Consider the following 115,343-nt stretch of genomic DNA (forward strand, 5'->3'; position numbering starts at 1 on the left):
ACTGAAGCCTCCATGGCTTATAACGCCCGCCACACACGCGAGCAACTTGTTGCGAGTCGAGCGACCAACGGGCGCGTTTGTGCTGGCGATTGTTATATGCACATTAAACCAAAAAAACTAAGGATAGAAAAAATATTAAAATACAGAAGTTTAATACTAATGCGACCTTTATATTTATATAAACCACACCTCGCCATGCAAATGGATTATAAAGAAACTTCATTGCCTTCTTTTGACGTTGCCAATTAGAACTAAACACAACACCGTCAAATAGCTCAGTGGCAAGATCTGGGTCTGCTTTTTTAACTTGATACAGAACATAAACTTGTAACAGCACTGACCAAAGTGCTAGACCCAGAAGTATCAATGGTTCCATGAATTACACCCTAAAATATCAGTGCATATAACGCCGCGCACACGGGCGACAAAAACGCGGCAGCGGGTTTGGCGTCCCAGCGGCCAAAGGCCGCGAGTGCTGCGCTTTGTTATGTGCCTTAATTCTCAAAATCCTCAGGCTCAATGATATTGCTGCCCATGGTGACACCGACCATATAACGTGCACCATAAAGGCGATTTCCATCTATGACTGGTGCTAAGCTAAATATATATACCCAATGTGATCCTGCCCGGGGGGCACAATCAGATACTAAATTTATCGAAATGCTACTTACTGCAACCGAATCAAATCTAGAATAAAAACCGTTGGCCCAATTTTGTGCAATTAGAACGGCTGCATTTATCGGTAGGGGAGGATCGGATTCTCCAATTTCCCAAGCCAGAGCACCATCAAAGGTATTTGGCTTTACAAATAAACCTGTTTTTTTCCCATCTTGACCAGTACTAGACATGAATGGCGAGTCATTGCAGCCTTGCGCAAAGGAATGCATTGAAACTAAAAGAAGAAAAATTAAACTTGTTCGTAGCATGTTAGCTCCTTTGGCACATAACGCCCGCCACACACGCGAGCAACTTGTTGCGAGTCGAGCGCTAAAGGCGCGTTGTGCTGGCGATTGTTATGCCTGACTCGGACCAATCTCGATATTTAGCTTTTTCAATGATTAAAGGGACTTGTGATGCGAACCACTCTTTTTCTTTGGCTCCAAATGTCGTTTTACGCCCATTTAACCTGTAGTGATAAACAATAGAACCTTGGCGTTCTTTTATCGTGAGCTGATGTTTTCCGATGTTATCTGCAACAACTAACTCGATCTGAGTATTTTCGGGTAAAAATAATAGTTCTGTTTCTTCTGCGTTAAAACGAATTTCTTCTTTTATAACCCTAGAAGGGGCAGTGATATGTAAATAGAAATTTTCTTCATCTATTGTTTGGCGATGTCCTGGCCAAGTAATACATGCCGAAAGGGCAAGGCTTAGGCAAGCTAAAATAACTAATCGAAATTTAAGAAATACTGACATTTTCTTTCCCTGTTGTTGTTCCTGAGAGTGCCGATAATATTTCAACCGGCATAACGCTTTACTAATGGGCTGCCGCAGCGCAGCGTAGGCAGTCCCGTGGAGGCCACGCTGTTTGTGGCCGGAACGAAATTAAGTAACTTGTTATATGCCGATAAGCGAAGGATCATGCCATATATCCTCAACACCAGCAGCAACCAAAAACCTATATCCAGAAGGCAAGCCAAGATACTGTTCAACTTCCGGTAAGTACTTACTGATGTGACTCACGTGCAGAGGTTTAAAGAAATCTGCATCATCACTAAGTTCTTCACCACACCAAATATACCAACCACAAGTTCCATTTTCAGCTATGTGGCGCAGACCATTGATAGGAAATTTACCGATAGTTTCAATCGCAATACCTAGCTTATCGCCGCTGTTACAAGGCGCAAATTCCGCTTCAAATTTAGCGCAGATAGCTTGCTGGCTAACCATAACTTTCCTTAGGCATATAACGCCCCGCGCATGCGCGCGAACTTGTGAGCGTCGCAAGGGCCGAAGGCCCTGAATGACGCGGATTGTTATATTTTTTATGCTGCAAATTTCTTGGCGACCTTGGCAACACGCTGCCCTAGATAATTTGCTGTTACTAAATCGGTTGTATTTAGTTCGCCATCTGTAGAGTGCGCAATTAAGCCAGATTGAGCGCCAAGCCTGTTTCGCCCTTCAGCATCACAGTTACCTGGTATATCTAAACTCGCCCATAACATGCCATGTTGGTTTGCGAAAATTTGCATGTATTGAATGGTGTTTAACTGATCACCACTTAAATTTGAGCCAATGGTAAAACCGCTAGCAATTTTATTAGACCAAGCTTTCTCAGCCCAAAGATCACCCGTTGCATCAGCAAAAGCTTTGAATTGTGCCGATACACAACCCATAAATGTAGGTGAACCGAAAACCATTGCATCGACATTTTTGAGTTGCTCTATCAAGGCTAAGTTTTTAAAACGTCCATCAACAATATCCGTACCCACAATTTCAGCAAAAACAACATCAACCTCAGAGACCGAACGAATGCCCGAAGCTACTGCTTCAGCAAGCTTCTTTGTTGTGCCTGATGCCGAGTGAAAAATAATGGCGACCTTTACCACTTAACTATCCTTAAAAAATATAACAGCTTAGTAGTTTGTAACGAACACGCTTTCATGACATGTAAATTACATTCTATCTTTTGTAAATGAATTGAAGTTACCCAATAACTTACCGAATATCAACACATTTCTGGCGGAGTATCCGCTTTTGCTTTGGGAAAGCGTGGTTTCTGCTTGCGATTAACTTGCTAACAATTAATTCACTGACTACTGTATATATATACACTTATATTTAATTAACAGGTGTTGCTTATGACATCGCCATTTCTGCATTACATCGCTGAATTTATGTATGCCCGTCGTTATGCAAAAAGAACAGTAGAAGCGTATGTGTACTGGATTAAGTTTTATATTCTGTATCACAAAAAACAGCATCCGTCGGCGCTGTCTGAGCAAGACGTGGAAGGGTTTTTAAGCTATTTGGTTAATCAGCGCAACGTCGCGCCGCGAACTCAGGCTACAGCATTAAATGCACTGAGTTTCTTGTACAGCAAAGTTCTGCAGCAGCCGCTATCGCTTAATTTAAATTTTAATCGCTCTCAGGTCTCGCCAAAATTACCGGTGGTATTAACCCGTACCGAAATTGCTATGCTGTTAAAGGTAGTTGATCCTAAATATAAATTGCTTACCCAATTAATGTATGGCAGCGGGCTGCGGCTGATGGAGGCCGTTCGGTTACGGGTGCATGACATTGACTATGACTACTTATCAGTAATGGTATGGCAGGGTAAAGGCAATAAAAACCGGCGGGTAACTCTGGCGCCAGAGTTAGTGCCGGCACTTAAACAACAAAGCCAGTATGTTTTGCAGTACTTTCAGGCTGATCTGGAAAACCCTGAGTATAGCGGTGTCTGGTTACCTTTTGCGTTAGCCCGCAAAAACCCGGGCGCCCCAAGGCAAATTTGTTGGCAATACCTGTTTCCCTCTGGCAAGCTAAGTATTGATCCTGACAGCAAACTGCTTCGAAGACACCATCTGGATGAAACGTGTTTAAGACGGGAAGTTAAAATAGCCAGCAGAAAAGCCGGTATCTGCAAAAATGTTACCTGCCATACGCTACGCCACTCGTTCGCTACTCACTTATTAGAATCTGGCGCTGATATTCGTACTGTACAAGAGCAACTCGGTCATACAGATGTACGCACTACCCAGATTTACACCCATGTTCTGAAACAAGGCGCCAGTGGCGTGAGAAGCCCGTTGTCGTCCTTACTGTGAGGCTGACTCTTGGGCATTTTGCTGCTGTAGCGCCTCAAGCAGTTGCTCAAAACTGCGCTGCATAGCTGGTACATCAATATCAATTACGGTCTGCCAGCTATGACCAAAATCATCGGTACTTATAACATCACCCTCGTTACAGATCAGGTAAAGTGTCTGGTCATGCGTTAATTCAGGCAACAAGCCAGTACAATCTTCGCGCACCTGCCCCTGAGTCTGCCAGCTGCTTTTGCTGTTTAACGCCTGGCTCTGGTTGGTAACCAGGTGCATCTTACTATTTTTTTGTTCCTGTCGTACCCGACTTACCGTTACCAGAGTGCCATCGTCCAGTTTGGCGGGTAAACTGATTTCTGCCGCTCTGTCACCAAACAACCCTAAACTGCGATGTAATGACTGCCAGGTCTGTGCGCCATCGGTGCTAAACATCTGATCGCCCACACCGTCCCACTGACTTACCGCCAAACCTAGCAAACTGCCATCTTTTAACTGCGTCAGCTTGACCATGGCTTGAGACTTTTGCGCTGACCAAGCCTGTGCTGCAGGATCATACTGATGCAGCTGGCCGTCGTTCAACACTGCCAGGTTACCTTGCGGATTGATAAAAGCAAACACGCCACCGTACTGCACTAAAAAGGCAAACTCTTTACGCTTGAACTCACCTATCTGCTGCCAGGGGGTGGTTAAATCAGCAAACTGATAGAGGGTAAAGGCACTAGATGACTGCGTCATCGCATAAAAGCGGTCACCGCCTTGCTGCAGCCAGACAATCGCTTCGGATGAAGGAACTGGCTGCAACTGGGCCCATTGCCCAGCAGGCGAGTCGGCAATGAACAACTGGCCACGTTCTGCACCTACTGCAATTTTCTCTGCCGTATCCAGTACCGCCGAAAGCTGAGCATTAGTGGGTAATTTCACCTTACTCCAGCGGCCACTGTTATCCTGCCAGTGTAATAAACCAAAGCGCGCCATCAGTGCCCCTTTGCCGTGATGCTGCAGTGCCGCACTGCTGTTGCCCCAGGCATTTTGTTGAGATTGTTCAGCCAGTTGCTGTCGTAATTCCTGATACTGGTCATCCTGCCAGCCTTGCAATGCTGTGGTATCCAGCGAGGCAGTTAGTAACGGGTATTTGGCCGCCATGTAGTCTGATAAATTATTTTCCTCCATCCGGGTAACGTAGGCTTTGGCTGAACTACGATTGCTCCAAAAGCTTTCAGCCTTTACGTCCAGTAAGGGCTGAAACACCACCGTGCCCAAACTGGTTAACTGCCTGGCCGCCACATTGAATATGCCGCCCGCTGCCCATACTGGCATCTGAACCCAGGACGACATGTTGCCATCTGAATAGTAAGCATATAACGAGGTGATCATGTACTCACCCGCCGGCATACTGCCGACAAATAACTGGCTGCTAACCACCCCCTCCGCTGAGGGGCTAAGGGTATAAATATCCGGATCCCAATCCACCTTCGCCGGATCAAACTTTTTACCTTCTGCCGACGCTTTTGCTTTAGCTGTGTCAATCGCCAGTTGTTTTAGCTCGTCTTGGTTATCTAACCGTACGGCTATCACTTCAGTCCAGTTGCGGTGAAATTTTGATAAGCGGTCCGTGTTGTTAACCACTTGCAGCGCAACAACGCCGTGATCTGCAGTCAGGCCAGCAGTATCATTGATTCGGGTTGATTTAATTGATGTTGAGGCACATGCTGTCAGCAACATGGCCATGCCTATACCCATTATTTTCTTGATCATCCTGATTTCCCAAACCCTTTTTGATGTGTCTGATACAGTAAAACCCGCAGCAAGGCGGGTTTTACATAAGTTTGTAAAGTTTATATCAGCTTACATATTGCGCTGCAACTTTTCCGGTAACTCACACAGCACGCGCTATTTCCCCCTGGTCAACCTGACTCAGGCTGGATTGTTGCTTAATTACCCCAAATTTCAGTAACAAACTGCGGGTGATCAACAAACGGGTTGCGGTTACCCTGATACTGATAGGCCGCATCGTTACGATCACGCTCTTTCTGGCTGACCGGGTCCTGCTGATGCCACTGCTTTAAACGTTGTAGTAACCAGTTTTCAAACACCTGAGTGGTACTGCCATTTAAGGCGGCGTTGGCCTCGGTGCTGTTAGTTTGCCAGCTGGCAAGCTGGTCCTGATAGCGCGTGGCAATATAAAAATAGGCCCTGGCTACATCACCTTTAAACTCGTCTACCGGCTCAAACACCACGCCACTGTAACCGCTGCCGGCGGCTGCACTGCCAAGTTTAGAGCCATTAGTTGAGACGAAGCTGGCACTACCTACTTCACCGTAGGGGTAACTACTGCGTTTGGCATTTACAAAGCCATCGGTGGCAAAAATATGGTGAATGTCGGAATTCATCGGCTCTACTGCCCCACCAAACCAGCTGCGTGGAAAGCTGTGTTCGCGGTTGTAACAATCGGCTTCGCTGTTATAACTGCCGCATTGATTCACGCTGGCCGCATAGACGTAGCTGTCGGTTGCGCTGGGTTTTTCAGAGTATATATCTAAAATTGAGCCATCGTTTTCATAGTAGTTATCCAGCTCATACACATTGTAAAAGCCCCATATTGCACTATAACCCTGTGCAGTATGACTTTTAATAATGTTGTGCAATGCCGTTTTTAAATCATAACCGGTTAAGCCATTTGCCTCAGCGTAATAAGCGCCTAAATCAGCATTGCCGCCACTGCCGCCGCTGATAGTAAAAGTATGACTTTGCGATGTCGTAAAGCTACCACCGCTAAAGACATTTTGACCTGCCACACTCAGGCTGTAATTGCCGCTACCGTAGCTGCAACAAATGCCATCGCCATAGCTGTCATTAATGGTAAAGGTATAGTCACCTGCTGCCAGACACCACGACTGAGTATATTGGGTGTTACTGTTTAAGTTACTGTCACTGTATAAAATACCTGCGCTGGCTGAGTTTAGCTGCCAGCTGCTTTCCCCACCGTAATTATCGGTGTTAAGCACAAAGTTTGCGCTGGTATCGGCACAACTGGCGGGGGGGGCCTGGGTGGCGGGCTCAAAGTTATCAACATAAACCCGCTCTGAACCGTCAAAACCGCTGACATCGTAAAAACGCAGCCCAACTTCAATGGTACCGCTACTGGCCGCGGTATAGTTGTAATTTAAGGTTTGCCACTGGCCGGTTAACTGCTCGTTGGAATAGCCCTGATAGCCATTAACATAAAGCCGGGCTTTAATGTTACCTTCAGTATGATATACCGAGGTACTGAAGTTATAGCTCTGACCGGCATTAACGCTAACCAGCTGCCGAAAGTCAGTATTAGCTTGATCCGCGGTGTTAACTGTAATTAACGCAGCACTGTTGCCGCTTAGCTTTATGGTGCCCGACCGACTAACACTGATGCCACTGTCTGCCAGGGTCCAGCCTTCAGGCTGATCACCTGACCATTGTTCAAAACCGCCGTTGAGTATTGTTGCCTGCACCGGGTTGCTTAAGGTTGCCAGCAACCCTAATAAAATTATTATTTTTTTCATTTTTATTATTCCTGTCACGGCTGCAGTTAGGCAAAGCCGCGAGGCAAAACGCCCGTTGGGTAAGTCTGCCAGCTCAATCTGACATCGGCGCTACTTTACTGTAAAACCACTGCCTGAAAAAAGCACAATAATGAATTTTTTATGACATTGTTGCGCGCCAAAAGCGACCGCTTTTTCTGCTGTTTTACTGACTGTTGCGCTTTACCTGCTGCCACAGCGCTTCCATTTCCTCCAGGTTACTTTGCTGCGGGCTTTTACCTTGTTCGCTAAGTGCCTGCTCTACCCCGCGAAAGCGCTTCTCAAACTTACTGTTGGCAGCACGCAGCACCGCTTCCGGGTCAAGTTTATGTTTGCGCACCACATTAACCAGCGCAAACATTAAATCGCCCAGCTCTTCGCTAAGTTCGGGGCTACCCGCTGCGGTTTGCTCTACTTCCAGAATTTCTTCTTTTACTTTATCCCAGCAACCGTCTACCGTTGGCCAGTCGAAGCCGACTGTGGCGCAACGCTTTTGTAATTTGTTGGCACGGCTAAGTGCTGGCATCGCCTTTGGAATATTATCCAGCACACTATGCTGGCCAGCCTCTTTGCGCTCATTACTTTTTAACGCTTCCCACTGTTGCAGCACCGTTTCTGCAGTACCTGACGTGTTGGCATCACTCCCCTGACCAAACACATGCGGATGGCGCCGCTCTAATTTATCGCAAATGGCGGCGACACAGTCATCAAACTGAAAAAGCCCGTCTTCTTTAGCCAGCTGGGCATAAAACACCACCTGAAATAATAAATCGCCCAGCTCGTCTTTTAGCTCATCAAAGTTTTCGCGCGCGATGGCATCGGCCACTTCGTAAGCTTCTTCCAGGGTGTAAGGCACAATAGTGCTGTAGTTTTGCTTTAAATCCCACGGGCAACCGGTTTTGGGGTCACGTAAGGCGCTCATGATATTTAGCAGGCGCTGGATATTATCGGTCACACTACTCTCTTCTGATGTTTAAACTTCTGATATTTAACATGGCTTAATGGTGCAAGCGCTTCGCTTCCACCACTTCGTCAATCTGGCTCACTTTGCTCAGTAACTTGTTCAGCGAGTCGAGGTTATACAGCTCCAGCGTCATATTAATGACTGCCGTTTGCGCTTTAATGTCTGAACTGCTGCTCATTTTAGTCACGTTAGCTTTTTCATTGGCCAAAATGCTGGTGATATCACGCAGCAAGCCGTTGCGGTCGTGCGCCACAATCCGGATATCGACTTCATAGCCCGAGGCATATTTGTCGCCCCAGGTAGCATCCACTACCCGTTGCGGCATGCTGTCCTGCAGGGTTTTAAACTGGTCACAGTCATCACGGTGAATGGCAATACCACGGCCCTGGGTAATAAAGCCAATAATGGCGTCCCCCGGCAACGGCTGACAACAACCGGCCATATGGGTCAGCAGGTTACCCACACCCTGCACCACCACGTCGCTTTTGCTTTTGGCTGCCGGCAGCGGTTTGGTTTTAAGCCGCGGGTCAATTTCCGGCAACTCCAGCTTGCCGCTCTGGCTTTGAATAAAGTGCACCACCTGGGTTACTTTAATTTCGCCGCCACCAATGCCAACTAACAGCTCGTCCATTGAATTTACATTAAAGCGGCTTAGTACCTTGGCCGGGTATTCCATTACCAGATTTAAGCGGGTCAGCTCCGTGTCCAGCAGCTCTTTACCCGCCGCCAGATTCTTATCGCGGTCTTGCAGCCGGAACCAGTACTGCACTTTCGAGCGGGCCCGGCTGGATTTTAAATAGCCTAAGTTCGGGTTTAACCAGTCGCGGCTCGGGTTAGGCTCGCGCCCGGTTAAAATCTCTACCTGATCACCGGTTTTTAGCTGATAGGTAAAGGGCACAATACGGCCGGAAATTTTCGCACCTATGCAACGATGGCCAACGTTAGAATGCACATAGTAGGCAAAATCCAGCGGGGTAGAGCCAATGGGTAAATCGACAATGTCGCCCTTGGGCGTAAACACATACACCCGATCTTCAATCACCTGAGTACGCAGCTCTTCGGCTAAATCGGTACCGGCTGAGTCCGTGCCATCGACCACGTCTTCCTGCCATTGCAGTAATTTGCGCAGCCAGCCAATTTTTTCATCATTGGCCACCACTTTATTACTGCCAACGGCCCCCTCTTTATAACGCCAGTGCGCTGCCACGCCAAGCTCAGCATCTTCGTGCATTTGCCGGGTACGAATTTGTATTTCTACTGCGCGGCCCTGCGGCCCCAGCACCACGGTATGAATAGACTGATAGCCATTTTGTTTCGGGGTGGCAATGTAGTCGTCAAACTCTTTGGGTAAATGGCGCCAGCCGGTATGTACTATGCCCAGCGCACCATAACAATCCTGTACCCGCTCGGTAACAATCCGTACCGCGCGAATGTCAAACAGCTGGTCGAAACTCAGCTGCTTTTTCTGCATCTTTTTCCAGATACTGAAAATATGCTTGGGCCGGCCGTATACCTCAACGTCCAGTTTGGCAGCTTGCATTTTCTGGCGTACTGAACCGACAAAATCCTGCATATAATGTTCTCGGTCCAGCCGTTTTTCTTCCAGCAAACTGGCCACCTGTTTATAAACACCAGGGTGCAGATAGCGAAAGGCTAAGTCCTCTAATTCCCATTTCAACTGGCCGATACCCAGCCGGTTGGCTAAGGGTGCAAAAATGGCGTTGGTTTCTTTGGCGGCCAGTACCCGGGTTTCTTCATCGGCATCTTTTACCTGGCGTAAATAACAAATCTGCGCGGCCAGCTTTAACACCACCGCTCGCACATCTTCCACCATGGCCAGCAGCATTTTTCGTAAATTATCGGCCTGCTGCGGGTTAACACTCTGGTTGGCGCCGGTAGGAATGGTGCGGATAGCATCCATTTGCTGCACCGAATGCAGCAGGCCTAGAATGGTCGGGGTAAACTCTGCTGCCAGCTTTTCTTCATTGAGCAAGTGCGCGTCAAAGGCCGGAAACAATAAGGCGGCGAGCAGGGAGTCATGGTCCATTTTCAGGTCGGCCAGAATTTCGACTTTTTCCCAGCCGGTTCGCACCTGGACAATATCGTCATCTAAACCTTGCTGTTTCAGCCAGGCCCCGCAATTGAGCAAGGCGTTAATCTTTTTCTCAGTCAACCCCAGCGAACACAGCCATTCCAGCGTATCACCGCCGTGATAGCCACTACTATGAGATTGACGAACCCTGACCATGAAAACCCCTTATTCTTATGCCGAAGCGCTTTTAAATGAAGCACTAAATAACGCCATCAGTTCAAGATGGCTGGTATGCGGAAACATATCAATGGCAGATAATTTTTGCAGCTGATACCCCTGACTAAGCAATACGCTGGCATCGCGGGCAAAGGTAGCAGCGTTGCACGACACGTACAATATCTGTGCCGCTTTAAGCGCGGCAATTTGCTCTATTGCGCCCTTTGCCCCGGCCCGGGCCGGGTCCAGCACAACTTTAGTGTAGCGCTGGGCGCGCCAGGGCGCATCGGGCCAGGGTAAATGTAAATCGGCCTGCGCAAAGCTGGCATTGTTAAGACCATTAAGTTTGGCATTGGTTGCTGCTTGTTGCACCATCCTGGCCACACCTTCTATGCCCTGCACCGTTTTGGCATAGCGGGCCAGTGGCAAACTGAAATTACCCATACCTGCATACAAATCCAGAATAGTGTCATCTGCGTTAACCTTAAGCCAGGCCAGGGCCTGAGTCACCATTTGCTGGTTTACCGCTTCATTAATCTGAATAAAATCGCCAGGCTGAAATTGTAAATCAATTTGCTGCTCTGTCAGGGTATAGTCTGGTACGGGCGTATCTGCCTGCCAGGGTTGCAAGCTATCATTACCCTCGTCGCCCAGAAAATAGGCCTCTGGCCAGCATTGCACGAAGCTTTGCTGCTGCGCCGCCGTTAACGGCTTAACATGGCGCACCACCACATAAGGCCGCTGGTTAGCGCTAAATAGCTCAAGATGGGTCACGGCAGCAGGATCAGGTAGCGCCTTGATCACCGGGGGTAGCAACGTAAGGGCCGGTGTCAGCAGCGGGCTTAACATGCTGCACTCGCTGATTGCACTGATATTTTTGCTGCCTTCGGCCCGAAAGCCGACGCTAAGCTGGCGTGTTTTTTTATCATACCAGACACCCAGTCTGGCTTTACGCCGGTAATGCGTATCCGGGCCACTTAACATCGGCTGCCAGGGCAGTGCAGCCAGCCCGGTCTGATGGCGGATAAGCTGGTCAATGCCCTGCTGTTTTAAGCGGGCTTGCTGGTCATTATCCAGATACTGCAGCTGACAGCCGCCGCACTGATTAAAATGCGGGCAAAACGGTACTTGCCGCTCAGCTGCCGGGGATAGTACTTTGCTGGTGCGGGCTTTAATATAGCCAGGCTTATCTTCCAGCACCCGTGCCTGCACCTTTTCACCTGGTAAAGCGCCGCTGACAAAAGCGATTTTTTGTTTATAACGGCTCAGGCCATTAACTTCATAATCTGTGCTATCGATATCCAGGGTCAGGGTTGCGCCGACCAGGCTGGCTTTAGCCTTTGCTTTATATAGTGTTACCATCTGCGCTCTGTATTGTAGGCAAGTAGAAATTGTTATGTCATTATGGGCGGGCCCGCAACTATTGTAACAAGCTCTGGCCCGAATGACGAAAATTGCGTTACGTTACTGGATATTACTTTTTGCCCTTTTGCCGGCCACCCTGGCCAGTATTGGTCTGGGCAGCTACTTTGCATACAATAAAGAAGCAGAGTTACACCGTAACCTGGCCACACAGGCGAGAAATATAGCAGTGCCTCTGGCCTTAAGCAGCGAAACGTATCTGGCAGATGGTAACCTTGCTGCCATTGAAGCGCTATTAAATACCAGCCATCGCCTTAATTCGCCGGTGCTGAGTAATATTGTGCTGTTTGCTGCTGATGGCGAAATTATTGCCAGCAGTAACCCGCAATACCACGCTGCAGCCTATCCTAAACCTGAGCCGCAACGCGGCGTGGCAGCCGGGCAGCTGGTGCCGTTTGAGCACAGCTTGCTAACGTATCAGTCGTTACGTTTTAACCGCAACGAGCCTGCTGCAGGGCCTTATATTCTGCTGCATCTGCAGAACGAGCATATTTTGCTGCAACAACAGCGCTATAAGTTGCATGTGGCCATTGTCGTGGCAGCGGTTATTATGCTGTGTATTATTTTCAGCCAGTTTGTCCGTCACAAAATACAGCCGATGCTCAGCCGCTTGCAGTTACAACTGCAACAGGTGCAAGCCGGTCAGTATCAGCAGCAAACCAACACCTCTGGTATTAAAGAGCTTGATCAGATCCAGCGCAGCATTAACCAACTGAGTGAACAACTCAGCTCGCTCGAGCAGGAAATGCAGCACAATATTGAACAAGTCACCAGTGATCTGCAGCTGAGTATGGAGCAGCTGGAAGTGCAGAATATTCAGCTCGATTTTTCCAGGCGCAAAGCAGTAGAGGAAAATCGGCAGAAATCTGAGTTCCTGGCAAAAATGAGCCACGAACTGCGCACACCGCTAAATGGCGTTATAGGCTTTACCAGACAGTTATTAAAAACGCAGCTCAGTGCCAATCAACACGACTATCTTAGCACCATCCAGAAATCCGCCAACAGCCTGTTGCACCTGGTAAACGATGTGCTGGACTTCTCCAAGCTGGAAGAAGGCCGGATGTCAATTAACCCCGAGCCGTTTTCATTGCGTGATTTGCTTAACGATGCTACGGAATTACTGGCTGCCAACGCTTTTGATAAACACCTTGAACTGGTGATAATGATTGATAATGGCTGCCCGGACGATTTGATTGCCGATCCGGGCCGGCTCATTCAGGTTCTGATGAATATTGCCGGTAATGCCATTAAATTTACGGAGCATGGCAGTATTGTGATCCGGGTTAGCGCCACCTTACTGAATGAGGACCAGCTTATTTTGCACTGTTCCATTCAGGACACCGGCCGGGGCATCAGCGAAGATAAACAAAACCAGTTGTTTCAGGGGTTCACCAGCAGCCAGCCTGAAGATCACAATAGTGGCTCTGGCCTGGGTTTGATGATTTCCCAGCGCCTGGTGCAGGCTATGGGGGGCAACATTGGTTTTGAAAGTAAAGCGGCAGAGGGCTCGACCTTCTGGTTTACCATAAAATGCCAGCGCCATCATTTATCAGTGGCTGAGCCACTGCCTATTGAGGTGCTTGAGGGCAAAAGCCTGCTGTATTTTGAACCACAACAATATTCACGCGAAGCGACCCTTGGCCTGCTGCATAGCTGGGGCTTGCAGGTAACAACCTGCGCCACCAAAGGGCAATTGCAACAAGCGTTGAATCATGGACAGCACTACGATATCGGCTTGATTGGCCGGGCTATCGCCATAAACCAGGTTAATCAGGTTATTAACCTGGTGCAGCAAATTCAGCCAAGCTGCCATTACACTTATTTACTGGTTAACACCTTATCACCGAATTTGCGTGAAGCCATGCTGGCTTCGGGTGCCAACGCCTGTTTGCCCAAACCCACCCATCAGCGTAAATTGGCCTTCGCCCTGGCGAAACCCTATCTGGATCAGGCGAAAAACCTGCCAGTACCGGTTATTCAGCCCCGCGCGGCGTTAAAAGTGCTGACGGTTGATGATAACGAAGCCAACCTGAAACTGATCAATACCTTGCTCACCGAACTGGTAGAGCAGCTGGAATCGGCCACCAATGGCGCAGATGCCTGGCAAAAAGCGACCCAGCATGTGTATGACGTTATATTTATGGATATCAATATGCCGGTGATGGATGGGATTAACGCCTGTCAGCGGATCCGGCAGAGCTCGTTAAATGAGCATACGCCAATTATTGCTGTAACCGCTCATGCGGTCGCCGGAGAGCGCGCCCGTTTACTGTCGTTAGGTTTTAACGAATTTTTAAGTAAACCACTGGATGACAAAATGCTGCATTACACCCTGCAGGAATTTTGCCCGCTTGTAGCACAGTCTGCGTTATCATCCGAAACCGAGACGGCAGCAGAGCAGCCGCAAAGCGTGGCTATAAGTGATGCTAAAAGTGATGCTAAAAGTGATGCTAAAAGTGATGCTAAAAGTGACGCTACGAATCTGATCGACTGGCAGGTAGGGTTGCAACGGGTCGGGGGTAAACCTGAGTTGGCTAAAGACATGCTGCAAATGTTGTTAGCCAGCCTGCCGCAAACGCAGCAAGCGTTAAATGCCGCTATTGCTGCCAACGACAATGATCAATTGCTGCAGCTTATCCATAAATTGCATGGTGCCTGCTGCTACACCGGCGTGCCGGCGTTAAAAAACCTGGCAGAAACGCTGGAGACCCAGCTTAAAACCGGCACTGATATCCAGCAACTGGAACCCGAGCTGTTTGAATTGGACGATATTTTAAGCGCGTTATGCCAGCTGGACAGCGACTGGCTGGCTAAGATTGACTTTCCAGAATAACGGTTGCCATTGCGTAGGCTTGCTCGTCACTTAATGACAACCAGCAATGACTCACCCCTAAACGCGCTGCCAGCTCAGCAGCAAAGCCGCTAAAGGTTAGCTCGGGCCGGCCATGCTGATCATTGCTGATTTCAATGTGCTGAAACGACACCCCGCGACCAATTCCGGTGCCAAGCGCTTTGGCAGCAGCTTCTTTGGCGGCAAAGCGTTTGGCAAAGTACCGGCTGGCTAATGTTTGACTGGCTAGGGTATGACGTGAAAACTGCTGTTGCTCAGTTACCGTTAATACCCGTTTTATCAAGCCTGGCGAGCGCAGCAGGCTTTGCTCTATCCGGCTAATTTCAACAATATCGGTACCTAAGCCAATTATGGCCATTAGCGTCTGGCCTCAACCATTAATCGCTTCATCTCTGATACCGCCCCGGCCAGACCACTGAAAATAGCCCGGGCAACAATAGCATGTCCAATATTAAGCTCGTACATCTGCGGAATAGCCGCTATCGGCTGCACATTGTGGTAATGCAAACCATGACCGGCGTTAACGGTAATGCCAAGTGATGCGGCATAGGCGGCAGCTTCGGTTATCCGGCTAAGTTCGCCCTGTTGCACCTTGTGATCTGTCGCCTCGGCATAACGGCCGGTATGGATTTCGATAAAGGGCGCACCACATTCGGCGGCGGCATCTATCTGAGCGTGGTCAGCGTCGATAAATAACGACACCAGAATATTGTCTGCTGCTAACTGACTGACGGCGTCTTTCATTCGACTAAGCTCTCTGGCAACATCTAAACCGCCTTCGGTGGTCAGTTCCTGGCGTTTTTCAGGGACTAAGCAACAGAACTGCGGTTTTAGCTTACCGGCAATGCCCAGCATTTCGTCGGTAACCGCCATTTCAAAATTAAGCCGGGTGCTCAGGCTCTGGCGTAATAAAAAGACATCACGGTCAATAATATGACGCCGATCTTCGCGTAAATGCACCGTTATACCATCTGCTCCTGCCTGCTCTGCCACCAATGCGGCATGCAAGGGTTCCGGGTAACTGGTACCGCGGGCCTGACGTAATGTAGCCACGTGATCGATATTGACACCAAGATAAATAGGGCTCATAACGGCTCCGGTTTTAAATAACTGATTAGAATGACAGCTTATACTTGTGCAATCCGCTAAGGGTTTAGCCGAGCGCGTTAAATAACGCTCTGCTGTGCAGCGGTTTATCACCCAATAAGGGTGCTAGCAACTGCCGGCTGACTTGCTTGGCTACCTTCAGCGCATCAGTATGCTGCCAGTTATTCTGGCCAATGGCCTGCAGTACCGTGCCAGACCAACCGCGGCCAGCGACCACAAAACCTTGCTCCGGCTGCCATAAATATTGTAAATCTGCTAGCAGTGGTGCGCCATCAGCAGCATGTTGCCAGTCTATCTGCAGCCCCAGTTCAGTAAGCAGTGAAAACTCAAACTCGCGCAAACAGGGTTCCAGCATCTCTGGGGTGTGCTGTGCTTGCTCCAGTGCGACCAGACTATGCTGATAATGATCAAATAACTGCTCTGCCGCCATGTCATCTGGCCACAGCCGGCAAATAAGCTCGTTAAGGTAAAGCGCACTGAACAAAAATTTACCGTTAAAGCGCACCGCAGGGGCCAGTTCATCTAACGTTGTCACCGTTTTTAAACTGCTGCGACCGCTTAGGGCCACCGTAAACAGCTGAAAGGGCTGCAACGCAAAGCGTTGTTTTCCCTGCCGTTTTCTGATGACTGCTGACACTCTGCCCTGCTCTGGCATTAACAGCTGCAGCAGCAGCTTATTATCCTGAAATGGCCGGCTATGTAAAATATAAGCGGGACATAGCGGCTGCATCTGGCTAAACCTTAATCTTCACAATGGTTAATCTTCGCCATAACCAAGGCTACGAAGCGCTCGCTCGTCGTCAGCCCAACCTGACTTCACCTTAACCCATACCTGTAAAAATACCGGTTGCTCCAGCATGGCGGCCATATCCAGCCTGGCTTCAGTGGCAATGGTTTTTATCCGCTCACCTTTGTTACCAATAACCATTCGTTTCTGGCTTTCCCGCTCAACTAATACCAGCGCCGCAATATGGAAATGTTTCTCTTCCCATTTAAAGCGCTCAATTTCTACTGTTACAGAATATGGCAATTCATCGCCTAAAAAGCGCATTAGCTTCTCACGGACAATTTCGGCAGCCATAAAGCGCTGCGAGCGATCGGTAATGTAATCTTCCGGAAAAAAGAACTCACAAAGGGGTAAATGACGCTGCACCACTTTTCTCAGCGCCTCGACATTGTCGCCACTTTCTGCCGACAATGGCACCACATCGACAAAGTTAAGCTGACTACCCAGCTTCTGTAAGTGCGGCAATAGCTCCGACTTATCTTTGTATAAGTCGACTTTATTGACGACCAGCACCACCGGCTTTTGTGCCTGGATCAGTTTATTTAATACCATCTGATCGTCATCGTTCCAACGGGTTCCCTCCACGACAAAAAGCACCAGCTCAACATCGGCTATCGAGCTGGATGCCGCTTTATTCATCATCCTGTTAATGGCCCGCTTCTCTTCAATATGCAGGCCCGGGGTGTCGACATAAACCGTCTGATAGTTATCAACGGTATCGATACCGACAATGCGGTGGCGGGTTGTTTGTGGCTTTTTCGAGGTAATACTGACTTTCTGGCCAACCAGCTTATTTAACAAAGTAGATTTGCCGACATTAGGACGGCCCACTATCGCTACTAAACCGGCGTAGGTAGTTGGCGCTGCATGAGGCGTTGGCACGACGTTATCGTTCATTTTTAATCTGTTCCAAAGCCGCGTTTGCGGCATCTTGTTCGGCTTTACGCCGCGAGCTGCCTGAGGCAGTAATGGGCGCAATACCAGGAACAGTACAACGCACCGTAAAGGTTTGCTGGTGTGCTTCGCCGGTGGTGGCAATAACATCATATACCGGCAACGCTAAACGCAGGCCTTGCAAATATTCCTGCAAGCGGGTTTTTGAATCTTTTTGTTCACCCGGCGCAATCTGTGACAGACGCTCTGCAAACCAGACATTAATTCGTTCGCGGCAAGCGTCCATGCCGCTGTCTAAAAAGATAGCACCTAAAATGGCTTCCAGCGCATCCGCCAGAATGGATTCGCGGCGGTGGCCGCCACTTTTTAATTCGCCGGGCCCAAGCCGCAAATACTGGGCAATTGCCAGCTCCTGTGCAATTTCGGCCAGGGTTACCCCTTTTACCAGCGCTGAGCGCATTCGGGTTAAGTCACCTTCGCGGGTTTGTGGAAACTGGTCAAACAGCATCTGGGCGATAATCAGCCCTAACACGGCATCGCCTAAAAACTCCAGCCGTTCGTTATGTTTGCCTTTGCAGCTGCGGTGGGTTAAAGCCTGCTCCAGCAACTGGGGTTGCTGGAACTGATACCCCAGTTTAATCATTAATGGTTTAACAGGTTGAAGCATCAGCGCACCTTATTCAATTTTACCCAGGCGCTCAAACCTTACGCCAACCGGCACCCAGCCAGGTAACCAGCTGTCGGGGTCTTCACTGAACTCAAAACTCATCCAGATAAACACAGCCTTACCCACCAGGTTGTCGGCTGGCACAAAGCCCCAGAACCTGCTGTCCCGGCTGTTATCCCGGTTATCGCCTAATACAAAATAGTGACCTTGCGGCACCACAAATTCGTCAATGGCCGTGCCTTGTTGCTGATGGTATTGTCCGGGCTGTTCGCGCACGCCGGGCGTCACCAGAATATGGTGACCATTCTCTCCCAATGCCTCGTGATAGCGCCGTTGTTGCATGCGGCCCTGAAAGAACTGAGCATCCGGAATATGAGTCAGGGTAACCCGCTCCAGTGAGCCACAACCGCTGGATTGCTCAGGCTGACAGGCTTTGTCGATATACAACTGTTTATCCCGGTAGATAATCCGATCACCCGGCAAACCGACAATCCGCTTGATAAAATCGACTGTGGGCTGCTCCGGATATTTAAATACCGCGACATCACCGTGCTGTGGCAACTTATTGTGATAAAGCGTCTTGCGCCATACCGGGTCTTTCACGTCGTAGGAAAACTTTTCTACCAGAATAAAATCACCCACCAGCAGGGTCGGCATCATTGAGCCGGAAGGAATTTGAAAAGGTTCGAATAAAAAAGAGCGAAACAGGGTGATAGCAGCGATCACCGGAAAGATCGACTTTGCGGTTTCCACTATTGCCGGCTCTTTTAGCAGGGTATCGCTACTTGCTTCGGGCAGTTGATTCCCAGCACCACTTTGCGCCAATATCAAGCGCTCCCGGCGTTTGGGGGCGAGTACCAGCGCATCCAGCAGCCAAATGAGGCCACTGGTCAGGGTGAGTATCACTAACAAGATTGCAAAATAACCGGCCATGCGTTTCCCTTTTACTTACCTATTATTACTTACCGACTTTTAAAATGGCCAGGAAGGCCTCTTGCGGTACTTCAACATTACCCACCTGTTTCATCCGCTTCTTACCTTCTTTTTGTTTCTGCAGCAGTTTTTTCTTGCGGCTGACATCACCACCGTAACATTTCGCCAGTACGTTTTTACGCATTTGCTTAATGGTGGTCCTGGCAATAACATGGTTGCCGATAGCTGCCTGAATGGCAATATCGAACATTTGCCGTGGGATCAACTCTTTTAGTTTGTCGGCCAGCTGCCGGCCGCGTCCCTGGGCAAAGTCGATATGACTGATAATGGCCAGCGCATCAACCCGCTCGCCGTTAATCAGGATATCTACCCGTTGCATATTTGAGGTTTGAAAGCGTTTAAACGCGTAGTCCAGAGAGGCATAACCGCGGCTGGTCGATTTTAAACGATCGAAGAAATCCATCACGACTTCGGCCATTGGCAATTCGTAGGTTAACGCGACCTGGCGACCGTGGTACAACATATTCGTTTGCACGCCACGCTTTTCAATACACAAGGTAATTACATTACCCACATATTCCTGCGGTACCAGAATATGCGCTTCAACAATCGGCTCGCGTATTTCGTCAATATCGTTTACCGCCGGCAAATCGCTGGGGTTGTCGACCATGACTTTTTCGCCATCTTTTTTAATCACTTCGTACACCACAGTAGGTGCCGTCGTAATCAGATCCAAATCGTACTCACGCTCCAGTCGTTCCTGAATGATTTCCATGTGCAACATGCCAAGGAAACCAATTCTGAAACCAAAGCCCAGTGCACCGGAGTTTTCCGGCTCATAAAATAATGACGAGTCGTTCAGACTGAGTTTAGCCAGGGCATCACGAAAGTCTTCATAGTCGTCAGAGGATACCGGAAATACCCCGGCATAAACCTGAGGTTTAATCCGTTTGAAGCCAGGTAAGGGCTTCTCGGCGCTGTTTTTCGATAAGGTCAGGGTATCGCCCACCGGTGCGCCTTTAATTTCTTTAATGCCGGCGATAACAAAACCAACTTCACCGGTGTTCAGCTCGCCGGTGTGGGTGGCTTTGGGGCTGAATATCCCTACTTTATCAACTTCATATACCTGGCCGGTCGACATTACTTTAATTTTGTCTTTGGTTTTTATCGAGCCGTGCTTTACCCGTACCAGCGACACCACGCCCTGATAGGCATCAAACCAGGAGTCGATTATAAGGGCCTGGGTCGGTAAGTCCCGCTCACCCTCTGGCGGTGGGATTTTCTTAACGATGGTTTCCAGTACATCTTTGATGCCAAAGCCGGTTTTGGCAGAGCATTGCACCGCCCCCAGCGCTTCGATACCAATAATGTCTTCAATTTCCTCTGCAACCCGCTCAGGTTCTGCCTGAGGTAAGTCGATTTTATTTAATACCGGGATAACTTCAAGGTTCATGTCCAGTGCGGTATAACAGTTGGCGACGGTTTGTGCTTCTACGCCCTGCCCGGCATCAACCACCAGCAATGCGCCCTCACAGGCTGCCAGAGAGCGGCTTACCTCATACGTAAAATCGACGTGTCCCGGCGTATCGATAAAGTTCAGCTGGTAGGTGTTACCATCATCAGCCGTGTAATTAAGGGTAACGCTTTGCGCTTTGATAGTAATACCGCGCTCACGCTCCAGATCCATTGAATCCAGAACCTGTTGCTGCATTTCCCGATCGGAAAGGCCACCGCAATATTGAATAAGCCGGTCAGACAGGGTTGATTTACCATGGTCAATATGAGCGATGACGGAGAAATTTCTGATGTTATTAAGTTTTGCCATGTTATCCGCAAATGTCCGAAATATACTGGAGGTACTGACAATAAGCTCAGGTGCACCGGTTAACGATGCGGCTATTCTCAGACCGATGCTGTAAAAAAATTAGCGGGAATTGTACTCTATCCGCAGGCAGCTTGCTATGTGTTCTTCACGCAAGACTCAGGACAGTTGCCGGACGTTGATCTCTGGTAGCACGTTAACAATACTTAATTGTTGCTGCCCTGCCATTCTGGCGCCGTAATACCGGGCCAGCAGTAAACCGCCGCCTGCACCGGTTGCCGCAGCCAGCATCACCCAGCCCTCTGTGGCCTGCCAGCCCAGATGCGCCAGCAACGCGCTAACAAGCATCATCACCAGGGGCAACAGGTAGACCAATAATGCGGCAGTAACCAGTTGCTCACCAGGCGTTGCTACCGTAACCCGCTCGCCGGGTAACAGTGCCAGGTCAGTTGCCACAAAAAAACGCGTTTGTCTGGGCGTCAGGGTTTTTGCGACGATGCCGGTACCACAGTCGTTGCTGACCTGGCAGGCATTACAGGTTGTTACCGGCGTTGTGCCAAGCCATACCCCTTGTTTTTCTACCGCAAGTACGGTGGCTATCTGTTCAATCATCTGGCGACCATCATCCGGGGATCATTATTTGGGTTTGATTATTTGGGTTTCGTTATTTGTGCACTGTTTGCACAGTATTTGTACAGCACCTGTGCAGCATCGCGCTGCGCTTAGCGCACCGCCGCGGCAATACGCTCTGCCACATTAATGCTGACCGGACCAATCACCGTGATGTCATGCTCGGGGGCACTTAGCATGTAAATGGTCGTCGCACCATCGCGATACGCCTGAGTGGGCATCCGCTGGGTGGGCTGTACAAAAACAGATACCTGATGCACCCCATCGCTCAGCAGCCAGTAATTAAGCAAGTTTTGCTGCAATTGCGGCACAATATGCGGATCGGTAACTAACTGATAGCCTGCCGGCAGCCAGCTAAGCTGAAGCTTATTAGGGTTTAACGTTGCTCCTGGCTGACGGGCGGTGGGCTCGGGCAGTTCGGTGTTCAGCAACCGTTGCAAATTATCCGGCAGCTCAGGGGTAATTTGCATATGGGTAACCAACCAGCGCTCCAACGGTGTCTGTTGCTCTGACATCACATCAATTCGTAGCGGAAAGCCAGACTCCACCTCAATCCATAACCAGTAGCTATGCCGGCCAGGGTCATTCGCACTGAGCCTGAGCAGCTGGGCCGTATGGCCGGACATAACAGAGCTGCTACCTAACACTGCCGTGTACAACTTACGAATTTGCTGAGATTCCTGAAATAAAATGGCGGGAAGTTCTTTAATGCTGTCACTGGTTGTAACTAACGCAGGCCGGTCAGTTAGAAAGTAATATACCACATTGTCACGGCGCAGAATGTCGACGCCATCTGCGTCAAGCGGCACCAGATGTTCAATTTCTTTATCGTCCTGACGACCATGCTGCCAGCGGAAAGTTTCTACTTTGCTGCCTTTAAATACCACAAACGAGCTGTCAAAATTATATTGCGTTACGCTTTGCTGAACCCGGTCAAACAGGGTCCAGCCAGGCTCGTCGGCGTGCAGCACACTGCTGCAGAATAACAACAACGTGCACCACAGCCATACTACTTTACTCATATTACTGCTCGTTATCCTGCTCGTTTTGCTGCTCAGTTTTCGCGTGTTGCTGCTCAGTTACCCGAACTTGCTGGCGATGTGCCTGTAACAATGCCTGCAACCGGCGTTGCTGCTCCTGCATTGCCTGCTGTTCCTGTTCAGCGAAACGGCTGTCAACCGTAGTAGAACTGAGACTGACCGGCGTAGCAAAACCGCCAATCGGGTTGGTTTGCAGCACCGGGCTGGGCAGCATTAAATCCTGACCTGCAGGTTGCTGGTATTGCTGCACGCCCAATACTGCAAACAACGCCACTGAGGCTGCAACAGCACCTTGTGCTGCGGGCTTAAGCCAGCTGCCATTTGCGGCGGCACTAAGGCCAGCGCCAACTTTTTGCAGCAGCGTGCGACTGTGACTTAACTGATAAGTCGGCTCGTCTTGCAACAAGGCGGCGATGTCAGCTGCGAAATCGGTAGGCAATGGCGCTGCATTTTCGCGACGAAATACAGCTGCAGCTAATTGGTATCTCTCTAGCTTTTGTTGCAATTCTGGCTGTTGCAACAAAAGATCGAGCTCAGTGTTGCTAAGCTGCCTGTTATCGCTGGCGGCTGAGAGCCAATCCTGATTATCTGACGACATAATTTTTCCTGTCTGCTTGCTGTTTATTATCCGATTTAGCCTGATAATTTAGCCAATCAATGGTTTAAGCTGAATATCTATTGCTTCACGCGCCCGGAAAATCCGGCTGCGTACGGTGCCGATAGGGCACGCCATCACTTCTGCTATTTCCTCGTAACTCAATCCTTCAAGCTCTCTGAGTGTAATTGCGGTACGAAGTTCATCCGGTAATTTATCAATCGTGTTAAATACCACGGCCCGAATTTCTTCAGACAAGAGTAAACGCTCTGGCGAATCCTGTTCTTTTAAGGCATCGCTTCCTTCAAAATACTCAGCATCTTCGGCATCCACATCGGTGGCGGGTGGCTTACGGCCATTCGACACCAAATAGTTTTTAGCACTGTTTACTGCAATTCGGTACAACCAGGTATAAAAAGCACTTTCGCCCCGAAACCCTGGCATTGCCCGATACGCTTTGATAAAGGCTTCCTGGGCAACATCTGCCACATCTCCGTGGTTAGAGACATAGCGAGAGATTAAGTTCGCAATCCGGTGCTGATATTTCTTCACCAACAGATTAAATGCGGCTTTATCACCTTGCTGGACCCGCTGGACAATTTGCCAATCTAATTCTTGCTCGCTCATTCTGTGAGCCTGTCCCCTGTAATACGTAATAGGTTGTCGATGTTGCATGGCCCTTGTCTGGCGTCGAGGCTCTGACCATGCCAACAATAAATAGTTCTGTTTATTATGCCAAAACCGCTACAATAAGCTGATCCAACAGCCCTGCTGTCGGGTAATTGCAGCGGTAACTCCAAGGTTACCCTGATATTGAGGCTTAACTGGGGCAAGTGTATCGCATGACACGACAAAATGAATATCATTGTGACGTTTTAATTATTGGCAGCGGAGCCGCAGGATTATCTTTAGCGTTGCAGTTAGCGGATCATGCCAGGGTATTAGTGTTAAGCAAAGGCCCGCTGCGCGAAGGGTCTACCCTGTATGCCCAGGGCGGTATCGCCGCAGTATTTGATGAAAATGACAGTATTGCCTCCCATGTTAACGATACACTTATCGCCGGTGCCGGTTTATGTGATGAGACCACCGTGCAATATACCGCCGAACATGCCAAAGAGGCCATGCAATGGCTGATAGCGCAAGGCGTACCCTTTGATCAGTATCAGGATACTGACGGCAGTTTAAAATACCACCTGACGCGCGAAGGCGGCCACAGCCACCGGCGTATATTACATGCCGCCGATGCAACCGGTCAGGCAGTACAAATAACGCTGGTAGACCAGGTTAAACAACACCCGAATATTCAGCTGCTGGAAAATTACAATGCGATCGATTTGATTAATGGCGCAAAAATTGGTTTAGATGCTAAACGCTGTTATGGCGCTTATGTCTGGAATAAAACCCGCGCAAAAGTAGAAACTATTAAAGCCCATTTTGTCGCACTGGCTACCGGTGGCGCCAGTAAAGTCTACTTGTATACCAGCAACCCGGACGTGGCCAGTGGTGACGGTATCGCTATGGCCTGGCGCGCCGGGTGCCGGGTTGCCAATATGGAGTTTAATCAGTTTCACCCCACCAGCTTGTATCACCCTGATGCCCCGAACTTTCTGATTTCAGAGGCCATGCGAGGTGAAGGCGCGTTTCTGCGCCGGCCAGATGGCAGCCGGTTTATGCCTGAATTTGATGAGCGCGCCGAACTGGCTCCACGCGATATTGTGGCCCGGGCCATCGACTATGAAATGAAGCGGCTTGGTGCTAATTGTCTGTACCTTGATATTAGTCATCAGCCAAAAGACTTTATTATTGAGCATTTCCCGACAATTTATGCCAAATGTTTAAGTGTTGGCATTGATATCAGCCGCCAGCCTATCCCGGTGGTACCGGCGGCGCATTACACCTGTGGCGGCGTGTTAACTAACCTTGATGGCCAGACTGACTTACAAAACCTGTATGCCATTGGTGAAGTTGCCTATACCGGTTTACATGGCGCCAACCGGATGGCCAGCAATTCGCTGCTCGAATGTGTCGTATTTGCTCAGGCGTCTGCCAAACATATTTTAAGCCAGTTGCCGGCTGCGGCGCATTATGCCGATATTGCGCCCTGGGATGAAAGCCGGGTAAGTGATTCTGATGAAGAAATTGTTATTACCCATAACTGGCACGAGCTCAGGCTGTTTATGTGGGACTATGTTGGTATTGTCCGTACCAATAAACGACTGGAGCGCGCGTTGCACCGGGTTGAATTATTACAGTCTGAAATTCACGATTATTACAGTCATTTCCGGCTCAGTCACAACTTACTCGAATTGCGTAATCTGGCCCAGGTGGCAGAGCTGATCATTCGTTGCGCCATGGCACGCAAAGAAAGCCGCGGTTTGCACTACAATCTGGATTACCCTGAATTACTCAGCAACAGTGAACCGACAGTACTGCTGCCTAAGACTTAGCAACATTGCTGCCGCCGTTGGTTTAGTTGTCAGATGGCGTGATCGCGGCGCGCTGCCAGTTAAACTGATTAAGCTGTCGCGCCAGCGCCCGGTAATCGGCTGCAGTTAGCTGGTCGGCCAGCAACCATTGCAGATGCAACTGTGCATGCTGACATTGCCAGCGCACCAACACGCCGAACTCACTGACCAGACAGCCTTCTCTTAGCTGACCGCCAGGCAGCTTGCTGTGCCACCACTGTAACTGGCCATCCGGTTGTAAGCTTAACCCGGTCGCTACCCGGGGTTGCCGGTAACAGCGAATACCATACCAATACACGACAAACAGTAGCGGCGCTGCCAGCCCTACCGCAACCCCCGGCAGAGGCTGCAATACAAACAGCAAGAAAACCATAACCGCCAGCGCCAGTATACCGCGCTGGCGCCAGACTGAGTTGCCAATGACGACATTACACCCGGACACGGTCAAGGATAACGTTAATCAAGGCTTGCAGTGCCGGATCGCTCGATTTGGCGTGGCCCATAAACCACGCAAACAAATCCGGGTCATCTGCGGCCAGTAAGCGCTCAAAATCCCGTTTTTGCTGTAACGACAACGCATCGTAGCCATCTTCGACAAAGGGCGCCAGCAACACGTCCAACTCCAGCATGCCGCGCCGGCACGCCCAGCGCAGACGTGGTTTAATCATTAACTCAGTCATTCAAATTCCTTAATGCCAGATACAGTGATAAAGATAACGGCATTTGCACAAAACTGCCGTTGTGGGGTTGAGCTTTTAAATGCTGCCCCAATGTTACAACTATCTACGCTTTGGTGATACTTCTGGTGATATAAACAATGCATACATCCTGGTTAACCGCAAAGAGTTACGGCCAATTATCCAATCAGGTTCAGGGGGCATTTATTGCGCCGTTGCCCGCGTTTGACATTGTCAGAGTCAGTGGGGCAGATAACCGCAAATATTTACAAAGCCAGACCACCTGTGACATTGACCAGCTCGATGATACGCATTTTTTGCGCGGCGCCCATTGCGATGCCAAAGGCAAAACCTGGTCGGTGTTCCACCTGTTGCAGCAAGGCGACGAGCTGTTAGCCATCGCGTTTCGGGATGAATTAAACGCCTCGGTAAACCAGTGGCGCAAATTTGGGGTGTTTTCTAAAGTAAACTTTACTGCGGGCCACGACGACTATGCCGTGTTGGGAATTGGCGGCGATGAAGCACACACCCTGGTAAACCAGCTTGGCTTTAAATTGCCCGGCGGCAATGGTAGGCTTAGCCGCCATGAGGGTGGCATGGTGCTGCAGTTAGCAGAACAGCATTACATGCTGGTCCTTCCCAAAAATAATGCCATAGCGTTGCTGGAACAAGCGTATCCGCTGGCAGCGCCAACACTCTGGCTAAAGCAGCACATTCTGCAAGGCCTGTGCTATCTGGAACAGCCGCTGATTGGCGAATTTGTACCGCAAATGCTTAATTTGCAAGCAGTTTCAGCCATTAGTTTTACCAAAGGCTGTTATCTGGGTCAGGAAACAGTGGCCCGAATGAAATATCTCGGCCGCAATAAGCGGGCCGCCTGGATTTTGCAGGCACAGACCGACGAAGCACCTGCAGCCGGATGTGATATCGAACAACAATTCAACGACAACTGGCGCCGGGTGGGCCAGGTTATTAACGCAGTCAATATCAATAACCAGCTTTGGTTAATTGCCGTACTGCCTAATGATATAACACCGGCAGACTCGTTACGGTTAAAGTCAGACAGTGCACCGGCACTGCAGTTGCTGCCGTTACCTTATCCCTTAAGTTAAAGAGGTTTTCATGACCATTTCACAAGACAAAGTCGTCGCCATGCATTACACCGTTACCGACCCGGAAGGTAACAAACTGGATTCATCTGCTGATGGCGAGCCTTTGGTATTTTTGTTTGGCCATGGCGCGTTAATTCCCGGTCTGGAACAGGCTCTGGCCGGTAAAGCGGTCGGTGACAGCTTTACTGCAACAATTGCGCCTGCTGACGCCTACGGTGAACGCCATGATCAACTGGTGCAGTCGGTGCCTAAAAACATGTTTGAAGGCATGGAAGTCGCGCCAGGTATGCGTTTTCGGGCTGCCGGCCCAGATGGTCGGGAGCAATCTGTGATTATTCTTGATGTGACCGAAGAAGAAGTGGTGGTAGATGGTAATCACCCCTTGTCAGGTATTGAACTGAAGTTCGAGGTTGAAGTGCTGAAAGTACGTGACGCCACGGCAGAAGAATTAGCGCATGGCCATGTTCATGGCATTGAAGGCGACGAGAGTCATTAATGTTATAACATTAATGCAGTTAGCAACAAAACCGCAGCTTTGATTGCGGTTTTGTCATTTCTGGAAGCGACGAAAACCTTGACAGAAGCGACAAAGCACCCTATTTTGACCGCTTGTTTTGTTTTTAACCATTGTAAAAGCTGTTATATCAGATGAAAGATCGCATTATTATCTCGGTATCGAGCATCAATGGTACCCGCCACTTTAGTATCAGCAAGCTATTTAAACGCAATGCCGTTATTAGCTTATGGTTAATATTATTTACCGTGATTATTACGGCAGCCCTCATCGATTATTTGCTAAAAACGGTTGATCATACCAAAAGCCAGCAGCAGGAATTAGCAGTACAGGCTGAACAGCTGGCGTTAGAAATTACCCAGCTAAGCCAGACCCGGGAACAACTGCAGCAGGAACTGGCTATTAAGCAGGATGAAATGCTGCAGGTTAGCAACCGGCTGGGAGAGATTGAACTGACGCTGGGACTGGAGCAGGAGTTTCCACAGGATCTTGAGGCCAGACTCGATACCGCTACGGTAAACTCCAGTGCTAAAATGGCAATGTTACAACTGGTACCCAATGGTTCACCGCTGGAATTTCGCCGTCGCTCTTCCCGCTTTGGCGTGCGTACCCACCCTATAATGGGTAAGCAGCAACATCATAATGGTATTGATTTATCAGCCAATCGCGGCACCCCTATTTATGCCCCCGCCGATGGCGTTGTCGAAGTCGTGCGCCCAAGCAAAAATGGCTATGGCAATTTACTTAAAATCCGCCACGCTTTTGGGTTTTCTACTTTATATGCTCATCTGGACGAGTTTAAAGTTGCTAATGGCCTGTTTGTTCATAAAGGACAACTGATTGCCACTTCAGGCAATACCGGTAACTCTACGGCGCCGCATTTACATTACGAAATTCACTTTTTAGACCGGTCACTTAACCCGCAGAGCTTTATGGATTGGGACGCGAATAATTTTGACCTGGTATTTGAAAAAGAACGGAGCATTAAATGGGATTCTTTAGTAACGATGCTGCAAACCAAAGCAAGCACACAACTACAACTGTCATCGCTGCGGGATGCTCAATTATCGGAAGCCTCAGACTAAGTTGCGATATGCAGGTTGATGGTTACGTCGAAGGCGTGATCACCAGCGAAAAAACGTTAATCATCAGTGCAGCCGGTCGGGTAAAAGCGCAAGTTACTGCTGATAAAGTGATCATTAACGGCTTGTTTGACGGTGAGCTGTTTGCCAATACGGTAGAAATTCTGCCTCAGGGTAAAGCCCTGGGTATTATTCACAGTGACGATTTGTGCATTGAGCGCGGCGGCAGCTTTATTGGCGAAACTCATCGTACGTCGCAGGATCAAGTGGTTAGCCTGACCAAACCTGAGCAACAGGATGCAACCGACGCCGATAACCGGATTGAAAATAAGGCCTAACGACAAAACGTCAACATGCTTTAATGACATCTGCTATAATGCCGCCCCCTTGCAGGCGGCGTCCTGTTTTTTAGTTACAGGATTTCATTGTGTCTGATCACGCTTTTAGTCAATTAGCCTTGCCTACGCCTTTACTTGAATGTTTAACCAGCCTGGAATATCACCAGATGACCGCGGTGCAGGCGCAAAGTTTGCCGGCAATATTAGACGGCAAAGACGTGATAGCGCAGGCAAAAACCGGCTCCGGCAAAACCGCAGCCTTTGCGCTGGGGCTGCTGGCTAAACTGGATGTAAAGCGCTACCGGATCCAGACTCTGGTACTGTGCCCTACCCGCGAACTGGCAGAGCAGGTTGCCGCTGAAATTCGTAAGCTTGCCCGTAATATTCATAATATTAAAGTACTGACGCTATGTGGTGGCGTGCCCAGTCGCAGCCAGATTGTCTCACTGGAACACGGCGCACATATTATTGTTGGCACGCCGGGCCGGGTACTGGATCATCTGCAGCAGCAACGGCTCAATTTAACTGAATTAACCACCCTTGTTCTGGACGAAGCAGACCGGATGCTGGAGATGGGCTTTGCTGATGCGCTAAATGCGATTCTGGCAGACGTTCCGATTAAGCGCCAAACCCTGTTATTCAGTGCCACTTTCGATAAAGCGGTCCGCCAGATAGCCGACAGTATAATGCAAAGCCCGGTAACCGTTACCGTAGCAAGCCCACATACCCAAACCAGTATTGAACAGCAGTTCTATCAACTGGACGGCAAAAAACGCAGCGATGCCGTTAAACTGTTGCTACACAAGTTTGTGCCCGCCAGCACAGTGGTATTTTGTAATACCAAGCGGGAAACCCAGGAACTGGCTGATACTTTAAAACTGGCTGGAGTCAGTGTAATGGCCCTGCACGGCGACTTAGAGCAGCGCGATCGCGAGCATGCATTGCTTAAGTTCAGTAACAATAGTGTTAGCGTGCTGGTGGCCACTGATGTTGCCGCCCGCGGCCTGGATATCGAAAAACTGGATTTAGTAATTAACTACCAGCTGGCCCATGATGTCGCGACTCATACTCACCGGATTGGCCGTACAGGCCGCGCTGGCAACAGCGGCCTGGCTTGCTCATTGCTAAGCCCGGATGATGGCAGCAAGCTTAGTGCCCTGGCCTCGCAACTCGATTTGGAAATAGACGCACTGCCGCTGCCCGACGCCTCGGTATTGTTACAAACTTTACCAGAGCCTGCGATGCAAACGCTGCAAATCGATGGTGGCAAAAAGCATAAACTACGGCCGGGTGATATTGTCGGCGCACTGACCAGCAGCAGCCAGATTGTGTTTGCCGATATTGGTAAAATACAGATGTTAGACACCGTCGCTTTTGTTGCCGTTAGCCGTAAGGTGGCAAAACAGGCGTTGGCCCTACTGAATGATGGCAAAATGAAGGGTAAAAAGTACCGGGTATGGCGTTTATAACCGACTTACCAACGAAGTAGCGTAGTCTGTGAGCACCGCTTAAAGTTGATGTTTTAGCCTTATGATTTGCGCTTGTCGCCAGCTTTTCTCAAACTGGCAACAAGCGAAAACGCTCACAGCTGCAGTTAGCCCAGGCTTAGCGCGTCAGCGGTTCTGCCTGTAACAAGGTATTAATCCAGCGCTCTTCCGTAATAAAATTCCAGTGCCAGTTTTTCCATTGCTCGCCCAGCCCCGCGGCTACGATTTGCTCGTTGCTTAAGCCTTTCGCCTGCTGCTGCTCTACCTGCGCCAGGGTGGCTAACATCATTTGATGAAAACGTTGTAAACCTGCTTTATCGGTCAACTCGCCATGACCTGGTACCACTTTGGTTTTATCATCTATCTGATTGATAACATAGGCTACATTGGCAATATAGCCGCGAACCGAACCGCCGTTATTTAAATCAATAAACGGAAAACGTCCTTCAAATAGCATGTCTCCCATATGCACCACGTTTTTACCTTCAAACCAGACAATAATATCGCCGTCAGTATGACTCGGTGGCAGATATTCCAGACGAAGCTGCTGGCCATTCATATTCAAACTAAGTTGCTTAGTAAAGGTTTCCGTAGGTAAACCAGCGCGGGGGAATGCCGCATCGGCGCTAAGCCGCTTTAACACATTCGCGTGCGCAATTATCCGCTTTGGCATTAACGCGCTGTTGCCATTGACATGATCGCCATGCATATGGGTATTAATCAGGGTACCAAGCGCTTTACCGCTGCTAAGTTCTGTCAGCTTAGCGTTAATTTTATCTGCCAGCTCAGCATACTGAGCATCAATTAATATCACTTCATTATCAGTAACCAGCGCCGCCATATTGCCACCAGAGCCGGTTAGCATATACAGGTTATCAGCCAGCGGTGTGGCGTTAATCTCGACGTTGGCAAACCGGTTAGCTAATGCAGGTAAACTTAAAAACAGCAGCAGGAGCAGCGTGAGGGGTTGTAACCTTAACATTGTAATTATCCTTATCGTATTTCAGTTTAAGCAATTGCAGGCTGCCACGGTTGTCGCAGCCTGCTTTATGTAACAGCTTAACCTATACGCGAGGATCTTCCATTCAGATGATTTTATTATCCTGCCAGAATTTTTCTTTATCCAGGCGTTTTTGTCTTTTCTCACAGGGTTTATCGCAATCACAGGCTTTGGCAATATTGAGCTCACCAAGGCCCCCACAGCTGCCTGCCAGCGTTTTTCGCTGTACAACAAAGCCGATGGCCATGGCTAACACCACCACCAGGAACAGCCCAAAGGTAAAAAGAAAAACAGCCATGACTTACCTCTCCTCATCAACTAAATAGGGTTTAAACGCTTCGCTTACCAGCTCGGTAAAACCATCGTCAGTTTTTACGATAAGCAGCGCAGCCAGCTGGTGCTGATTGGCAAACTGCAGCGCTTCTTCTGCATTCATGATGTGTAGTGCAGTAGCATAACCATCTGCCGTCATGCTGCTGGGGTGAATAACCGTGCTCGATACCGTCCGGTGCGCAATAGGCTCGGCGGTACGCGGATCAATTAAGTGCGAGTAACGAACACCATCCTGCTCGAAGTAATTGCGGTAATCGCCCGAAGTCGCTACCGCCATATTGCCAGGTGCCAGAATTCTTTGCATAGCACGTTGGCCTGTTACCGGCTTTTCTATTGCCACCAGCCAGGCACGGTCCGGTTTGCTGCCACTTACCCGCATTTCACCGCCAATATCCACCAGATAATCGGTCACACCGCTCGATTCAAGAATTTCTGCCAGGCGATCCACGCCATAGCCTTTGGCGATAGTGGATAAATCCAGCGCCACACGGCCATCCGTTTTTATTAACTCCTGTTCGCTCAGACTGATTTTATCTAAGCCGACGAAGTCCTGTATGGCATCAAGCGCTTGTGGCGCTGGCCTCTCGTTAATCCGGCCATTGGCACCAAAGCCCCATTTCTCGACCAGAGGCCCGACCGTAATATCCAGCACGCCATTGGTTTGTTCACCAATTCTTATTGCTTCGGCAATGACTTTGGCGGTTTGTTCACTCAGCATGAAAGGTTCTGTAGTCTGCTGCTGGTTAAAGCGCATCAACTCTGACGCTGGCCGGTAAGTCGACATTAAGTCGTTTATCAGCTCCAGCTCCTGTTCTATCTGCTGCTGTAATGCGTGTTGAGCAACCGGCGTGTTACTGAAAAACTTAACACTATAGGTAGTCCCCATGGTGTTGCCTTGTAATACCTGCTCTTGCGGTAACGTTGTCTGAGGGCTACAGCCCGCCAACCATAAGCTTATGGCCAACAACCAGATAAACGAAAAAGGAGAAACGCGTTGCATCATCTGTTCTGACAGCCTTCTAATAACATAAAGGGGCAACGCAAAACGTTACCCCTTTTAATTTAACTACGCTGATGGTGACTTAGCCACCAAAATCATCAAGCAGAATATTGTCGTCTTCTACACCAAGATCTTTAAGCATATTAATGACAGCTTTATTCATCATTGGCGGGCCACACATATAAAACTCACAGTCTTCCGGAGCTTTATGTTTTTTCAGATAGTTTTCATAAATAACATTATGAATAAATCCAGTGTAGCCATCCCAGTTATCTTCCGGCTGCGGATCAGATAAGGCAACATGCCATTCAAAATTATCATTCTCGGCCGCCAGCATGTCGAAATCTTCTACATAGAACATTTCACGCTTAGAGCGGGCACCGTACCAAAAGCTGATTTTCCGTTTTGATTTCAGACGACGCAGCTGGTCAAACAGGTGCGAACGCATTGGCGCCATACCAGCACCGCCACCAATAAACACCATTTCTGCTTCAGTCTCTTTGGCAAAGAACTCACCGAATGGACCGGAGATGGTTACTTTGTCGCCTTCTTTCAGGCTCCAGATGTACGATGACATCTTACCGCACGGCAAGCTCAGGTTATTTGGCGGTGGCGTAGCGATCCGTACGTTCAGCATAATAATGCCTTCTTCGTCCGGATAGTTAGCCATGGAATAGGCACGGATAGTCTCATCATCCACTTTCGATTCCAGACTGAAGAAATTAAAACGTTCCCAGTCACCACGGAATTTCTCCGGGACATCAAAATCTTTGTATTTAACATGGTGAGCCGGTGCTTCAATCTGGATATAACCACCCGCACGGAACGGCACAGATTCACCATCCGGAATAGCCATCTTCAGCTCTTTAATAAAGGTTGCTTTGTTATCGTTAGAAATAACTTCACAATCCCATTTCTTAATTCCAAAGATTTCCTCTTCGACCTCGATTTCCATATCTGATTTAACGGCAACCTGACAGGATAAACGACAGCCTTCGCGTGCTTCGCCTTTAGTAATATGGCCCATTTCAGTCGGCAGTATTTCACCACCACCTGACTTAATATGCACCCGGCACTGGCCACAAGAACCGCCGCCGCCACAGGCTGATGATAAGAAAATACCATTATCTGCCAGTGCGCCTAATAATTTGCCACCCGCTTTGGTTTTAATGGCTTTATCAGGGTCGTGATTAATACTAATCGTAATGTCGCCACTGGCCACCAACTTAGATTTTGCTGCCAGGATAATAAACACCAGCATCAAAACCACTATGGTGAACATGCCAACGCCAAGATAGATCTCTTGCATTGTATTTTCCCTCTACTGCTTTACAGTGAAACGCCAGAGAAAGACATAAAGCCTAATCCCATTAAACCCACTACCAGAAAGGTAGACCCTAAGCCACGTAAGCCAGCAGGGATATCCGCATACTTTAACTTCTCGCGAATACCTGCCAGCAAGGTAATAGCCAGCGCCCAACCAACACCGCTGCCCAAACCAAATACCACGCTTTCGCCAAAGTTGTAATCGCGTTCAACCATAAAGGCTACCGCACCGAAAATGGCGCAGTTTACGGTTATTAACGGCAGGAATATACCCAATGCGTTGTACAGTGCCGGGAAAAACTTATCCAGAATCATTTCCAGAATTTGTACCAGCGCGGCAATGACCCCGATGTAGGTTAAGAAACCCAGAAAGCTTAAATCTGCTTCCGGGAAACCAGCCCACTCCAGTGCACCAGGTGCAAGTAACACATTGTAAACCAGGTTATTTACCGGCACTGAAATACCCAGTACTACAATAACCGCTACCCCCAAACCAAACGCTGTTTTAATTTTTTGCGACACAGCCAGGAAGGTACACATTCCAAGGAAGAACGATAACGCCAGGTTCTCAATAAAGACCGCGCGTACAAACAAACTTACATAATGTTCCATGTAATGCTCCCTATGCCTTTTCAATTTGTTCTGGACGATATGTACGTAATATCCAGATAAAGCAGGCGATAATAATAAAGGCGCTTGGTGGCATTAACAGCAAGCCAATCGGCTGATACCAGCCTCCCTCACTAATCAGTGGCATGATTTGCACCCCAAACACAGAACCTGAACCGCCCAGTTCGCGAATAAAGGCAACAACCATCAACACGACGCTGTAGCCAAGACCATTACCGATACCGTCTAAAAAGCTCATACCTGGTGAGCTTTTCATGGCATAGGCTTCAGCCCGGCCCATAACGATACAGTTAGTAATAATCAAACCAACAAACACCGACAGCTCTTTTGCCACATCATAAGCATAAGCTTTCAGAAACTGGTCAACCACGATGACCAAAGACGCAATAATGGTCATCTGCACAATAATCCGCACACTAGACGGAATGTGATTACGGATTGTAGAAATAAATAGGTTAGAAAAAGCGGTTACGAAAGTAAGTGCGATACACATTACTAACGCTTTATCCATCTTAGTGGTAACTGCCAGCGCAGAACAAATGCCCAGCACCTGCAATGCGATGGGATTGTTCGCAAAAATCGGCCCGAACAGAACCGTTTTAATTTCTTTTGCATTAGCCATTGGTTAAGGCTCCTTGACGCACTTTAGCTAAGAATGGGCCAAAGCCATTCTCGCCTATCCAGAAAGTAAAAGTATTTTGTACACCATTCGCGGTTAAGGTAGCACCAGATAAACCATCAACCTCATAAGGAGAATCCGGATCTGCATTACCAGGCTTTTTCACTTCAAGTGCCACTTCGCCTGCATCATTAACCAGTTTCTTACCGTCAAACTGAGCTTTCCAGCGGGGGTTTTCAATCTCACCGCCCAAACCCGGGGTTTCACCCTGTTCATAGTAATTAAGACCAATAATGGTGTTGCCATCGGTTTCTATAGCTAAGAATGCGTGCATGGTAGACCACAAACCGTAGCCGTGCACCGGGATTACGAAAGCCGTTAAATTACGCTGCTCATCATAAGCCAGGTAAACAGGGGCCAGTTCCGTAATTCTGCGAATAGACGCAACATCATTGCCATCTTCCAATGCTTTACTTTGCTCAGGGTCTTTTAACGCTTTGCGATAATCAAAAGTTGCCGGGTCACGCTCAACAAATTCACCGGTGTTAAGATCAACCAGTTTTGTTTCAATATGTTTGTTAAACGTCTCAACCACCATTTCCGGTGATGCGGCACCTTCAACCAGCCCTACAGCCCGCAAAATATTAATTTGCGAATCAAGTAGTTTGTTCTGGTTTTGCTGCGGCCGCAGTTGCACGGCGGCCGTTGACACCACAATAGCGCATACCAGACACAACGAGATTACTACGATCAGCGTTTTGCTGATGGAGTCATTATTACTAGACATTACGTGCCAGCCTCCGCTTAATATTGGCTTGTGCCACGAAGAAATCGAATAAAGGTGCAAACAGATTGGCAAACAGGATCGCCAGCATCATACCTTCAGGGTAAGCCGGATTAGCCACCCGGATCATAATGACCATAAAGCCAATTAAGATGCCGTAGGCCCATTTCCCCTGATTAGTAAACGAGGCCGATACCGGGTCGGTAGCCATAAAGAACATACCGATAGCAAACCCACCCAATACCAGATGCCAGTGCCACGGCATGGCAAATAATGGATTGGTATTTGAATCAACCGCATTGAACAGATAGCTGGTTAAAATCATGCCAATCATCACACCCAGCACTATGCGCCATGAGGCAATGCGGAAGTAAATTAACGCTAAACCACCAACTAATAATGCCAGTACTGATGTTTCACCGACTGACCCCGGGATAAAGCCCAGGAAAGCATCCCACCATAACTCGGTGTTTGCGGCGTAGTCCAGATCGCCCATTTGCGCTTTACTTAACCAGGTCGCACCTGAATAACCATCGGCTACGGTCCAGACCGAATCACCGGAGATCTGGGCAGGGTAAGCAAAGAACAGGAACGCACGGCCAGCCAGCGCCGGGTTCAGGAAATTACGGCCAGTACCGCCAAATACTTCTTTGGCCACAACTACACCAAAGGTAATACCCAGCGCAACCTGCCACAGCGGAATGGTTGCGGGCAGAATTAATGCAAACAGTATAGAACTGACAAAGAAGCCTTCATTCACTTCATGCTTACGCACTGAGGCAAATAACACTTCCCAGAAACCGCCGACAATAAAGGTAACGGCATAAATTGGGATAAACCAGACGGCGCCGTACAACATTTTGCCAGCCCATCCAGAAGCCTCAGTAAGATTCCCGCCCAGCATCTGGAAAATAGCAACCTGCCAGGTGTCAGGCGTGCCATAACCAGCGCTCAGTGCTGCAACTGCCTGATGACCAATGTTGAACATACCGAAAAACAAGGCCGGAAATAATGCCAGCCATACAAAAATCATAATGCGCTTTAAATCGATACTATCACGCACATGAGTTCCATTGCGGGTCACTAAGCCGGGCGTATAAAAAATGGTCGCCGCTGCTTCGTACAGCGCGTACCATTTTTCGTACTTTCCGCCTTTCTCAAATTGCGGCTCAATGCGCTCTAAAAAATGCTTTAAACTCATGATTAGCCTTCCTTCTGGATGGTCGTCAAGCAGCTGCGAAGAATAGTGCCGTAGTCGTATTTGCCAGGACACACAAAGGTGCATAATGACAAATCTTCTTCGTCTAACTCCAGGCAACCCAGGGTTTGCGCGCTGTCGGTATCACCGGAAATTAAGTCCCGTAACAACAGAGTTGGCAATACATCCAGCGGTACAACCCGCTCGTAATTACCAATAGGCACCATGGCTCGGGATGAACCATTGGTGGTTGTTGTCATATTGAACAAACGCTTCGGACTCAAGTGCGACAAATAAGCGCGGGTTACCGAGAATTTAGTGGCGCCCGGGGCTATCCAGCCTAAAAACTCTTTCTCGTATCCTTCAGCAAGCACCGATACCTGATTATGGTAACGTCCCAGATAACCATGGACACCATGAGCACTGCTACCTGCCAGCACTGAGCCAGAGATAATACGGTTTTTGCCGTCATTAAGTTCATCTTTGGTCAGCTCGGCCAATGAAGCGCCCTGCACCGTTTTGATTAAACGTGGTGATTTCACTACAGGACCGCACAACGCAACCACCCGGTTGGCATCCAGCTCACCGGTTAAAAACAGCTTAGCCATGGCAATCACGTCCTGATAGCCAATATGCCAAACCACTTTTTTCATACTAACCGGTTCTAAAAAGTGAATGTGAGTACCCACTAAGCCAGCAGGATGCGGGCCATCGAATTCGGCTACTTCAACCGCTGTGCTCTCAGGCAGTTGGCTGCCCGGTTTTCTGGTCAGATACACTTTGCCATCTGTCAGCTTAGCTAACAGCGTAAGCCCCTGCGCAAAGGATTCAGCTTCCGCGTTAATAATAACAGCAGGGTCTGCGGCTAATGGATTCGTATCCATTGCGTTGACGAAAATCGCTCGTGGTGTGCTATCAATCGCCGGTATCTGACTAAACGGGCGGGTGCGCAAGGCAGTCCACAAGCCCGAGTTAACCAGGTTTTCGGTAACTTGCTCGCGGCTTAAGCCCGCTAGCTGATCACTGCTGTAGCGATTAAACTGCTCGGCCTCATTACCGTTGACGGCAATGACGACAGATTGTAATACCCGCTTAGCACCACGGTTAATTTCTTTGACGGTACCTGCCAGCGGTGCGGTAAATTTAACGCCAGGGTTTTTCTTATCTTCGAAAAGCACCTGACCTTTTTTAACCACATCACCTTCTTCGACTGCCATCGTCGGACGCATGCCCACATACTCTTCGCCTAAAATGGCGACGGTAGTAATGGCATTACCCGTACTGATCTCTTGTTTAGGACTGCCTGCGAGGGGAATGTCCAAGCCTTTCTTGAGTTTTATCATACGTACTTGCACTACTATTTTGAGAAGAAACCGGGTCTAGTTTTTCAGCTGCAGCGAGCACAGCACACCTGATTATACTAATTAAGCCCAGAAGGCGATTAATTTTTAACCAGATACACGTATTAAAGTCGCGAATTCTAGCATTAAAGCAAGCGGCTATCCATGGTGTGACGTAAAATTATCAGCAAAATCATTGCAGGCTTGCACTGCTAAATTGGCAGCACCGCCCAGTCAATAATGATGCTTCGCCGGCGTTGCATCGGGTTGTTGCCGAGCTAAACCTGGCAACGCCATACAAAAAGCACCTGACAACGCCACACAAAAAGCCGCCTGCAGGCGGCGTGTCAATCAGACTAATTAGCCAGGTTAAGTAACGGTACTGCCGGTGTTACGTCGGCCTGATAATCAACGCCGTCAAAACCAAACCCGAATAAATGTAAAAACTCGGTGTGATAACCATGGTAATCGGTCAGGCTGTCGATGGTTTCGGTAGTCACCTGATCCCACAGTGCAGCAACGCTATCCTGTACCGGGTCGGCTAATTCTTTGCCATCCATTCTTAACCGCCCTGCGTCATCCAGGATCGGCGTATCGCTGTATAATCCCTGGCGAAACAAGCCGTTGATTTGTTCTATACAACCTTCATGAGTGCCTTGCTGCTTCATCACCCGATACAGCAATGATATGTACAGCGGCATAATAGGAATAGCGGAACTGGCCTGAGTAACCAGCGCTTTTAACGAAGCGACGTACGCTTTTGCTTTTACATCATCCAGCTTAGTGCGAATAGCGCCTGCAGCCCGATCTAAATCTTCTTTCGCCCGACCAATAGTTGCTTTGCCATAAATAGGCCAGGTAAGCTTTTTACCGATATAAGTGTAAGCAACGGTCTGGCAATTTTCGGCCAACACACCGGCGGCATGCAGTTGGTCTAACCAACGCTCCCAGTCTTCTCCACCCATTACCTTAACGGTATTAAATATTTCTTCGTCGTTGGCCGGCTCGACCGACACATCTTCGATTTCGCGCTTGGTAGTATTGAGATTTTTCGCAGTATAGGCCTGACCTATTGGCTTTAATACCGAGCTGTAAACCTCACCGCTGACCGGGTCTTTACGCCGCGGCGCTGCCAGGCTGTATACCACTAAATCAATTTTGCCCATTTCGCTACGGATAAGGTTAATGGCTTCGGCTTTTAATTCGTCAGTAAACGCATCACCGTTCAGATGTTTGTTCCATAAACCTTCTGCTTTAGCTGCCTGTTCAAATGCGGCGGTGTTGTACCAGCCGGCAGAACCGGTCTTGCTGTCAGTCGGGGCTTTTTCAAAAAATATCCCCAGGGTGCTGGCGCCAGAACCAAATGCGGCGGTGATTCTGGATGCCAGGCCATAACCGGTTGAAGCGCCGATAACCAGCACGTTCTTCGGACCGTTAGTTACCGGCCCTTGTTGTTTCACATAGCTAATTTGCTGTCTGACATTTTCAGCACAGCCCACCGGATGGGCATTGGTACATATAAAACCACGAATTTTCGGTTGAATAACCATAAGAAGTCCTGCTGTTAGCTCACTAAAAAATTATGCTAGTGTAAAACTTTAACGCAGAAAACAGGTCTGATCAGCCTGTTTATTTTATTTCTGGTTAATTTTCAGCAAATTTATCACATGGCGCAGCTGGCACAGGGACGTGTTACGACCGGTTAATTACTGCGGTATTTTTGTCGGTTTTGCTGCCGCCAAAGCATTTGGGCGACGCTGGCGGTTTTTCGGCGTAATATTCGTACCACTCGGATGGCGTGTAGGTATGCAACGCCAGCGCATGTATTTTTTCAGCCAGCTCTTCGGCCACTACGGCATTAACGGCACGATGGCGCGGCAACAAGCGCATGCCATCGAATGCCGGTGTGACAATCACCACCTTAAAATGGGATTCAGAGCCGGCGGGTACGTTGTGATTAGCACTTTCATTAATCACTTCCAGAAACACCGGTTCAAAGGCACTCAGTAATTTTTGCTCTATCGAGGTCTGGATCAACATTATCTTCATTCCCTGATCTGGTTTAACGCTAATTTTAGTCAAGCCAATGCGTATTGTCGCCTGCTAATTGTCCTTTTGACTGCAATAAGTCAGTAACGAATTGGCTGCCTTACTAAAATTAATTTTATCTATACTGGCGGTGCAATATATCTGAAAGTAAGATTAAGCCGCGGCGCAGCAACCCGGCTTTGCTTGGGCAGCCGGTGCTGCCAGTGCTGTTGGCAGGCGCCTGCCATTACAAGCAGACTGCCATGCTCCAGCTGCAACTGTAACTGATGCCCCTGCGTCTGGTGCTGCAAGTCGAAGCGCCGGGTCGCTCCTAAACTCAGTGACGCGATAATGGGTGCAACACCAAGTTCCGGTTCATTGTCCGCATGCCACCCCATATGGTCCTGGCCATTGGCGTAAAGGTTTAGCAGCACGCAATTCAGTGGCTGGTTGATGCTGTCGCTGACCGCAGCCGTTAACCGCTGTACCGCCGGATGCCATGCAGAAGGGGTAAAACGAACGCCAGAATACTGATAACTGCAATGCGGCTCGCCCATCCATACTTGCTGGCGCGGTATTTTCACCGTTTTACCATAAATGCGAATTTGCTCCTGACGCCAGCTTAACTCTCTGGTAAGTGGTGCAAGCAGCGCGTCAGCATCAGGCTTATCAAGCCAAAGCCGCCAGAGGGTAATCTCTGCATCAGGTAATAAAAAGTGTTGTGCTACTGCTTTGCTGTTGTCGCTCTGCGCCTGGCGTGTCAAAATGTCAATCTCTCTGCTAAGACGTTGTTGCTATGAATACCCAATTTCAGTTTGGTCAGATCAACCTGACCCTCCAGCGCTGGCCGCTTAACCAGCCTAACCACAGCTTACAAGCCTGGGATGCGGCAGATGAACTGTTGATAGAGGCTGTAAATACGGCTGCAACCAACTTTATGGCAGCGAATAACGCGTCGCCGCACCTGATGTTAATTAATGATAGTTTTGGCGCATTGTCCTGTGCCCTGGCAAAGTGGCGGCAAACCAGCAGCACTGACTCCTACCTGGCCCGCCAGGCAGTGAGTTATAACCGCGCCGCCAATGGCTTAACTAACCAGCAATTTACCAGTATAGACAGCCTGTCGCCGCTGCCCACTGATGCGGATATTGTGGTGATTAAGCTGCCCAATAACCACAGTTATTTGCGTTTTATTTTAAGTCAGCTGGCGGCCATTATCCGGCCTGAAACCGTTGTTCTGGCCGCAGCAAAAGCCAAAGAGATTAACCGTAACGTATTGGATATATTTGAAAAGCAGCTGGGCCCTGCCGAAGCGTCACTGGCGGTTAAAAAGTGCCGGCTCATTCAGTGCCAGCCCCTGCAAGGCAAATTACAACCTCAGTTTCCGCTGCGCTGGCCGCTGGCAGAGACTGACTTTACCCTGGTCAATCATGCGAATGTGTTCGCCCGGGAGAAACTGGATTTAGGCGCCCGTTTTTTTTTACAGCACTTGCCGTCAGATACGGCAGGTCAGCGTATTATCGATTTAGGCTGTGGTAACGGGGTGCTGGGGCTGATGCTGCTGGCTCAGCAGCCTGATTGTCAGGTCGTATTTACCGATGAATCTTATATGGCGATAGCCTCAGCTAACGCCAGTATCGCATTGAATTTGCCCAACTCCCGGAACCAGGTCGAGTTTGTGGTCGATGATTGTCTGGCAAGTCAGCCAGACCAGAGTGCCGATCAGATTATTTGTAATCCGCCTTTTCACCAACAACATACCGTTACCACTCATATTGCCACGCAAATGTTTACCGAAGCAAAACGTGTATTGAAACGGGGAGGCAGGTTGCGTATTGTTGCTAACCGTCATCTCAATTATCAGCAGCAATTGCAACGGCTATTTGGCCACTGTCAGCAGTTGGCTGCTAATCCAAAATTTGTGATACTTGAAGCCATAAAAAGGAGTTAACCCTGATGCGTACTCTGTTGCTGTGTTTATTTTTGCTTGCCGGCTGCGCCAGCAAGCCACCACAGTTAATCGTCAGCCCGCAAGTATTCTGGCCCCAGGCACCTTCGCTGAACCAGACATCGTTTGACTTCTATTTGCTGGACCAACGGTCAAATATGAATACTCTGGTTATTTACCGTGGAGAATACAGCAAGGGATATGCAACGGCCAATGATCTCAGGGCAGAGTTAGAGCAAACCGTTGCCACCGCACTCAAAGCCAGAGGTGCCAGTTTAAGCAATCAAAGTGGACGCACATTAACTATTCAAATCAATCAGTTACAAGCTAGAGTTAATCAGCGGCCGCTTGATCATGAAGTGGTAAACCGGGTGACCATGACGGTACTGGTGCAGCATAATGGCAATACCTTCTCCAAAGCGTATAGTGGTGACAGTCGTCAGATTGCCCCCCTAAAGGCCGATATTGCCGTGATAGAGCGTGAACTCAGAGTGCTGACCGAACAAGTGCTGACCGATTTATTGCGTGATGAAAGCTGGCAAACTGAAATAAGAGGATAAAATAATGCGAGTCTGGCTAACGTTTCTGATGTTATTTTTTACCCTGCCCGTCTGGGCGGGTCAGTTTATGCAGCCTGACAACCTTTATCCTAAGGTTCAACTAGAGACGTCAGCAGGCAACATTGTGCTGGAGTTGGATCGCAGTCGCGCACCGATCACGGTTAATAATTTCTTAAATTACGTTAAAGCAAATGCTTACAACAACACGGTGTTTCACCGGCTAATCGCTGATTTTGTGGTACAGGGTGGTGGATACAACCGTCAATTTGCTGAGATTGAGCAAGGGAAAACTATCTTTAATGAATCCGGCAATGGCTTAAAGAACCAATACGGCACTATTGCCATGGCTCGCCTTGCCGATCCGCACAGTGCCAGTAGCCAGTTCTATATTAATCTGGCAGACAACGACAGCCTTGACCCGGGTTCACGCTGGGGCTATGCCGTATTTGGCAGAGTGATCAGTGGCTTTGACGTGCTCGATAAAATTAATGCATTGCCCACCGAAACCAGTGAAAAGCTGGGCTGGCCAGACGTTCCCGTGGAGCCCTTATTGTTAAATACGGTGCGCTTACTGCCAATCGAATAAAACCGACTATACTTGCCTTAATTGTTGTCACCTTTGCAACAGTTGAGGCACGCAATGACAGAGCGGTTTATAGAACTTAAATCTCAGCAGTTGGTGTATTACGTGTCGCGCTTTTTGCGCGGCCGGCTGGCCCATAGTGAGTTGCATTTATTTATCTGGGATACCTTGGAAGAGTGGTCGCAGCTGCACTTGCTGGCAGGCACTCCCGGCAGTTCGCGGGAGCGGGCGTTCTGGCACCTGATGCACCAACTGGAATACTGGCCTGCCCACAGCCTGCAGCACAATCGTCAGCTTCGCCGCCGCATCCAGGATTGTATGTGTTTTCTGCGAGGTAAAGGGCAATGCCCACTAGACTGCATCGGCGTCCGTCCCTAATTACTTGACCTTCATTTCCAGCAGGGTAAGCTACCGTTATCGTTTTAAGAATGGATGTTTATCTTGGCCACTTTACCTCTCTGGCTCGTTGGCCTGCGTATTTATTTTCAACGCCAGGTGTTAGCAATATTTGTCCTGGGCTTCTCCAGTGGCCTGCCGTTAATGCTGGTATTCGGGGTATTATCATTCTGGCTCAGGGAAGCAGAAGTATCACGGTCCGACATTGGCTACTTTAGCTGGGTTGCAATGGCTTATGCCATAAAATGGTTATGGTCCCCCCTAGCCGACCACCTGAAGATACCATTATTACACAACAGGTTAGGCCGACGTCGCAGTTGGCTGTTAACGTCTCAAATTATGGTTGCTGTGGCGATTTGCAGTATTGCCCTGACCGATCCACAGCAGAATCTGGCTTTGATGGCCGCACTGGCGGTGGTTCTGGCTTTTGCTTCTGCTACTCAGGATATCAATGTTGATGCGTTTCGCATTGAAAGTGCAGCAATTGAAATGCAGGCTGCTCTGGCTGCGGCCTACCTTACCGGGTATCGGCTGGCAATGATTCTGGCTTCCGCCGGAACCCTCTGGTTGGCCGCTTTATTTTCTGATGGTCCGGGATATGACTTAGCTGGCTGGCAACATGCTTATCTGGTAATGGGTCTGTGTATGCTGCCGGGCATTATTACCACGTTGCTCAGTCACGAGCCTGTCAGTGGCTTGATGCAGCAGCAACGCACCGAAGGTTCAGTATTACAACGGCTGCTTGCCTGGTTAAAGCAAGCAGTGGTTGCACCATTTATTGATTTTTTTCAGCGGTATAAGTGGCATGCCGCGCTCATTCTGGCTCTGATAGCCTGTTACCGGCTTAGCGATGTGGTCATGGGTGTGATGGCGAATGCCTTTTATGTCGATATGGGCTATAGCAAAGAAGAGGTAGCCAGCGTCTCAAAAATATTTGGCGTAATAATGACACTGGTAGGCGCCGCACTTGGCGGGATCTTAATTAATCAGTTCGGCATCATAAAAGTGCTGTTTACCGGAGCAATCTTAAGTGCCGCCACTAACCTGTTATTTTCGGCACTTAGTCAGGTTGGCTACGATTTAATGTGGCTTACGCTGGTTATTTCTGCAGACAATTTAAGTGCTGGAATTGCCACCAGCGCGTTTATTGCGTACTTGTCGTCTCTGGTTAATTTGGCGTTTACCGCTACTCAATATGCCATGTTCAGCTCTCTGATGCTGTTATTGCCAAAGTTCACCGGAGGCTTTTCTGGTCAATGGGTCGACCAGCTCGGTTATAGTAATTTCTTTATTATGACGGCAACCATGGGCGTCCCCGCACTGATCCTGATTACGCTGTTAGCTCGCCTGTCTCATACAACCGCTGATAAAAAAGCCGCTAAGTAGCGGCTTCCTGTTTCAATCACAAATTAAGCGTAAACTTAATTGAAATCTGTGCTCAGGCACTGAGTACCTGTTTTAACCCTTCTGTCGGATCAACTTCCAGCGCCTGACAGTAACGGACATATTCAACTACGTCCAACCGGCGCTCCTGATTTTCAACTTTACCGATAAATGAATGAGGCGTTCCTAAAATTTCAGACAAACTGCGCATTGTGTGGCCTTTGTCCTGGCGCTGTCGTTTCAGCCAGACACAAAGACGCTTATTTTCATCTGAAATTACACTTTTAGTACCTTTCATATTTTTTCTTCTCCCAGCGTGTTACGCTTTTATTATGATTAACCAGCCTTCCTGCGAAATAAAATCCAAACCTTATTGCCAGTGCAATAAGCAATTTAAGCGTTTTAATTAAACCATAGGATGCGATGAGCGTATAGCTACATGCGTTAAAAAATGTACAGTAACTTTACATTGGCAGAAATGAGTGGTGAGTATAAACAGCACGGCGGTCAGAGTGATAGCAACCGCCAAAGTCTTCTGAGGTTTTAAAAAATGGTTAAACTATTGTTTCTAGTGCCTTTATTGATGTGCATAATCTGGTATTTGTATCTGCAGCAAAATAATTGGACTATCGTACAGGGGAAAAAGGGATTTATTTATATTATCAGCTTCAACCTTGTCATAGCGCTGGTTCTGACCATTTTGCTGTTTGCGACCAGCTAACAAGATAATATTATTGATTAAGAACGACTTTGCTGGTTAGCCTGGCAAAATCGTCCTCTAAAATTTACAAAAAGTATACTTTTACTAAACAGAGAATGACGAACCACAACCACAGGTTGTTGTTGCGTTAGGGTTTTGCACAATAAACCGGCTTCCCTGCAGGCCATCGGTATAATCGACCACGCCGCCCATCAGATATTGCAGGCTCATTGGATCAACTACCATCGAAACCCCCTGTTTTTCCACGGTCAAATCACCCTCGTTGACTTTTTCATCAAAGGTGAAACCATATTGAAAGCCAGAACAGCCGCCACCGGTAATATATACCCGCAGTTTCAGATTCGGATTGTCCTCTTCGCTTACCAGCAAGGCAACCTTGCGTGCCGCGGCATCGGTAAATTCTAATGGTATTTGCATATCAGACATGGGTGCTCCAACAGGGGTTACAACAGCGCGGATTATCCAATACCTGACTAATTTATTCAAGTATTAACCCTGCTGCAATCAAACTTAACGAAGAAACTTAATTAGCTATGCAATTAAGACCTGCGTTCTCAACCGCTTATGTTAAACTTAACCCATCGTTTATTTCATGCCCCTTACTATGCGACGATGGAGAGACTGGCTGCCCGGGTTGCAGCGCCGATTAGCGTTACCACAGACGTCTTTGCAACTGTGTTTGCTGGGCATGCTCGGTGGCCTGATAGCGGCCCTGCTGATTATCATTTTTCGCCTGGCAATCGTGGCGTTTCAGCTACTTTTTTTAACGAAAACCGATGACTTCTCCAGCGCTGATCCGGAAATAGTCTGGCTTCTGCCACTGGGCGGCGCATTGTTGATTGGCCTGCTTGCTCTGGTAACCGGCTATCGCCATTACCGAATGGGCATACCCTTTGTCATTCATCGAATCAAAACCCGTTACGGCATTATGCCTTTTCGAAATACCCTGAATCAGTTCTTTGGCGGCATTATTGCCCTGGTCAGTGGCTTTTCAGTCGGCCGCGAAGGCCCCTCCGTACACCTTGGTGCATATGGTGCCAGTTCAGTGGGCCGATATCTGCAGCTACCTTATAACAGTGTTCGGATCCTGGCAGGCTGTGGCATAGCCGCTGGCATTTCCGCGTCTTTTAATACACCGCTGGCTGCTGTCATTTTTGTCATGGAAGTGGTGCTGCGCGAATATCGGATCCATGTCTTTATTCCTATTATGCTGGCGTCAGTAGTGGGTGCACTCGCCACGCAATTGGTGTTCGGACATGACCGCGAGCTGGCATCGCTTAATATTGTGGCGATTAGCATCTGGCATTTTCCCTATCTTATTGTCTGCGGCATTGTATTTGGCGCTGTCGCCTTTTTGTTTAATCAAAATCTGATGCGACTTATTCGCCTGGTAAAAAACTGGCCATTAATGGTTCGGCTGGCGTTGGCCGGGATTGTGACAGCCGCAGTAGGTTATCTGATACCACATGCGATGGGTGCTGAAACCGGTGCTATCTTCAATGCGGTTAACCATCCGACCGACGTGCAGCTACTATTGGTGATTTTTATCGGCAAACTTATACTGACCATCTTTGCCCTTGGGCTTGGAGTCCCTGGCGGGGTTATTGGGCCGGTATTTGGCATGGGCATCGTATTAGGTACCCTAATGGCAATCGTGCCTGCCATTTTTATTGGTGACAGCAGTACTGCGGGCACCTATGCCGTGCTGGGGATGGCAGGTTTAATGGCGGCTACCTTGCATGCCCCTTTAGCCGCTTTGCTGGCCGTTATAGAGCTGGCGTCTAACCAGCAAATTATTTTACCTGCTATGGTAGTGATTATTACCGCCTACGTAACTACAGTGCAGTTTTTTAATAATAAATCTATTTTCATGATGCAACTCGATTTTATGCAGCTACCGTATAAACTGGCACCGGCTGACGACATTTTGCAAAAAGTAGGGGTATTGGCATTATTAAGCAAAGAATATGTTTTGCTGCACAACCCAGCGGAAGATGCGGTTCGCCAGCAACTGGCGCAGCTGGAGCTGCCAGTGCAATTATTGCTGAAACGCGACGACGGTGAAACACCCCAGTTTGTGGCCGCCAGTTATGATGTCAGTTTGTCGTTAAGTGGCGACAGTGCTATTCGCTATCAGGAAATTAGCGGGTTACCTCACCAATCAACCATGGCTGAAGTGTTTGCCATACTTGAAGATGAGCGTGATGGACTGGTTTACATTTATCAGGACGACCCGTACGAACCTATGGGTATTATTCGCTGGGATCAGGTTCGCAGTTTGTTAACTAAACAGAATAACTTATTATGACGCTGATTCTATTGTACAAAGCTTTACATCTTTTCTTTATGATAGCCTGGTTTGCGGGAATTTTTTATTTGCCCCGACTCTTTGTCTATCACGCTGAAACCCAGAGTGCTGAGTGCTCTGACACCTTTAAAATCATGGAACGGCGTCTTTTATGGTTTGTAACACCTTTTGCACTGCTGACGCTGGTGTTTGGCCTGCTGCTAATTGCTGCTTATGGTAAGGCCTGGTTTGTGGCCAGTGGCTGGTTACATCTGAAGTTAGTGCTGGTGCTGCTGCTGTATGGTTATCATGGCTGGTGCTTCAAGTTACTGGCAGATTTTAAACACAACCGTAACCGGCACAGCCCACGTTTTTACCGGATTTTTAATGAATTACCGGTATTAGTGCTACTGGCTATTATATTACTGGCCACCCTGAAACCGCTGCTTCACTAAACTCGCTTTTGCCCAGCGGTTTTGCGTATAATAGCGACCAATTTATGCCGGTAGCGGCGCCTGATGGCAAGTATTAAGTGAGTACTGACGATGAGTTTCAAAGGCCAACATATTCTTTCTGTTAAGCAATTTGATCGAGACAGTATTACCCGTATTTTTGATATTGCCCGGCAAATGGCACCTTATGCCAGCCGCAAAAAACGCACCAAAGTACTCGATGGCGCGATACTGGGTAATCTGTTTTTTGAACCCAGCACCCGAACCCGGGTGAGCTTTGGCTGTGCCTTTAATTTGCTCGGCGGAGAAGTACGCGAAACAACTGGCATGGAATCTTCTGCACTATCCAAAGGCGAGTCGTTATTTGACACGGCCCGGGTAATCAGCAGTTACAGTGATGTTATTGCCATGCGTCATCCGCAGGCCGGCTCGGTCGCTGAGTTTGCTGAAGGTAGCAGGGTGCCCGTGTTAAATGGAGGGGATGGCGCCAATGAACATCCGACCCAGGCGTTACTTGACCTGTTTACCATAGAGCGGGAACTGGCAGCGTCAGGCCTGCAGATTGATGGCATGCACATTGCCATGGTGGGCGATTTAAAATTCGGCCGTACGGTTCACTCATTATCTAAGTTATTGTGTCTGTATCGCAATATCAAGCTGACGCTGGTATCACCGGCTGAACTGGCCATGCCGGATGATATTATCAGCAGCCTGAGCAATGCCGGGCACCAGCTGGTAATCAGTGACAAACTGGAAGGCCATTTAAATGCGGATATCGTGTATCAGACCCGGATCCAGGAAGAGCGCTTTCCTTCTAAAGCCGATGCCGACCAGTATCGTGGTAAATTTCGGTTAAATCAGGAAATTTATACCCGTTACTGTAAATCGAATACGGTTATTATGCATCCTTTGCCGCGGGATTCGCGTATTGAAGCCAATGAATTAGACAATGATTTAAACCTTAACCCAAACCTGGCAATCTTTCGACAGGCTGACAACGGCGTTTTGGTAAGAATGGCACTGTTTGCGCTAACGCTTGGCGTGGAAAACATTGTTAAAGATTACGAATGTGCGGTGCCCTGGTATAGCAATAAATAACGCCTTAAAGGCAAACTGCAAACGGAAACTATTATGTCTTTATCTGAAACCCTTTTTCAACGCGCCCAGCGCACTATTCCCGGTGGCGTTAACTCGCCGGTCCGTGCTTTCAAAAGTGTCGGCGGTACTCCTGTATTTATTGAACGGGCCAATGGTGCCTACCTGTTTGACGTTGATGGTAAACGCTATATTGATTACATCGGCTCCTGGGGCCCAATGTTGCTCGGCCACAATCACCCCGCTATCCGCGATGCGGTTATTCAGGCTGCCGCCAATGGCTTAAGCTTTGGTGCGCCCTGCCCGGCAGAAATTGATATGGCAGAAAAAATTGCCCAGTTGGTGCCCTCGATGGAAATGGTCCGTATGGTAAGCTCGGGCACAGAGGCGACGATGAGCGCCATACGCTTAGCCCGTGGCTATACCGGGCGTGATACCATTTTAAAATTTGAAGGATGCTACCACGGTCATGCTGATTCACTGCTGGTAAAAGCAGGCTCAGGAGCATTGACCCTGGGCGTTCCAAACTCCCCTGGTGTACCGGCAGATTTTGCTAAATATACCCTGACCTGTGAGTTTAATAATCTGGCGCAGGTCGCCGATATTTTTGCAGAAAGAGGGGACGATATTGCCTGTATTATTGTCGAGCCGGTAGCAGGTAACATGAACTGTATTCCGCCTGAGCCCGATTTTTTGCAAGGCTTGCGTCGGATCTGCGACGAGTATCAGACTGTACTTATTTTTGATGAAGTAATGACAGGTTTTCGGGTAGCGCTAGGTGGCGCACAAGCGGTGTATCAGGTTACTCCGGATCTGACCACCCTGGGCAAAATTATTGGTGGCGGCATGCCGGTAGGCGCTTTTGGCGGCAGGCGGGAGATTATGCAGCACATTGCGCCGCTCGGCCCGGTATATCAGGCAGGAACGTTATCAGGCAACCCTATTGCCATGGCAGCCGGCCTGGCAGCACTTAACGAAATCAGTAAGCCTGAGGTGTTTGAAAAGCTAACGGCAAAAACCAGTCAGCTTATTGCCGGTATAGATACCGCCGCGCGCCAGCATGGCGTGCCCATGACCTTTAATCAGGTCGGCGGCATGTTTGGGTTTTTCTTCAGTAAAGAAGCCAAAGTCAGTAATTTTCAGCAGGCAACCCAATGTGATATCAGCGCTTTCAAACATTTTTTCCACCTGATGCTGGAAAAGGGCATTTATCTGGCACCGTCTGCCTATGAAGCGGGTTTCTTATCCCTTGCTCATAGTGATGACGATCTGAAAGCTACAATAGACGCCGCAGCGAACAGCTTTGCTGCGCTTTAACCACGTTTCAATGTAATCAGGTTAACTGCGGTTTTGCAGCCAAACGATGTCGGTATCGTAATGACGCGGCTGCACACTGAATACACTGCCGGCATTGTCGCTATGGATCTCCAGCGGCAATGCCGAAGCAGGCCAGGTATAACTGGCCGTCTCTCCGCTTTGCCAATCGTATACCTTTAGCTGCCAATGCTGGCGGTCCAGCCAGAGTAATTGCTGGCGATTCGTCGCCCACTGCGCTGGCAGAATGTGATGCCAGTTCAGGTTGACAGGTAGAGGTGTCAGTTGCAACGGCTGCTGCGCTGACCATAATGCCAGCTTATCATCATTATAAAACTGCACCACTAATCCATCAGGCGCACATTTAAAGTTAACGACTCCTGTTAGCAATACTTCTGGTTGCTGCTGTTGATGCAGCAATTGCCAGCCGTCGCTATTTTGCTCCGTCCAGTACAGCGTATTGTGGCAGCTTTGATAACGGCCCGTTACCGGCGTGCCAGCCAGCAATGATAGCGCGCCATCATCCAGTGCAATCTGATATAACTGATTATCGATAACGGCCAGCAAAAGTGCCTGATGCCAGAACAACTGCTGGACGTACTGACCCGCGACTAATCGTGATAATTGCCGGCTCTCGCCAGCATTGGTCAACCATACCTGATTGTCCCCGGCCCTCTCTGACACAAAAGCCAGTTGCTGATCCCTGGCCGCAAACAGCCGCTCGTTGCGGTTACTGGTTTGCCAGCTCTGCTCACTATTTAACAAACCATCCTCAAATACCAAATTAACAATATCGGTTGTATAGTTAAGGTGTTGGGTAGTTAATATTCGCTGCTGGTAGCGTTGCGGTTGAGTCAGTTGCCAGGTCATCGGGCCTAAGCTTAGCTGGGTATTATCCTTAAGGTTATATAACTGTAATTCACTGTTTTTCAGGGTTAGCAACGCATGGTACTGATCCCAGCGACTGCTGGAAATAATCTGCTGATCAAAGTCATCAATGGCGTCCAGTAGCTGCAGCTGGGGATCAACCCGATAAAGCTGACTGCGATAGAAATCCTGCTGAGCGGCCAGATAAAGCGATTGCCCCACCACGAGCAACTGATCTGCGCTTTGCCATTTTTCCGGAAACGCCATGACTCTGGCGGTGCTGCCATCTTCTGAGCGCCGCCATAACTCATAGCGCCGCAAATCAGTGGCATAATCCAGCCAGAACCATTGGTTTTTTAGAATAGCTAACCCTTGCTCTAATACCTGCTGACAAGGCATTACTTTGCTCGCCGGCGAAAACTCAGGCATTACCTGTTGCTGGTAAAAGTAGCAACGTTGTTCATCGTCCAGCGCCCGAAACAGCAACTGGGCCTGATCTAACCATACCGGTTGGCTGACTTCATCATATTGTGTGTCATTATAACTTACCTTTAAGCTGGCTAAATCCTGACGGGCCAGTTGATAGGGTGCATCTTCTGACTCGCGATACCAATAAAACGCAAATTGCTCAGCGCTCTCCAATGTTGCCCAGAATTCTTGTCCTGTTAGCGCACTTAATGGCTTAATCGAATCGGGTAACTTGGTCAGAGGCGTTACGGTCATACTGGCCAGCAAATATGCTAACACCGTACCACCGAGTAATAACACCGAACATACCGCACTGATAAAGCGCCATGGCAGGCCTGATGCACCGGTTTCAGAGGCGTCATTTGCCGGGGGGCGTGCTGCAGAAGTGGCGAAGGATGCCCCAGACAGTGTCAGGCTATTAGCCAGAGCAGGCTTATGCTGCGCAGTGGTTAACGGCTCAATAAGGCAACGCCACTGATAGCCTTTTTTTGCTATGGTTGAAATGTAAAGTGGCGACTTTACGTTATCGCCCAGTACTTTACGCAAGGCGCCCACTGCCCGCATAACGGCGGCATCGGTACCTTCGCCTGCAGGCCAGACATCATTAATTAAGGTATCTTTATCCAGAACTTGGTCACAATGCAGCAAAAAATAATTCAGCAGGCTGTGCAACCGGGGTTCCAATACCACCGCAACCGCAGTGCCGGAATCAGCTGCCACTGGCAACAATTGGCCGTAAGCTGCCTGATAATACCAGTTGCCAATTTTTACCAGTGGTTCTAAATTCGACATTAAGGTCCGCCCGACTAAAGTGTCAGAGCGGATTATACCTTAATAAACGCAAAAGTAGAGTGTATCTGCTTTAGAAACGAATTTAAGCTGGCTCAGGCAAGCTGAACTTCATCTTTCTTATCTTTAGTGGTGTCTTTATCGCCACTTGGTTTTGGCGCAGAGCTGTCAGATGGCACGGGTTTTTGCTGGTCCGGGTCACGGCATGTTGGCCAAAAAGAGCATACTAATAGGTCGTCAATGTAAAGTGATTCGTTTTCAGTCATACTGTCATTTATCGAACTGGCGGTAGATGCCAGACTAATGCTGGCAGTTACAACGATTATTTTTAATGCTTTTATCATAGTAAAATCTCCGGGTTTCAGTCACATAGTTGTGCTTAACACGATCGACCCTACTCTTAAACTGCCGATGAAACTCGATGGTTTTTCAATAAAAACTTTACAAATTGTCGATCTAGAAATTTATCTCGGCAATATCAAAATCTGCCCTTGCCGCTTCCAAATAGTAAACTTCCTTTTCATCCAATGACATACTAAAACGACTGTGATAGAGATAATCGTCTATAACCTGTTCTTTAATTGTATTATTGGTTAAATCGTAATAGCGTAATTGATATTGAGTACCATCCAGCAAATACGTAAAGTAAAAGCCCTCAGAACGGAGGTCTAACTTAAAAAAGGCCTGATCTGCGGTCGTACCTAAGTTAAGTACTCTCGTGTCTCCATTATTGTATTCAATAACAAAATCCTTCGAGTTAGCATCACGCCAGATACTGTACTCAGCAATATAACTTTGCTGATATAACTCACGATCGGTTGCCAGCAAGCGCTTCTCAATCTCGGTATCAACGGCAGCGGCAATAACATCCCAGCGCCCCTGCCGCGATTGGGCATAAAATATCTCTGTGCCATCCCGGCTCCAGGCAGGATAAGCCACCGCTTCTCCATCCTGTCCTACGACTTGTCTTAACTCACCACTGAGAGTGAGCTGCCAGATTCCGGTATTCAAATGTAATAACAACTGGTTGCCGTCTGGTGCAAATACCAGACTGCGGATCCGCTCACGACTGGTAAAATCTGTTATCTGTTGCTGACGGCCGTCCGGATAAAATAACCAGACCTGAGGCAAACCGGAACGGCGCGACACAACGGCGGTAGGCCCTTGCGGCTGAGGATTAATTTCAACTAATGATTCATTGCGGTTCGAACTGTACACCAGGCTCTCTGCAGGGGTTGCCGCAAACATCTTATTGTTCACCTTTTTAATATTGGTATGGGCGAAAAAACCCACCGATGCATAAATTTTACCGCTTACAGCCCCAACCTGGATTTCACTGGCATGGTTGTCGGTATAGGCAAGCTCCCGACTCTCACCACTGGCTACATTTACGATACCCAGTGATGTCGGCCCTGATGGGTAAATAATACTGCGATCATCCAAGGTCCAGTCGATATTCCCCGGATAAGCATCGTCAATTTGTACCAACAAACGGGTTGCCCGATTGGTTAAATCCAGCACCCAAATTTGCGCAGCGCCGGCAGCATCGCGAATAAAAGCGATTTTATCCCCGGCACGTGAATACCGGCCGGCATAGTCGCCAAAGCTGCTGGTGGGCGGTACGGTTAATTGCTCGGCAGTGCCACCTGCTAACGGATACATCATCATTACCATTTGTTTTTGTTCTGCATCCAGGCTGGGATACACAATATAGCGCCCATCTGGCGACCAGCTTACCCGGGCGGATACCGATTCAGGGGTGCATCGCGTTAACAGCGTATCTGACTTAGCCATCAGCTTGCCAGGTTCCAGTTCGATAAGCCGGATTTCACAACGGCGATCCGGTAGCATTCTATGGTAAGCTATTTGACTGCCATCGGGACTAAACGCGGCCCCCAGACTGCTGCCACTTTCTGCTGTGAGCTGCACTCGTTGATGGCTTTGTAAATCTTGCAGCGTAAGTACCGCTATTAAATCGGAACCCTGTTTGGCATAACTATAGGCCAGATAACGCTCATCGGCGGACACATTATGATAAAATTCCAGGCCATCCAGCGAGGTAATGGGCTGGTAGCGCCACAACGGAACGCTATTTGTTTCTGCAATCTGGTTGTCGGTAACCGGTTTTAACCACAGTAACCATATCAGCAGCAACAGCAAAGGTACCGCCAGCAACAACCCCACAACCCAAGTCTGGCGGTTTGCTTTAACTACAGCCACATGTTGACCAGGTGTAACTGCAGTCGGCAGGAGCATTGATTTATCCGGAGCTTCACTGACAGGCGCGATAAACCGATAGCCCCGCTTGGGAATAGTTTCAATATAGGTCGGCTGACGACTATCATCGTCCAGCGCAATTCTTATCGCCCTGATCACCCGCATGACCCGGCCGTCTGAAACATCCCTAATCCCCCAGACATCAGCCAGTAACTGATCTTTGGTAACCAGGTTGCCCGCATGAACGATAAAGTAGTTAACGACCTTCTGGCCAAGGTTATCTAAATCAGCGGTTGCAACAATGTCGCCATGCGCACTAAGTTGCACCAGCTTGTCTTCTTTTGCCAGATAATGCCATTCACCCACCTGGAGCGATCGTTCGGGTTTAATTTCCATAATTGTGAGTTTGCCGCACCCTTTATGTTAATCGTTAATTAGAATTTTCACAGGTCAATTGCTGCTGCATTTCATCTGATATCGCAGGTAATAACAATATGTTAGCGCAAGTTTCTGCCACGGGTGTACCGCTGCTTGCTGAAAAAGCCTGTACCTGTACCTGATCGGGCAAATATTGAATTATTGACTGGGCTCCCTGGCCTTTAAAAAAGTCAATAAACAAGGGTAAGGCACCGCTACTGCCAGTCAGCCCAATTGGCTTGTTGTCATCACGCCCCAGCCATATCGTCACTAATGTTTGCTGATCAAAGCCACTGAACCAACTGTCCCGATAATCACTGGAGGTACCGGTTTTTCCGGCGAACACGGTAGTGGGCATCGCATATTGCAATGCTTTGGCTGTGCCGGTTTGTGTTGCCGAAATTAACGCATGCTGCAACAAGTAAATACTGCTTGGAGGATAACGGCTGTAGCGCTCACCTGAGCGGTGATAAAGGCGATGACCATCCTGATCCGTCACCGCCTGCACGGTGGCTAACATTTGATACACTCCATCGTTAGCGATGGTCTGATAAAGCTGACTCACTTCCATCGGGCTCAGTTCCACTGCACCGAGCAATGCAGCCGGATGCAAACTGACCCGCCGATTCAGCCCCAGCTTACGCAAACCGTCACTTATCGCCGGCATTCCCAGCTGTAAACCTAAACGCACCGTCGGCACATTAAGGGAGTCAGTTAATGCCGTGACTAAGTTTACCGGGCCTCGGAAGGTTTTATCAAAATTCTGGGGCTGCCAGTCCTCATTATTTGAACGTAAACTAAGGGGTTGGTCCTGCAGGATTGACGCCAGCGAAAAACGCCCGGGCTGATTAAGTGCTTCCAGATAAATAACCGGTTTAATAATACTACCAATTTGCCGCCGGGCATCTAATGCCCGGTTAAAGCCGGCAAATCCGCTTTCTCTGCCCCCTACCAATGCCTGAATTTCTGCCTGCTGGTAATTCACTACCATCATGGCGGCCTGCAACTGTTCATCCTTATTTTGTAATTGCTCTGTTACGGTCAGTTCGGCTTGCTGCTGCGCTTTGGGATCTAAAAAGGTAAATACCTTGATGCCACTACTTAACAACCGTTGGTCAAAATTAATCTGGCGTAGCTCTTTTTTAACTGCATCCAGATAGGCAGGAAAACGCGCATTCAGATACTGGCCACGCGCAACCAGTTGTAGCGGCTGAGCAAGAGCCTGCTGATACTGTTCACCAGTAAGCAAATGATGTTCGAACATTAATCTGAGCACTAAATCCCGGCGGTTGACGGCCCGCTCTGGATAGCGCCGTGGATCATAATAGGACGGGCCTTTTAGCAAGCCAATCATTAACGCCATTTCATCTGGTCGCAGCTCCGTTATCGGTTTGGCAAAATAAAACCGGCTGGCTAAACCAAACCCATGTACTGCCGTTGCGTGATTCTGGCCCAGAAATATTTCGTTCAGATAAGCTTCGAGCAAGTGGTCCTTACTAAAGCGGTAATCCAGGATCAGCGCTATCATCGCTTCGTTCACTTTACGCAGCAAGGTTCGGTCGCTGGTTAAGTACATATTTTTTGCCAGCTGCTGGGTTAACGTAGAACCGCCCTGCACCGTGCGCCCGGCACTGATATTGGCCCATAGAGCCCGCAACACGGAAAGCGGTGACACCCCACGATGGTGATAAAAATCACGGTCTTCTACCAATAACAAGCCTTCTTTGAGCAAGCCTGGCACTTGCTCTAACCTGACCAGCTCACGGTCTTCCTGATGCGGCGACAACATATGCTCAATTAACTGTGGTTCCAACCTTGCAAAGTTAACTTCCTGCTGCTGACGGTAACGAATGCGGTTAATACCACTGCTGTTAAATTCAACACTGAACAGGGCTTCAGGTTCCATGCCATCGATATAAGTAAAAGCGCGCCGGTATATCGTGACATGATTGCGCGATACGCTGTATTGACCAGCAGCCGTCATCGCTGGATTGCGTTGGTACTGCAGTTGTTCCAGCTCGGCTTGCAATTGCAGTGAGCTTAATGCTTTGCCGGGATACAGCTCGAGACTACGGGCATAGATTTGCGCTGGCACCTGCCATTTCTGACCGGCAAAGGCACGGGTGACTTTACTATCCAGATAAATCAGATAGGTAAGCAGCACGCACAAGGTTACCAGAGCCAGCTTACCTAGCGTAATTAATGACCTATGCCACCATGGCCGGACTTTCATTTTCGGCGTACCAGCGCCTTTACTTCGGGTTGACATCGCGTAACATCGCCTTTTTCGTTTTTGTTGTTGGCTGTGCGTCGGCCGGGTTATCTGGCCAGTAGTGTTTGGGATAACGACCTTTCATTTCTTTTTTAACATCCTGCCAGCTATTTTGCCAGAAGCTGGTTAAATCGCGGGTGACTTGCAGCGGCTGCCGCCCCGGTGCCAGCAAGGCAATGGTCAGAGCAATAGTGCCATTTAACACCGCGGGGGTGCTGAGTTGACCATACATTTCCTGAACTCTGACTGAAAGTTGTGGCCCCCCGGGGTGCAGATAATCAATTTTTAGCCGGCTACCGGCAGGGGTTTGCCAATGCCCAGGCAATAACTGATTTAACACTTGTTGTTGCGAAAAGCTCAGTTGCGCCAACAATACCGGTTCCAGCTCCAATTGCGTAAGCTGGCTTTTTTTATGGATATTGCCAAGATAAGGCGCCAACCACTGATCCAAATTTGCCAGCAACCCAGCCTGACTGAAATCAGGCCAGTGCTTCACCTCAGGCTGGGTTGCGCTTTTTTTTGCTGCGCCACCGGACGCAGCCCGGTAATACTGGCAAAGCAATTGCACCCGGGCACATACACTTTGCGCCGCCTCAGACCAGGTCAATTCTGCCAGGCCGCGCCGGTTCAGATAATCAAGCCAGGCTTGTTGTCGTTCAGCCGCAGTGACAACCCCCTGTACCGGTTGCCGTTGCAATACCAGCTGACCAAAACAACGCTGACGCTCACTACTGAAACTGGCGGTTTTATCCTGCCAGCCCGTTTTCAGCTGCCACGGCAACTGCCAATCGTCCAATATGTCATCCAGCTCGATGGCAACGGCATGCCGAATACGGTTTTGTTGCTGCCATTGCTGAATATCTAATACCACCAGATAGTCTTTCTCTTGTAGCGGATGATCCGGCCCCAGGCTCGCCCCTACACCATTTGCCAGCAAATAGCCCTGGCCCCGGCGCTGCGCCAGTTGGTCAGGAAAAGCCCTGAGCAACAACATAGCAAGCCATTGCATCGGTAAATTATCGCTGCCATTAGCTTTAGCGCCTAACCGGTGGGCGAATTGCCGGGCCTGCTGATGCTGAGGTAAATGCTTGTTATGCGCTAAGCTTTGAAGTTGCTGCTCCAGATTAGCCTGCAGGTTACGACTGTCTTCCAACAACGCAGCAACTAAGGCAGATAACCAGCTTAAGCCTGGCGCCTCTGACTCGTGTTCACGTGCATACAACATCATATTAGCCAGGCGAACCGAGCTACCGGTTTGATATAATCGTCGGCCAAAAGACGTGATCACCCCGTGCTCATCCAGTGCAGCAAATTGTTGTAACAAGTGGTTTGCGACCGCCAGATGTGCCATCGGTGGTGGTGTTAACCAGTTTATATCAGCAGGCTGAGCGCCCCAAACGGCAAGTTCCAGCCGCAACTGTGTCAACTCTGCCAATTCAATCTCTGCGGGCTCAAACGCGGCTCGTCGCTGCCACAGTTCTGCGGTATCTATTCTATAGCAGCGTCCCGGTGCTTGCCGCCCAGCCCGGCCTGCACGCTGAGTCGCCGCGGCCTGACTGATGGCAACCGTCTCCAGCTTACTGATACCATGGCGAGGGTTAAAGCTGGCGCGCCTGCACAAGCCCGTGTCCACCACCAGATTAACCCCCTCGATGGTTAAACTGGTTTCAGCCAGATTCGTTGCCAGCACAATTTTATAGCGCCCGGCAACAGGGGCCGCTATCGCAGCCTGTTGTTCAGACAGGGACAAAGCGCCAAGCAGTGAAAACACCTGCACATTATCTGGCAATGCCTGACCAGCCAGAAATTCCCTGGCCTTATTAATCTCGGCTTGTCCTGGCAAAAAGACCAGAATATTACCGGACTGCTGCTGAAAAGCAGTGACAGCCTGACGGGCAGCCTGAATGGCGACAGGCTCGGTACCTGGTTTAATGTACTGAATATCGACCGGATAACTGCGGCCGCTGCTACTGATAACCGGTGCCTGCAGATAACGCTCCAGTACCGCTACGTCCAGCGTAGCCGACATGACCAGAATTTTCAGATCGTCCCGCAGTTGTTGCACTTCTAAGCTGAGTGCCAGTGCCAGATCAGCATGCAATGAGCGTTCGTGAAATTCATCAAAAATAAGCAGAGTTACCCCAGCAAGTTCGGGGTCTTGTTGTAATTTGCGGGTAAGAATACCCTCAGTGACAATAAGTAGCCGGGTGGCCGCCGACTGACAGCTATCATGCCTGATCTGATAACCGACGGTATGGCCAACCGGCTCATTCAGCTGCTGCGCCAGATAAGCCGCGATGGTTTTAGCGGCCAGTCTGCGCGGTTCCAGCATAATGATCTGGCCGGTTGCGACAGCACTATGTTGTAGTAACTGCAACGGTAACCAGGTCGATTTACCAGCACCAGGTGGCGCCGACAGAATCACCCTGCTGTGGGTAGTCAGTAACTGGCGAAGCTCCGGTAGCACTGCTGCTACCGGTAAGTCCGGGCTAACCCGCTGGCTGGTCACAGTGCTATTGCTTACCTTTTCGTTTCTGTGAGTAAGGTAGTAGCAATACTGCGGATACCATGGCCGGTAGCGCCCGCCGACCAGTAACTGTTGGCCGAGTTATTAAATGCTGCGGCTAAATCATAATGTAGCCAGCCTTTACCATCATCTGCGACAAAGCGGCTTAAAAAACCGGCCGCATTGCTGGCGCCGCCGGCGCCCCCACCTTTTACTGGCCGGCTGTTGGCCGTATCGGCATAAGGTGAAGGGCATTGTTGCTGATGCCATTTCTCCAGCGGCAGCTGCCAGGTGGCTTCCTGTTCATCGGCAGCATACTGCAGCGCTCTTGCCGCCAGCGGTTTGTCCAGCGCAAATAACGCATTGTATTCGCCACCCACTGCTACCATAGCTGCACCAGTCAGGGTGGCCGCATCGATAATCAATGGCGCTTTACTTTCCGTCGCACACATCAGACCGTCGGCCAACACCAGCCGGCCTTCAGCATCGGTATTAACAATTTCAACCGTAGTACCGTTTTTGTAAGTAATAATGTCGCCAAGCTTATACGCATGGCCACTGATCAGGTTCTCGGCACAACATAAAATCAGTTTTACCCGTTGGCTAAGGCCCTGCATAATTGCCAGTGCCAGGGCTGCAGTCACCGTAGCGGCCCCGCCCATATCACATTTCATGGTCGCCATACCTTCGGTTGGCTTAATAGAGTAGCCGCCGCTGTCAAAGGTAATACCTTTACCCACCAGCGCAGCGGCCACCGCAGTTTCCGGCTTTGCTGACGGGTTAAAATCAAGCACCAGTAACGCCGGTGGCCGGGTACTGCCGCGGCCAACCTGATAAATTCCATGCCAGCCGGCGTCGGCCAAATCTTCACCGGCAATCAACTCGCTGCTAACACTATCCTCTGGTGCAACGGCACGAATAAACGCCTCAGCCTGCTCGGCCAGCGCCACCGGCGATAGCATTTCCGGTGTATCGTTGATTATTTTTTTGGCAAAGCTAAAACACGTCGCCAGTTGCGACAGCTGTTCAGCCTCGCCCTGTTCATTGTTAAAAACAACACCATCGTGTTTTCTGGCCGTACAAAACCCCTGATAAAATGCCCACTGCAAATCTTTACTCCAGCCTTTGCCAGCTAACTGCAGTTGGCTGATACCAAGATTACTCAGGCTGCGAGCGGCTTTTTGCATATTACGCAAGGGGTCAGATCCAACTAAATGAATTTGATATCCCTGTGTTGTCGGGCTTAATAAGGCGTTGTTGCCCCATTTTTGTTCTGCTTTATCTGCAGCAATGCTAACGTGTAACATATCAGATGTTGAATTAGACTTTGAATCAGACATAGGAATCCCCACTTTATCGAACTTATCAGCGACAATGGCTAACTTTTATCAGGCGAAGTGTAACATAGCGCAACGACCGACCACGAGCAGATCGCGTCAATAGGGCGCCACAATGCACTATTTTCGCGGTGACAGCAGCGAAAGTTAAAACAGGTGACGGCTATGGCCACAATCTGTATACTTCGCCGGCTTTTTTATTAGTGATTGCGGTGATGGCAATATTCTGCTATCTATAGCCGCCACTTTTTTTGCTTGGCAGTATTGTACAGGAGATGATCATGCCAGAAGGCAAGAATGTTAAGACATTAGGGTTACTGGCACTGGCCGGTGTTGCACCTTACCAGGAAGCGGTCGGGGAAGAATACATGAACCCGAAACAGCTCGAGCATTTTCGCAAAATTCTTGACGCCTGGCGCCAACAACTTCGCGAAGAGGTTGACCGTACGAAAACGCATATGGCCGATGAAGCTGCCAATTTTCCTGATCCGGTTGACCGGGCTGCACAGGAAGAAGAGTTCAGTCTGGAATTGCGCGCCCGCGATCGCGAGCGTAAGCTATTGAAAAAAATTGAAAAAACGTTACAAAAAATTGAAAATGACGATTTTGGATTCTGTGATACCTGCGGAATAGAGATCGGCATTAAACGGTTAGAAGCACGGCCAACTGCTGATCAATGTATCGACTGTAAAACGCTGGCTGAAATTAAAGAAAAGCAGTTAGGCGGCTAGTTGCAGCCATTGTGGCAGTGTTGACAAACTTAACTAAGCCAGCAGCGGTTGCTGTTGGCAGGTTTGCCCCCTCCCCATCCGGCCCCCTTCATTTTGGCTCCTTGCTGGCGGCAGTAGGCAGCTATTTGTTTACCAAACGCCAGGCCGGTAAGTGGCTGTTGCGAATCGAAGATATTGATACCCCCAGAGTTCGCCATGGTGCGGACAGCGCTATTATGAGTGCATTGGAACAACATGGATTGCTGTGGGACGATGAGGTTATTTATCAAAGCAGCAGGACCGAACGCTACCGCGACATATTCAGTCAGCTGCAACAACAGAACCTGATATACGGTTGTCAGTGTACCCGTAAACAAATTAATGCCGGCGGCGGCGTGTATCAGGGTACGTGCGCCAACCTAGACCTGAAGCACATAACAAATGCCACAGAACCGTTAAGCTGGCGATTGCGCAGTGCGCAGGTTTCCTGTCAGTTTGACGATAGGTTACTTGGGTTGCAACGTATTGCACCCGCGATGGCACAGGAAGATTACATAGTATTGCGCCGCGATGGTTTATTTTCTTACCAGCTGGCGGTCGTTGCAGATGACTGGGACCAGGGCATTACTGAAGTGATCCGCGGTGCCGATTTACTCAGTATGACTCCACGCCAGCAACATTTATTCAGCTTACTTGGGGCAAAGCCGCCGATGTATGGTCATCTGCCTTTGGCCGTCACCGCGCCAGGTCACAAGCTTAGCAAGCAAAACCATGCTACCGCACTCAGTAACTGGCCGGCCAGCTATACAATGGCCAGGGCGCTAGCTATTTTGGGGCTGCATTTGCCTGCAGAATTGCAGCGCGCCGCCGCCCCGGAGCAACTAGCCTTTGCTCTTAAGCACTGGCAACCGGCGGATATTCCGGCCACGCTGGAAGTTTTAGCGCCCGATTTTGGCTGATTTTTGCCAGATTAATTCTTTTTTGCCGCGTGCTGCGGTATTATTAGCCGTTTTTTAAGTCAGATGCCAATGCCGCCGTTCAGGTTGGCAAGTGCTCAGGAGAGATATCATAATTTCGCGTGTGTTAGATTTTTGCCGCAGAACCCTTAGCGGCAAGCCTCAGGGCGATAAAAAGCAACAGCCTGCTGCGACTAAACCTGCCGCTACCGCTACTGCATCGGTGCCCAAAGCGACAGTGAGCTCGATATTACCGCCACTGCAGGTTATTACCCGCGACCAGCATAGTGTTTCGCGGCGCGATATCAGCCCCAGCGCATTAAAAGTACTGTATCGGTTAAAAGATGCCGGTTTCGAGGCGTATTTAGTGGGTGGCTGTATTCGCGATTTGCTGCTGGGACTAAAACCAAAAGATTTTGATGTCGTGACCAATGCCCATCCGGAACAGGTTAAACAGGTGTTTCGAAACTGCCGGTTAATTGGTCGTCGCTTTCGGCTGGCTCATGTGGTGTTTGGTCGGGAAATAATCGAAGTTGCTACGTTTCGGGGCCATCACAGTGGTTCTGAAGACGAAGAAAGTACGGCACCCAAATTAAAAACCGCCAGCTTAAGCGATCATGGGCAAATTCTGCGTGACAACGTTTACGGCAGTATTGAAGAAGACGCCGAACGGCGGGATTTTACTATTAATGCGTTGTATTACTCGGTAAAAGACTTTGCTATTTACGACTTTGCTAACGGTATGCGGGATATTGCTGCACGGCGCATAGAGCTGATTGGCGATCCGGAAGTGCGTTACCGGGAAGATCCGGTGCGGATGCTGCGGGCAGTGCGTTTTGCGACCAAGCTGAATATGGATATTGCGCCCGATGCATTAACGCCGATCAGTCAGCTGGCGGTGTTATTAAAAAACATTCCGGCACCACGCTTGTTTGACGAGCTGGTTAAAATGCTGATGGCCGGCAAAGCCTTTGACAACTTTATGCTACTGCGTGACACCCGAATTCTAAAACAGCTGATGCCGCAGCTCGACAAAATATTAAAGCAGGAACCAGAGGGTAAAGCGTTCCAACTGGTTACCCACGCTCTGCAAGACACAGACCAGCGCGTTGCTGTTGATAAACCGGTGACCCCAGCCTTTATTTTTGCCGCCATGTTATGGTATCCGGTAGAACTTCGCAGCCAGACTCTGCTGATAGAAAGTGGCCTGAACGATATTGATGCGCTGAATATCGCCATGACTGAAGTGCTGGATGACATTCAGCGCACTATCGCTATTCCAAAACGGTTTAGTTTAACCATGCGCGATATCTGGGCATTGCAATCCCGCTTAACTAAGCGCAGTGGCCGCCGTGCTTTTAAAATGCTGGAACAAACCAAGTTTCGCGGCGCCTTTGATTTTCTACAATTGCGGGCACAAGCCGAAGGTGGCAGCCTGACGGAACTGGCTAGCTGGTGGCAGCAATTTCAATTTGCTGACGAGGCCGAAAAGCTGGAGCTGATAAATAGTTTGGGGCGGGAAGGTCAGGACCGGCCGAAACGGCGTCGTAACAACTATAAACGAAAGCGTAGCAGTACGCCTGATGCCTGAGAGTGTTGCAAAGTCAGTGCAGCAGCACGAGGCTTATCTGGGGCTGGGTGCTAACTTAGCTAACCCTGTGGCCCAGTTACAAAATGCAATTGCAGCTTTACGTTTGCTTAAGCAAAGTACACTGCTGGCCGTGTCTGGTTTATACGGCTCCAAGCCAATGGGCCCGCAAGACCAGCCGGATTACGTTAATGCCGTGGCAAAAGTCAGTACAACGCTGTCGCCCCTCGCCCTGTTGGATGCTCTGCAGCAGATCGAACAGCAGCAAGGGCGACAACGAAAGGCGGAGCGCTGGGGCCCACGCTCGCTTGATCTGGATATTTTGCTATATGGTAACCACACTATTAGCAACGAACGCTTAACCGTTCCCCATTACGGCTTAACCAAGCGAGAATTTGTGCTGTATCCGCTGGCAGAAATTGCTCCAAAGTTGGTACTGCCTTGTGGAACGCCACTGCAAACCTTACTTAGCCAGGTACCGCTAAATGGTCTGGAAAAACTTAGCGCCACTGTTTGCGAATAACTTGGTCGCGGCTAACTTGCAGCTGCGTTAACTTTGTGCGATCTTGCGCACCCGGAATAAATGGTCGGACGAGGATTTTATGGCTAAGATCACTACTGCAGTGTTACTGAAAATGAAGCAGCAGGCAGATAAAATCAGCATGCTGACTGCCTATGATGCCAGCTTCGCCAAGTTATTTGCCGAACAAGGCGTCGATGTATTATTAATTGGTGACTCACTGGGCATGGTGTTACAGGGCCATAGTGACACCCTGCCGGTTACCGTGGCCGATATTGCCTACCACACCAAAAGTGTCCGCGCTGGCGCGCCAGATGCGTTCGTGATTGCCGATTTACCCTTTATGAGTTATGCCACGCCCGAACAAACCATGCAAAGTGTTACCCCACTTATGCAGGCGGGTGCCAATATGGTGAAATTAGAAGGTGGCGACTTTTTATTACCAACCATTAAAGCCCTGACCGAACGGGGTGTGCCGGTATGTGGCCATCTGGGGCTAACGCCGCAGTCGGTACATATTTTGGGCGGCTACAAAGTACAGGGGAAAACCAGCGATGCGGCCGATGCCATGCTGCAGCAAGCCCTGGCACTGGAGGCAGCAGGAGCCCAGTTATTAGTACTGGAATGTATTCCAACCCCACTGGCCAAGCGGATTACTGATGCACTGAGCATACCGGTTATTGGCATAGGCGCCGGCAATGTTACTGACGGCCAGGTATTAGTGATGCACGACTTACTGGGCATTAGCAGTGGCTATATTCCAAAGTTTTCCAAGAACTATCTGGCGCAAACCGGTGAAATCCGCAGTGCCATTGCCGCCTATGTCAGCGAAGTAAAAAGCCAGGTATTTCCGGGCACAGAACATAGTTTTAACTAAATGAAGATACTTGCCAATATTGATGAGCTAACAGCGCAAATAGCCAACTGGCGGCGTGCGGGTAACAAAATCGCTTTTGTTCCCACCATGGGTAACCTCCACCAGGGCCATTTGCAACTGGTTGATGTAGCCAGACACCACGCCGATAAAGTGATCGTCAGCATTTTTGTTAACCCGATGCAATTTGGCCAGAATGAAGATTTGGCCAATTACCCTCGCACGCTTGATGCAGACATTGCCGGCTTAACACAGCACTGTGCTGATGCGGTTTTTACCCCTACTCCGCAGTTAATGTACCCGCGCGGCCTGGATGCCCAAACCTTTGTTGAAGTGCCGTTATTAGGTGATTTGCATTGCGGCGCCAACCGCCCCGGTCATTTTCGCGGCGTGTCGACCATTGTATGTAAGCTGTTCAATCTGGTGCAGCCCGATATTGCCTGCTTCGGTAAGAAAGACTTTCAGCAGTTGGCTATTATCCGCCAGATGGTGCTTGATTTGTCCTTGCCCATTGAGATTATTGGCGTAGCAACCGAGCGCGCCAGCGACGGCCTGGCGCTGAGTTCAAGGAATGGCTACTTAACGACTGAACAGCGCGCGAAGGCACCGGCGCTATATCAGATACTGCAGCAACTTAAGGCCGACATTGCCGCGGGTAACCATGATTACCGGGCACTGGAGCAACAGGCTAAAGCGCAGCTAACGGCAGCAGGGTTTGTGCCTGATTACGTTAATATCAGCAACCAGCACAGCCTGGCACTGGCCACTATGCCCAGCGAACCCAAAGTGATTCTGGCCGCTGCCAGACTGGGCAGCACCCGGCTGATTGATAACCTGGAGCTGTAAACGCTTGCTATATCTGGGTTGTCCGATGTGGGCCAACAGCCGCTGGAAAGGCAGCCTGTTTGCTGATGATCTTAACAGTAATCAGTTTTTAGCCGGTTACAGCCAGTACTTTAATAGTGTGGAAGGTAATACCAGCTTTTATGCTGACCCTTCCGAGAGCCAGTTAGCCCGCTGGGCAGAGCAGTTGCCAGCGCATTTCCGATTTGTGTTTAAAGTACCCCGTCGCTTTAGTCATCAACTAACTGAGCTGGATCAAAATGCTCTACTTAGCTGGTGGCATTACTTTTCACCTGTGCACCGTTTTATTGGCTTAATTCACTTACAGCTACCAGCATCTGCAGGCCCGTCAATATTGGGGCAATTAACCACTGTGCTTGAGCTATTTAGCGGTAAAATACCGCTGACAGTAGAAGTTAGACATCCGGCTTTTTTTGATAAGGCAGAGCACGAACTGTCGTTAAATCGCTTGTTACAACAGTTTGCTGCCGAACGAGTCGTATTTGATAGCCGGGCGTTGTTTTCAGTATCCGCCAGCAGCCCTGCCCTGCTGGATGCTCAGAGTAAAAAACCACGCTTACCGGTGCATGCTATTTGTCTGAGCGACCGGCCAATGCTGCGTTTTATCGGCACCGATGATATGGAAATAAACCGCCAGTTCTACACCCCCTGGCTCGCTAAAATTAACAGCTGGCTGGCTGAGGGTAAAACCCCTTACTGCTTTTTCCATACGCCGGATAATACCCTGGCACCACAACTATGCCGCCAGTTTGCAGTCGATTTAAAGCAACCCCATTCTGTGTTGGCTCCATGGCCAGGAGAGCAGCAGGCGCAGCTGGGGTTGTGGTAACTTCAGTTAATTATGTATCTCTTAATAGTGCTCAGCATTAACCCATGGCAAGGCCAAGCACAATCAGGAACGCCGTACCCAACACGATAAGAGCAGAAAACGTAGTACCAAGAATGCCAAAAATCTTTTTGCGATTTTTCTGAATAAGTGAGCTAATACCCAGGCCGAAAGCAACTATTGACGCCCCTAAAAAAGCAAGTAAAAACAGGCCAATTATTACAGCATCTGCAGAGGTTTCATCAATACCACCCGGCGTAGATGCTTCCATAATGCCAGCAATAACGATAAGCACAAAAATTAAAATTCCAGCAACGATACTGGTAATAAATGACGCAATCCCGAGCCCTGAATGTTTTAACGCTTCCACTGTAACTCCCTTTTTTATATATGCTGTTTTAAGCGCACTCTTACGTTATCTTTATTGATATAGCAAGTAATTGCCGTAGTTTGCAGCACTACGCTTCCTTACCTGTTTCAATAATATTACCAACTAAACCGTTGGATGGCCGCAACAGCGACCATCTGAGTTTCAATATTTCGCAGACAAAAATACCAATAAAGCCTACTTACTGACTTTCAAATGAAACTTCTTGTGTATGATTATTTTTAGGACTAATGACAACGGTTCCCGCCAGTTTATCGTGCCACCCTTGCTTTTTCTTATCCCATGCTACCCAGAAAAAACCAAGTCCGAGTGGGATAGCTGCAAGATAATAGCCAATGTAGCGAACAATATACTGCTGTAAAGTCGGCTTACCGCCAGTTTTAGCATCTACAATTATTGCTGAAATTGCCATTTTTCCGGGCGTGGCTTGCTTATAAATCCAGAAAGCTAATACAGCAGCTAACGGAAATAACCAATTCATAAAAAAATCGGCAAAGCCCATAATAAATGAGTCATCATCGAAGTAATCCCAGCCATATACTGATATCAAAATTGGCAATGTGATTACTAACAAAATAAGTGTATCAATAAGACTGGCACCAACTCTTGGCCAGAATCCGGTGAATTTTTTTACATCACCCATAGTTGCAGGTACTTCACTATTCACTTCTTAATCTCCATTTTCTACTTATTATCTAATCCTGAAAAAAGCCGGTATCTGACTAAAAGGATTTAACGTTAGTGTGAAATTTAGAATACAGCCTGAGACATTAAATCAATCGGCATATTCTTGTACCCGAATGTAATTCAAGATTTTAACTATGTATACCTTTTTATTGTGGATTGTCTTACGTACATTCTAAGCTTTGGATGTTGATTTACCAGCAGTTGTCTGAGTAACAGCATGTCACAAGTTAAACTGTATTAATCTTACCCAACGTGACGGTGTTTCTGCCAGCCTGCTTACTGGCGTACAGCGCTTCGTCAGCCGCTTTAAAAGCGATCTTATGGCCGTGCTGCGCCGGAATAATCTGAACCAAGCCAATACTGATTGTCAACTCAACTTTTTTCTCTTCAATAAACTTTAACTTCGCGGCTACCTGCTGACATAAACGCTGGCCAATTTTTAGTGCGGTTTGCTTATCAATATCAATTAACAGCGCAGCATATTCCTCGCCACCAATCCGGCCAATAATGTCATTGCTGCGCAACTGTTTTGAGAGCAGTCTGGCAACCGAAGCAATTGCCTGATCACCCAGCGCATGACCGAAGGTGTCATTTACCGTTTTAAAAAAGTCGATATCAATCATCATAAATACAACAGGTACTGATGGATGCAATTGCCAGTAGCGGTCAAGCTGATTGAAAAAATGCTCGCGATTAGCCAGGCGGGTTAAACCGTCACGTTGCGATTTCAGTGTGAGTTTACGCTCAAGTTTTAAAAAGCTTAACCACGGCAGTAGCAACGCGGTGAGAGTGGTAAGCAAAATATGGCTCAGTAAGGAGTAAACTGATGTTTCTGGCAAACCATGAATGTTGAGATGCGACCAATTATCGATAACCAGAATGGCCTGTATAAGCATCACTGCAGCATGCAACAAAAACACGGTTTGCAGCGTTCGCGTGAACATCGGCTCGGTAATAATCGATTTATGCAGTAAATAGGCGCACAAGCAAAATGTCAGCGCAATGGCTAGTGCTACCGCGACGCTTAATACGCCCGGTTGAGAATAGCTGAGTAAAAAGGTGATGATAGCCAACACCAGTGCACCAACCGCAAGTTGACGGCGGCGTCTGGTATAACGAAAGCGTGAAAACTGAACCAGCCCCGCCAGCACATAAACCGGCGCTAGCAGCAACAAACAGTCAGCAATAAAATAGGTTAAAAAATCAGAATCAAGGTAAGCACGCAACACCACTAAACCGGCGCCTGACACAAAACAGAAACAAGAATACGACCAGAGTTTAAAGCAGCGATCTTTGGGCTTGCGTAAATAAAGCAGGTACAGGTACGCGCCAACAATCAGGTTAATGACTAGCGCTACCATAACAACAGTGGGTAAATGCATCTTTTCCTCAATTGATTAGCGTTCTATGGACGGAAGCGAGCGTGGTTACCGTTGGCTACGTTAGCGTAAAACAGTGCCTAACGGTACAAGTTTCATGCCTCACGTTAGTATTAGGCTAACTTTGCTATTACGCTGCGCAAATTGATGAAAGTTATTAAGCATTACTCCGGTCAATGTCGGCTATAGTAATTTTTGCAACTTCCTGCAAATAAAGTTATTACCGATAGTGAGTACAGCCACATGAAATATTTGTATTTTGCACTATTGCTGGCACCTGCGGCAGGTCTGACCGCTGATGTGCCACCTCAGGTCTCAGCGCAACAGTTTGTCGATTTACAACAAGGCAATTCAAGCTTCGCCGGGTTTCGGCGCGCTCATGCTAAAGGACTCTGTGTTACGGGTGAATTCCGTGCCAACGGTAACTTAGCTGATTATTCTAAGGCCAGCTTGTTTAAAGCAGGGACTACGCCTTTTACTGGCCGTTTGTCGATTGCCGGCAATAATCCTACCGCGCCTGATTTAAAGGCGCCGGTGCGCAGTCTGGCGTTAAGTTTCGCCCTTAGCCGGACTGAACAATGGCGCCTGGCGATGAATACCCCGCCGGTTATGGCAGTCGCTGATCCGCACACCTTTTATCAGCAAATACAGGCTATACAGGCAGGCCCTGCAGCAATAAAACAATTCTTTGCAGAACACCCCGAGAGTAGCGAGTTTTCAGCATGGGCCGGCCAGTACCAGCCAAGCGGCAGCTTTGCTGCTGAAACCTATCACAGCATCAATGCCTTTTACCTGGTTAACGCGGGCGGTGACCAACACGCGGTACGCTGGGCGATGCAACCCACGGTATCTGTGGCAGCAACCGATTTAAAGGACGATGATGCGCTGCATCAAGAAATAAGCTCCCGGATTGCGGCAAAGCCAGTAGTGTTTGACTGGGTATTTACCCTGGCAGAGCCGACAGATGATGAAACTAACCCAACTAAGGCATGGCCAGCCAGTCGACAGCAGATCAACGCTGGGCAAATAGTGCTTACCGGTACCACAGCGCAGCTGGAAGGCGACTGTCATGCCATTAATTTTGACCCACTGGTTTTACCTTCTGGTATTACGGCAACGGCCGACCCTATTTTACGGGCTCGATCGGCAGCTTATGCTGAGTCTTACCGACGCAGGGCAAAAGAGCAATTACATGGCGCATTAGAGGGCAGCAATAATGAGTAACTCAGATCGGTTTTCACTTTCTATGCGGCTGTTTCACTGGGGTATGGCAGCGCTGGTTGTTTCTATGCTGGCGGCAGGCTTATTAATGATTACATCACTACAACCCTGGCAGCTCACTTTGCTAACCGCCCACAAAGCCTTTGGCGTCATCGCCATCATCCTGGTGATGGCCAGACTGATAAACCGCTTGCGTCACCGGCTGCCACCGCTGCCAGGTGACTTATCTGCGGCACAACAATGGGGGGCAAAAGCCTCCCACTGGCTATTGTATGGCTTGCTGTTTGCGATGCCGCTTTCCGGCTATTTAATGCAGTATTTTGCTGGAAGGCCGATAGAGCTGTTTGGTTGGTTCAGATTACCCGCCGCTCTGCAGGTTGATATTCACAATTATGCACTGTTTCGGGAACTGCACGGCTGGCTGGCAATAGCACTTATTGGCGTGATAGCGCTGCATGTTGGCGCGGCGCTACACCACCATTTTGTGCGTAAAGATAACGTACTAAAAAGTATGTTGTAATAAAGGCTGGCTCTCTAACCCGCGGTTAGTGGCCAGAATAACGGCAGTAAGGCCATGGTAATCGCAAATAACAACAGGCTTAACGGCCCACCCACTTTTAAATAGTCGACAAACCTGTAGCCGCCAGGGCCCATTACCAGGGTGTTGGCGGCATGCGACACCGGACTGGCCAGGCTGGTAGCTGCGACTGCAACCACCATCATGGCGCTTTGGCCATTCACCCCTAATGCTGTGCTAAGCAACAGGCCAATAGGCGCCATAATCAGCACCAGTGCTACCGTGGGAACAACCAGCGTACCAAGTGCTGTAACCAGGTATAAGCCCGCCATGACCGCCAGCGGGCCATACTGACCTAAGCCCGACTGAACGCCACCAGCCAACCAGGCCGCCGCACCAGAGTGTTGCATGGCAAGACCTAACGGCAACATGCCGGCAATAAGAAAAATAGAGCGCCAGTCAATGGCCGCATAAGCTTGCTCCATGCTAAGGCATCGGCTGGCGATCATTAACGTTGCCGCCAGAATAGCGGCTAAATACACCGGTAACATGCCCGTTACCGTCAGCAATACCATTAAGCCAATCAGGCCAGCCGCCAGCGGCGCTTTGCTGGCATTTACCGGTTTTACCTGCACCGGGTTCATGACGATTAAATGCTCGCTATCGGTTAACTTCGCCAGGCGCGAGCGCGGGCCCACAATTAACAATGCATCACCTGGCTGCAATAACATACTGCCAAGGGCCGAACGATAAGAGCGCCCTTCACGCCAAATGGCGGCGACCTCTACTTTGTAGCGTTTATCAAGTTGCAGCGCGTTAACACTCTGGCCAATGTATTTGCTGCGCGGATGTAACGTGGCCTCGACTAACTCTAATTTACCTTTAGCCAGTAAATCGAGGTAAGGTGACATATCATCCAGCCGCTCTAACTCTTTGAAGCCACGCAAGATATCCAGATCTTCTTCCCGCCCCTGGATCAACAATAAGTCGCCTGCCTCCAGTGTGTCGTCAGAGCTGAATTGCTGAATAATCTCGCCGTGGCGAAACAGGCCGAGTAGTCGAAAATCAAAGGCATCACCCAAGCGGTTGTCAGCAAAAGTACTGCCAACTAACGGGCTGTCGGCAGGTAAGCCCAGCACAAACAGCCGCTCTTCCAGCTTATACTGCCGTTTTACGTCATCAGTGCTTAGTGGCACCACGGCTTTAAACGCGTCTTGCTTTTGCATAGCGTCCAGCGCAGCACGGCTGCCCTGCACCAGAATTTTATCACCGGCAGCCAGCGATAAATCGGCCAACCGGGTGTAAAGTGTTTTACCCGGCCGCTTAACGGCCAATACATTTAACTGATAATTTTCACGAAAGCGGTGATGTTCCAGTACTTCATCGGCCAACGGGCCATCTGCAGCCACTTCCAGCTCAGCCAGACCACTGGCTGCCAGTAACTTTTCATGCAGCATCGGTGCTTCACGTTCAATGGTCAAGGAGTTCCAGCTACGCAGCCGTTCGAAGCGGTTAAATTTGCCTTGTGCCAGCACAATATCACCGGCTTTTAGTACCGTATGGCGCGATGGCAGGGTAAAGGTTTCCTTGCCACGGGTCAGGGCGATTACCATCAGGCCAACGGTATTAATCAGCCCCGACTCTTCCAGTGTCCGGCCTGCCAGCAACGAAGGATCAGGCAGACGCAGGGCAAATATCCGTTCCTGCAATCCGTACTGGTCACTGAGGTTACGACTGCCAGCCAGGCTGGCACGACCCGGGTCGGTATCTGGTAAAAAATGCCGGCCAATAAAAGCAACAAACAAAGTGCCTGCCAGTAAAATAGGCAGGCCAATCAGGGCAAAATCAAATAGCTGAAAGCCAGGTTGGTTAGTTTTCTCCAATGCAATACTAACCAGCAAATTCGGCGGCGTACCAATTAAGGTTAATAAGCCACCTAGCATGGCACCAAAAGCCATTGGCATCAGCACTTTCGCTGGCGCGATACCGCAGCGCCGGGCCGCTTCAACCGTGACAGGAAGTAACAGGGCAACAACCCCAATATTACTCATAAAAGCCGATAACAAGCCGGCCACCAGCATAATGACGATAATCATCCGGGTTTCGCTGTTACCCGACAAACGAATCACCCGTCGGCCTATACTGTCAGCAATTCCCGCCCGGGTAAGCCCCTCACTCATGATAAACATGGCCCAGACCGTCACCACTGCCGGGTTGCTAAAACCGCTGACCGCTTCTGATGGTGACACTAAGCCAAATAACGCCAGGGTACACAGCATTAACAACGCCACCACGTCCATCCGTAGCCACTCGGTGACAAACAGCACCAGTGCCGCTGCTAACAGCAGTAAAACCAGGGCGATTTCCAGTGTCATAACGGCCAGAATACCGTAAGAAGCGGTAAAGCTACTAATACCACTAAAATTTCAAGCGGCAATCCGAGCCGCCAGTAATCACCGAATTTAAAGCCACCCGGACCAAGAATTAAGGTATTGTTCTGGTGTCCTATTGGCGTTAAAAAGGCACAGGAAGCGCCGATGGCGACCGCCATTAAAAATGAGTCTGCGTTAACCCCTAAAGCCAGTGCCGCTCCAATGGCAATAGGACACATCACGGCTGCCGTTGCTGCATTATTCATTAAGTCTGATAAAAACATAGTAATCACCAGCACCATGCCAAGCGCCACTATGGCATTGTCCTGCGCCACATATTTCATCAGCGCACTGGCGATAAGCTCGGCGGTGCCGGTTGCCTCCATCGCACCCGCTACCGGGATTAGCGCGGCCAGCAGCACAATAACCGGCCAATCAATGCTGCTGTAAACGGAACGCGGGGGCACTGTTTTAAAGATCATTGATGCCAATACCCCCATCGCAAAAGATATCGCAGCAGGTAACAGGCCGAAAGCGGCACCCGCCACCGCAAAGAACATAATAATGCCGGCCAGGGCAGCCTGTTTTTTATCCGGTATCTTAAGCTCTCTTTTTGCCAGAGGCACACAGCCATAGTCGCTGGCAAACTCTAAAACACTCTCGCTGGTGCCTTGTAACAACAATAAATCACCCGCTTGCATTCTGAAGTTTCGCAGGCGTGACTTAGAACGACCGCCATCGCGGGAAACGGCCAGCAAATTCAAACTATAGCGTGATCGCAGCATAATATTGGTTGCAGACCGGCCTTGCAGGTTGGACTCGGGCCTTACCACCAGCTCCATCAACACAATATCTTCCGCGTTCTGCGATTTACTCTCCGAGGGCTTGCTCTCAGTCGGTTTTTCCTCTGTTTTTGCTTCCACAACTTTGCTGTCTGCCGATTTAAATTCCGGGGTACTTTTGCTACCAGAAGCCCGTGACTCCGTTTTAGCATTGTCGTTATCGGACCTGGCAGGCTTCTCAACGGTTTTCGATTCCTCCAGCTCCAGCCCCAATGTCGACAGTATGGCTCCTAACGAGTCAACTTCCGCTTCAAGCACCAGAATGTCACCTCCCCGGATCACCCTACCACCACTGGGTGCGTTGATTTTAACGTTGTTCCTGATCAGTCCGACAATTTGCGCACCACTGTCATCAAACTCTTTCTCAATGTCATACAAGCGCATATCTGCAATTTTACTTTTTTCAGATACCCGGGCCTCGGTCAGATAAGCGCCTGTTTCAAAACCTTCCGTGCCAGCCTGCTTTCGCGCCGGAACAAAACGCCAGGCCAGCACCACAAATACGCAGCCGGTAAGCGCCACTGCAAGGCCTACCGGGGTAAAATCGAACATCGCGAAACCGGCACTATTACCCTGCTGCGCCCGAAAGCCCGAGACAATTAAGTTAGGCGGTGTACCAATCAGGGTAGTCATGCCGCCAAGAATGGTTCCAAACGCCAACGGCATTAATACCCGCCCCGGTGGTACCTCCAGCCGGTTCGCTACCTGCAGTGCTACCGGCATCAACAGCGCCAGCGCACCTACGTTATTCATAAAGCCCGACAGCAACGCTCCAATGCCTACCAGAGCCGCCAGGCTTAACATAAGCCCGGATTTTTTCGGCATCGCATAACGCGCCAGCACATCCACTGCACCGCTTCGCTGTAAACCTGCGCTTAGTACTAAAACACAGGCCACAGTAATTACCGCTGGATGGCCAAAGCCGTTAAAGGCAATGGCGGGGTCAATCACGCCGCATAATACGCAGGCCAGCAGCGCCCCCAGTGCTATCATATCGTGACGCCAGCGGCCCCATAAAAACATAGCAACAGTGACCAACAGGATCAGAATAATAATGCTTTGGGGCGTGGTCATAGATGCTCTTTAGATTATTTAGAATAAGGTCTGAGTAAACCGTAGTAACCGTTAAAGGCAACCGTGAAAACTCACTGGCCGCCAGACTCACGCCACTAGAGTCTGGCGCGAAACTTTGCGGCATCGATAATTGACCATAAATGGGCAATGGCAGCGATAATGGCAGGTATAATCAGCCACCATAGTGCATAACCGACCACACATAAAACAAAAAACAGTAACGCAGACAATATACGGCCTTGCACCAATTGCCCCAGGCCGGGAATAAAAATATTACACAGCGCGGCGATAACATTACCACCTGATCCCTGTCCAGACATAACACTCTCCTGTTTTGATTAATGTATTACTAACTGTCGCTATTGCGCTAGCGTTGTAATCGTTCGGTTATTGTTTAAGCGTAGCAATAAACTGCTGTGATTCGCTAATGGCTTTATTCATATTGCGAATAAGTAGGGTAATATCCCGTTCAATACTGGCAAACTCATTGCGAAGCGCACCAATAGCCTGGGCGTTTAAATTGTGTTTAAGATACAGGCTATTATCGCGCAGACTATCCAGTACCGGTGCCATTGACGCTTCTGCCTGGCGCATGGTGCTAAGCAATTGCTGGTACTGGCGTTTAGTCGATTTTAGCTTGGCGGCGCTGTCCTGTTTCAGTTTGGCGTTGCTGTACATGTCCAGCTCTTCCTGCCACTCATCAAACAAAGCCTCTGCCACGTCTTCTATGCTGTTTATCCGCTCTGAGACATTAGCAGCCGCTTCATTACAGGCCTGATACTGATCATCTGTCAGCTCATACTGTTTTTGTAAATCGCCGCCGTCAAACTTAATCAGGGTGCTAAACTGTTCCAGCGCCGATTTAAACTCCTGCTGCGCATCTTGCTGGGCGTCCTGGGCTTTATCAACCCGATCGGCCAGAATGTCTCTTTTGTGCACACCCACTTTTTCCATGGTGGAGTAATAGGCACTCTGGCAGCTGGTTAATAACAGCATCGACATAACTAATAATATAATCCGCATAGGTGTTCCTTTAATTGATCTGAGCCTTTTTGCTGCGTAACAGCACCGACAATAGCAATTCATTATTAGTTTACAACATAAATGCGAAAAAAATGTCACAGATCAAATGATAAGCAGGCACAGGGTTACCAATGCATAGGCAACAGAAAAAAACGCACTATGCCTGTTACCAGCACAATGCGTTTCGATATTTTATTCAAACAAAGTTGATTGATTTAGTTAGACAGCGATTTGGCAAGTTGCAGCAATTTCGGATAAAACTCTTTGCTTTGCTGGGCTATCTGGTCTTGCTCAACCAGTACATCATGCAGAATTTGTTCTGTGGTCAGTGGGTTAGCCAGTACTACCCGAAACACGATGGTCTCCTGGCGGTCGTAAGTGGCCGGGGTTAAGCGGGTACGCGAGACAAATGACTTGCCCTCTTCGCGTTGCCGTTTCTGAATAAACTTAGTCAGGCCATTTAACAGCTCGTTAAACTGCTGACGCTGCTCGCTACTGGCTACCGCCATCGCTTTTTGCACCAGCGCTGGCACATAACGGTAAGTAAGCAGACACAACTCAGGGGCGGTAATCAGCTCAAAATCGATATTGTGCTCAATTAACGTAGCGAAATAACGGGCTTTTTCTAATGAGCGGTTAATCAGAATTTCATAGCCATCGCGGCCAATCACCTGCAGACAGGCATGCACCAGCATCGCCATACCGGGGCGCGACCCTTCTAAGGTCTGGCTGCCTAGATCTTTAGAGCCTTTACGCAGAATATACTCGGCGTGGTGCTCAATAGCATGGGCCGATGAAGGGTGTTTAAACACCACCATGCCGGCCCCCATCGGCACATACATTTGTTTATGGGCATCGATAGTAACGGAATCAGCGCGTTCAATCCCGGCCATTAAATGGCGATACTGATCAGAGAGTAACGTAGCACCGCCCCAGGCAGCATCAACATGAAAATGACACTGAAACTGTTCGGCTAAATCAGCAAGACTAGCCAATGGGTCAATATTACCGGTCTCAGTGGTTCCTGCCACCCCTACTATGGCCAGCACTTTAATATTTTGCTCCTGCAGACGAAGCAGGGTTTGCTGCATCTGGGTCACATCAACTTTATTATTGGCGTCGGTTTTAACGCTAACCACATAGTCACGGCCTATGCCCAGTACATCCGCCGCTTTGCCCAGTGAATAATGGCCGCGCTCAGATACCACTAGCGCCAGACCATCGTAACCATAATGTTTTAACGCCCGAAATAAGCCTTCTTTGGCAATCCCTTTAAAATCACCATCAGCTTTTAGCAAGCGGTTACGGGCAATCCACAGCGCGGTAATATTGGCAATAGTGCCACCGGAGCAAAAAGCGCCTAATGAGTGGTTGGCACTGTGCATCCATTTTTTGTAAAAACTGTCTTTTTCACCATAAACCAAATGATGCATCATCCCCAGCACCTGACGCTCCAGCGGCGTAAAGGCTTTAGAGGTTTCAATTTTCACCAGGTTCTGGTTCAGCCCCACCATCATTTTTGACAGCGGTAGCACAAAATACGGCAAGGCCGAGGTCATATGGCCGATAAAGCTGGGGGAAGCGGTATGTACTGAGTGCGCCACCAGCTTTTGCATCATGCTTTCTGCGTAATCAGAGACGAACTGTGGCGACAGCGGAATTTGGTGCGCCTGAAAATCCCGCTCGATTTGCCATAGCGGTTTTTCCAGCGCGACAATACTTTCCCGTAAAAAGCCGGCCAGATTCTGCGACAGATTCTGTTCAATAATGCTAAGAGTGGAATCCGGTGCCTCGGGTACGGTAAAAATACGCCAAAGTGCGTCTTCAGAGGCGGCGGCCAGCCGTTTTGTCGGTTCTGTCATGCGTTATGCTACTCACTGCGCCGATACACCGGCTCACTTTAGGTTTACCACTTCAGGTCTACAGCAACAGCCATAAGTCAGCTGTGCACAAAGGGCCCAACTTTACTGTAACTGCCGCTGGATGTCTGCAAAAATTTCATCAGGGCTAGCTTCGCAGGCCAACCCCCCGGCTAATTAAATACAGCGCAAAGCTGAACATAACCACGATAAAACTAATAACAACGGTCAGCGCCAATACCAGGCTGACATCGCTAAACCCAAGAAAACCATAGCGAAATGCATTAACCATATAGACGATCGGATTTAATGCCGCCACGTTTTGCCAGAAACCGGGCAACATCTGCAACGAGTAAAATACCCCGCCGAGGTAAGTGAGTGGCGTCAGCACAAAGGTAGGGATAATGCTGATATCGTCGAACGTTTTGGCGTAAATGGCATTAATTAATCCACCGAGCGCAAATAACATCGACGTCAGAATGACCGTAACAATAATAATAGCCAGATTATGAATTTGGATATCAACAAAAAACAACGACAGGATAGTAACAATTAAACCGACCAGAATGCCGCGGGTCATGCCGCCACCGACATAGCCCAGCACAATCAGATAATTTGGCACTGGCGCCACCAGCAGCTCTTCAACATTGCGCTGAAACTTGGCACTGAAAAACGATGAAGCCACATTGGCATAAGAATTGGTAATGACGGCCATCATTATCAGGCCGGGGACGATAAACTCCATATAGCTGAAGCCGCCCATATCACCGATACGAGAACCGATTAAACTGCCAAAAATAACAAAATACAGGCTCATGGTAATGGCAGGCGGCACCAGGGTTTGCACCCAGATCCGCATAAAGCGGATAATCTCTTTGCTTAAAATACTTTGCAGAGCAATCAGATAACTGGCACGCATTAGTTTGCCTCCTCACGACCACTTTCCACCAGAGCCACAAATAACTCCTCCAGCCGGTTTGCTTTATTGCGCATTGATAACACATTGACCTGCTGCTTGCTCAGCTGACTGAAAATAGGGTTTAAGCCCTCGCTTTTCGCGACATCAATTTCAATACTGTGTTCATCTATGATCCGCCAGCTAATATCATCAAGGTTAATATTGGCTGGATTCTGGTCCAGATCGAGAATAAAGGTTTCATTGGTCAGCTTGTTTAACAGCGCTTTCATACTGGTGTTTTCAATAATGCGGCCTTTGTCGATAATGGCAATATTCCGACAGAGCATTTCGGCCTCTTCCAGATAATGGGTAGTGAGAATAATGGTTACTCCGGCTTTATTAATCGTGCGTAAAAACTCCCACATGGAGCGACGCAATTCAATATCGACGCCTGCCGTGGGCTCATCTAAAATTAGCAACTTAGGTTCATGCATCAGGGCGCGGGCGATCATTAGCCGTCGCTTCATACCACCGGAAAGCTCACGAGCCCGGGCATGACGCTTCTCCCACAACCCTAACTGACTCAGGTATTTTTCAGCGCGGACCAGAGCCAATTTTTTCGGTACACCGTAATATCCAGCCTGATGCATGACAATCTGCAGCACGGTTTCAAACTGGTTAAAGTTAAATTCCTGCGGCACCAATCCAAGCTGACTTTTTGCTTGCTCAAGCTGGTTGTCAATATCAAAGCCGAATACGCTTACCTGACCACTGCTTTTATTGACCAGCGAGGTAATGACACCAATAGTGGTACTTTTACCGGCACCATTGGGGCCGAGTAAAGCAAAAAAGTCCCCCTGCTTTACTTGTAAATCAATACCGCTAAGGGCAACGGTACCACTTTTATACACTTTATGAAGTGCTGAAATATCTAACGCCAGAGTCACTCGCGCTCTCCTGTGTTGGTATTGCTGGCAGCACGGTCGCCACCATAACCCCAGCGAGCGGTGAGCTGCTGCTCAAGCCCCAGCTGGTCCAATATACGCGCCACCATAAAATCGACTAAATCGCTGATTTGCTGCGGTTGATGATAAAAACCCGGCGCCGCCGGCATCATGGTCACGCCAAGCCTTGCCAGCTTAAGCATATTTTCCAAATGAATTGCACTTAATGGACTTTCCCGCGGTACCAAAATCAATTTACCGCCTTCTTTAATCACCACATCGGCGGCGCGCTCAATCAGATTATCGCTGGCGCCCATGGCAATGGCAGCCAAAGTACCGGTCGAACAGGGACAAATTACCATGTGTTTAGGCGCGGCAGAGCCTGAGGCCACCGGCGAAAACCAGTCATCTTTACCATACACCGTTAGCTGCCCTTTGCCGCAGTTAAACCGCTCCTGCAACTGCTCGGTACATTTATCTGGTGCGCCAGCTAATTTAATATTGTGCTCGGTAGCAAACACTACCCGGGCGGCGCTGGAAATAAGCAAATGCACCCGCACCCCCTGTAACAGCAGAAGTTCGAGCAAGCGCCAGCCATAAGGTGCGCCGGAGGCGCCGGTAAAGGCTAAGGTTATTTCCCGCATAATTATTCCCATTTTTGCGCTAATGCCTGGATCAGCTTGTCATGAATGCCGCCAAAACCGCCATTACTCATAATGACGATGTTATCACCCTTTGTTGCCTGTTCGACCAGCAAACCGACCAGCGCCTCGATATCATGCGACAGACGGGCTTTTGGGCTTAAGCTGCGGGTCAGGGCATCGAGTGACCAGTTGGCATTAGCCGGCTCGTATAAATACACATGATCAGCAATCGCCAACGAGACGGGTAACGCCGCTTCGTGCACGCCCATGCGCATGGTGTTTGATCGCGGCTCAAGTACGGCCAGTAACCTACCCTGGCCCACTTTATTTCGCACGCCCTGTAACGTGGTGGCAATGGCTGTAGGGTGATGGGCAAAATCATCGTACACTTTAATACCCGCAATGTCGGCTTTTAGCTCCATTCGTCTTTTCGGCGCCACAAACTGGCCCATTGCCTCAAGTGCAACGGCCACAGGCACCCCGGCGTGCCGGGCAGCCGCTATTGCCATCACCGCATTGTCAACGTTGTGCTGGCCACCTAATTGCCAGTGCAGCTCGCCTTGCAACTGCTGCCGGTAAAACAGTTTGAACGCACTGCCATCGTTATTTATCAGCTCTGCCCGCCAATCCTGACCATAGCTTTGCCGCTCACTCCAACAGCCCATGGCCAACGTCTGGCTAACGGCCTTGGTATCTTCCGGTGACAGCACCAGGCCATTTGCCGGCACCATGCGCAGCAAATGGTGAAACTGGCGTTGAATTGCCGCCAAATCAGGGAAAATATCGGCGTGATCAAACTCCAGATTATTAATCACCAATGTCCTTGGCCGGTAGTGTACAAACTTAGAGCGTTTATCAAAAAAGGCCGTGTCATATTCATCGGCTTCAATCACAAAAAAGGGTGATTCACCCAGCCTGGCCGAGGTATCAAAATTTTGTGGAATACCACCAATTAAAAAACCCGGTTTTAAGCCAGCGGCTTCTAAAATCCAGGCCAGCATACTGCTGGTGGTGGTTTTACCATGGGTGCCTGCCACCGCCAGCACCCAGCGATCCTGTAATACCTGCTCAGCCAGCCACTGTGGGCCCGAGGTATACCGCAGCCCCCGACTTAGCACATACTCTACCGCCTCATTGCCACGGGACAATGCGTTGCCGATGATCACTAAATCCGGCTCAGGGCTAAACTGACTGCTGTCATAGCCTTGCACCAAACCAATACCCAGCGCCGTTAATTGCTCGCTCATTGGTGGATAAACATTTTGATCAGAGCCGGTAACACTATGGCCCAGCGCTTTGGCAATTGCGGCAATACCGCCCATAAAAGTGCCACAAATACCTAAAATATGAATATGCATCAGTAATTTCCTGCTACGCAGGCCCGTTGGGATCAGAAAAACAGATAAAACTACGATCAAAACTGCAATTTAACAATAAATTCTTTAAAATAGCCCAGCCCTACAATTTTACACTAGCAATAAAAGGAATAATAAAATGCGCCGTATTTCCCCGGTACTGCAGCAGGACGGAGTAGAACCTGATTTAATAGCCCTGCTTAAAACGATTCTTGCTGCCTGTCGCGAAATCGCCTTTCGGGTCAGTCAGGGTGAACTGGCAGGTGTATTAGGTTCTACCCTTGGCGAGAATATTCAAGGGGAAACCCAAAAAAAACTTGATGTTATCGCCAACGAATTATTAAAAGAAGTTATCCTTGAAACCGGCGTAGTTAAAGCGATTAGCTCAGAAGAAGAAGACACTATCGTTGCCGGCAACCCTAAGGGTAAATATTTGGTGACCTTTGATCCGTTAGACGGCTCATCGAATACCGATATTAACAGTTTAATCGGCACTATCTTCTCTATTTTGCCTGCTGATCCCGCTAAAGAAGCTGACGACGCCAGTTTGTTTCTGCAGCCGGGTACTGCGCAGGTTGCTGCCGGTTATGTGCTGTACGGCCCCTCGACTATGCTGGCCCTGACTACCGGCCATGGTACCCGTTTATATACGCTTGATAACACTTACGGTGGTTTTTTGCTGACTGAAGATCAGGCTGCTATCCCCAAGTATACCACTGAATTTGCCATTAATATGTCAAATCAACGCTTCTGGCAGGAGCCGATGCAGCATTATATAGCCGATTTATTACTGGGTAAAACCGGCACCCGTGGTAAAAACTTTAATATGCGCTGGATAGCGGCAATGGTGGGTGATGTGCATCGGGTATTATGCCGCGGTGGTATTTTCGCCTACCCAACCGATACCAAAGATCCGCAAAAACCCGATAAATTGCGACTAATGTATGAAGCCAATCCAATGAGCTTTCTGGTAGAACAAGCAGGTGGTGTCAGTTCTACTGGCTACCAACGGATCATGGAGATTATACCTATCGATATTCACCAGCGGGTGGCGGTTATTCTGGGTTCAAAACATGAAGTGGAAACCTGTATTGGTTATCACAAAGCATAGTTATTTTTGCGGCTGCAGTTATAATAGCCGGCATAGTATCAATTAATCAAAAAGGAAGCAGTATGAGCTTAAGCGACGTAGCCGCAGGTAAGAACCTACCGGACGAAATTAACGTTATTATTGAAATCCCGGCTAACGCCGATCCGATTAAATACGAAGTAGATAAAAACACCGGTACCGTCTGGGTCGACCGTTTTATGTCAACGCCGATGTTTTATCCTTGTAATTATGGCTTTGTAAATCATACCCTGTCGTTAGATGGTGACCCGGTTGATGTGTTAGTTCCTACACCTTACCCACTGGTACCGGGTGCCGTAATTAAGTGTCGGCCGGTTGGTGTACTTAATATGTCAGATGAAGCAGGTGAAGACGCCAAGGTTATTGCGGTGCCTGTCAGCAAACTCACCAAGCTGTATGACCACATTCAGGACATTAACGATGTACCTGAACTGTTAAAACAGCAAATCCAACACTTCTTCGAGCGCTATAAAGAGCTGGAAGCTGGCAAATGGGTCAAAGTACAGGGCTGGGGCGATGCAGCTGCTGCCAAAGCGGAAATCATGACCTCGTTTGAACGGGCGAAAAAATAACATCAGTCGACTCTCGTATAAAAATAAAGCCGCTTTGCGGCTTTATTTTTTGAACGAAGCGGGCTTATTCGCTATTTTTTAGTATTATTGTCAGCTAAAAATACTAATAAGTCTGCCGTAGGCATTGGCTTGGCAAATAAGAAACCCTGCATTTCATCACAGCCCATCGCTTCCACTGCCTGCTGTTGTGCTACAGTTTCTACCCCTTCCGCAATTGTAGAGAGCCCCAACCGCTTACCAAGGTTAATGATCGTCTGCGCGATAACTTCTCCGGCAGGTTCGGTGACCTCACTCACAAATGCCCGGTCAACTTTAATCCGGTCAAGCGGCAGTTGCTGCAGATAACTTAATGATGAGAAACCAATACCAAAATCATCAATCGCCACTTTGATTCCGGCATTTTTAAGTTTTTGCAGGGCATCGATGACGATTTTAGGTTCATCCATGACCACTGACTCAGTGATCTCTAACTCTAACAGCGCCGGATCAATATCATAACGGTTAACACAATCAATGACCGTCTGCACAAAGTGATGATTTCGAAATTGTGGCATCGAGACATTGACGGCAATCCGTAAATTACTGAAGCCCTGCTTTGCCAGATGCTTTATTTGCTGACAAGCCTGCTCCAGTACCCAACTGCCGATTTCTACGATTAAACCTGAATACTCTGCCAGCGGAATAAACACAGCAGGCGAGATATATTTGCCATCAGCAACTGGCCAGCGCAGTAATGCCTCCATTCCGACGACTTGTTTGCTGCTTAACGATACCTGCGGCTGATACCACAACTCCAGTTTATCGCGACTGAAATCACTTCTCAGTTTTCGCAGCAGTGACAACCGCTCTGCCATTTCATCTTCCATTTCTGGCTGATAATACTGGTAACTCTGACTAATACTTTTCTTAGCTTTATTCAGGGCAATATACACATGTTTTAAGATGGTAAGGCCCTGCTCTGAAGAATCAGTTAAGTGGCATAAGCCAAAGGTTGCGGTAACCTGTAACGCATGTTCTGACGCCTGAAAGGGCTCATTAAACAACGCTTCTAAGCGCTCAGGAGTTAATTCGTGTGAAGGACCTACCAAACCAAATACATCGGCACCAATTCGCCCCAGCTGGCAGCTGGTGCCAAAGAAAGCAATCAGGCGCAAAGTAAGCGCAATCAGCAGTTCGTTTCCTACATCCTGCCCCAAACCATCATTAACATCAGAGAAATGATCAATATCGACCAGTACCGCCACCATGCCCTCAGAGTCAAAGCGACGGGTGTCCTGTAAAATCTGTATAAACTCATTGCGGTTAGGAGTTTTAGTAAGCGGATCAATATAAGCAGCATGTTTTAGCTGCTGAAATAAAGTCACATTTTCATATCCGATAGAAATGTTACTTAAAAATACTTCTATCAATTGCCGGTCAAAGGCTTCAATAGGTCGGTTGGTCTCTATATATACGGCAGCACAATGGTTATCACTGCCCAAATACAATACCGTATCCTGCTGGCCGAAAATATTTTGCCGCTGACTTAAACATAAACTAATTTGCTGCACGATCCTTGGGTTATCTAACTTGTCGAGCTGACATTTTATAAACGGTGCATAATGACCCGCTGCGCCTAGCACATAAATTTTATCGCTGGCGCTGCCATCATCTTCAATCTGGGCGCATAGTACGCCTTCGGCATGCAGCCCGATTAACGACGCAATTTGTGTAACAACACCTTCTGAAAACTCGTGCAGCGAATGTTGCTCGAGCAGATTTGCCCCAGCATTAATGATTTTTTGCAGACCAATCCGGTTCTGATTAATAGTTCGAATTTGTTGATAAGAACGAATGGACGCAATAATAGTAGTAACGAGTTTGCCGCGGGTCAGCTCTGTTTTAGTTTTGTAATCATTAATATCATATTCTTTAATGACACTTTCTTCAGGAGCATAGCCGGGCTGTCCCGTTCTGAGCACTATCCGCAGCTCTTCGAGGTGCAGCTCATCGCGGATCCGTTGTACCACTTTTAACCCGGCATCATCAGATTCCATGACAACATCCAGCAATACCATGGCGATATTTGTGTTGTTGTGTAAAAACCGAATGGCTTCGTCGCCGGAATAGGCATGGTGAAAATTCAGTTTACGGCCAAGGACAATAAGATCGTTCAGAGCGAGCTTGGTAACAGTGTGAATTTCTTCGTCATCATCAACGATCAGAACATTCCAGACACCAATCGCCAGCTCAGGTTCAGACGAGGTTTGCTCGTCTTCTGCAAAAAACAGAAAATCTTCATCTGTTTCATTCGATTTCATGATTACGCCTTAATCTGTCTCTTGCTGTAAATATACATGTATACGTTAAAAAACGAAAAACGAATTGTCGTTTATTTTTATCTTATTTTACCAGAGAGCTTTATGGCATAAATAATCAGCGCTACTTGCTGCTAACTCTGCTTAGTGCCAAGATAACATTAATTTTTCAATAAATACCGGAATTATCGTGAACAAAATAACCCCGGCGACGGGGCAGCAGCGACTGTTAAAACTGGCGCGCTATCACTTAGGCACGCCGGTGGCAAACAAAACGGCAGAATCTGTCAGTGAGCCTGCTGAAATCTCTGACCACGCTCCTGGCAATGCGAAGCTGCAGCAACTTGCTGCGCGTTCAGGGGCACCAGAGCCAGGTACAGCGTTAACTCTGGCACAAAGGGTTACTCGCCGCTTACAAATGCAGCGCGAGCGCCAGCAACAAAACCTGGAAAAGATTATGGCGCTTGCTCTGGAGTACTGCCCGGAGCGGGTATCAGCACAGGAGATAGATCCAGATTGGTTTTCCCAATATTGTGAGTTGGTTTTAAATATCTCTAACGACAACATGCAGCAGTTATGGGCAAAAATTCTGGCGGGAGAAATAGCGACACCGGGTCGGTTTTCCTTAAAAACCTTGCAAATTCTGCAGCAAATGAGCCACAAAGAAGCACAAAGTCTGCAATTGGCGGCCAGTTTAAGTTGTCGTAGCCGACAAGAGCAAAGTGGTCGTATTTACTTCGGATACATACGTAAGCCCTCACTCTGGCAACTTCTTACTGGTCGCAGTATGGCATTGCTAAACTTAAGTCAGTTTGGTTTATCCTATCCACAAATACTGAATCTGGTTGATATTGGCATTTTACACAATGTCGAAATTGAAAGCGGTGAGTTACAGCCCGGCCAAAGCTTTAGTTGGCAATTTCAAAGCCAAACGCTAAATTGCACCGCGCTAAAGCGTGGTGTAGTGCTGCAATATTACAAATACACCGCAGTAGGCACCGAATTATTACCACTATTAAATAGTCCCACTCACAGCGGATATTTAAGCGCCTTGCAGCAACAATTGGCTTCCGTATTACTATTTAAATAGCACCGGCTAACGAAACGACAGCGGGGCGTTGGCTACGGTGATGTCAGTGAAAAACGCGCCAGCAAGCTATCTAACCTGGCGGGTTCCAGAGGCTTGAATACAATGTCATCCATACCAGCAGCGCGGTATGTTGCTATTTCTGCCGGCATCGCATGGGCGGTAAAAGCCACAATAGGTGTCTGACGATACTGTGGTAGTTGCCGCAACTGTTTGGTTATTTCCACCCCTGACATATCTGGCAGTTGAATATCCAACAGAATCATATCAAAACACTGCTCTTCACAGAGTAAAAAAACTTGTGCTGCAGAAGCAGCCGTATGCAACACCAGTGGTTTGTTTTTTAAAAGTACCTGCACAAATGCCAGATTAGTTTCATTGTCATCGACCACCAGAATATGCTGCAGGTTTGCTACTGTCGGCAGCTGGTTGCCTGCAGCCTGCACCACAGCCAGGCAGAACTGATCGCTGGCCTGCACCTTAGGTAGCGTTTGTTGCCATGCGCTCAGGCTGTCTGCGGCGGCGAAACACAACACCGCTTTTTGCTTGCGGGCATAGTCGGTTATGGTGTTCCAGTGCTGACGCTCTGTCGCTGATGGTAAAAACAGCAATACTAAATCAAATTTTTTGCTTTGAATTAGCTGTTCCAGTTCACTGAGCGTATGACAGGTTGTCAGCTGAGAAGATATCGCATTAAGGGCTACGCTACGTTGCTGCAAACGTTCTTCGTCAGCATCAAAAACTAAAACATGCTGCAGCCTGTTTTGCGGGCTGACGGGTTCAGTCTGAACCACAGTGGTTAATTGCAAAATACAACCGAGCCCATCCAGAGATTGAAAGGTAAATTCCCCGCCCGCCTTTCTCATTGCTTTTAACAACGCGATATCCGCATCACTCCATTGCAAATCCAAAACATCATTTGTCTGAATCAGCTCACGGCAATGCGCTGGCAGGCCATTACCATTGCAACCGGCAGTTAAACGTAAAACAGGCTGTTGTCCGGTTAACTGCAATTGAATCGAGAGGGTGATTTTACTTACGTCATCGCCGCGAAGCGATAACATAATTAACGCATGCAATTGTGAGCGCAACGTGCGGCCGCAAATCTTAACGGCATAAGACAGATTATCAGGATGCTCCTGCCAGTCCAGCATCACCGCCCCTGTGGCCGCTAATTCATTAAATTCGGCAATATACTGCCCCAGCCAATCACTCAGTTTAATCTGCGCCCCTTTAGCATCAGCATCTGCAAACTGATAGAATCCTGCCAATAAGTGCATTTGAGATAACCGTTGTAGCTGAATGTGCTGCAATTGATCACGTCGTTGCCATAGCAGCAGACTTTGCTCAAACCAATGGCAAATCTGACGTCGCTGCAGTTGTTGCTCTGTCATTAGACGGCTACGCTGCTGCTCAATCCCGGCCACTTCATTATTATGCTGCTGCACACGTTGATTGAGTTGTTGTATCAGTTGCTCAGTGTTTAACTGTTGCTGGTCAAGCTTGCTTGCGAGCTGGTTAAATGCTGACTGCAATGGCTTTAGTGCAGGGACCAGTTGCTGCGATATCTGACAGTCTGGCCGGGCATTTTGCAACCGTCGCAAGTTATGGGCTAATAATTCAACGTCTGTGGCCAGTCTTAATTGTTCGCGCCTGGTGGCGACACTACTGAATACCAGACCGATGGCCAGAGCAGCGGTCAGCAAAGCTAAAGGAATAAGCCAGATAAGCCATGGCTGAGCTGTACTGAACACCACCACAATATAACCATTATCAGACAATGGTGTGGCAATGGCAGGCTGCACAATTGCAAGCCCAGCACTGATCGGCAGCACCGCAATTTGCTTTCCCTGTCCATCTAATGTACTGACCTGATAGGTTTTTGGAGCTGTTGCCAGCACTGGCACCGTTGCGGTATCGACACTGCTGGCAATCAATTGCCGTTGTGAATTGTAAGCGGCAATCTGCTCTACCCCAAATGGCGAACTGACTTGAATTTGCTTGAGTTGATTCGCTAATTGCTGATGATTATTGTTAGCCGACAAGTTAGCCTGAACAGCATAGTTAACCGTAATGGCTAATTGCTGGACTTGCTGTAATTGCTGGTTACGGTTTTCATTATTAAGCCATAGCACAACCAGCAGCCAGGCCAGCAGCAACGCAAGCAGCCAGGGTGCAATTAACTGTTTGAATGTATTTGTCAAAATGATATTGCCGTCATTCGGAATACCGTTACTATAATGCGAATTTGCGGTAGCAACAAGGGTTGTACCGCAGGACACAGACCAACAGCAATGGGTTAGTTACCGACCGGTTTAGAAATGTAATTCTACCCCGGCAAAGACCCCTTTAAAATCGAGGTTGCTGTAGAGATTGTCAAGATCATCCAGACGCAAATTAACTGCCCGGTAACCCACTTTCAACCGGATATCTACCGTCAACGAATCGACAACCTCGTAGCCGATACCCGCTTGCAAATCGTACATTCTGCTGTCGCTCCAACCAACATAGCTGCCTTGTGCAAACACATCAAGTCCGGTCAACGGTAAACCTACTTTACTGCTGACGTACACCATCGGTAGCCATTGCGACACTGACTCTTCACCCTGCAAACCATCTTCTGCCTGCTCTTCCAGAGACGCGTAACCCTTAATATGCTTGCCATTCAAGCCCAGATCCAATGCAACAACACTGTTATCTAAAATTTCGTAATACAACACCACATCGGTATTGGTCAGATCTACCTGATTCCTGACCGAGGTATTCACGGTAAACGCTTCACCCGCAAAACTAAATTGCCCATCAATTAACGTTACGCCCTCGGCTTGCAGTTGATTATGAGCCAGCCGGATATTCGGCAGTACCGGGATCGGGTGTTCCAAAGCGATAAAATACGAACCCTGGTTTTTAGAATCAAAATTAAAGGTAGGTGCAGGTTCGCTATTACCAAAACTTCCACTTACCTCTGAGCGCCAGCCATCACCACCAAGATACAGGCCAAGCAGCGTATCAGCGGACGCCTGACTGGTAATGAGCAGGGAACCAAGTGCTAACGACAATGCTGCTTTATTCATGGTGCTTTTCTTCATATTGTTTACCCTTGTATCAATAATTCTGATAGATCAATCAGTGCTGCATTTGCCCGGGATATGTAATTTGCCATCACCAGACTGTGGTTGGCGAGCAAACCAAAGCCGCTGCCATTTAATACCATCGGGCTCCATATCGGTTGTTGTGTTGCTTCCAGTTCCCGGATAATTTGTTGTAAACTTACCATAGCGTTGCGCCGGTGCAGCACTTCAGCAAAATCCACTTCTACTGCTTTTAAATAATGTAGTAGTGCCCAGGCTGCACCGCGTGCCTCATAAAATTCATCATCAATTTTCCACCAACTGGTTTTTACCCGCTGCTGGCCCGGCGCATTTGTAGATTGCCGTGCGCCAACATCACCGGCCAAATCTGTATTTAACCGGTCCTGACCGACACTGGCACTTAGTCTCTGTGAATAGCTTCCTAAGCGCTTTTCGACATTCTTTAACCAATCCCTCAAATTGTCAGCTCTGGCATAAAACTGGCTTTCGGGCAACGTACTGTCGGACAACGCATTGCGGTAGAGGTACAGCTGATTGATCGCTTTACGATACTCAGACTCTGCACTGGGAATAGCCCAGCTGCGATGATCGATATTAAATTGTGGCTGCGCCACTTTTAAAAACTCATTCTCAGCAGACTGTGATTGTGACCGGCTAAAGTCTTTACGAAATGCCAGCGCCAGATCACGAGACATTTCAAGCACACCAAACTCCCAGGCGGCCATATTGTCGAGCAAACTAAACGGAGGCAGAATATCATTTGCCAAATATCCACCCGGTTTATCCAGCAACGTTTCCGTCACTTGAATCAGGGCGGTAGTTGTTGTGTATCCTACCCGGGACGCTGCATTGCCGCTTAGCTGAGTTTGTTGTAACTGTTCCGTCATCACTGCAGGCTCTCGGCTTACCCACCAACTTGTCACCACAAAAATAAATAACACCAGGCCCAGCGCCAGGTAACTCATATTACGTTTATTCATTACATATCCTTAGCGACGTGGCATTTCGGTTAGCGGCATACTTAACTCAAGTTGCTGACCATTGCTAAAAGTCAGGGATAGATTAACACTCTCCCCCACTAACAAGGGTTGCAGCGGGTCAAACAGCATCAGATGCAAGCCGCCGGGTTGTAACGTAACACTGGTATTGGCTTCAATAGCGATATGGGGTATCTGCTCCATTCTCATGACACCGTCCTGATGGCTATGTTGATGCAACTCAGCCCGTTCAAAGGCGCTACTTTTAACAGCAGTTAAACTGACGGTTTCAGCGGTATTATTCTGGATGGTAAAATAACCTGCGGTTACTGTCCGGCCGGGCATTGGCACCCTGACCTGGCCATCAGCGACGATAAGTTCTGCGCCATTCGCAGCCAAACCGATTACCGCTATAGCCATCAAAAATATCAATCTGATCATGTTACGCTCCCTTAACAAATTTAGTTTATCTTACACCAAATAAGGGCAGCTGGCAGCGACCAGTAGCAAAGTTATCGAACGAAACATCGGTGGGGCCCGGTACAGCTAGCTCCGGGTTTTTTGCCATGACAACAAAATTGGCGTCACGACGCTCCACAGCAGGAACGCCGACAACATAGTGACAACCGGCAGCAGATACAGCAGTAATAAGCTGCTTGCGGTCATCATCACTTACTCTACCGCAGGTGTTGAGTCGGCTTTAGTAGGCGTCTCTTTATGCTCGGCAAGTTTATTATCAGCATTAAATAACTGGCGAACGTCTGCAGCGGCTTGTTCCATTGCCTGGCGCGCCTGTTTGGCAACGGTAATTTTTAAATCAGCCAACTGATTCGCAGCCATTTGTTGTAAAGCCTCTGTTGCAGGGTTAGCTTGAACCGGGGCAGCAGTGAACATAACGGCAGCAGTTAACGTTAAAGCAGCTAAAGTTTTCATTTTATATTCCTTCATAATAGTTAAATAAGTTGATACTACAACTTAGCTATTACAAAGCTTATGCCAACTTTAGATAAACAGTAACAAGCTGATTTAAAGCACTATTTTTATAAATAAAGCGACATTGGTTTTTTGCAAAACCAAGGCAAAACCAAAAAGTGGTGAAATTAACTACTCAATTAGTCAATTTCTTCACACTGGATTCAGCCTGCGTTTTTTAGTTAGTTTTCTGGTACAAATCCCAGTGCCTGTACTAACACTTCTGGTCCGGCACTGGCTAAATGACCATTTTCACTCAGGTGACGGCGCCATAATCTGGCACCAGGCAACCCCTGAAACAATCCAAGCATATGGCGGGCAATGTGCCAGAAACGTGCCCCTTGCTGCATTTGCTGTTCGATATAAGGCAACATGGCCCGCACGAGTTCATGCTGACTTAGCGCGCGCGGTTCATCGTGATAAATAAAGTGGTCAACCTGGCTAAGTAAATAAGGGTTGGTATAGGCTTCACGTCCTACCATGACGCCGTCGACCAGGCTGAGTTGATAATTAACGTCGTCCAGGGTTTTGATGCCACCGTTAATACTGATATCGAGCTGTGGGAAATCTTTCTTTAATTGATGTACTCTTGGATAGTCCAGCTCAGGGATTTCCCGGTTCTCTTTTGGACTTAAGCCTTTTAACCACGCTTTGCGGGCATGAACAATAAACTGCTGGCAGCCGGCATCCGCTATGGTACCGACAAAGTCGGTTAAAAACTGGTAACTGTCGAGCTCATCAATGCCAATCCGACTTTTTACCGTCACCGGTATCGAAACTGTATCCAACATCGCGCTGACGCAACTGGCAACGAGTTCTGGTTTCGCCATTAAACAGGCACCGAACAACCCATTTTGTACCCGATCAGACGGGCAACCAACATTAATATTAACCGCGTCATAACCGCGCTGCTCAGCCATCCTGGCACACTGGGCCATCTCGGCCGGGTTAGAACCACCTAATTGCAAAACCAGCGGATGCTCCTGCTCGTTAAAAGCAAGATAATCTCCTTTGCCATGAATGAGTGCGCCAGTAGTCACCATCTCGGTATATAAAACAGCATGCTTTGTCATCAGCCGGTGAAAATAGCGGCAATGCCTATCGGTCCAATCCAGCATGGGGGCGACAGAGAATTTATGATCCATAGAGTGAATAGCCAATAGTCGTGTACCTGCTCTAAGCAATAGCGTATTAAGCGGCGTATTGTACATCAATAGCGCTCAAAATTGACCGTCATCTGGCAATTAACAACAAGCACTTTGCGTGGAACTTATATCGCATTATGCTACACTGCGAACCACTGCTGCCATGAGATAATATTACGTATGTCGACAGAATCATTAGTAAGCCGGGCGAAAACAATTTGCGATAAAAATGGCGCGCGCTTTACCTCTATCCGGGAAAAAGTATTTCGGTTAATGGCGGAAACTGATGGTGGCATGGGCGCTTATGACTTGCTGGAGCGATTAAAATTAACCGAGCCTGCCGCGAAACCTGCCACCATTTATCGTGCACTGGAGTTTTTGACCGAACAGGGTTTTATTCATAAAATTGAATCCAGCAATGCCTTTATGTTGTGTCATCACTTTGGTCATCACCATCCGGCGCAGTTACTAATCTGTGACAGTTGCGGCAGCGTGAGCGAATTGCATTCTGATGTCCTGCAACAGGAGTTCAGCGCACTTGCTACAAAGCAGGGCTTTCAAATTAAACACCAGACCATTGAAGCTCATGGCTTTTGCCATAAATGCCAGCAAGTTGCATAAATTATCGTAAAATCATAAGCTGGCTTGTAGGATCAACTAATTGCTCCTAATCTTATACTGGCTTGCTGGAATCATCCAACCAAAAATTTACAGGCGCGCTCCATGAATGTTGAGTATATAAACCCGTTTCTGTCTTCTCTTGTTAACGTATTAGCCACCATGGCCAATACCACTATTGTGCCGGGCCAGCCCCGAATAAAAAAAGATGAAGTGGCGCGTGGCGATGTGTCAGGGTTAATTGGCATGGTAGGTAGTGACATCAAAGGCTCGTTCTCCGTCAGTTTTGAAGAAAGTCTGGCATTGGAAGTTATGTACCGGATGCTGGGTGAAAAACCGAAAACTATTGATGCCGATGTTACCGATATGGTCGGTGAAATAACCAATATGGTCACCGGCGGCGCCAAGCGCATTTTAGGCGATAAGGGTTATGAGTTCTCGATGGCGACCCCCATCGTTGTGTCGGGTAAAGCCCACACCATTACGCATAAATGTGAAGGTCCGACGATATTAATGCCGTTTAACTCAGAGTTTGGCAAAGTTCATATTGAAGTCAGCTTTGACAAGTAACCCCTGAGTATTCAGTTAAGTAAGGTTGTAATATAGCGATAATCAACGCGTGGGGTGATATTGCAAAGTAGCTCATAAGGAATAGTATCGGCGCATTCTGCCACGCGCTCAATTGCCAGCTCCGGGCCCCACAATACAGCTTCGGCACCAATTGCCTCAATAGGACTTTCGCCCAAATCTACCGTAATCATATCCATTGATACCCGGCCAACCAGCTTTACCTCCCGCCCTGCCAGCCAGACTGGCGTGTTATTCCTGGCATGGCGCGGATAACCGTCACCATAGCCAATAGCAATAACACCAATCCAGGTTGTCGCGGTTGCTTGCCAGTGGCCACCGTAGCCGACTGTTTCGCCTTGCTTAACCTGGCGCATGGCAATCAATCTGCTGCTTAAACGCATAACGGGGTGCAACAAATGCTGCTGGCCCTGCTGATTTGGCAGGGGAGAAATACCATGCAGCATCAAGCCGGGGCGCACCCAGTCGCCATGACTTTGTGGCAAGCTGATAATAGCCGCACTGTTGGCCAGGCTTTGCTGTTCGGCTTTGTCGTTGCAAAGCTGTTGAAACATGGCAAGTTGCTGCTCAGTTTTTGCCGAACCTGGTATATCGGCACAGCAAAAGTGGCTCATTAGCCGAATTCCGGGTTGTACCGTTGGACATTGCCATAAACGCCGATAAAACTCAGCAAACTGCTCTGGCGCTATACCCAAACGGTGCATACCAGTATCAATTTTTAACCAGACTTTAAGCTGGCCATCTAATTCCGCCTGCTCAAGTGCCTGCAATTGCAGTTCATTATGCACTACGCTCTGCAGATTATTAGCCAGCAAAATAGGTAATTCTGCGGCTTCGTAAAAGCCTTCCAGTAATACAATTGGCTTAACAATGCCGCCGGTTCGAAGCGCCAGCGCTTCATCTATTCTGGCTACAGCAAAAGCATCTGCGTCAGTTAATGCCTGCGCTACTTTTACCAGGCCATGACCATACGCATTCGCTTTTAGTACTGCCAGCACTTTGCTCGCAGGCGCTAATTGCTGCACCCGGCGTAAGTTATGGCTAAGGGCAGCCAGATTAATTTGTGCTACCGGCCGGCGTGACATTAATACTCGTCCTCAAAGCGGGCACTGCCGGCATAGTTATCAAAGCGTGAGAAATGGCCATGGAAGGTTAAGCGAACTTTGCCGATAGGGCCATTACGCTGCTTACCAATAATAATTTCTGCCAGCCCTTTTTCAGCGCTGTCTTCGTGATACACCTCATCCCGATAAATAAACATAATCAAGTCGGCGTCCTGCTCGATAGAACCTGACTCCCTTAAATCAGAGTTTACCGGTCGCTTATCGGCGCGCTGTTCCAGGCCGCGGTTAAGCTGTGACAATGCAATTACCGGTACCTTCAGCTCTTTGGCTAACGATTTTAACGAGCGCGAAATCTCAGCGATTTCCAGGGTACGGTTTTCACTTAACCCCGGTACCGTCATTAACTGTAAATAGTCGACCATGATCATACTAAGGCCACCATGCTCCCGCGCAACACGCCGTGCCCGTGAACGCACCTCGGTTGGTGTCAGCCCTGATGCATCATCGATATACATTTTGCCCTTGCTGTTAAGTAATTCAATCGCAGAGGATAAACGCGCCCAATCTTCGTCTTCCAACTGGCCAGTACGTACCTTGGTTTGATTAATCCGGCCTAAAGAGGCCAGCATACGCATCATAATCTGGTCTGAGGGCATCTCAAGACTGAAAATAAGTACGGGCTTGTCGCTGGTAATAGCGGCATGCTCACACAAATTCATAGCAAAAGTGGTTTTACCCATTGAAGGACGAGCGGCAACAATAATTAAATCCGATGGCTGAAAACCATTGGTCATTTTATCCAGGTCCATATAGCCGGATGACAAACCGGTGATACCCGTTTGAGGCGAGCGAAACAGCGCATCAATTTTATCGATGGTTTTAGCCAAAATATTATTGATCGGCTCCGGACCTTCATTGGCATTAGCGCGCTGTTCAGCAATCTTAAATACTTTACTCTCAGCAAAGTCGAGTAACTCAGCACTGGTGCGGCCCTGAGTATCATAACCCGCGTCGGCAATATCATGTGCCACGGCTATCATATCGCGCACCACAGCCCGTTCCCGCACAATGTCAGCATAGGCCATGATATTGGCTGCACTTGGCGTGTTTTTGGCTATTTCACCTAAATAAGCAAAACCGCCAATATCGTCTAATTGCTGATTGGCCTCAAGCGCTTCTGAAACGGTAATTAAGTCTATTGGCTGGTTAGCTTCGGCGATTCTGGCCATGGCGCTGAAGATAAAGCGGTGCGAGCGCAGGTAAAAATCCTGCTCAACCACTTTTTCTGAAACTCTGTCCCAGGCCTGATTATCCAGCATTAAACCGCCCAGCACAGATTGCTCGGCTTCGATAGAGTGCGGCGGCATTTTCAGGCCGGCAACTTGCTTGTCTTTATTACTGCTCATAACACCTGACAGATTTTGAAATAACTGTGCAATGCTACCTTGCAAGCGGCAGAATAAAAAGCAACGTAGAGATTATTTTTAAAATGAAAGGGCGTAACGGTGGGAAAAACGGCGGAAGAGGTTGGCGCACCGCATGGCAGTGCGCCAGTAGCCTTAGGCTTCTGCGATAATAACAACTTTAATCGTTGCTACTACTTCAGCGTGTAACTGCAGATCGATATCGAACTCACCAGTTTCACGTAAAGTACCGTTAGGTAACTTCACTTCAGCTTTAGATACTTTTACGCCCGCTTCAGTAATGGCATCAGCGATATCGCGGGTACCTACTGAACCAAACAGCTTGCCTTCGTCACCGGCTTTAGAAGCGATAGTCACTTCAGCCAGTTCTGCCAGCTTAGCAGCGCGGTCGTTAGCGGCAGTTAAATCAGCAGCCATTTTGGCTTCTAATTCAGCACGACGCTGTTCAAACTTTTCAGTGTTAGCTTTGTTAGCCGGAACTGCTTTACCCTGTGGGAATAAGAAGTTACGAGCATAACCAGACTTAACAGAAACATTGTCACCTAAACCACCAAGGTTAGAGACTTTGTCTAACAGAATAACTTGCATACTTATACCCCTTCTGTATTAGCTGTGTGAGTCGCTGTACGGCAACAAGGCCAGGTAGCGAGCGCGCTTAATAGCACGAGCCAGCTGACGCTGATACTTAGCGCTGGTACCAGTAATACGGCTAGGTACGATTTTGCCGCTTTCTGTAACATAGTTTTTCAGAACAGCGGTATCTTTGTAATCAATCTCTACAGTGCCTTCTGCAGAAAAACGGCAGAATTTACGGCGACGGAAAAAACGTGACATTTGTCTGTCTCCTAACTTATTTGTTCAATCTGCTGGGCGTGCAGTACCAGTTTTGCCTGACCACTGCGGTTTTGGTGCCGGTTTAAAAACCCGCTAACCTTTACCATGCTACCCAACGTCAAAGTTTGAGCTTGCTGATGTAACACTGTGCCACTTAATACTATCTGCATTCTGACATAAGCCTGACGGTTAAGGCCGGCTTCCTGCTGATTGCTTCTGTGTTCTACGGTGATAACAGTGTGCGGTATTCCCGCCGGACTCTCACTGCGTTCAGGGTGCCGGCATACGGCGCCACTAAGCACGATGATGTTGTCCATCAAACTTACTCTTCGTTTTCTACCTGCTCTTCTGATTCACGAGGAGCACGGTCACGAGGACGGTCGTCACGTGAACGCTCTTCACGTACCTTAGCCATTGGAGATGGCTCAACTACGGCACCGTTAGTGCGCATAATCAGGTTACGTAATACAGCATCGTTGTAACGGAAGTTAGTTTCCAGCTCATCAATCACTGTTTGTGGTGCTTCCACGTTAAGCAACACGTAGTGTGCTTTGTGCAGTTTTTGAATTGGGTAAGCCAGTTGACGACGGCCCCAATCTTCCAAACGGTGGATAGTACCGCCCGCTTCTTTGATTGAGCCTGTGTAACGCTCAATCATACCAGGCACTTGTTCACTCTGATCAGGGTGAACCATAAAAACGATTTCGTAATGACGCATTGTAGCTCCTTACGGTTAGTAAGCCTCGGGTGAGCTCGGCCGGGCTCGCATAGAGGCAAGGAACGTGAGTGTATGGCCGAAGGTCGCGTATTTTACGGAGTTAGCGGGTAAATAACAAGCAGAATATAAAGTAAAGAATTTAAAACCCAAACTAGTTAAAACATTTTAGCTTCGCTGGCGCACTGCTTCGAATAAGCAAATACCCGCAGCAACCGACACATTAAGGCTGGAAACGCTGCCAAACATCGGTATTTTTACCAGACTGTCACAGGTTTCGCGGGTTAAGCGGCGTAAGCCCTCGCCTTCCGCGCCCATCACCAACGCCAGCGGACCTTTAAAATCAGCCTGGTAAATTGTGGTGTCAGTTTCACCGGCGGCACCGACCACCCACACTCCGGCATCCTGCAACTCTCGCAGGGTACGGGCTAGATTGGTGACGGTAATAAAAGGGACTGCTTCAGCCGCACCGCACGCCACCTTGCGCACCACAGAGGTTAGCTTGGCAGATCTGTCTTTCGGTGAGATAACCGCATGAACGCCGGCGGCATCGGCACTTCGCAAAATAGCACCGAGGTTATGCGGGTCGGTTACGCCATCTAATACCAGCAGAAAAGGCTTGTCTTTTTGCTCCAGCAAGGTTGCCAGATCGCTCTCATTACCACTGCTGGCTAAACGTGCCTTGGCAACAATACCCTGATGCTGGCCGCTGACCATGTCATCTAAGGTTCTGCGGTTACAAAACTGTACCGAAATTCCGTTCTGGCGCGCCTGCTGAATCAACGGTTGCATGCGCTTGTCTTCACGGTCCTTCATGATAAACAGCTCTAAAATATCCTGCGGCGCCCGCTCTAACAGGGCGTTAACCGCATGGATACCAAATACAAAATCTGCACTCATTATACGTTGTTTCTCTTTAATAATTTAGTCGGCAATATTAAGACTTTTTTGCTTTACGCCGTGGTTTCTTAACAGCAGTTTTTGCTGCTTTCGGTTTATCAGCCTTTTTTGCTGCGGGTTTAGCTGCGCCTTTGCTGGGAGTTTTGCTACTGCGCCTGCCCGGCTTGGCGTCTTTTTCGGCAAAAGCGGCATTGCGACTGGCTTTGACTGCCCGGCCGGAAACATTATGTTTTGGCTCGCCCACTACGGCTAAATCAATTTTGCGGGACTCTAAGCTTACGGCCAGTACTTTCACTTTAACCTGATCGCCCATCCGGTAACTAACGCCACTGTGCTCACCGAGTAACACCTGACGCTCAGCATCAAAACGATAGTAATCGTTTTGCAGCGAGGTGACGTGCACCAGCCCTTCAATATATAAATCGCTAAGCCTTACAAATAAACCAAAGTTGGTGACGGTTGACACCACACCTTCGAATTCGGTGCCAAGATGGTCCTGCATATATTCACATTTTAACCAGTCTGATACTTCGCGCGTGGCATCGTCGGCACGGCGCTCTGTCATCGAGCACTGCTCACCAAAATGGCTTATTTCTTTTTCACCGTAAGCACGCTCACCTGTCACCTGCTGGTTTTGTTTGAGTAAGAGGGCTTTAATCGCCCGGTGTAACACCAGATCAGGGTAACGGCGAATGGGTGAGGTAAAATGGGCATAGGCCTCCAGCGCCAGGCCGAAGTGTCCCTGATTATCTCCCTGATACACCGCTTGTTTCATGGAGCGGAGCATGGTCGTTTCAATCAGTTCCCGATCAGGACGATCAGCCAGACTGGCCAGTACCTGCGTCAGTTCCAGTGGAGTAGGTTCGCTGGATAAATTTGCCTCAATGCCCAGTTCAGCTAAAAAACGCCGGAAGTTGGCAAAGCGATCGCCGTCAGGGCGCTCGTGCACCCGGAACAATGCGTGCGCTTCATGTTTTTCAATAAAGCGGGCCGAAGCCACATTGGCCATAATCATACATTCTTCAATGATTTTATGGGCTTCGTTGCGATGCACTGGCACTATTTGTTCAATCTTACGATGGCTGTTAAAAACAAAGCGGGTTTCTACCGTTTCAAACTCGATCGCGCCGCGCTGGCCACGTACTTTAGCCAGTTTTTTATATAAGCTGTACAGCGTTTCTAAATTCGACAGGTTTGCATCATATTGCTGACGAAGTTCTGGGTCGCCTTGCAAAATTTTATGTACTTTATTGTAAGTAAAACGCGCGGCAGAATGCATCACCGCTTCATAAAACTGATAACTCTCCAGCTTACCGGTGCTACTAATCTGCATTTCCGCAACAAAACATAACCGATCGGTATGCGGATTTAGCGAGCAGAGACCATTTGATAACGCTTCAGGTAACATCGGTACTACGTGATCGGGAAAATACACCGAATTACCGCGCTCTAAAGCGCTGCGATCCAGTGGCGTATCAGGTTTGACATACGCACTAACATCGGCAATCGCTACCCACAGTTTCCAGCCGCCATTTTCTTTGGCTTCGGCGTATACGGCATCGTCAAAATCACGGGCATCTTCACCATCAATAGTAACCAGTGGCAATTTAGTCAAATCAACCCGGCCCAGCTTCGCCTCTGCAGGAACCTGCTCACCGTATTTAGAAACTTGATCTAACACCGCCTGCGGGAATTCATGCGGAATTTGATGATTACGAATAGCCACTTCAATTTCCATACCGGGCGCCATATGCTCACCCAGCACTTCAATAACTTTTCCTACCGCACTAACCCGTTTTGACGGGCGCTGAGTAATTTCTACCAGTACTATCTGGCCATGGCGTGCGGCACCCTGCTCGCCCTCCGGGACCATAATATCCTGGGTAATACGCGGATCATCCGGTACCACTACACATACAGCGTTATCTTTATAGTAGCGTCCCACCACAGGCTCGCTTCTGGGTTCTAGTACCCGCACCACCCTGGCTTCAACTTTATCTTTACTCTTCATTGCTGCCGCGGTTGCCAGCACTTTATCGCCTGGTAATACCCGCTGCATTTCATGATAAGGCAGGTACCAATCCGGACCGCCCTGCTCCAGCTTTAAGAAACCGAACCCTTCGCGGTGGCCAATGACTATACCCTTTACCAAATCCATATGATCAACCAGACCATATCGCTTACTCTTGGTGAAAATCAGCTGGCCATCACGCTCCATCGCCCGTAAGCGTTTTTTCAGCGCAAAGATGGCATCATCATCAGTCAGGCGAAGCTCGGTAACTAATTCATCAAAATAGGCAGGTTGTTGCCGCTTTTCGATATGCTCCAGGATAAACTCCCGGCTGGGGATGGGGTTGTCGTATTTTTCTTGCTCACGCGCAAGATGCGGATCATTTACCGTCATTAATTAAACTTTTATTTCCTATTTTCATGTAATGAGTGTAACAGCTAAGCAGAAACATTGGATGAATTTCATTTGACAGGTCTTCTGGCGTTGGTCACCACCCGTTCAGGCATCTTTTTGGCAAGCTGTTGCAGCAGTTTTGTTATTCTAGCATGAGTATTAGCGTCTGCACTAATGGCATGATGTAACCAGCGATAGCTTTGTTCGTAGTCAACCGGAGAACCGTAACCGTCAACTAACAACTGAGCGTAGCGTAATTTGGCATTTAAGTTGCCCATCGCCGCGGCTTCATGCAGGTACACCAGCGCTTTATCAATATCTACCTGAACAAAGCGACCAATATGATAATAGCGGCCCACTTGTTCCAGGGCTTCCGGTAAGCCTTGCGCTGCAGATTGCAGCATTAAATCCCAGCCTCGCTCAACGTTACGGGGCACACATACCGCATAAGCCAACATATCACCATACAAAAACTGATAAGCCGGCAGCTGCATAATATCTGCCCGCGCTTCAATATCCTGCACCAACTGACAGTCGTCAGAGCGCACCTGGCGCAAGTGACTGTTGGTTTTAATAAGATCCAGCAGGTCATCCTGGCTATACAGCTGCACCGCATCTGCTTGCTGCGCAGTTACAGGCGAGCTCGCCAATAAGCTTAGCAGCGCGGCAACCGGTAATATCAATAACATTTTCATAGGGCGTCAAATAACCGTTAGTTTATGCAGTGAACATTGATAATGTCTGTCAATGCGAAAAATAAAGCAAAAACTACGCCACAACAGCACGATGATTGCACGGTAACGTACTGCGGTGTGCGATTATTGCTCGTTGTAGCGCAGCCATTGCGGCTGTATTGGCTCAGTAGAAGGCAGCTTGCCTAAGCGCTGACCACTTACCGCTACATCGCTACAGCTGTCATTGTTAATATACGCCAATGCCTCGGCGTACAACGGGTCTGCATTATCACCCCAGTCGCCTTCAACCGTGGCAGTAACCGGGCAGTTCGGACTCAAACCGTCAAAGTAGTCACCGAAATCCAAAGCGTTAACTGTTTGAAAATTAATGGCAAACAACCTGAAATCGCCTACCTGGTCTGGCACCTGACCTACCGGTTTGCCGCAGGTCGTTTCACCTATTTGCACAACGTCAATAAAAGGACTCATAGCGTTAATAACCAGCTCACTGGAAGAGCAGCTCCCCGGCGTGGTGAGCACGAATACCCGTGGTAAGTTTAAGTTGGTTCGCCCGGCCCCCAAAGCAAAACCAACACTGCTGTTTTTTCGGGTATTTTTATCATTGTAACGGTATTTAACAAAAATATTGCCTTGCAGCCTGGGAAACGCAATATGTGAACTTAACTGATTAGCTACCCGGATTAAGCCACCGCCATTGTAACGGACATCCAGCACCAGCTCGTCGATTTGTTCCCGGGCAAAATAACTGAAAGCCTGCTCCAGCTCAATTTCAGATAGCTCGATAAAGGTATTAAAAACCAGATAGCCGACCTTCTTATCGCCAACCTGGGCCACCGAACGATGCATTACGGTGTTGGTACTAACGGTGCTTTTTACAAAATCTGCCTGGCGCTGACTGTTGTCAGGCTTTAGCCAGACAAAGCGCCGCACTATACCTTCTTCGTTAGGACCATAAATATCATCATTTGTCGCAGTACCGGCATCCAGCCGGGATAACCATTCTGCGACACTGATGCCGTCGATCTCAACTATTTTATCTGCACGGCGCAGACCTCGCTGAGCCGCTGAGCCCGCATCAAAAACATACAGCACCTGCAGTGCCGTGTTGTTATCGGCTCGCTGAGTTGCAAAACCATAGCCGAAAAACACCGCATTGATATAACGATCCTGATACTGCTGCTCTGTCATAATAAAACTATAGCGATCACGATCAGCAGTGACTTGATCTAGATAGGCAGAAGGGGTACTGAACGCCAGGGGGTCGACACCGGTCTTTAATTCGTCGTACCAGAGATAGTCAGCCACTAACTTACAGTACACCTGACTATTGATATCAGTGCGGGCGCATTCGGCAATATTATTATTTGCAGCATCATCACTGCCAGATCCGCCACATGCTGCCAACATCAGGCAAAGGAAACTGATTAGAAGCTTATTCATTTGAGCCCTCCCGCTGCAATAAACACAGGGTATAAAAAAACGCCACCAAATGGCAGCGTTATTTTATACGAGCGACTTAAGCAAACGGATGCGTTAACACTATAGTCTGCACCCGGTCCGGCCCGGTAGAGACAATGTCAATGGGTACTCCGGTCAGCTGCTCCAGACGGCTGATATAGTTGCGCGCTGCCTGAGGTAGTTTGTCCAATTGTTGAATACCAAAAGTATTGTCAGACCAGCCTGGCATAGTTTCATAAACCGGCGTCACCTGCTCATAGCCTTCGGCGGCCAGTGGTGGCGTATCCAGTACGGTGCCGTCGGGTTGTTGATAGCCCACACAAATGCTTAGTGTCTCCAGACCGTCCAGCACGTCCAGTTTTGTTAAACAAAAACCAGAAATACTATTCAGCTGCACGGCACGGCGCACCGCTACGGCATCGAACCAACCGGTGCGGCGTTTACGACCGGTGGTTGCCCCAAATTCGTGGCCTTTAACACCCAGGTGCTCACCTACTGCGCAATTAAGCTCGGTAGGGAATGGGCCTGAGCCCACCCGGGTGGTATACGCTTTGACGATACCCAGCACATAATCCAGGTAGCGTGGTCCAAAACCACAGCCAGTCGCTACGCCACCTGCGGTGGTGTTAGAAGACGTAACATAAGGGTAAGTACCATGATCAATATCCAGTAAGGTTCCCTGCGCACCCTCGAACATGATTTTGTCACCATTCTTGCGGGCTTTATCCAGCAAATCGGTGACATCTACTACCATTGATTTCAGCAAGTCAGCCATGGCCAGCGCGTTATCCAGTGTAGTCTGGTAATCTACGGCATCCACTTTGTAGTACTGAGTAAGGGTGAAGTTATGTAACTCCATGACCACTTTAAGTTTCTCAGCAAACAATTCAGGATTAAACAAGTCACCCACCCGCAAACCGCGGCGTGCCACTTTATCTTCATACGCAGGACCGATACCACGACCGGTAGTACCGATAGCTTTATCACCACGCGCTTTTTCCCGCGCCACATCCAGTGCCACGTGAAAAGGCAGGATCAATGGGCAGGCTTCACTAAGCAACAACCGCTCTTTTACCGGCACGCCACGCTGCTCCAGCATGGTCATTTCCTTTAGAAAGGCTTCCGGGGAAAGTACAACACCATTACCGATTACACATTTTACATTAGCACGTAAAATGCCAGAGGGGATTAGATGCAATACGGTTTTCTCACCGTCAATAACCAAAGTATGACCGGCATTGTGACCGCCTTGATAGCGCACCACATAACTGGCCTTATCGGTTAATAAGTCAACGATTTTACCTTTTCCTTCGTCACCCCATTGAGTGCCGAGCACAACGACGTTTTTGGCCATGGTTCCTACATCATGGAAAAAATTAGGCGAGGATTCTATCAAATCGCTAGCCAACTTACAGCTGTGTTGCCAAAAAAAAAGCCGAATTTTTATCCGGCTCGATTCTGCGTGCGTATTTTAACCGCGTTTCAAACAGGATAAGTCAAATTGGTCACTGTTGTGATATAAACCAAACCCAAAGCGTAAACGGTCTGTTCGGTAGTCGGTAATAACGCCATTATTTTTCAAAAATGCCGCTAAGTCAGCAACCTCGCTGGTACTTGCCAGCTTAAAGGTAAAAAAGTGGCCATGCTGATCAGGCCGATATAACAGCAGGCTTTGCTGATTAAGCAGCGGATGCTGTTGCCGGCTTAACTCTGCAAGAAACGCCTGTTGCAGCTGCATAACATACTGATGAATTCTACCAACAGTAATCCCCTGCTTTTTAAACAGCAACAGTACCGCATGTAATCGGTACAACGCAGTATAATCCATGGTAGCCCCGGCAAAACGATTACCATCATTACTGTAAAGCACCAAAGCCGACTTCTCAGCCGCCAGTGTGCCAAACTCAGCAAACCAGCCGGTATACCATGGCCGCTGATTATTCCCCGGGGGCACAGCCATAAAACAACATCCTTCACCACCCTGAGCATATTTATAACTACCGGACAGATAGAACACCCGCTCTGCAATGGCTGACAAATCGGTAGGCAACGCCATAAAGCCATGATAGCCATCAATAACTATCATGGCGTCGGTAACCTCTGCCACGGCCAGAACAAAGGCAGGTAAGTCAGCTATTGCGTATCCTGAGTTAAAAAATACCTGACTACAAAACACCATATCAGGCTGTTCCATCTTTACCTTGGCAATAAAACGCTCAGTAAAACTGGCAAAAGGTTCGGTTGGAACACTCGTCAGCTCGATGTTATCAAACTCAGCAAGACGTGTTGCCTGGCGTTGAAAGCTATAAAATTCACTGTCGGTGCTAAGCACGTTAAGTGGTTTTGACAGGTCAAAACAGCTAAACAGCCGCATCACTAATTCGTGCGTATTGCCAGCGAAAACAATTTGCTCCGGTGCAGGCAAATTCAGGATATCAGCGATCAATTGCTGCGTTTGCGGGATCACCTGCCCAAAGATGTGCAGCCACTTGTCATCCACCATACTGGCACTGTCGTCCCAGTAGGCAAGGGTGGCTTCGCGCGTTACATCAGGCCAGTAATGATGGGAATGACTGGCAAAATGTTGCTTGTCCGGGTTGGCCTGCAAAAAACGCTGATAAAAATGTTGATACATAGCGGCTCCGCTTTTCTTTGAGAAGAAATTGCTCAGACAAAAAAGGCCCTCTCGGGCCTTTTAAATATAGCTATTGAACTCGTTAGTTTTGCACTTTATCCGACGTCATATATTTAAAGAAGTCGTTGTCAGGCTGCACTACCATAATATCTTGCTTGTCATTAAAGCTCTTTTTATAGGCTTCGAGGCTGCGGACAAAAGAATAGAATTCAGCATTACGACTGTATACGTCTGCATAAATTTTTGCAGCCTGGGCATCGCCCTGACCACGCACAGAACGTGAATTACGCTCCGCATCTGCCAGCATAATCGTTACTCTGGCATCTACGTCAGCCCGGATAATATCCGATTCTTCCATACCACGAGAACGGTGCTCTCTTGCTACGGCATCACGTTCAGCTCTCATTCTTGCAAAAATTGAACTACTGACTTCTGTCGGCAGGTTAATTTGTTTTACCCGCACGTCAATCACTTCAATTCCCAGCTCATTTGCTGCAGCTCCGGCTTGTGCCAACGCACTTTCCATTAATTGGGTCCGTTCGCCAGACACAATTTCCTGAATAGTCCGGGTACCGAATTCTGTCCGTAAACCGTTATTAATATACTGTTTTAACAGCACTTCAGCCTGCGATGTAATACCGCCAGTTGACAGAAAATAGGCACCAAAATCTTTGATCCGCCATTTAACATAGCTGTCTACCAACAAATCTTTCTTCTCTGCCGTCACAAAGCGATCGGGTTGGTCATCTAAAGTCTGGATCCTGGAGTCCAGTTTGCGTACCACTTCAATCATCGGCATTTTCAAGTGTAAACCTGGCTCGTACACCACTACCTGACCGGCGTCATCCCGCTGAATTTTACCGAACTGAGTAACGATAGCACGCTTCCCCTCCGGCACCACAAACAGCGCGGAGATAACGATGATAGCCACCACAACAATAATAGCGATAATAAAATTCTTCATAACTTAACCTCTCCCGCTACGTGTCGAACTACTGCGCAAACTGTCCTGCTGCGGCGTGCTGTCATTGCTACGCGCTGGCATGGGTGGCGGATTAGCGGTGTTGCTAGTGCTGTTGTTGTTACCCGATTGATTCATCAGCTTATCAAGCGGTAAATACATTATATTGTTGCTGTTTTTAACATCAACCACCACCTTGGAGGTGTTGCTGTATACCGACTCCATGGTTTCCAGATACAAACGGTCGCGGGTCACTTTTGGCGCAGCCAGATACTCTGGTAACAGCTGTTCAAAGCGGGCAACTTCACCCTGCGCTTTTAACACAATTTGCTGTTTGTAAGCTTCCGCTTCCTGCATTACCCGGTTCACCTGTCCACGAGCACGAGGTTCAATTTCTCGTGCATAAGCCTGGGCTTCCTGCACATAACGCTCTTGGTCTTCCTGAGCTTTGATGGCATCATCGAATGCATCTCGAACTTCTTCTGGTGGCCGCGCGTCGCGGAAGTTCACATCAACCAGATTCAACCCCATGTTATAAGGGTCAATAATAGACTCCAGTTCCTGGCGGGTGTTTTGACGAACCACTTCCCGGCCCCGGGTCAGTACATCATCCATAATCGAATGACCAATCACGAACCTTAAGGCTGCATCGGTTGCTTCACCTAAACTACGATCAGCATCTACCACTGAAAATAAATAGTCACGTGCGTTGTAAATCCGGTACTGCACCTCGAAAGTGACCCGCACCAAATTTTGATCCTGGGTCAGCATAAAGCCGTCCGAGCGCAATGATTTCACTTCCTGAACGTTTACCGGCGTTACCGTATCAACAAAGGTTGGTTTCCAGTGAATGCCAGCACCCACTTCAGTATGGTACTGACCAAAACGCAGGATAACACCGCGTTCTGCATCTTTAATGGTGTAAAAGCCGCTGATTGCCCAGACGACTGCAGCAATAACCAGGATCAGGATAAATGCCGCTGAGGCGCCATTTCCTGAAGATTTATTACCACCACCGAAAATACCGCCAAATTTTTTACCAAAATTGCGGAATACTTCATCTAAATCGGGTGGACCCTGGTCACGACCGCCCTGTTTCCAGGGGTCGTTGTTTTTACCATTGTTACCCGGCTCATTCCAAGCCATGTTTAACTCCATCTCAAGTTTTAAAATTAACGGTTAATGTATCAAATATCAGGCGCTGTGACGATATAGTTTTCCAGTTCACCATCGCTTTGCTTTACCATACGGGCCCATTGCGCCACAGACAACCGTATATCCAGCCAGCAAGTACCTTCGTCATCAAATTGCTCGGCACTAATGACCTGAAGTTCATGAAATTTTGCCCGCCAGGCCGGACAATCCGGTGGCAAAGCTAATCGTAACTGCACATGCTCAGTCGACAGCAAACTGGCAATGGCGTGTTGTAACAACTCCAGGCCCTCGCCGGTTAATGCCGACAGGTAAACGGCTCTGGGCAGTCCATCATCACCGTAGTCTATACGGGCAGACTGACCCATCTGGTCTACTTTATTAAAAACCTGCAACTGCACAACGTCATCAGCGTCAATATCGCTTAACACTTGTTGTACCGAAACCATGTTTTCTTCTTTGCGAGGGTCGGCGCCATCAATCACATGTAATTGTAAATCGGCGTCACGGGTTTCCTGCAACGTTGATTTAAACGCCGCTACCAGATTGTGTGGTAAATGGCGAATAAAACCGACCGTATCAGCCAGAACTATTGACCCGAAATTCTCAAGTTTAACCTGACGCAATGTCGGATCAAGGGTGGCAAAAAGTTGGTCGGCGGCGTAAACGCTGGCCTGAGTTAACCGGTTAAATAACGTCGACTTACCGGCATTGGTGTAGCCTACGATGGAGACCACCGGGGTCGCGCTGCGCTGGCGTGATTTACGGCCCTGTTCACGTTGCTGGCTAATTTTATCAAGACGTTGTAACAGTGCCTTGACCCGCTCACGCAACAAACGTCGATCCGTCTCCAGCCGGGTTTCACCCGGCCCCCGTAAACCGATACCCCCTTTTTGACGCTCGGCATTATCCCAACCGCGAACCAAACGGGATGCCAGATGCTGTAACTGCGCTAACTCAACCTGTAATTTACCTTCATAGGTACGGGCACGTTGCGCAAATATATCCAAAATCAGCGTCGTGCGGTCGATTACTCTGGCTTGCAGTAAATGTTCAAGGTTACGGGTTTGGCTGGGGCTTAAAATATGATTAAAGATAACCACAGAGGCAGAAAACTGTTCAACAGCGGCTTTAATTTCTTCGGCTTTACCTGAACCGACGAATAATCTCGTGTCAGGCGCACGCCGGTTCGCAGTCATAGTGTGCATAGCAGTTACATTCGCAGAAGCCACCAACATGGTAAGCTCCTGCAAATCTTCATTGCTATGTTCTTGCGGAAAGTTTACATGAACCAGAATGGCTTGTTCTGCAAGCTCGGCTAAGTCAAACAAGCGCTATTGCTCCTGGTTTTATTCCACGTCCTCGCCTTCGCTGTCGCTTTGACCAGCTCCATGACTAACCATGGTGTTGACGGCGCGGGATGGCACAACGGTGGAAATAGCATGTTTATAAACCATTTGGCTTACTGTATTTTTCAGCAAAATGACGAATTGATCGAACGATTCAATTTGCCCTTGCAGCTTAATTCCATTCACCAGATAAATAGAGACCGGAATGCGCTCTCGTCTTAAGGTGTTTAAAAATGGATCTTGTAAAGATTGGCCCTTTGCCATGTGCCGCTTTCCTTTTTTTATTAGTAACCTGTATATAGGTATTATTTTTTTTATTTCAAGTTGTTAAAGCTAACTTTTTTTCTGTCTTCTTTAGCTTAGCGAAGAAAGTACCGCTTGCAAGTTTTCTGCCGGTTCAGCTTCACTTTTCAACCAATTAACCTCTGGCCAACCCCTCAACCAGGTCAGCTGACGCTTGGCCAGCTGCCGGGTGGCAGCAATACCTTTTGCCACCATCTCATCATAACTGAACTCACCATCCAGATATTGCCAGACCTGACGATAACCGACACATCGCATCGACGGTAAATCGGCATGTAGCTGCCCCTGACTCTTTAACAAAGCGACTTCCTGTTCGAAACCATTGTCCAGCATCAGTTGGAACCTGTCGGCAATACGCTGATGCAATAACGCGCGATCAGTCGGCGCAATGGCAAATTGGTGTACTTTAAAGGGAAAAGGTTCCCCTTTTTGTGCAGTTAATTCTGTCATGGTGCTGCCGGTTAGCCGGTATACCTCTAGGGCACGGCTAATTCGTTGTGGATCATTTGGGTGAATACGCGCCGCAGCAACCGGGTCTAGCTGCTGTAACTGTTGGTGCAGCGCATGCCATCCCTCATTCGCAGCTTCTTGCTCTATTTTTGCTCTCACCTGCGGATTAGCAGGTGGTAATGGTGAAATACCTTCAAGCAACGCTTTAAAATATAGCATGGTGCCACCGACTAATATTGGTATTTTCCCCCGCTGCTGGATCTCACTGATTAACCTTAGCGCATCGTCCCGAAAATCGGCCGCTGAATAACGTTGACATGGCTCCATAATATCCAGTAAATGATGCGGTGCCAGCAGCAACTCCTCTGCCGTCGGTTTGGCAGTGCCAATATTCATACCGCGATATATCAAGGCACTGTCAACACTGATTAGCTCTGCTGCCAGATGTTGCAGCAACGCCATGGCTAATGCCGTTTTACCTGAGGCGGTCGGCCCCATAATAAAAATAACCGGGGTGGGGTTTCTCATGACTGCCCTTGCTGAATTAACGCCTGAATACTGCTACTCAAGTCTAACGGCACCGCCAGCCAATTATCGCTATCCGTTAACGTGGTGGCAAAATAGTCTAGCAGCACAGCCTCGGTCAGCCAATAAGATGAAAGTAGCATAGACAATATTTCCCGGCTGCTTTTCACCGGATTTGCTGGCTGTAATACTGGTAATAATGTCAAAAACCACTGGCTGATTGAGGTTGAGCGTAGCCAGGGTGCAACGGCTCTGACAATGGCTGTACTTTCCTGTATCAGGATATTAAACCCAAGTTGCTGCAATAAACTGGCGGCGGAAAGTAACTGCTGTTTTTCAGTATCGGTGATGGGTAGCCGCAGTGGCAGCAACAACGGTGCCTGCGTGGGGTCATTAAGCCAATGAGCAGCCAGGCTGGCGGCTAAATCCAGTAACACCAGACCATCGGGCCCCTGAGCAATGGCACAGCCCTGCCCTGCAGGCAGCATAAGTAGCCGGGTTTTTATCTTCACAGCGGCATCAGCATTCACGGTTGCATGTTGGCCTTGCAAATACTGTAATTGCTGTCTGGTCTGGCTCTGGCTTACCATTTCAGATCTTGCAGCCCTGCCAGCTGCAGATGGCATTGCATCCGGAACCATTTCCCATTGTCTGGCGGCAGAGCCCCCTGACACCGCTGACACTTGATAAGCCGCTGCCGTATTGGCGACCTGTTGTGGCGCTAATGGCTGCGTCTCTGTTAACTGGCTTAGCGCATCAGTCAGTGCGCTGACCACAAAATCGTGCACCAGGCGAGCCTGATGAAAACGTACTTCATGTTTGGCCGGGTGAACATTCACATCAACCTCAGAGGGGGCAATCTCCAGGTACAACACAAATCCAGGTTGCTGCTCTGGTGTTAAACGCTCACCATAAGCCTGGCGGATAGCATGGTTTAACAACTTATCACGCATCATGCGGCCATTAACGTAACTATACTGGCAGCTGGTCTGGTTTTGGCACGCCTGTGGCGCCAGGATCCAACCACTGAGTTTGATCGCGCCGCAGTTGTTTTCTATATAAGCGGCTTGTTCAGCAAACACTTTGCCACAGAGCATTGCCACTCGTTTTTGCCGGGTCTGAGCAGTGTTGGCGTGCGGCAGACGCCGGACATGCTGGCCATTGTGGGTTAATTGCCAGCTTACATCGAACCGGCTGAGCGCCAGCCGCTTTACCAGCTCATCAATATGAGAAAACTCAGTTTTATCCGTACGTAAAAACTTGCGCCTAGCCGGCGTATTGAAAAACAGATCGACCACTTCAATGCTGGTACCATCAGGGTGTGCCGCCGGTTTTACTGTGACCGCCATGTCACGGCCTTCAGCCTGAGCTTGCCATGCCGCCGTTTGCCCGGCGGGTTTAGAGGTGAGTGTCAGGCGCGAGACTGAGCTGATACTGGCTAATGCTTCGCCGCGAAACCCCAGACTAGTTATTTGTGCTAAATCATCCAAATCACTGATTTTACTGGTAGCATGACGGCTTAACGCCAGTACCAGCTCGTGTTCTGCAATACCAGAGCCATTGTCACGGATGCGGATAAGCTTACTGCCACCCTTGTCGATATCAATCTCAATCTGGCTGGCGCCAGCATCAAGGC

111 protein-coding genes (1 of these 111 running past the window's edge) are annotated in these 115,343 nt (G+C 48.7%); 32 read left to right on the forward strand and 79 right to left on the reverse strand.

The window, feature by feature from the left end; all coding sequences use genetic code 11:
* The coding region (locus tag B2X65_RS15150) for a hypothetical protein (RefSeq protein ID WP_290614008.1) at positions 1 to 249 on the forward strand (249 nt) is incomplete at its 5' end.
* A 245-nt stretch (positions 250 to 494) separates the two neighbouring features.
* On the opposite strand, the gene B2X65_RS15155 is transcribed toward B2X65_RS15150, so the two are convergent.
* The 4 genes from B2X65_RS15155 to B2X65_RS15170 form a co-directional block, all read right to left on the reverse strand.
* A complete protein-coding gene (locus B2X65_RS15155) occupies positions 495 to 926 on the reverse strand; it encodes a hypothetical protein (protein WP_019676041.1) in 432 nt (143 codons plus the stop codon).
* A gap of 61 nt (positions 927 to 987) precedes the next feature.
* Positions 988 to 1,416, reverse strand: a complete 429-nt coding sequence (locus B2X65_RS15160) for a hypothetical protein (protein ID WP_290614011.1) — start codon at positions 1,414 to 1,416, stop codon at positions 988 to 990.
* 141 nt (positions 1,417 to 1,557) lie between these two features.
* Positions 1,558 to 1,890 carry an immunity protein Imm33 domain-containing protein gene (locus B2X65_RS15165; protein ID WP_290614013.1) on the reverse strand — a complete coding sequence of 111 codons (333 nt, stop codon included), beginning with the start codon at positions 1,888 to 1,890 and terminating at the stop codon, positions 1,558 to 1,560.
* A gap of 95 nt (positions 1,891 to 1,985) precedes the next feature.
* A complete protein-coding gene (locus tag B2X65_RS15170; protein ID WP_290614015.1) occupies positions 1,986 to 2,549 on the reverse strand; it encodes a flavodoxin family protein in 564 nt (187 codons plus the stop codon).
* Between the two features lie 252 nt (positions 2,550 to 2,801).
* Between B2X65_RS15170 and B2X65_RS15175 the strand changes: the two genes are divergently transcribed.
* A complete protein-coding gene (locus B2X65_RS15175) occupies positions 2,802 to 3,767 on the forward strand; it encodes an integron integrase (RefSeq protein WP_290614017.1) in 966 nt (321 codons plus the stop codon).
* Here B2X65_RS15175 and B2X65_RS15180 read toward each other — a convergent pair.
* From B2X65_RS15180 to rlmD, 5 genes are all read right to left on the reverse strand, one after another.
* A complete protein-coding gene (locus tag B2X65_RS15180) occupies positions 3,759 to 5,516 on the reverse strand; it encodes a hypothetical protein (protein ID WP_290614019.1) in 1,758 nt (585 codons plus the stop codon). The genes B2X65_RS15175 and B2X65_RS15180 overlap by 9 nt on opposite strands.
* 176 nt (positions 5,517 to 5,692) lie before the next feature.
* Entirely contained in the window at positions 5,693 to 7,297 is a 1,605-nt protein-coding gene (locus B2X65_RS15185) for an endonuclease (protein WP_290614021.1), read from the reverse strand.
* A 184-nt stretch (positions 7,298 to 7,481) separates the two neighbouring features.
* Positions 7,482 to 8,270, reverse strand: coding sequence for a nucleoside triphosphate pyrophosphohydrolase (gene mazG / locus B2X65_RS15190; protein WP_290614023.1), 789 nt, complete (start codon positions 8,268 to 8,270; stop codon positions 7,482 to 7,484).
* A 43-nt stretch (positions 8,271 to 8,313) separates the two neighbouring features.
* Positions 8,314 to 10,527: a GTP diphosphokinase gene (gene relA / locus B2X65_RS15195; protein ID WP_290614025.1), complete on the reverse strand. Its 2,214-nt coding sequence runs from the start codon at positions 10,525 to 10,527 to the stop codon at positions 8,314 to 8,316.
* A 15-nt stretch (positions 10,528 to 10,542) separates the two neighbouring features.
* Positions 10,543 to 11,889 carry a 23S rRNA (uracil(1939)-C(5))-methyltransferase RlmD gene (rlmD, locus tag B2X65_RS15200; protein ID WP_290614027.1) on the reverse strand — a complete coding sequence of 449 codons (1,347 nt, stop codon included), beginning with the start codon at positions 11,887 to 11,889 and terminating at the stop codon, positions 10,543 to 10,545.
* An 82-nt stretch (positions 11,890 to 11,971) separates the two neighbouring features.
* On the opposite strand from rlmD, the gene B2X65_RS15205 reads away from it, so the two are divergent.
* Positions 11,972 to 14,782, forward strand: a complete 2,811-nt coding sequence (locus B2X65_RS15205; RefSeq protein WP_290614028.1) for a response regulator — start codon at positions 11,972 to 11,974, stop codon at positions 14,780 to 14,782.
* On the opposite strand, the gene acpS is transcribed toward B2X65_RS15205, so the two are convergent.
* The 11 genes from acpS to rpoE all read right to left on the reverse strand — a co-directional run bounded on the left by acpS (position 14,760) and on the right by rpoE (position 23,902).
* Positions 14,760 to 15,158, reverse strand: coding sequence for a holo-ACP synthase (acpS, locus tag B2X65_RS15210; RefSeq protein WP_290614030.1), 399 nt, complete (start codon positions 15,156 to 15,158; stop codon positions 14,760 to 14,762). The genes B2X65_RS15205 and acpS overlap by 23 nt on opposite strands.
* Positions 15,158 to 15,889, reverse strand: a complete 732-nt coding sequence (gene pdxJ, locus B2X65_RS15215) for a pyridoxine 5'-phosphate synthase (RefSeq protein ID WP_290614032.1) — start codon at positions 15,887 to 15,889, stop codon at positions 15,158 to 15,160. Before pdxJ ends, acpS begins: the two co-directional genes overlap by 1 nt.
* 64 nt (positions 15,890 to 15,953) lie before the next feature.
* Positions 15,954 to 16,637, reverse strand: a complete 684-nt coding sequence (recO, locus tag B2X65_RS15220) for a DNA repair protein RecO (RefSeq protein WP_290614034.1) — start codon at positions 16,635 to 16,637, stop codon at positions 15,954 to 15,956.
* 27 nt (positions 16,638 to 16,664) lie between these two features.
* Entirely contained in the window at positions 16,665 to 17,591 is a 927-nt protein-coding gene (gene era, locus B2X65_RS15225) for a GTPase Era (RefSeq protein ID WP_290614036.1), read from the reverse strand.
* A complete protein-coding gene (gene rnc, locus B2X65_RS15230) occupies positions 17,581 to 18,255 on the reverse strand; it encodes a ribonuclease III (RefSeq protein WP_290614038.1) in 675 nt (224 codons plus the stop codon). Before rnc ends, era begins: the two co-directional genes overlap by 11 nt.
* A gap of 9 nt (positions 18,256 to 18,264) precedes the next feature.
* Positions 18,265 to 19,188: a signal peptidase I gene (gene lepB, locus B2X65_RS15235; RefSeq protein WP_290614040.1), complete on the reverse strand. Its 924-nt coding sequence runs from the start codon at positions 19,186 to 19,188 to the stop codon at positions 18,265 to 18,267.
* A gap of 25 nt (positions 19,189 to 19,213) precedes the next feature.
* Positions 19,214 to 21,013 carry a translation elongation factor 4 gene (gene lepA / locus B2X65_RS15240; protein WP_290614042.1) on the reverse strand — a complete coding sequence of 600 codons (1,800 nt, stop codon included), beginning with the start codon at positions 21,011 to 21,013 and terminating at the stop codon, positions 19,214 to 19,216.
* 156 nt (positions 21,014 to 21,169) lie between these two features.
* Positions 21,170 to 21,622 (reverse strand): SoxR reducing system RseC family protein, encoded by a 453-nt coding sequence (locus B2X65_RS15245; RefSeq protein WP_290614044.1) that lies wholly within the window; start codon positions 21,620 to 21,622, stop codon positions 21,170 to 21,172.
* A gap of 110 nt (positions 21,623 to 21,732) precedes the next feature.
* The gene (locus B2X65_RS15250) at positions 21,733 to 22,662 is read right to left on the reverse strand and encodes a MucB/RseB C-terminal domain-containing protein (protein WP_290614046.1); all 930 of its coding nucleotides are present in this window, start codon (positions 22,660 to 22,662) and stop codon (positions 21,733 to 21,735) included.
* A 1-nt stretch (position 22,663) separates the two neighbouring features.
* Entirely contained in the window at positions 22,664 to 23,278 is a 615-nt protein-coding gene (locus B2X65_RS15255) for a sigma-E factor negative regulatory protein (RefSeq protein ID WP_290614048.1), read from the reverse strand.
* Positions 23,279 to 23,326: 48 nt separating this feature from the next.
* Complete coding sequence (gene rpoE, locus B2X65_RS15260) at positions 23,327 to 23,902, reverse strand: RNA polymerase sigma factor RpoE (protein ID WP_290614050.1); 576 nt, start codon at positions 23,900 to 23,902, stop codon at positions 23,327 to 23,329.
* Positions 23,903 to 24,117: 215 nt separating this feature from the next.
* Between rpoE and nadB the strand changes: the two genes are divergently transcribed.
* Positions 24,118 to 25,722, forward strand: coding sequence for an L-aspartate oxidase (gene nadB / locus B2X65_RS15265; RefSeq protein WP_290614052.1), 1,605 nt, complete (start codon positions 24,118 to 24,120; stop codon positions 25,720 to 25,722).
* A gap of 22 nt (positions 25,723 to 25,744) precedes the next feature.
* On the opposite strand, the gene B2X65_RS15270 is transcribed toward nadB, so the two are convergent.
* Together B2X65_RS15270 and B2X65_RS15275 are read right to left on the reverse strand one after the other, a co-directional pair.
* A complete protein-coding gene (locus B2X65_RS15270; protein WP_290614054.1) occupies positions 25,745 to 26,182 on the reverse strand; it encodes a protein YgfX in 438 nt (145 codons plus the stop codon).
* Positions 26,169 to 26,420 carry a succinate dehydrogenase assembly factor 2 gene (locus B2X65_RS15275; protein ID WP_290614056.1) on the reverse strand — a complete coding sequence of 84 codons (252 nt, stop codon included), beginning with the start codon at positions 26,418 to 26,420 and terminating at the stop codon, positions 26,169 to 26,171. Before B2X65_RS15275 ends, B2X65_RS15270 begins: the two co-directional genes overlap by 14 nt.
* 137 nt (positions 26,421 to 26,557) lie before the next feature.
* Here B2X65_RS15275 and ygfZ point away from each other — a divergent pair, with 137 nt between their 5' ends.
* The 5 genes from ygfZ (at position 26,558) to dbpA (ending at position 30,932) form a co-directional block, all read left to right on the forward strand.
* Positions 26,558 to 27,529 (forward strand): tRNA-modifying protein YgfZ, encoded by a 972-nt coding sequence (gene ygfZ, locus B2X65_RS15280; RefSeq protein ID WP_290614058.1) that lies wholly within the window; start codon positions 26,558 to 26,560, stop codon positions 27,527 to 27,529.
* Positions 27,530 to 27,539: 10 nt separating this feature from the next.
* Positions 27,540 to 28,025: an FKBP-type peptidyl-prolyl cis-trans isomerase gene (locus tag B2X65_RS15285; protein ID WP_290614060.1), complete on the forward strand. Its 486-nt coding sequence runs from the start codon at positions 27,540 to 27,542 to the stop codon at positions 28,023 to 28,025.
* A gap of 152 nt (positions 28,026 to 28,177) precedes the next feature.
* Positions 28,178 to 29,128, forward strand: a complete 951-nt coding sequence (locus B2X65_RS15290; RefSeq protein WP_290614062.1) for a M23 family metallopeptidase — start codon at positions 28,178 to 28,180, stop codon at positions 29,126 to 29,128.
* Between the two features lie 8 nt (positions 29,129 to 29,136).
* Positions 29,137 to 29,463 carry a bactofilin family protein gene (locus B2X65_RS15295; protein ID WP_290614064.1) on the forward strand — a complete coding sequence of 109 codons (327 nt, stop codon included), beginning with the start codon at positions 29,137 to 29,139 and terminating at the stop codon, positions 29,461 to 29,463.
* 89 nt (positions 29,464 to 29,552) lie between these two features.
* Entirely contained in the window at positions 29,553 to 30,932 is a 1,380-nt protein-coding gene (gene dbpA / locus B2X65_RS15300) for an ATP-dependent RNA helicase DbpA (protein WP_290614066.1), read from the forward strand.
* A 136-nt stretch (positions 30,933 to 31,068) separates the two neighbouring features.
* Here the strand turns inward: dbpA and B2X65_RS15305 are convergent, their stop codons facing one another.
* From B2X65_RS15305 to B2X65_RS15360, 12 genes are all read right to left on the reverse strand, one after another.
* Entirely contained in the window at positions 31,069 to 31,932 is an 864-nt protein-coding gene (locus tag B2X65_RS15305) for an MBL fold metallo-hydrolase (protein ID WP_290614068.1), read from the reverse strand.
* 103 nt (positions 31,933 to 32,035) lie between these two features.
* Complete coding sequence (gene nqrM / locus B2X65_RS15310; RefSeq protein WP_290614070.1) at positions 32,036 to 32,248, reverse strand: (Na+)-NQR maturation NqrM; 213 nt, start codon at positions 32,246 to 32,248, stop codon at positions 32,036 to 32,038.
* A 3-nt stretch (positions 32,249 to 32,251) separates the two neighbouring features.
* Positions 32,252 to 33,286, reverse strand: a complete 1,035-nt coding sequence (locus tag B2X65_RS15315) for an FAD:protein FMN transferase (RefSeq protein ID WP_290614072.1) — start codon at positions 33,284 to 33,286, stop codon at positions 32,252 to 32,254.
* A gap of 79 nt (positions 33,287 to 33,365) precedes the next feature.
* On the reverse strand, positions 33,366 to 34,592 hold the full coding sequence (nqrF, locus tag B2X65_RS15320; protein ID WP_290614074.1) for an NADH:ubiquinone reductase (Na(+)-transporting) subunit F: 1,227 nt from the start codon (positions 34,590 to 34,592) through the stop codon (positions 33,366 to 33,368).
* A gap of 20 nt (positions 34,593 to 34,612) precedes the next feature.
* Entirely contained in the window at positions 34,613 to 35,221 is a 609-nt protein-coding gene (gene nqrE, locus B2X65_RS15325; RefSeq protein WP_290614076.1) for an NADH:ubiquinone reductase (Na(+)-transporting) subunit E, read from the reverse strand.
* 10 nt (positions 35,222 to 35,231) lie between these two features.
* The gene (locus B2X65_RS15330) at positions 35,232 to 35,861 is read right to left on the reverse strand and encodes an NADH:ubiquinone reductase (Na(+)-transporting) subunit D (protein ID WP_290614078.1); all 630 of its coding nucleotides are present in this window, start codon (positions 35,859 to 35,861) and stop codon (positions 35,232 to 35,234) included.
* Positions 35,854 to 36,645 (reverse strand): Na(+)-translocating NADH-quinone reductase subunit C, encoded by a 792-nt coding sequence (locus tag B2X65_RS15335; protein ID WP_290614079.1) that lies wholly within the window; start codon positions 36,643 to 36,645, stop codon positions 35,854 to 35,856. Before B2X65_RS15335 ends, B2X65_RS15330 begins: the two co-directional genes overlap by 8 nt.
* The gene (locus tag B2X65_RS15340) at positions 36,638 to 37,843 is read right to left on the reverse strand and encodes an NADH:ubiquinone reductase (Na(+)-transporting) subunit B (RefSeq protein ID WP_290614081.1); all 1,206 of its coding nucleotides are present in this window, start codon (positions 37,841 to 37,843) and stop codon (positions 36,638 to 36,640) included. Before B2X65_RS15340 ends, B2X65_RS15335 begins: the two co-directional genes overlap by 8 nt.
* A gap of 2 nt (positions 37,844 to 37,845) precedes the next feature.
* A complete protein-coding gene (locus B2X65_RS15345; protein WP_290614083.1) occupies positions 37,846 to 39,183 on the reverse strand; it encodes a Na(+)-translocating NADH-quinone reductase subunit A in 1,338 nt (445 codons plus the stop codon).
* A gap of 353 nt (positions 39,184 to 39,536) precedes the next feature.
* On the reverse strand, positions 39,537 to 40,730 hold the full coding sequence (gene fabV / locus B2X65_RS15350) for an enoyl-ACP reductase FabV (protein ID WP_290614085.1): 1,194 nt from the start codon (positions 40,728 to 40,730) through the stop codon (positions 39,537 to 39,539).
* A 142-nt stretch (positions 40,731 to 40,872) separates the two neighbouring features.
* A complete protein-coding gene (locus B2X65_RS15355) occupies positions 40,873 to 41,220 on the reverse strand; it encodes a BolA family protein (RefSeq protein WP_290614550.1) in 348 nt (115 codons plus the stop codon).
* A 128-nt stretch (positions 41,221 to 41,348) separates the two neighbouring features.
* The gene (locus B2X65_RS15360; RefSeq protein WP_290614087.1) at positions 41,349 to 41,972 is read right to left on the reverse strand and encodes an alpha-ketoglutarate-dependent dioxygenase AlkB family protein; all 624 of its coding nucleotides are present in this window, start codon (positions 41,970 to 41,972) and stop codon (positions 41,349 to 41,351) included.
* A 32-nt stretch (positions 41,973 to 42,004) separates the two neighbouring features.
* Here B2X65_RS15360 and B2X65_RS15365 point away from each other — a divergent pair, with 32 nt between their 5' ends.
* Genes B2X65_RS15365 through B2X65_RS15385 form a run of 5 tightly spaced genes read left to right on the forward strand, consistent with a single transcriptional unit; the run spans position 42,005 to position 46,081 of the window.
* Entirely contained in the window at positions 42,005 to 43,159 is a 1,155-nt protein-coding gene (locus tag B2X65_RS15365) for a methyltransferase (RefSeq protein ID WP_290614089.1), read from the forward strand.
* A gap of 5 nt (positions 43,160 to 43,164) precedes the next feature.
* Positions 43,165 to 43,716 carry a YajG family lipoprotein gene (locus B2X65_RS15370; protein ID WP_290614091.1) on the forward strand — a complete coding sequence of 184 codons (552 nt, stop codon included), beginning with the start codon at positions 43,165 to 43,167 and terminating at the stop codon, positions 43,714 to 43,716.
* 4 nt (positions 43,717 to 43,720) lie between these two features.
* Positions 43,721 to 44,302, forward strand: a complete 582-nt coding sequence (locus tag B2X65_RS15375) for a peptidylprolyl isomerase (protein ID WP_290614093.1) — start codon at positions 43,721 to 43,723, stop codon at positions 44,300 to 44,302.
* A 54-nt stretch (positions 44,303 to 44,356) separates the two neighbouring features.
* The gene (locus tag B2X65_RS15380) at positions 44,357 to 44,677 is read left to right on the forward strand and encodes a hypothetical protein (protein ID WP_290614095.1); all 321 of its coding nucleotides are present in this window, start codon (positions 44,357 to 44,359) and stop codon (positions 44,675 to 44,677) included.
* A 54-nt stretch (positions 44,678 to 44,731) separates the two neighbouring features.
* Positions 44,732 to 46,081: an AmpG family muropeptide MFS transporter gene (locus B2X65_RS15385; RefSeq protein WP_414631425.1), complete on the forward strand. Its 1,350-nt coding sequence runs from the start codon at positions 44,732 to 44,734 to the stop codon at positions 46,079 to 46,081.
* A gap of 52 nt (positions 46,082 to 46,133) precedes the next feature.
* Here the strand turns inward: B2X65_RS15385 and B2X65_RS15390 are convergent, their stop codons facing one another.
* Positions 46,134 to 46,376, reverse strand: a complete 243-nt coding sequence (locus tag B2X65_RS15390; RefSeq protein WP_290614098.1) for a helix-turn-helix domain-containing protein — start codon at positions 46,374 to 46,376, stop codon at positions 46,134 to 46,136.
* A gap of 507 nt (positions 46,377 to 46,883) precedes the next feature.
* The gene (gene erpA, locus B2X65_RS15395) at positions 46,884 to 47,225 is read right to left on the reverse strand and encodes an iron-sulfur cluster insertion protein ErpA (protein ID WP_290614099.1); all 342 of its coding nucleotides are present in this window, start codon (positions 47,223 to 47,225) and stop codon (positions 46,884 to 46,886) included.
* A gap of 178 nt (positions 47,226 to 47,403) precedes the next feature.
* Between erpA and B2X65_RS15400 the strand changes: the two genes are divergently transcribed.
* The 4 genes from B2X65_RS15400 to hemL all read left to right on the forward strand — a co-directional run bounded on the left by B2X65_RS15400 (position 47,404) and on the right by hemL (position 51,950).
* Positions 47,404 to 49,107: a chloride channel protein gene (locus B2X65_RS15400; RefSeq protein WP_290614101.1), complete on the forward strand. Its 1,704-nt coding sequence runs from the start codon at positions 47,404 to 47,406 to the stop codon at positions 49,105 to 49,107.
* Complete coding sequence (locus B2X65_RS15405; protein ID WP_290614103.1) at positions 49,104 to 49,541, forward strand: CopD family protein; 438 nt, start codon at positions 49,104 to 49,106, stop codon at positions 49,539 to 49,541. The genes B2X65_RS15400 and B2X65_RS15405 overlap by 4 nt, the downstream gene beginning before the upstream one ends.
* 90 nt (positions 49,542 to 49,631) lie before the next feature.
* The gene (locus B2X65_RS15410) at positions 49,632 to 50,636 is read left to right on the forward strand and encodes an aspartate carbamoyltransferase (protein ID WP_290614105.1); all 1,005 of its coding nucleotides are present in this window, start codon (positions 49,632 to 49,634) and stop codon (positions 50,634 to 50,636) included.
* Positions 50,637 to 50,669: 33 nt separating this feature from the next.
* Positions 50,670 to 51,950 (forward strand): glutamate-1-semialdehyde 2,1-aminomutase, encoded by a 1,281-nt coding sequence (gene hemL, locus B2X65_RS15415; RefSeq protein WP_290614107.1) that lies wholly within the window; start codon positions 50,670 to 50,672, stop codon positions 51,948 to 51,950.
* A gap of 21 nt (positions 51,951 to 51,971) precedes the next feature.
* Here the strand turns inward: hemL and B2X65_RS15420 are convergent, their stop codons facing one another.
* From B2X65_RS15420 to pepB, 6 genes are all read right to left on the reverse strand, one after another.
* Positions 51,972 to 54,074, reverse strand: coding sequence for a winged helix-turn-helix domain-containing protein (locus tag B2X65_RS15420; protein ID WP_290614109.1), 2,103 nt, complete (start codon positions 54,072 to 54,074; stop codon positions 51,972 to 51,974).
* Positions 54,075 to 54,166: 92 nt separating this feature from the next.
* Positions 54,167 to 54,415 (reverse strand): hypothetical protein, encoded by a 249-nt coding sequence (locus tag B2X65_RS15425; protein ID WP_290614111.1) that lies wholly within the window; start codon positions 54,413 to 54,415, stop codon positions 54,167 to 54,169.
* Between the two features lie 112 nt (positions 54,416 to 54,527).
* Complete coding sequence (locus tag B2X65_RS15430; protein ID WP_290614113.1) at positions 54,528 to 56,684, reverse strand: winged helix-turn-helix domain-containing protein; 2,157 nt, start codon at positions 56,682 to 56,684, stop codon at positions 54,528 to 54,530.
* 34 nt (positions 56,685 to 56,718) lie between these two features.
* The gene (gene mrcB, locus B2X65_RS15435) at positions 56,719 to 58,974 is read right to left on the reverse strand and encodes a penicillin-binding protein 1B (protein WP_290614115.1); all 2,256 of its coding nucleotides are present in this window, start codon (positions 58,972 to 58,974) and stop codon (positions 56,719 to 56,721) included.
* Positions 58,958 to 61,486, reverse strand: a complete 2,529-nt coding sequence (gene hrpB / locus B2X65_RS15440; RefSeq protein WP_290614117.1) for an ATP-dependent helicase HrpB — start codon at positions 61,484 to 61,486, stop codon at positions 58,958 to 58,960. Before hrpB ends, mrcB begins: the two co-directional genes overlap by 17 nt.
* An 11-nt stretch (positions 61,487 to 61,497) precedes the next feature.
* Positions 61,498 to 62,823 carry an aminopeptidase PepB gene (gene pepB / locus B2X65_RS15445; RefSeq protein WP_290614119.1) on the reverse strand — a complete coding sequence of 442 codons (1,326 nt, stop codon included), beginning with the start codon at positions 62,821 to 62,823 and terminating at the stop codon, positions 61,498 to 61,500.
* A 278-nt stretch (positions 62,824 to 63,101) separates the two neighbouring features.
* Here pepB and dksA point away from each other — a divergent pair, with 278 nt between their 5' ends.
* The 7 genes from dksA (at position 63,102) to B2X65_RS15480 (ending at position 69,161) form a co-directional block, all read left to right on the forward strand.
* Positions 63,102 to 63,551, forward strand: a complete 450-nt coding sequence (dksA, locus tag B2X65_RS15450; protein WP_290614121.1) for an RNA polymerase-binding protein DksA — start codon at positions 63,102 to 63,104, stop codon at positions 63,549 to 63,551.
* Positions 63,552 to 63,568: 17 nt separating this feature from the next.
* On the forward strand, positions 63,569 to 64,489 hold the full coding sequence (gene gluQRS / locus B2X65_RS15455) for a tRNA glutamyl-Q(34) synthetase GluQRS (RefSeq protein ID WP_290614552.1): 921 nt from the start codon (positions 63,569 to 63,571) through the stop codon (positions 64,487 to 64,489).
* A gap of 121 nt (positions 64,490 to 64,610) precedes the next feature.
* Positions 64,611 to 66,077, forward strand: a complete 1,467-nt coding sequence (gene pcnB, locus B2X65_RS15460) for a polynucleotide adenylyltransferase PcnB (RefSeq protein ID WP_290614122.1) — start codon at positions 64,611 to 64,613, stop codon at positions 66,075 to 66,077.
* On the forward strand, positions 66,070 to 66,597 hold the full coding sequence (folK, locus tag B2X65_RS15465) for a 2-amino-4-hydroxy-6-hydroxymethyldihydropteridine diphosphokinase (RefSeq protein ID WP_290614124.1): 528 nt from the start codon (positions 66,070 to 66,072) through the stop codon (positions 66,595 to 66,597). The genes pcnB and folK overlap by 8 nt, the downstream gene beginning before the upstream one ends.
* 79 nt (positions 66,598 to 66,676) lie before the next feature.
* The gene (gene panB / locus B2X65_RS15470) at positions 66,677 to 67,471 is read left to right on the forward strand and encodes a 3-methyl-2-oxobutanoate hydroxymethyltransferase (protein WP_290614126.1); all 795 of its coding nucleotides are present in this window, start codon (positions 66,677 to 66,679) and stop codon (positions 67,469 to 67,471) included.
* Positions 67,472 to 68,314, forward strand: a complete 843-nt coding sequence (panC, locus tag B2X65_RS15475) for a pantoate--beta-alanine ligase (RefSeq protein WP_290614128.1) — start codon at positions 67,472 to 67,474, stop codon at positions 68,312 to 68,314.
* 25 nt (positions 68,315 to 68,339) lie between these two features.
* Entirely contained in the window at positions 68,340 to 69,161 is an 822-nt protein-coding gene (locus B2X65_RS15480) for a DUF72 domain-containing protein (RefSeq protein ID WP_290614130.1), read from the forward strand.
* 37 nt (positions 69,162 to 69,198) lie between these two features.
* Here the strand turns inward: B2X65_RS15480 and B2X65_RS15485 are convergent, their stop codons facing one another.
* From B2X65_RS15485 to B2X65_RS15495, 3 genes are all read right to left on the reverse strand, one after another.
* Complete coding sequence (locus B2X65_RS15485; RefSeq protein ID WP_290614132.1) at positions 69,199 to 69,528, reverse strand: hypothetical protein; 330 nt, start codon at positions 69,526 to 69,528, stop codon at positions 69,199 to 69,201.
* 199 nt (positions 69,529 to 69,727) lie between these two features.
* On the reverse strand, positions 69,728 to 70,213 hold the full coding sequence (locus B2X65_RS15490) for an RDD family protein (RefSeq protein ID WP_290614134.1): 486 nt from the start codon (positions 70,211 to 70,213) through the stop codon (positions 69,728 to 69,730).
* A gap of 247 nt (positions 70,214 to 70,460) precedes the next feature.
* Complete coding sequence (locus B2X65_RS15495) at positions 70,461 to 71,615, reverse strand: GGDEF domain-containing protein (RefSeq protein ID WP_290614136.1); 1,155 nt, start codon at positions 71,613 to 71,615, stop codon at positions 70,461 to 70,463.
* A gap of 240 nt (positions 71,616 to 71,855) precedes the next feature.
* Here B2X65_RS15495 and B2X65_RS15500 point away from each other — a divergent pair, with 240 nt between their 5' ends.
* Both B2X65_RS15500 and B2X65_RS15505 read left to right on the forward strand, forming a co-directional pair.
* Positions 71,856 to 72,836 carry a catalase family peroxidase gene (locus B2X65_RS15500; RefSeq protein ID WP_290614138.1) on the forward strand — a complete coding sequence of 327 codons (981 nt, stop codon included), beginning with the start codon at positions 71,856 to 71,858 and terminating at the stop codon, positions 72,834 to 72,836.
* Positions 72,829 to 73,353 carry a cytochrome b gene (locus B2X65_RS15505; RefSeq protein WP_290614140.1) on the forward strand — a complete coding sequence of 175 codons (525 nt, stop codon included), beginning with the start codon at positions 72,829 to 72,831 and terminating at the stop codon, positions 73,351 to 73,353. Before B2X65_RS15500 ends, B2X65_RS15505 begins: the two co-directional genes overlap by 8 nt.
* A 14-nt stretch (positions 73,354 to 73,367) precedes the next feature.
* Here B2X65_RS15505 and B2X65_RS15510 read toward each other — a convergent pair whose 3' ends face one another.
* The 9 genes from B2X65_RS15510 to mpl form a co-directional block, all read right to left on the reverse strand.
* Entirely contained in the window at positions 73,368 to 75,725 is a 2,358-nt protein-coding gene (locus B2X65_RS15510; protein WP_290614141.1) for an SLC13 family permease, read from the reverse strand.
* Positions 75,722 to 77,638 carry an SLC13 family permease gene (locus tag B2X65_RS15515; RefSeq protein ID WP_290614142.1) on the reverse strand — a complete coding sequence of 639 codons (1,917 nt, stop codon included), beginning with the start codon at positions 77,636 to 77,638 and terminating at the stop codon, positions 75,722 to 75,724. Before B2X65_RS15515 ends, B2X65_RS15510 begins: the two co-directional genes overlap by 4 nt.
* Positions 77,639 to 77,733: 95 nt before the next feature.
* Positions 77,734 to 77,958, reverse strand: coding sequence for a hypothetical protein (locus tag B2X65_RS15520; RefSeq protein WP_290614143.1), 225 nt, complete (start codon positions 77,956 to 77,958; stop codon positions 77,734 to 77,736).
* A 67-nt stretch (positions 77,959 to 78,025) separates the two neighbouring features.
* A complete protein-coding gene (locus B2X65_RS15525; protein ID WP_290614145.1) occupies positions 78,026 to 78,661 on the reverse strand; it encodes a DUF2959 domain-containing protein in 636 nt (211 codons plus the stop codon).
* Between the two features lie 215 nt (positions 78,662 to 78,876).
* Positions 78,877 to 80,523, reverse strand: a complete 1,647-nt coding sequence (gene panP, locus B2X65_RS15530; RefSeq protein WP_290614147.1) for a pyridoxal-dependent aspartate 1-decarboxylase PanP — start codon at positions 80,521 to 80,523, stop codon at positions 78,877 to 78,879.
* A gap of 145 nt (positions 80,524 to 80,668) precedes the next feature.
* A complete protein-coding gene (locus B2X65_RS15535) occupies positions 80,669 to 81,439 on the reverse strand; it encodes an ABC transporter permease (RefSeq protein WP_290614149.1) in 771 nt (256 codons plus the stop codon).
* Positions 81,439 to 82,365, reverse strand: a complete 927-nt coding sequence (locus B2X65_RS15540; protein WP_290614151.1) for an ABC transporter ATP-binding protein — start codon at positions 82,363 to 82,365, stop codon at positions 81,439 to 81,441. Before B2X65_RS15540 ends, B2X65_RS15535 begins: the two co-directional genes overlap by 1 nt.
* On the reverse strand, positions 82,362 to 83,006 hold the full coding sequence (locus B2X65_RS15545) for a flavin prenyltransferase UbiX (RefSeq protein ID WP_290614153.1): 645 nt from the start codon (positions 83,004 to 83,006) through the stop codon (positions 82,362 to 82,364). Before B2X65_RS15545 ends, B2X65_RS15540 begins: the two co-directional genes overlap by 4 nt.
* Before the next feature lie 2 nt (positions 83,007 to 83,008).
* Positions 83,009 to 84,364, reverse strand: a complete 1,356-nt coding sequence (gene mpl, locus B2X65_RS15550; protein ID WP_290614155.1) for a UDP-N-acetylmuramate:L-alanyl-gamma-D-glutamyl-meso-diaminopimelate ligase — start codon at positions 84,362 to 84,364, stop codon at positions 83,009 to 83,011.
* A gap of 136 nt (positions 84,365 to 84,500) precedes the next feature.
* On the opposite strand from mpl, the gene B2X65_RS15555 reads away from it, so the two are divergent.
* Together B2X65_RS15555 and ppa are read left to right on the forward strand one after the other, a co-directional pair.
* The gene (locus B2X65_RS15555; protein WP_290614157.1) at positions 84,501 to 85,472 is read left to right on the forward strand and encodes a class 1 fructose-bisphosphatase; all 972 of its coding nucleotides are present in this window, start codon (positions 84,501 to 84,503) and stop codon (positions 85,470 to 85,472) included.
* Positions 85,473 to 85,534: 62 nt separating this feature from the next.
* A complete protein-coding gene (ppa, locus tag B2X65_RS15560) occupies positions 85,535 to 86,062 on the forward strand; it encodes an inorganic diphosphatase (protein WP_290614159.1) in 528 nt (175 codons plus the stop codon).
* Between the two features lie 71 nt (positions 86,063 to 86,133).
* On the opposite strand, the gene B2X65_RS15565 is transcribed toward ppa, so the two are convergent.
* Positions 86,134 to 88,362, reverse strand: a complete 2,229-nt coding sequence (locus B2X65_RS15565) for a two-component system response regulator (RefSeq protein ID WP_290614161.1) — start codon at positions 88,360 to 88,362, stop codon at positions 86,134 to 86,136.
* A gap of 187 nt (positions 88,363 to 88,549) precedes the next feature.
* Here B2X65_RS15565 and B2X65_RS15570 point away from each other — a divergent pair, with 187 nt between their 5' ends.
* A complete protein-coding gene (locus B2X65_RS15570; protein WP_290614163.1) occupies positions 88,550 to 89,449 on the forward strand; it encodes a TIGR03899 family protein in 900 nt (299 codons plus the stop codon).
* Between the two features lie 32 nt (positions 89,450 to 89,481).
* Here B2X65_RS15570 and B2X65_RS15575 read toward each other — a convergent pair whose 3' ends face one another.
* From B2X65_RS15575 to dusA, 6 genes are all read right to left on the reverse strand, one after another.
* Complete coding sequence (locus tag B2X65_RS15575; RefSeq protein ID WP_290614165.1) at positions 89,482 to 91,650, reverse strand: response regulator; 2,169 nt, start codon at positions 91,648 to 91,650, stop codon at positions 89,482 to 89,484.
* A gap of 111 nt (positions 91,651 to 91,761) precedes the next feature.
* The gene (locus B2X65_RS15580; RefSeq protein WP_290614167.1) at positions 91,762 to 92,535 is read right to left on the reverse strand and encodes a TIGR04219 family outer membrane beta-barrel protein; all 774 of its coding nucleotides are present in this window, start codon (positions 92,533 to 92,535) and stop codon (positions 91,762 to 91,764) included.
* Between the two features lie 5 nt (positions 92,536 to 92,540).
* Positions 92,541 to 93,518 carry a DUF2333 family protein gene (locus tag B2X65_RS15585; RefSeq protein WP_290614169.1) on the reverse strand — a complete coding sequence of 326 codons (978 nt, stop codon included), beginning with the start codon at positions 93,516 to 93,518 and terminating at the stop codon, positions 92,541 to 92,543.
* Positions 93,519 to 93,527: 9 nt separating this feature from the next.
* Positions 93,528 to 93,956, reverse strand: a complete 429-nt coding sequence (locus B2X65_RS15590) for a copper chaperone PCu(A)C (RefSeq protein WP_290614171.1) — start codon at positions 93,954 to 93,956, stop codon at positions 93,528 to 93,530.
* A gap of 231 nt (positions 93,957 to 94,187) precedes the next feature.
* Positions 94,188 to 94,448 carry a hypothetical protein gene (locus B2X65_RS15595; protein WP_290614173.1) on the reverse strand — a complete coding sequence of 87 codons (261 nt, stop codon included), beginning with the start codon at positions 94,446 to 94,448 and terminating at the stop codon, positions 94,188 to 94,190.
* 221 nt (positions 94,449 to 94,669) lie between these two features.
* Positions 94,670 to 95,632 carry a tRNA dihydrouridine(20/20a) synthase DusA gene (gene dusA / locus B2X65_RS15600; protein ID WP_290614554.1) on the reverse strand — a complete coding sequence of 321 codons (963 nt, stop codon included), beginning with the start codon at positions 95,630 to 95,632 and terminating at the stop codon, positions 94,670 to 94,672.
* A 180-nt stretch (positions 95,633 to 95,812) separates the two neighbouring features.
* Here dusA and zur point away from each other — a divergent pair, with 180 nt between their 5' ends.
* Both zur and B2X65_RS15610 read left to right on the forward strand, forming a co-directional pair.
* Positions 95,813 to 96,253, forward strand: a complete 441-nt coding sequence (gene zur / locus B2X65_RS15605; protein ID WP_290614175.1) for a zinc uptake transcriptional repressor Zur — start codon at positions 95,813 to 95,815, stop codon at positions 96,251 to 96,253.
* Between the two features lie 102 nt (positions 96,254 to 96,355).
* Complete coding sequence (locus tag B2X65_RS15610) at positions 96,356 to 96,820, forward strand: chemotaxis protein CheX (protein WP_290614177.1); 465 nt, start codon at positions 96,356 to 96,358, stop codon at positions 96,818 to 96,820.
* 11 nt (positions 96,821 to 96,831) lie between these two features.
* On the opposite strand, the gene alr is transcribed toward B2X65_RS15610, so the two are convergent.
* The 18 genes from alr to mutL form a co-directional block, all read right to left on the reverse strand.
* A complete protein-coding gene (gene alr / locus B2X65_RS15615) occupies positions 96,832 to 97,923 on the reverse strand; it encodes an alanine racemase (protein WP_290614179.1) in 1,092 nt (363 codons plus the stop codon).
* Positions 97,923 to 99,308, reverse strand: coding sequence for a replicative DNA helicase (gene dnaB, locus B2X65_RS15620; protein WP_019675939.1), 1,386 nt, complete (start codon positions 99,306 to 99,308; stop codon positions 97,923 to 97,925). Before dnaB ends, alr begins: the two co-directional genes overlap by 1 nt.
* 153 nt (positions 99,309 to 99,461) lie before the next feature.
* Positions 99,462 to 99,914 (reverse strand): 50S ribosomal protein L9, encoded by a 453-nt coding sequence (gene rplI, locus B2X65_RS15625; RefSeq protein ID WP_290614181.1) that lies wholly within the window; start codon positions 99,912 to 99,914, stop codon positions 99,462 to 99,464.
* 18 nt (positions 99,915 to 99,932) lie between these two features.
* Positions 99,933 to 100,160 (reverse strand): 30S ribosomal protein S18, encoded by a 228-nt coding sequence (gene rpsR / locus B2X65_RS15630; RefSeq protein WP_008218940.1) that lies wholly within the window; start codon positions 100,158 to 100,160, stop codon positions 99,933 to 99,935.
* Between the two features lie 11 nt (positions 100,161 to 100,171).
* Positions 100,172 to 100,477: a primosomal replication protein N gene (gene priB / locus B2X65_RS15635; protein WP_046554379.1), complete on the reverse strand. Its 306-nt coding sequence runs from the start codon at positions 100,475 to 100,477 to the stop codon at positions 100,172 to 100,174.
* Between the two features lie 5 nt (positions 100,478 to 100,482).
* Entirely contained in the window at positions 100,483 to 100,878 is a 396-nt protein-coding gene (gene rpsF / locus B2X65_RS15640) for a 30S ribosomal protein S6 (protein ID WP_290614189.1), read from the reverse strand.
* A 165-nt stretch (positions 100,879 to 101,043) separates the two neighbouring features.
* Complete coding sequence (gene rlmB, locus B2X65_RS15645; RefSeq protein ID WP_290614191.1) at positions 101,044 to 101,775, reverse strand: 23S rRNA (guanosine(2251)-2'-O)-methyltransferase RlmB; 732 nt, start codon at positions 101,773 to 101,775, stop codon at positions 101,044 to 101,046.
* Positions 101,776 to 101,812: 37 nt separating this feature from the next.
* The gene (rnr, locus tag B2X65_RS15650; protein ID WP_290614193.1) at positions 101,813 to 104,179 is read right to left on the reverse strand and encodes a ribonuclease R; all 2,367 of its coding nucleotides are present in this window, start codon (positions 104,177 to 104,179) and stop codon (positions 101,813 to 101,815) included.
* Between the two features lie 68 nt (positions 104,180 to 104,247).
* Entirely contained in the window at positions 104,248 to 104,874 is a 627-nt protein-coding gene (locus B2X65_RS15655; RefSeq protein WP_290614195.1) for a tetratricopeptide repeat protein, read from the reverse strand.
* 123 nt (positions 104,875 to 104,997) lie between these two features.
* Positions 104,998 to 106,314 (reverse strand): S41 family peptidase, encoded by a 1,317-nt coding sequence (locus B2X65_RS15660; RefSeq protein WP_290614197.1) that lies wholly within the window; start codon positions 106,312 to 106,314, stop codon positions 104,998 to 105,000.
* A 76-nt stretch (positions 106,315 to 106,390) separates the two neighbouring features.
* The gene (locus B2X65_RS15665) at positions 106,391 to 107,686 is read right to left on the reverse strand and encodes an adenylosuccinate synthase (RefSeq protein ID WP_290614199.1); all 1,296 of its coding nucleotides are present in this window, start codon (positions 107,684 to 107,686) and stop codon (positions 106,391 to 106,393) included.
* 117 nt (positions 107,687 to 107,803) lie between these two features.
* Positions 107,804 to 108,967 (reverse strand): aminotransferase class V-fold PLP-dependent enzyme, encoded by a 1,164-nt coding sequence (locus B2X65_RS15670; protein ID WP_290614201.1) that lies wholly within the window; start codon positions 108,965 to 108,967, stop codon positions 107,804 to 107,806.
* An 82-nt stretch (positions 108,968 to 109,049) separates the two neighbouring features.
* Complete coding sequence (gene hflC / locus B2X65_RS15675) at positions 109,050 to 109,931, reverse strand: protease modulator HflC (RefSeq protein ID WP_290614203.1); 882 nt, start codon at positions 109,929 to 109,931, stop codon at positions 109,050 to 109,052.
* Positions 109,932 to 109,934: 3 nt separating this feature from the next.
* Positions 109,935 to 111,074 carry an FtsH protease activity modulator HflK gene (gene hflK / locus B2X65_RS15680; RefSeq protein ID WP_290614205.1) on the reverse strand — a complete coding sequence of 380 codons (1,140 nt, stop codon included), beginning with the start codon at positions 111,072 to 111,074 and terminating at the stop codon, positions 109,935 to 109,937.
* 41 nt (positions 111,075 to 111,115) lie between these two features.
* Positions 111,116 to 112,411, reverse strand: a complete 1,296-nt coding sequence (hflX, locus tag B2X65_RS15685) for a ribosome rescue GTPase HflX (RefSeq protein ID WP_290614207.1) — start codon at positions 112,409 to 112,411, stop codon at positions 111,116 to 111,118.
* A gap of 18 nt (positions 112,412 to 112,429) precedes the next feature.
* Complete coding sequence (hfq, locus tag B2X65_RS15690; protein WP_019675926.1) at positions 112,430 to 112,693, reverse strand: RNA chaperone Hfq; 264 nt, start codon at positions 112,691 to 112,693, stop codon at positions 112,430 to 112,432.
* Between the two features lie 90 nt (positions 112,694 to 112,783).
* Positions 112,784 to 113,710, reverse strand: a complete 927-nt coding sequence (miaA, locus tag B2X65_RS15695) for a tRNA (adenosine(37)-N6)-dimethylallyltransferase MiaA (protein ID WP_290614211.1) — start codon at positions 113,708 to 113,710, stop codon at positions 112,784 to 112,786.
* Positions 113,707 to 115,343, reverse strand: partial view of a DNA mismatch repair endonuclease MutL gene (mutL, locus tag B2X65_RS15700; RefSeq protein ID WP_290614213.1) — the 3' portion only. Its footprint extends 100 nt past the window's final position; the window shows 1,637 of its 1,737 coding nt (coding positions 101–1,737); the start codon falls outside the window, past its right edge; its stop codon occupies positions 113,707 to 113,709. The genes miaA and mutL overlap by 4 nt, the downstream gene beginning before the upstream one ends.

The sequence above is a fragment of the Arsukibacterium sp. UBA3155 genome (assembly GCA_002364615.1).
In the GTDB taxonomy this organism is placed as follows: Bacteria; Pseudomonadota; Gammaproteobacteria; order Enterobacterales; family Alteromonadaceae; genus Alishewanella.

What these genes read in the sequence shown, in the direction of transcription:
- B2X65_RS15155 (WP_019676041.1), bottom strand. Translation starts at nt 926, where the DNA reads ATGCTACGAACAAGTTTAATTTTTCTTCTTTTAGTTTCAATGCATTCC.
- B2X65_RS15160 (WP_290614011.1), bottom strand. Translation starts at nt 1,416, where the DNA reads ATGTCAGTATTTCTTAAATTTCGATTAGTTATTTTAGCTTGCCTAAGC.
- B2X65_RS15165 (WP_290614013.1), bottom strand. Translation starts at nt 1,890, where the DNA reads ATGGTTAGCCAGCAAGCTATCTGCGCTAAATTTGAAGCGGAATTTGCG.
- B2X65_RS15175 (WP_290614017.1), top strand. Translation starts at nt 2,802, where the DNA reads ATGACATCGCCATTTCTGCATTACATCGCTGAATTTATGTATGCCCGT.
- B2X65_RS15180 (WP_290614019.1), bottom strand. Translation starts at nt 5,516, where the DNA reads ATGATCAAGAAAATAATGGGTATAGGCATGGCCATGTTGCTGACAGCA.
- B2X65_RS15185 (WP_290614021.1), bottom strand. Translation starts at nt 7,297, where the DNA reads ATGAAAAAAATAATAATTTTATTAGGGTTGCTGGCAACCTTAAGCAAC.
- relA (WP_290614025.1), bottom strand. Translation starts at nt 10,527, where the DNA reads ATGGTCAGGGTTCGTCAATCTCATAGTAGTGGCTATCACGGCGGTGAT.
- rlmD (WP_290614027.1), bottom strand. Translation starts at nt 11,889, where the DNA reads ATGGTAACACTATATAAAGCAAAGGCTAAAGCCAGCCTGGTCGGCGCA.
- B2X65_RS15205 (WP_290614028.1), top strand. Translation starts at nt 11,972, where the DNA reads ATGACGAAAATTGCGTTACGTTACTGGATATTACTTTTTGCCCTTTTG.
- acpS (WP_290614030.1), bottom strand. Translation starts at nt 15,158, where the DNA reads ATGGCCATAATTGGCTTAGGTACCGATATTGTTGAAATTAGCCGGATA.
- pdxJ (WP_290614032.1), bottom strand. Translation starts at nt 15,889, where the DNA reads ATGAGCCCTATTTATCTTGGTGTCAATATCGATCACGTGGCTACATTA.
- recO (WP_290614034.1), bottom strand. Translation starts at nt 16,637, where the DNA reads ATGCAGCCGCTATGTCCCGCTTATATTTTACATAGCCGGCCATTTCAG.
- era (WP_290614036.1), bottom strand. Translation starts at nt 17,591, where the DNA reads ATGAACGATAACGTCGTGCCAACGCCTCATGCAGCGCCAACTACCTAC.
- rnc (WP_290614038.1), bottom strand. Translation starts at nt 18,255, where the DNA reads ATGCTTCAACCTGTTAAACCATTAATGATTAAACTGGGGTATCAGTTC.
- lepB (WP_290614040.1), bottom strand. Translation starts at nt 19,188, where the DNA reads ATGGCCGGTTATTTTGCAATCTTGTTAGTGATACTCACCCTGACCAGT.
- lepA (WP_290614042.1), bottom strand. Translation starts at nt 21,013, where the DNA reads ATGGCAAAACTTAATAACATCAGAAATTTCTCCGTCATCGCTCATATT.
- B2X65_RS15245 (WP_290614044.1), bottom strand. Translation starts at nt 21,622, where the DNA reads ATGATTGAACAGATAGCCACCGTACTTGCGGTAGAAAAACAAGGGGTA.
- B2X65_RS15250 (WP_290614046.1), bottom strand. Translation starts at nt 22,662, where the DNA reads ATGAGTAAAGTAGTATGGCTGTGGTGCACGTTGTTGTTATTCTGCAGC.
- B2X65_RS15255 (WP_290614048.1), bottom strand. Translation starts at nt 23,278, where the DNA reads ATGTCGTCAGATAATCAGGATTGGCTCTCAGCCGCCAGCGATAACAGG.
- rpoE (WP_290614050.1), bottom strand. Translation starts at nt 23,902, where the DNA reads ATGAGCGAGCAAGAATTAGATTGGCAAATTGTCCAGCGGGTCCAGCAA.
- nadB (WP_290614052.1), top strand. Translation starts at nt 24,118, where the DNA reads ATGACACGACAAAATGAATATCATTGTGACGTTTTAATTATTGGCAGC.
- B2X65_RS15275 (WP_290614056.1), bottom strand. Translation starts at nt 26,420, where the DNA reads ATGACTGAGTTAATGATTAAACCACGTCTGCGCTGGGCGTGCCGGCGC.
- ygfZ (WP_290614058.1), top strand. Translation starts at nt 26,558, where the DNA reads ATGCATACATCCTGGTTAACCGCAAAGAGTTACGGCCAATTATCCAAT.
- B2X65_RS15285 (WP_290614060.1), top strand. Translation starts at nt 27,540, where the DNA reads ATGACCATTTCACAAGACAAAGTCGTCGCCATGCATTACACCGTTACC.
- B2X65_RS15290 (WP_290614062.1), top strand. Translation starts at nt 28,178, where the DNA reads ATGAAAGATCGCATTATTATCTCGGTATCGAGCATCAATGGTACCCGC.
- B2X65_RS15295 (WP_290614064.1), top strand. Translation starts at nt 29,137, where the DNA reads ATGCAGGTTGATGGTTACGTCGAAGGCGTGATCACCAGCGAAAAAACG.
- B2X65_RS15305 (WP_290614068.1), bottom strand. Translation starts at nt 31,932, where the DNA reads ATGTTAAGGTTACAACCCCTCACGCTGCTCCTGCTGCTGTTTTTAAGT.
- nqrM (WP_290614070.1), bottom strand. Translation starts at nt 32,248, where the DNA reads ATGGCTGTTTTTCTTTTTACCTTTGGGCTGTTCCTGGTGGTGGTGTTA.
- B2X65_RS15315 (WP_290614072.1), bottom strand. Translation starts at nt 33,286, where the DNA reads ATGATGCAACGCGTTTCTCCTTTTTCGTTTATCTGGTTGTTGGCCATA.
- nqrF (WP_290614074.1), bottom strand. Translation starts at nt 34,592, where the DNA reads ATGCAAGAGATCTATCTTGGCGTTGGCATGTTCACCATAGTGGTTTTG.
- nqrE (WP_290614076.1), bottom strand. Translation starts at nt 35,221, where the DNA reads ATGGAACATTATGTAAGTTTGTTTGTACGCGCGGTCTTTATTGAGAAC.
- B2X65_RS15330 (WP_290614078.1), bottom strand. Translation starts at nt 35,861, where the DNA reads ATGGCTAATGCAAAAGAAATTAAAACGGTTCTGTTCGGGCCGATTTTT.
- B2X65_RS15335 (WP_290614079.1), bottom strand. Translation starts at nt 36,645, where the DNA reads ATGTCTAGTAATAATGACTCCATCAGCAAAACGCTGATCGTAGTAATC.
- B2X65_RS15340 (WP_290614081.1), bottom strand. Translation starts at nt 37,843, where the DNA reads ATGAGTTTAAAGCATTTTTTAGAGCGCATTGAGCCGCAATTTGAGAAA.
- B2X65_RS15345 (WP_290614083.1), bottom strand. Translation starts at nt 39,183, where the DNA reads ATGATAAAACTCAAGAAAGGCTTGGACATTCCCCTCGCAGGCAGTCCT.
- fabV (WP_290614085.1), bottom strand. Translation starts at nt 40,730, where the DNA reads ATGGTTATTCAACCGAAAATTCGTGGTTTTATATGTACCAATGCCCAT.
- B2X65_RS15355 (WP_290614550.1), bottom strand. Translation starts at nt 41,220, where the DNA reads ATGTTGATCCAGACCTCGATAGAGCAAAAATTACTGAGTGCCTTTGAA.
- B2X65_RS15365 (WP_290614089.1), top strand. Translation starts at nt 42,005, where the DNA reads ATGAATACCCAATTTCAGTTTGGTCAGATCAACCTGACCCTCCAGCGC.
- B2X65_RS15370 (WP_290614091.1), top strand. Translation starts at nt 43,165, where the DNA reads ATGCGTACTCTGTTGCTGTGTTTATTTTTGCTTGCCGGCTGCGCCAGC.
- B2X65_RS15375 (WP_290614093.1), top strand. Translation starts at nt 43,721, where the DNA reads ATGCGAGTCTGGCTAACGTTTCTGATGTTATTTTTTACCCTGCCCGTC.
- B2X65_RS15380 (WP_290614095.1), top strand. Translation starts at nt 44,357, where the DNA reads ATGACAGAGCGGTTTATAGAACTTAAATCTCAGCAGTTGGTGTATTAC.
- B2X65_RS15385 (WP_414631425.1), top strand. Translation starts at nt 44,732, where the DNA reads ATGTTTATCTTGGCCACTTTACCTCTCTGGCTCGTTGGCCTGCGTATT.
- B2X65_RS15390 (WP_290614098.1), bottom strand. Translation starts at nt 46,376, where the DNA reads ATGAAAGGTACTAAAAGTGTAATTTCAGATGAAAATAAGCGTCTTTGT.
- erpA (WP_290614099.1), bottom strand. Translation starts at nt 47,225, where the DNA reads ATGTCTGATATGCAAATACCATTAGAATTTACCGATGCCGCGGCACGC.
- B2X65_RS15400 (WP_290614101.1), top strand. Translation starts at nt 47,404, where the DNA reads ATGCGACGATGGAGAGACTGGCTGCCCGGGTTGCAGCGCCGATTAGCG.
- B2X65_RS15405 (WP_290614103.1), top strand. Translation starts at nt 49,104, where the DNA reads ATGACGCTGATTCTATTGTACAAAGCTTTACATCTTTTCTTTATGATA.
- B2X65_RS15410 (WP_290614105.1), top strand. Translation starts at nt 49,632, where the DNA reads ATGAGTTTCAAAGGCCAACATATTCTTTCTGTTAAGCAATTTGATCGA.
- hemL (WP_290614107.1), top strand. Translation starts at nt 50,670, where the DNA reads ATGTCTTTATCTGAAACCCTTTTTCAACGCGCCCAGCGCACTATTCCC.
- B2X65_RS15420 (WP_290614109.1), bottom strand. Translation starts at nt 54,074, where the DNA reads ATGTCGAATTTAGAACCACTGGTAAAAATTGGCAACTGGTATTATCAG.
- B2X65_RS15425 (WP_290614111.1), bottom strand. Translation starts at nt 54,415, where the DNA reads ATGATAAAAGCATTAAAAATAATCGTTGTAACTGCCAGCATTAGTCTG.
- B2X65_RS15430 (WP_290614113.1), bottom strand. Translation starts at nt 56,684, where the DNA reads ATGGAAATTAAACCCGAACGATCGCTCCAGGTGGGTGAATGGCATTAT.
- mrcB (WP_290614115.1), bottom strand. Translation starts at nt 58,974, where the DNA reads ATGTCAACCCGAAGTAAAGGCGCTGGTACGCCGAAAATGAAAGTCCGG.
- pepB (WP_290614119.1), bottom strand. Translation starts at nt 62,823, where the DNA reads ATGTCTGATTCAAAGTCTAATTCAACATCTGATATGTTACACGTTAGC.
- dksA (WP_290614121.1), top strand. Translation starts at nt 63,102, where the DNA reads ATGCCAGAAGGCAAGAATGTTAAGACATTAGGGTTACTGGCACTGGCC.
- folK (WP_290614124.1), top strand. Translation starts at nt 66,070, where the DNA reads ATGCCTGAGAGTGTTGCAAAGTCAGTGCAGCAGCACGAGGCTTATCTG.
- panB (WP_290614126.1), top strand. Translation starts at nt 66,677, where the DNA reads ATGGCTAAGATCACTACTGCAGTGTTACTGAAAATGAAGCAGCAGGCA.
- panC (WP_290614128.1), top strand. Translation starts at nt 67,472, where the DNA reads ATGAAGATACTTGCCAATATTGATGAGCTAACAGCGCAAATAGCCAAC.
- B2X65_RS15480 (WP_290614130.1), top strand. Translation starts at nt 68,340, where the DNA reads ATGTGGGCCAACAGCCGCTGGAAAGGCAGCCTGTTTGCTGATGATCTT.
- B2X65_RS15495 (WP_290614136.1), bottom strand. Translation starts at nt 71,615, where the DNA reads ATGCATTTACCCACTGTTGTTATGGTAGCGCTAGTCATTAACCTGATT.
- B2X65_RS15500 (WP_290614138.1), top strand. Translation starts at nt 71,856, where the DNA reads ATGAAATATTTGTATTTTGCACTATTGCTGGCACCTGCGGCAGGTCTG.
- B2X65_RS15505 (WP_290614140.1), top strand. Translation starts at nt 72,829, where the DNA reads ATGAGTAACTCAGATCGGTTTTCACTTTCTATGCGGCTGTTTCACTGG.
- B2X65_RS15510 (WP_290614141.1), bottom strand. Translation starts at nt 75,725, where the DNA reads ATGACACTGGAAATCGCCCTGGTTTTACTGCTGTTAGCAGCGGCACTG.
- B2X65_RS15515 (WP_290614142.1), bottom strand. Translation starts at nt 77,638, where the DNA reads ATGACCACGCCCCAAAGCATTATTATTCTGATCCTGTTGGTCACTGTT.
- B2X65_RS15520 (WP_290614143.1), bottom strand. Translation starts at nt 77,958, where the DNA reads ATGTCTGGACAGGGATCAGGTGGTAATGTTATCGCCGCGCTGTGTAAT.
- B2X65_RS15525 (WP_290614145.1), bottom strand. Translation starts at nt 78,661, where the DNA reads ATGCGGATTATATTATTAGTTATGTCGATGCTGTTATTAACCAGCTGC.
- panP (WP_290614147.1), bottom strand. Translation starts at nt 80,523, where the DNA reads ATGACAGAACCGACAAAACGGCTGGCCGCCGCCTCTGAAGACGCACTT.
- B2X65_RS15535 (WP_290614149.1), bottom strand. Translation starts at nt 81,439, where the DNA reads ATGCGTGCCAGTTATCTGATTGCTCTGCAAAGTATTTTAAGCAAAGAG.
- B2X65_RS15545 (WP_290614153.1), bottom strand. Translation starts at nt 83,006, where the DNA reads ATGCGGGAAATAACCTTAGCCTTTACCGGCGCCTCCGGCGCACCTTAT.
- mpl (WP_290614155.1), bottom strand. Translation starts at nt 84,364, where the DNA reads ATGCATATTCATATTTTAGGTATTTGTGGCACTTTTATGGGCGGTATT.
- B2X65_RS15555 (WP_290614157.1), top strand. Translation starts at nt 84,501, where the DNA reads ATGCGCCGTATTTCCCCGGTACTGCAGCAGGACGGAGTAGAACCTGAT.
- ppa (WP_290614159.1), top strand. Translation starts at nt 85,535, where the DNA reads ATGAGCTTAAGCGACGTAGCCGCAGGTAAGAACCTACCGGACGAAATT.
- B2X65_RS15565 (WP_290614161.1), bottom strand. Translation starts at nt 88,362, where the DNA reads ATGAAATCGAATGAAACAGATGAAGATTTTCTGTTTTTTGCAGAAGAC.
- B2X65_RS15580 (WP_290614167.1), bottom strand. Translation starts at nt 92,535, where the DNA reads ATGAAGAAAAGCACCATGAATAAAGCAGCATTGTCGTTAGCACTTGGT.
- B2X65_RS15585 (WP_290614169.1), bottom strand. Translation starts at nt 93,518, where the DNA reads ATGAATAAACGTAATATGAGTTACCTGGCGCTGGGCCTGGTGTTATTT.
- B2X65_RS15590 (WP_290614171.1), bottom strand. Translation starts at nt 93,956, where the DNA reads ATGATCAGATTGATATTTTTGATGGCTATAGCGGTAATCGGTTTGGCT.
- B2X65_RS15595 (WP_290614173.1), bottom strand. Translation starts at nt 94,448, where the DNA reads ATGAAAACTTTAGCTGCTTTAACGTTAACTGCTGCCGTTATGTTCACT.
- dusA (WP_290614554.1), bottom strand. Translation starts at nt 95,632, where the DNA reads ATGGATCATAAATTCTCTGTCGCCCCCATGCTGGATTGGACCGATAGG.
- zur (WP_290614175.1), top strand. Translation starts at nt 95,813, where the DNA reads ATGTCGACAGAATCATTAGTAAGCCGGGCGAAAACAATTTGCGATAAA.
- B2X65_RS15610 (WP_290614177.1), top strand. Translation starts at nt 96,356, where the DNA reads ATGAATGTTGAGTATATAAACCCGTTTCTGTCTTCTCTTGTTAACGTA.
- alr (WP_290614179.1), bottom strand. Translation starts at nt 97,923, where the DNA reads ATGTCACGCCGGCCGGTAGCACAAATTAATCTGGCTGCCCTTAGCCAT.
- dnaB (WP_019675939.1), bottom strand. Translation starts at nt 99,308, where the DNA reads ATGAGCAGTAATAAAGACAAGCAAGTTGCCGGCCTGAAAATGCCGCCG.
- rplI (WP_290614181.1), bottom strand. Translation starts at nt 99,914, where the DNA reads ATGCAAGTTATTCTGTTAGACAAAGTCTCTAACCTTGGTGGTTTAGGT.
- rpsR (WP_008218940.1), bottom strand. Translation starts at nt 100,160, where the DNA reads ATGTCACGTTTTTTCCGTCGCCGTAAATTCTGCCGTTTTTCTGCAGAA.
- priB (WP_046554379.1), bottom strand. Translation starts at nt 100,477, where the DNA reads ATGGACAACATCATCGTGCTTAGTGGCGCCGTATGCCGGCACCCTGAA.
- rpsF (WP_290614189.1), bottom strand. Translation starts at nt 100,878, where the DNA reads ATGCGTCATTACGAAATCGTTTTTATGGTTCACCCTGATCAGAGTGAA.
- rlmB (WP_290614191.1), bottom strand. Translation starts at nt 101,775, where the DNA reads ATGAGTGCAGATTTTGTATTTGGTATCCATGCGGTTAACGCCCTGTTA.
- rnr (WP_290614193.1), bottom strand. Translation starts at nt 104,179, where the DNA reads ATGACGGTAAATGATCCGCATCTTGCGCGTGAGCAAGAAAAATACGAC.
- B2X65_RS15655 (WP_290614195.1), bottom strand. Translation starts at nt 104,874, where the DNA reads ATGAAAATGTTATTGATATTACCGGTTGCCGCGCTGCTAAGCTTATTG.
- B2X65_RS15660 (WP_290614197.1), bottom strand. Translation starts at nt 106,314, where the DNA reads ATGAATAAGCTTCTAATCAGTTTCCTTTGCCTGATGTTGGCAGCATGT.
- B2X65_RS15665 (WP_290614199.1), bottom strand. Translation starts at nt 107,686, where the DNA reads ATGGCCAAAAACGTCGTTGTGCTCGGCACTCAATGGGGTGACGAAGGA.
- B2X65_RS15670 (WP_290614201.1), bottom strand. Translation starts at nt 108,967, where the DNA reads ATGTATCAACATTTTTATCAGCGTTTTTTGCAGGCCAACCCGGACAAG.
- hflC (WP_290614203.1), bottom strand. Translation starts at nt 109,931, where the DNA reads ATGAAGAATTTTATTATCGCTATTATTGTTGTGGTGGCTATCATCGTT.
- hflK (WP_290614205.1), bottom strand. Translation starts at nt 111,074, where the DNA reads ATGGCTTGGAATGAGCCGGGTAACAATGGTAAAAACAACGACCCCTGG.
- hfq (WP_019675926.1), bottom strand. Translation starts at nt 112,693, where the DNA reads ATGGCAAAGGGCCAATCTTTACAAGATCCATTTTTAAACACCTTAAGA.
- miaA (WP_290614211.1), bottom strand. Translation starts at nt 113,710, where the DNA reads ATGAGAAACCCCACCCCGGTTATTTTTATTATGGGGCCGACCGCCTCA.